Source organism: Telluria sp. ZT3P39 (assembly GCF_059685935.1).
Map to the genome: position 1 here is coordinate 1 of NZ_JCASIH010000004.1, position 115,343 is coordinate 115,343.

Genomic DNA, 115,343 nt, shown 5'->3' on the forward strand with positions numbered 1-115,343 from the left:
CAGTTTGGACGCTACGAAAGAGAGGGCTAACACAGCCATGCATGCACCGCTTTTTTGACAGGGAAGCTAGCAGCAACCCGGCCCGCCTACAAGGAAAATATGTGGGGAAGGGTCAGGGTCAGGTCTGACATTCGGACACGAGCCCAGCCTTATTCCAGTTGAGTCCGTGTCCGAATGTCAGACCTGACCCCGGTGTTGCGTCGTTTTAACTCCTGACAAACAACAACTTCAGGGTGTTGCGTCGGTGTTGCGATAAAAAAAGCGGCCGATTGGCCGCTTTCTTCATCGGCGATATAAGCCTAGACCTGCGACGCCACCAGGTCCGCGCTTTCCGGATCATTCACCCGCAGCGCTTCCACGAACACCTGCAGCGAAGAACCGCAGGCGAACACCAGCACGTCGCCCGCGCGGCACAGGCTCAGGCCGTGGCGGATTGCCTCCCCCACCTCGATCACCCGGTGCAGCGTATCGCTGATGCCGGCCGCTTCCTCGGCGCCTGCCAGGATCAGATCGACCGCTTCGCCGACTTCGCGGCCGCGGCTTTGCGACTCGTACACCACCAGCTCGTCGAAACGCTCGCCGCAGACGCGCCCGACTTCCATCAGGTCGTCGTCGCGGCGGTCGCCCGGCGCCGTCACGATGCCCACCAGCTGCCCAGGCAGCATGGCGCGCGCCATCTCCGCCATGGCGCGGTAGGCGGCCGGGTTGTGGGCGTAGTCGACGATCACGGTCACGCCGCGGATGTCGAACATATTCGTGCGCAGCGGATTGGTGCGGCCATTCGACACAAACGTTGAGAGACCCGTCGCGATCTGCAGGTTGGTAAAGCCGGATGCCATCAGGGCCGCGGCAGCCGCCAGGCTGTTGGCGATATTGAAGCGCGCACGGCCGCCAAAGGCCACCGGCATGCTCTCGACCCGCAGCAATTCCTGGTGCAGGTTGGCGTCGGCCACGACCACTGCGTTGTCCTGCAGGTAGACGCCGCGCCCGCCCTCTTCCAGGTGCGCGAGTAGCGTTGGATTCTCCGGGTCCATCGAGAAGTAGATGACCTCGGTCTCGGGCTTGACGCGGCGCGCCATCGCCACGCACAGCCGGTCTTCGGCATTGAGCACCGCCGCCTTCGAGCTGGATGCGGCAATCACCGCCTTGACCTGGGCCAGGTCTTCGACCGTGTCCACGCCGTCCAGGCCGAGGTGGTCGGCGGCGATGTTGAGCACCACGCCGACGTCGCAGCGATCGAAGGCCAGGCCGCGCTTGAGGATGCCGCCGCGCGCCGTTTCCAGCACCGCGAATTCCACTTCGGGCGAACCGAGCACGGTACGGGCCGACCAGTAGCCGGTGCAGTCTCCCTTGGCGACCTGCTTGCCGTCGATGAAGACGCCCTCGGTGGTGGTCACGCCCGCCACCTTGCCGGCCATGCGCACGGTGTGGCCGATCAGGAGCGTCGTGGTGGTCTTGCCGTTGGTACCGGTCACCGCGATGGTCGGGATGCGCCCGTCCGAGTCGCCCATCAGGCCCTGCACGATGGCGTCGCCCGCATCGCGCGGCGTGCCGGCGCTCGGGTACTGGTGCATGCGGATGCCGGGCGCGGCATTGATCTCGATGACGGCGCCGCGCTGGACGTCCAGCGGCAGCGCGATGTCCTGGCAGACGATGTCGATGCCGGCCACGTCCAGGCCGATCTTGGCGGCGGCGCGCACGCACAGCAGGCGGGTCGATTCCGGCAGCAAGTCGGTCACGTCCTCGGCGGTGCCGCCGGTGGACAGGTTGGCGTTGCCGCGCAATTCGGCCGCGACACCCACCGGCAGCACGCTGTCGACATCGAAGCCCTGCTTGCCCAGCATGTCCGCCGCGTGTTCATCCAGCGCGATTTTCGTGAGGATGTTGGTATGGCCGGCGCCGCGCGCCGGGTGCGCGTTCTCGCGCTCGACCAGCTCGCGGATGGTCGCGGTGCCGTCGCCGACCACGTGGGCCGGGCGGCGGCAGGAGGCCGCCGCGACCTGGCCGTTGGCCACCAGCACGCGGTAGTCGCGGCCTTCGACGAAGCGTTCGACGATGATGCGGCGGCCATACTGGCGCGCGAAATGATAGGCGCGCGCGACGCCCTCCGGGTCGCGCACGTCGACGGTCACGCCCTTGCCCTGGTTGCCGTCGAGCGGCTTGAGGGTGACGGGCGCCTTCATGCGCGCGGCCACGCGCTGGGCGTCTTCGACGCTCGTGACGACCGAACCCTCCGGCACCGGCACGCCGGCTTCCTTGAGCAGCGACTTGGTCAGCTGCTTGTCGCTGGCGATCTTCACCGCGATGAAGCTGGTGTCGCCGGTGGTCGTGGCCTGCAGGCGCTTCTGCTTCACGCCCCAGCCCAGCAGGAACAGATTGGCTTCTTCGGTGATGCGCTGGGTCGGGATGCCGCGCTCGTGGGCGGCGGCGAGCACCGCCGCGGTGCTGGTGCCGATCGCATAGCGCGCCGCGATCTCGCGCAGCTCTTCCAGACGCGGGGCCAGGTCGAAGTCTTCCTCGTTGCCCAGCGCCTCGACCAGGTCGACAGCCAGCTGGAAGGCCGGCTGGGTCAGGCGTTCCTGCTCATAGGCGCAGACGATGCGGAACTGGCCGGGCCGGCCGATCACGGGACGGGTACGGCCATAGCTGGCGGGCGTGCCGGCCTGTGTTTGCAGGTCGAGCGTGACCTGCTCGATCACGCGGCCCAGATAGGTGCCTTCGCGCAGGCGCTGGGCGAAGCCGCCGCGCTGCCCGGTCGGCAGCTGGCCGTGCAGGGACGGCAGCGCCGCCAACAGGGCCTCGTTGAAGCCGGGGATGTCTTTCGAGGAGACGCCGTACAGGTCTTCCAGGTCGATGATGCTGAGCAGGCAGGGTGAATCGGCGTGGACGTTCGGTCCGCGCAAGAAGCGTTGTTCCAGGATTTGCACGAATAGATCCTTGTAATAATTATGGGTGCGGGCCGCAAGCAAGCTGCGGCCCGCAGGCAATCGTCAACTCGCCCGGCGCTCACGCATCGAACAGCTGGGTGTACATGCGGGTGGCCATCAGCCCCGCCGCCGTATGGTGTACTTCGGGCGACATCAGGCCGACCAGCAGGGCCATCGCGTCCTGCTTGCCGCTAGCGCCCGCGACCTGTTCTTCCAGCAGGCGCAGTTCGTTGCCGGCGTCTTCCAGTCGCGGGTGGCGGCGGATCAGGCCGCGCTCCGGGAAGGCGGCGCTGCGATCCTGCTGCTGGCCCAGGTTGTCCAGGGTGCGCTGGCGCGCGCGCCAGGTCATGGCGCGCTGGCCTTCGGCACGCTTTCCGTCCGGCGCGGTGGTGATCCAGTCGCGCAGCACCTGCAGCTCGTAGGCGCTGAAGACGCCGAACATCTCGGCCTTCTCGCCGCTGACCAGGCCCCAGAAGCGGCTGTGCTCGACCTCTTCTCCGCGCTTGATCCAGCCGGCCTTTTCCAGGGCCGCCAGGAAGTCCGGGACCTGGGCCGGCGTGGCCAGCCAGTCGTTCACGGAGCGGCCCGCGACACGGCAGTAGTCCGAGTGCATGTTCTTGCCCACGCGGCTCTTGGCCGCGAGGATCTCGACCAGTTCGCCCTGCAAGTCGAATTCGGCGATGACCGAATTGCTGCTGGCGCCCAGGTCGTTCAGGCGGTAGCCGTCGAGCACGCGGCGATAGAAGGCATCGCGGTCGCCCACGCGCGGCATCAGATCGACGAGCGCCTGTACCGCCTTCTGGGCGTGGCCGCTGGCGGCGTTGTCCACCGTGACGTGCAGGGTGAAGTAATACGGGTCGATGCCGAATTCGTTCAGCTCGTACGAGGTGATGAGCAGGTGCAGCGGCAGCTGCTCGTAGCCGAGGTTGTAGCCGATGACTTCGGGCAGGAAGTGGTCGGCGTGGTGGCCGAGCGCGAGCTGCAGCGCGCCCTGCACGAAATGGTCGTCGTCGAGCGCTTCCCATCCGTCGCAGCCGTGGGTAGCCAGCAGCTTGCGGTAGAGCGTGACGTGGTTCTTGTCGGGCACGCCCTCGCCCAGCTCTTCGATATAGGTCTTGATCAGGCCGTGGTAGGCCGGGTTGTCCCAGTGCTTGAGCAGGCCATACAGCCAGGCGCCGTCGACCAGCTTGGTCGGGGCCACGGCCTTGATGAAATACAGCGCATGCGAGCGGCAGGAAAAACAGCGGCGCGGCGCGCCGTTCTTGCGCGCGGCCAGGTAGTCGCGATACTGCTGGCCGACGGCGTCGGTGCGTTCCTCGACCCAGGCCGGCAGTTCAGCGAGCGTCGGCGGCAGGTCGGCAGGCAAGTCCTGCACGGCCGCCACCTGCTCCAGCACGTAGGCGCGCGCCTCGTCTTGATTGGCGCGCGGATGATCGTAGAGCGAGAAATACAGGTCCCTCGCACGCTCCCGGATCGCGGGAGCGGCATGGGCGGCGACGGGCGTAGCGTCTAACAGCATCGAATTCATGTCTCTCGGATATTAATGTTGGTCTGGGAAGACAATCCCCCATTATCCAGACTGAACTGTTTCGCGAGAATCGGTAGGCGCGCTGCGAGGATGTAAGAGAGGGATTACAAAACTGACAATGGAAGAGCTGGGAGAATTTTGCCAGATGGTCAATTTTCCGGCTTAAGGCCGGGCTCCGAGCGCCAGGTCGGCCACCAGCGCGCCCCCGGACAGCCTGACCGGGACCGCGCCCGCGCCGAGCATGCGCGCGACCGCACGGTCGCCATCGCCCGGCTTGACCTCGACCGCGCGCATCGCTTCGAGCACCAGCAGTACCTCGAAACCGGCCTCGATCCCGTCCAGCACCGTATTGAGCACGCAATAATCGGTGGCCAGTCCGCACACGCTCACCCGCGTAACGCCCTCGGCCCGCATGCTGCGCGCCAGGCCGGTGCCGTTGAAGGCCGAATAGGCATCGTGGGCCTGGGTATCGGCCTTGGAGACGATGACGGCGTTTCCGGGCAGGCGCAATTCGCTGGAGAAGCGCGCCCCTTCGCTGCCGGCCACGCAATGCGGCGGCCAGGGACCGCCCTGGGCGGCAAACGAGCAATGGTCGCCCGGATGCCAGTCGCGCGAGGCATACACCGGCAGGGCGCGGGACTGGTACAGCGCGATGAGTGCATTGATTGGGGCGAGCACCCGGTCGCCTTGCGGCACGCCGAGGCTGCCGCCGGGCAGGAAATCGTTCTGCATGTCGATGACCAGCAGGGCGTCGCTTTTGCCGAGCACGATGGCGCTCATGTGCATCTCCGATATGGCGGGCCCGGGAGGGGCCTGGCGTCGCAGAAAAGCTTAGCACGTAAGCTAGGCTGCCCGGCGCGGAAACGACAACGCCCGGCCAGCAATGCGGGCCGGGCGCCGGGTGTGGCCGCGGGAAGCGGCTACGGGATTACTGGTTCGTGACGTTCAGCAGCGAACGGCTGCGGGCGTAGCCGAAATAGACCGCCAGGCCGATCAGGAGCCAGATGACGAAGGCCACCCAGGTATGCCAGCTCAGGAAGGACATCAGCGCGACGCAGAACACGATCGCCAGGGCCGGGATCACCGGCACGCCAGGGCAGCGGAAGGCGCGCGGCAGGTCCGGGCGGGTCTTGCGCAGGATGATCACCGCGACCGAGACCAGCGAGAACGCGGCCAGGGTGCCGATGTTGACCAGTTCGGCCAGCACGTCGAGCGGCACGACCGCGGCGATCAGGCCGAAGACGATGCCGACCATCCAGGTGGCGAAGAACGGGGTGCCGTATTTCGGGTGCACTTCCGACAGCTTCTTCGGCAGCAGGCCGTCGCGCGACATGGCGAACAGGATGCGGGTCTGGCCATAGGCCATCACCAGCATCACGGTGCTCATGCCCAGGATGGCGGCCAGGTCGACGAAGCCGGCGACCCAGTCCTGGCCCGCGTATTGCAGGGCCAGCGAGACCGGGTGGTCGACGCCCTTGAAGTTCATGAAGGGCACGATGCCGGTCATGATCGAGGCCACGATCACGTACAGCACGGTGCAGACCGCCAGCGAACCGATGATGCCGATCGGGAGATCGCGCTTCGGGTTCTTCACTTCTTCGGCGGCCGAGGTCACGGCGTCGAAGCCGATGAAGGCGAAGAACACCAGGGCGGCGGCGCTCATCACGCTGCCGAAGCCGAAGGGCATGAAGGGCTGCCAGTTTTCCGGCTTGACGTAGTTGACGCCGACAACGATGAACAGGATCACGACGCCGGTCTTGATCAGCACCATGACGTTGTTGATGCGGGCCGATTCGCGCACGCCCAGCGACAGCATCCAGGTCAGCAGGATCATGATCAGGAAGGCCGGCAGGTTGAACAGGGTCTCCACGCCCGGCTGTGCACCCGGCGCGGCGCGCAGGGCTTCAGGCAGGACCACGCCGATGCCCTTGAGCAGCGACTGGAAATAGCCGGACCAGCCGACCGCGACGGTCGAGGTGGCCAGGCCGTATTCGAGCAGCAGGTCCCAGCCGATCATCCAGGCGACGATTTCGCCCAGGGTGAAATAGCTATAGGTGTAGATCGAGCCGGCCACCGGCACGCTCGACGCAAATTCGGCATAGCACAGGGCGGCAAAACCGCAGGCCAGCGCGGCGATGATGAAGGAGAGCGTCAGGGCCGGCCCTGCAGTCACGGCGCCGGTGCCGGTGAGCACGAAGATGCCGGTGCCGACGATGGCCCCGATGCCCATGAGGACGAGGTCGAGCGGGCCGAGCACCTTTTTGAGGCCGCCCGGTTTCTGGGCTGTCGCCAACATCGTGTCGAGATTCTTGGTTCTGAAAAGACTCACTGCTTGTTCTCCAATCAAAAAAATAGTGTGGCTCCACGGCGTTAATGATGTCGCCCGGGCGGTTCTCGCCCTTGCGCTCCGTGCATGGTGGTGGTAACCGCCATGCCGGCCCTGGAACCGACTTCGCCTTGCCTGCGGGGTTGCATTTCGCAGGCGTAACATTATCACCAGATTGTTGTTTTGAATCAAAGTAAAAGCATGAAACTCGTCATTTCGCTTGTTCAGACACAAAATAAATATTGCGTAGCGCAAACATGCGCACCTTCAGACCGTGCTTGATTTCCGTAAATCAACAGAACATAATCGCCTCACCTTCATTTGGCCCCGGCCGAGCAGACCATGACGACCCCGCTGCCGTCCCGCATGGCGATGAGCACCTGGCGCAGCGCTGCGCCTGCGCTGCTGCTGGTGCTGGCGTCGGCATGCGGGGCCGCCGCGGCCGATGGCGCCCCGGGAGGCGCAGCGCAGGCGCGGCTGCGCGAACTGGCCCAGCTGGCCGAGAAAAGCAATCCGAAGGCACGCGCCCTGCTGGTCCGGGAAACGGCAGGCCTGCGCGCCGACCTGCCGTATGCGATCCGCATCGCATATCTGCGCCTGCTGCGCCGCACCCATGCCGACGCCGGCAAGCTGCGTGATGCCTATGCGGTGGACGAACAGCTCATCGGCCTGGCGCAGGCCGAGAACGATGCGGCGCAGACCGCGCTGGCCAGCCTCGGACGCGTGCACAAGCTCCTCAACGACAACGACCCGGCCGCCGCCATGGCCCTGCTCGAAAGCCTGAACGTCCAGTACCAGGGCTTGAACAACGTCGAATTCACGGCCAGCGCCGACGTCGCTTACGGCGCGATCTACAACGTCATGGGCCAGCACGACCGCGCCTTCAGCCACTATTTGCACGGGCTCGAACTGGTGCAGCGCCATCCCGGGCTGTGGGCCCCGCGCGAATCCGACCTGGTGCTGGCGCTGGCGCGCCTGTACGTGAATACCGGCGACGCGGCCAAGGCGCTCGACACCACCCGCGCCTACCGCGAGGCGAGCGGCGCCATGCCGGTGCGGGTGGAAGCCTCGATGCATTTCATGGACGGCCGCGCCTACGTCTCGCTCTACCAGCTGCGCCAGGCCCACGTGTCGTTCGGGCGCGCGCTGGCGCTGGCGCGCCGCAATGAACTGAACTGGCTCGAGGCGAACATCCTGGGCAACGTCGCCGATGCCTGGCTCAAGGAACACCGCTACCCGCAAGCCGAACGCAGTGCGCGCGCCGCCGTTGCCGTGGCCGAAAGCGTGGACGACCAGAGCGCCATCCAGATGGCCTATGCCAACCTCGGTTTCGCCCTGTTCGGCCAGGGCCGGATGCCTGAAGGCAGCGCCTACATCGACCGGATCACGCGCGAACTGCGCAAGGCCGGCGCCTTGCCGGGCGTGGCCAACCTGCTGGCCGAAAAAGGCGCGGCCCTGGAAAAGGCCGGGCTGTACAAACAGGCCTTGCAGACCGTGCGCGAGCGGGAAAGCGTCATCGAAGAGCTGGCGGTGGAGCGGCGCGACAAGGCATTCGCGGCGCTGCAGGAGCAGTTCAAGGCCAAGCAGCGCGCCGCGCAGATCGCCGTCCTGCGCCAGGAAAACGCGGTGAAGGATGCCGAGATCCGTAACCGCACCCTGCGCCAGGCCGTCACCTCGCTCGGCGCCGCGCTGGCGCTGGTGCTGTCGGGCTTCGTCTTCATGCTGTACCGGAAATCGCAGCGCACCGGACGCCGCCTGGCCGAGCTCAATGCCGAACTGGCGCACAGCTCGGCGCACGATCCGCTCACTGGCCTGTACAACCGGCGCTCCTTCGCCGATCGCATGCGCGAGCGCGAGGCCGCGCAGGCCGGGTCGATCGACTGCTTCATCCTGCTCGACATCGACGACTTCAAGCGCATCAACGACCAGCACGGCCATGCCGCCGGCGACCTGGTGCTGGTCGAAGTGGGCCGGCGCCTGAACGAAGCGGTGCGCGAATCGGACATGGTGCTGCGCTGGGGCGGCGAGGAATTCCTGGTGTATTCGCAGGGCGTGAACGCGCTTCAATATCCGCTGCTGGTGCAGCGCATCCTGAACGCGATCAATGCCGCCCCGGTGATACTGGACGACGGCAGCGCGCTCGCCGTCAGCGCCACGGCGGGCGCGGTCGCGCTGCCGGGCGCGCCCGACCCTGGCTTCGGCTGGGAGCAGGCCATCGCGCTGGCCGACCGCGCGCTCTACAAGGGCAAGGAAGCGGGCCGCAACCGCGGCTTCATCGTGGAAAGCGCCCTGCCCGGCCAGGCGCCGGGCGCCGAGCGCGAGCTGCGCCTGCAACTGGTGATGCCCGACCTGTCCTGGCAGCCGGCGCTGTAAGCGCCACGCCCGGGGCGGTTTCGCGCAGCCTCAGGCCCGCATCAGGGCGCGCCGCCCGGCCAGCGCCGCCACTGCCTGCACCAGCAACGCCGGGCGCAGCGGCTTGGCCAGGAATTCGTCGAAACCCGCTTCCAGCGCGCGCTGCTGGTCCTCGCGGCGCGAGAAGGCCGTCAGGGCGATCGCGGGAATCGCGGCCGCCTGGCGGTCGCGCAGCGCGCGCACCTGGCGGATCAGCTGGAAGCCGTCCATCAGCGGCATGCCGATATCGCTGATCAGGAGGTCGGGCGCCTCGCGCTCGAGCGCCAGCAGCGCATCCTGCGCATTGGACGCCGACAGGACGGTGGCGCCGGTGCCGAGCAGCACCTGCTGCACCAGTTCCAGCGAATCGGGTTCGTCTTCCACCACCAGCACGGTCACGCCGGCCAGCGCGGCGCCAGGATGCGCCAGGACCTCGGCGGGTACGTCCACGGACGGCGCCGGCACGCCGGGGGTACGCGCCGTGATGGCCTGCCGGATCGGCAAGTGCAGCGTGAAAGTCGAGCCGAGGCCTGTCCCGGGGCTGGAGACGGTGATGGCGCCGCCCTGCAGTTCGACCAGCTGGCGCGCAATGGCCAGGCCCAGTCCCAGGCCGCCGTGGCGGCGCGAAGACGAGGCATCGGCCTGGCGGAAGCGGTCGAACACATAGGGCAGGAAAGCCGGATCGATCCCGACGCCACTATCGGTGACGTCGATCGCCACCTGCTCGCCGTCGCGGCGCACGCTCACCGCCACCCGGCCGCCCGGATCGGTGAACTTGATCGCATTCGACACCAGGTTCGACATGACCTGCTGCATGCGGCCGGGATCGCCCGTCACCGGACCGGCGCCGTAGTCGACGTCGGCCGAGAGCTGGATTTGTTTCAGGATCGCCGCCGGGCGCGCGGTTTCGATGGCGGCGTCGACGAATTCGCCCGGGCTGACCGGCAGCGCCTCGACCCGCACCTTGCCGGTGATCAGGCGGCTCATGTCCAGCATGTCCTCGATCAGTTGCGACTGGGCGCGCGCATTGCGTTCGATGGTTTCCAGCCCGCGCCGCAGCATGGCCTCGTCGCGCGCGCCCTGCAGCAGCAGCTGGGACCAGCCCAGCATCGCATTGAGCGGCGTGCGCAGTTCGTGCGAGAGCGTGGCCAGGAATTCGTCCTTCAGCTGGCTCAGGTGCTCGGCTTCGACCCGCGCTTTTTGTTCGCGCAGGTAGAGCGACTGGCGCGCGGCCGCTGTTTCCAGCGAAGCGGCAAGGCTGCGGTTGCGCGACGCCAGCCGGGCGTCGAAGATCGCCGCCAGCAGCGCGATGCTCAGGACCGCGAAGCTGGCCACCGCGACCAGGATCGCCAGGTGGTCCTGCTCGACGCCATCGCTTGCTGCGCGGCAGATGCTGGCGGCGTCGAAGTGGGCGGCGGCCATGCCGGTGTAATGCATCCCGGCGATGGCCCCGCCCATCACCATGGCGGAGCCCAGCTGCAGCAGGCGCGGACGGCGCAGGTGCTCGCTCAGGCGAAAGCCGATCCAGAGCGCGCCGGCGGAGGCCCCGATCGCAATCGCGACCGAAGCCAGGAACAGCCAGGGATCGTAGGTGATCGGCGGGTCCATGCGCATGCCCGCCATGCCGGTGTAGTGCATGGCATTGATGCCCAGTCCGATCAGCACCGCGCCCCAGGCCAGGTGGCGCCCGCCGAGCCGGCGGTGGCGCAGCTGCCACAGGGCCAGGCCGGATACGACCACCGGCAGCAGCCAGGACACGAAGGTAATGAGGGGATCGTAACCGACCGGCATCGGCAGGCGGAAAGCCAGCATGCCGATGAAATGCATGGCCCAGATGCCGCTGCCCATGGCGAAGGCGCCGCCGGCGATCCAGGCATGCGGGCCGTGACCGTCCGATTGCCTGACCCGGACCGCCAGGCTGAGGGCCGTGTAGGACGCGAACATCGCGACCAGGATCGAGAGCAGCACCAGCGTTGGTTCGTAATGGCCGTTGAGCATGGAAGATGGGAGCGCGTTTTACGGCGAGTGTACACCAGCCTTGCCGTGCCCGGCGCTGGCCACGCATGCGACACCTCGGCCGCGGCGGCGGCGCCGCCAGGGCTTACAGCGCGTCGCCGTCGGCCACCACGCGGTCGCGGCCGCCGCGCTTGGCGGCATACAGCGCCTTGTCGGCCGCCTCGATCAGGGTCGCGGCGTCATTCAGGCGCTCCGGGTCGAAGGTGGCCACGCCGATGCTCAGGGTCACGTGCGGGCGCAGCGCGTTCGGTGCATGCGGCAGCGCCAGCGAAGCGACGTGGGCGCGTATCGCCTCCGCATGCACGCGCGCCTGCTGGGGGGGGGTGTCGGGCAGGATCGCCGCGAATTCCTCGCCCCCGTAGCGCGCGGCGACGTCGCCGGCCCGCTTGAGCATCCCGGCCAGGGCCTGGGCCACGCTGGTCAGGCAGGCGTCGCCTTCCTGGTGGCCGAAGTGGTCGTTGTAGGCCTTGAACGAATCGATGTCCATCAACAGCAGCGAGAGCGCCCCGCCGCTGCGCTGGGCGCGGCGCAGCTCGCGGTCGAGGGCGACGTCGAAGTGGCGGCGGTTGGCGATGCCGGTCAGGCCATCGACATAAGAGCGCGCGCGCAGCGATTCGGCATGGTCGAGCAGGCGCCGCTCGCGATCATTGGCGCCGCTGACGTCGCGGATCTCGACCAGGCAATAGCGCTCGCCGTCCTCGCTGAAGGGCGTCACGGTGACGGCCTGGTCGATGCGCTCGCCATCGAAACTGCCCGCCTCGCGCAGCGGGAACGGCGCGCGTCCGGTCGACGCGGGAACCGTGGTCGCCACCTCTTCGGTCAGCGCGGCCAGCACCGCTGCCTCCACGCGCGAGCCGCGCAGCTCCGGGAAGACCTCGAACAGCGCCCGGTCCCGCACCCGCGCTACCGAATAGCCGGAGCGCGGCACCATCCAGCTGTTCCACAGCACGATCTCCTGGGCGGCATCGAGCACCACCAGGCCGGAGTTGGCGAGGTTGACGGCGCGGGCGGCGAAGGGGCTGGCAAATTCGGTCTTTGGGTTCATTGCTGAAATAGAACTAGTGTCGAAAAGAAACTTAACGATCATACCCGAGATTGGGACTGGCGGGTCAGCTTAGACAGTGGGATTTCATGAGCGCGAACCTGTCGGCGCGGCGAGATCCGCCACGATGCCGCACCCGACAATCGATCAGATCATCGTTGGACCGCGCCGGAACTCGGCAGTTCAATTTCTACAGCTTGCGGTGACAGCGCCAAGATCTTGGCGCTGTGCCCGTTACGTGTGGAAGATGCCCAGCGCCGCTCTCAGCAGTCCCTCCGGTGAACCAATGCGTTCGCCGTCGAGCGCCCAGCGCCAGCCCAGGTAATTGGGCAAATAGCGCGAGGCGACACCGTAAAAACGCGCCAACCACTGCCGGAAACGCTGGTGGTAGGCGTTGACGTTCTGCACGTGGACGGCGCCGCGCATCCGCTCGCCAAGTCGCAGGTTCACGAAAGCGTGCGCAATGCCCGCTTCGCGCGCGAAGGCCCGGTAGGCGGGATGCCCGTCGGTCACCAGGAGCACATCCCGGTGGAGCCGCGGCGCGAGGTGCCGGTGCAGCTGCCGGCTCGTGACGGCGGCGCGACCGGTGACGAAGTCGAGCGTCTGCCCGGTGCGGTCGCGCGCGACCAGGATGCAGACGTGCTCATGGGTGATGCCGCGTGTGGCGGCGACGCCGCCGCGCCGGCGGGCAGGCCGGTCGAGCTTGCGCGAACCTTTTTGCGATTCCAGCAAAAGCATTTCGTCGGCTTCGGCGATGCCGGCCAGCTGCGCGGGCCGGTCGTGCCTGGTCAAGGAAAGAAAACGATGGCGCCAGCGAAAGCTCGTGTTGCGATGCACGCCGACGGCCTTGGCAGATGCACGTAAGCTCTTGGTGTCGAGCATGTTCGAGAGGTAATCGAGCCACTTGGCGCGATGGCGCAGGCGCGACAGCGGCGTGCCGCTCAATGCGCTGAAGGTCTTGCGGCAAGCGCGGCAGCGGTAGCGCTGGATGCCTCGGTTTAGCCCATGCCGATACGGCCGTTCGGCATGGCAGGACGGGCAGCAGGGACTGGGTCTGGCTTGCGCGATCGCCGCGCAGACGCGTTCGAAGCCAATTGCCGGGCGCAAGGCGTCCAGCAGCTGCGCGTGCTGGCCCCGCGTCAACGAGGGTAATTTCTTCAGCCACCTGTTGAAACCTGCTCGGTTCATGCCGCACCCGACAATCGATCAGATCATCGTTGGACCGCGCCGGAACTCGGCAGTTCAATTTCTACAGCTTGCGGTGACAGCGCCAAGATCTTTATTAGAGTAATTACTCGGCCGTGACATTTCGAGAGCCTTGGGCCTACCCTTTCCGATTACGATCCAGTCTTACCGCGTTGTCCCGGCAAAGTCCCGGACCGCAAGCGAAAACATGATGGATCAACGGAAGGATGCGGCAATGGCTGGCAAGATGATGGAAGAAGAATATGGGATGGAAGTCCCGGCTGCACCGGCGCAAGCCGCGCCCTGGCCGGCCGCGCCGCACGACCTGCGCCGCCTGCGGATCCGCAAGCGCGAAAGCCAGGAAAAGTTCTGGAACCGCTTCGGCGTCACCCAGTCCAGCGGCAGCCGCTTCGAGACGGGCGTCCTGATCCCGCCGCCGGTGGCGATCCTGCTGCGCCTGTACGCCAACGGCACGCTCACCGACGACGACCTGCACGGCTGATCCAGGGCCGAACCGCGGCGGCCCCTGCGCCGCCTCACCCCGCTTTCTGTTTTTCCGAAGTAATCTTTCGGTATTATTCGCTTTTACCGGACGAGCTCCTTGCTTTATCCTTCAGCATCGGCAACTGCGCCCAGGCGCCCGCCCTGCACCTCTTGATAAAGCACTTCGGAACCATGAAACGCATTGCATTTCCCAGCGCAGCCAGGCTCGCGCACCCGCCCGTCCCCGGTATTCCGGCCCGCCTGCAGCCCGCAGGCGCCAACCCGGGCAGCCGCCGCCCGCTCCGGGGAGGCTGAACCGTGGACCAGGGACCCGGATCCACATTTCGCTACGGCTCGCTCGTCATACCGGTGCTGTTCGCCATCGCCCTGGGGCTGCTGCTGCAGCATTTCCTGGGCTCGCTCGCCTGGGCCGGCCTGCTGGCCGTGATTACCTGGCCGCTGCGCGAGCGCCTGGTGGCGCGCGGCTTCCCGCCGCTGGCCACCGCCGCCATGCTGCTGGCGCTGCTGCTGGTCGGCTTCTTCGGGCCGTCGCTGCTGCTCATCAAAGCGCTCGGCCACGAACTGGTCGGCGTGCAGCGCCTGCTGGCGCGCCTGAACGAAGTCGGGGTCGAAGCGCCCGGCTGGCTGGCGCAGCTTCCGCTGGTGTCCGAGCGCGTGATCGCCTGGTGGAACGAACACCTGGCGATTCCCGGTGGCCTCAAGGCCCTGATCCAGACCACGCTCGGCGACGTCCTGCCCCACCTGTCCGGCGCGGCGCGCTTCTGGGGCTCGACCATCCTGGCCAATGCGCTGTATCTGTTCCTGACCCTGCTGACCCTGTTCATCCTCTACCTGCACGGCCCGGCCGTGGTGCGCTATGTCGACGGCGCCGGCGTGCGCCTGCTGCCCGGCCATTACGGCAACCTGCGCCGCATCCTGCCGCTGTCGGTGCGCGGCACGGCGCTGGGCCTGTGCTCGATCGCGGTACTGGAAGGCGTCGTGCTCGGTGTCGCGTATGCCATCGCGGGCGCGCCGGCGCCGGCCCTGCTCGGCGTAATCACCGGCTACCTGGCCCTGATCCCGGGCGGGGCGCCGCTCTCCTTCACCATGGTCTCGCTGCTCCTGCTCGGCCAGGGCCATCCCGGCGCGGCCCTCGGCCTGTTCACCTGGGGCGCGGTCGAGCTGTTCATGGTCGACAAATTCATCCGCCCCAAGCTGATCGGACACCGCGTCAACCTGCCTTTCCTGGCCGTGCTGTTCGGTCTGCTGGGCGGCGTGTCGACCCTGGGCGTGATCGGCCTGTTCGTCGGCCCCTTCATGATGGCGGTGCTGTATGGTTGGCTGCGGGCGGAGCACAGCCGTGCCTAGCCTGGCTTCTCCGGGCCCGCCGCCTGTTACGGGCAGGCCTGGAACGACAAAAGGGCTTGCCACCTCACGGTGCAAGCCCTTTTTGTCGACAACCAATCTGGTGGGAAGTGCAAGTTTCGAACTTGCGACCCCTGCAGTGTGAATGCAGTGCTCTACCCCTGAGCTAACCTCCCGGTGGCCCATATTATGCCGCAACTGTTGAGAAATTTCAATATCTAAACCAGCATTCCCTGCGCGGGCCGGTTCCACGGAGCGCTCCGGCGCCGATCACATGGCCGCATGGGCGCCTCATGGCCGCCCGGAATCCGCCCGACATTCGCATTGCTAACCGCCGGTTTTGTAATAGATAATGCCCCTGTATTCAATTCGATCTGCTCGGGGTGCGAATCAATGTGGTTAACGCAAAGTACGACGGCAATCCTGCCATTTTCACCCGTTTCGCATAAACCTGCCGTACGCCGCATTGAACGCCGGCCGGCGCTGGTTCAAACTCGCCGCCTACCAGGCGCAAACGGTAAATACCGTTTCTTTCCCAATCAATTCGAACGCGATACTGCAGGTGTCGCCTGCCATGAATTGCGGACACAGGTTTTCCTGGACAACGAATACGGCGCGGCGCTTGCCGAAGTCGATGGAACGGATTTCCAGGGCGTCGAAATCGATATACCTGTTAATCGTGCTGAATACCGCCTTGAAAAAACTCTCTTTCGCCGAGAATATCAAGGTAAGCAATATGTCGCTGCCGATCTCCGTGGAAATCGCATCAAGATAGGCAAGCTCTGCCGTGGAGACGACCGTCTGGCGCAAGGCGTCGAGCGCCGCGCCGCCGCTCACGTCTTCGATGTCGATACCGATACCCCTGCACTGGGCCGCATGCGCCACCACGGCCGCCGCCAGCATGCGGCTATGGGTAATGCTGCCGACATAATGCGGTGGCCAGAGCGGTTCGCGCATCGCTCCGGCCGGTATTTGCCGGGATCCCGCATTGGCATGGGCCAGCGCTGCACGGGCGCAAAGCCGCCCGTGGAAATATTCGGCCTGGCGCTTGGTGACGGCGCGTGCAATCGCCTCGGGACGATCGATGCCCGCCGTGCGGAACGCGGCCGGATCGAATGCAGCGGCGTCATGAACGCTCAAGAAGATCGTCGGTGCGTATCCCTCGAACACGGCCTCCCATTTGACGGCTTCGACCCGGAAAGGCGCGGTCGCGGCGCAGGCGATCGCCATCGGCAGATTCTCGCGCAGCCACTCCTGCATGCTCATTCGGGTTATGCCTTTTTAATGTAAGACCGTATTGGACCATTTGATTATACTGCGGCTGCGCACAGGCTATTTCGTCCTGCTTTAATTATCTCCTGCCCGTCCTGCCATTCTTTTATCCCAAGGATCGATTCCCATGCTGTGTATTGAAAACGTCTGCAAGACTTATCCATCCGGAGTCCGGGCGGTCGACGATATTTCGCTGTCGCTGGGCGCCGGCCTGGTCGGGCTGATCGGACACAATGGCGCCGGCAAGACTTCCCTGATCAGCATGATCGCAACGCTGATGCTGCCGAGCAGCGGACGCATTCTCTTCAATGGCACCGACATCGCCACCGATCCCGACGCGATCCGGCGCCGCCTCGGTTTCCTGCCGCAGAATTTCAATGTGCAGGACAAGCTGCGGGCGTGCGATTTCCTGCGCTACATGGCGGCGCTCAAGGGCGTGCGCGATCCGGCACGGGTGCGCGAATGCCTCGAGCTGGTCAACCTGCAGGAGTTCGGCGAGCGCCGCGTCGGCGAATTTTCCGGCGGCATGCGGCGCCGGCTCGGGATCGCCCAGGCCTTGCTGAACGACCCCGACATCCTGCTGGTCGACGAGCCCACGACCGGGCTCGATTTGGAGGAACGGCGCCGCTTCCGCGCCTTGATGGCCGAGCTCGGGTCCAGCAAGCTGGTGCTGCTGTCGACCCATATCGTGTCGGACGTCGAGAACATCGCCTCCGACATCGTCATGATCAGCGGCGGCCGCTTGACCACGCACGCCGGTCCGCAGCAGATCATGGCGCGCGCGCGCGGCCACATCTGGTCGGCCTTCGTCGACCTCGACCACTACCACCGGCTGCGCGAGACGGTCACGATCCTGCGCGCGCATCAGCAGGCAGACGGCATGCAGTTGCGGATGGCGCATCCGCAGGCGCCCTGCCCCGGCGCGGTGCCGGCCGAACCCGGGCTGGAAGACGCGCTGATGGCGCAGTACCCACTCCCGGTGGAGCAGGCGGCATGAACGGCGCCTTCCTCACGATGGTCGGCCACGAACTGCGGCGCCACCTGGGGCGCTGGCAGTTCGTGCTGGTGCTGGCGGCAACCGTCGTCGTCACCAGGATGTTCTGGGTCGATCCGCAGAGTGGCGCCTCCATGCTGACGGTCAACCGCACCCGGGTCGAGTATGACAGCGCGGTGATGGCCTTGATGTTCGGCGCGATGGTGCCGGTGTTTGCCGGCCTGGCCGGCTTCTACCTGCTGCGTGGCCGCGCACAGCAGGAAATGCTCGATGGCAGCGGCGCCATGCTTGCCAGCACCCCGGTCAGCAACGCACGCCTGCTGCTGGCGCGCTGGGCCGGCGGTGTCACCGTGCTGGCGCTGCTGATGCTCGTTTCGCTGGGCACCGTACTGGTGCTGCACCTGGCAATGGTGCCGGCGCCGATCGAGCTGCCGACCTACCTGCTGGTCTGGGCCCTGCTCGGACTACCCTGCATCATGTTTGCCGCGAGCATGGCCGTGTTGTGCGATGCCTGGGCGCCGCTGACCGGCCGCGCCGGCGAAATCGCCTATTTCGCGCTGTGGGCGGGATGCGCGGGCGCGATGGGACCGTTCTGGCGCCAGGCCGGGGCCCAGCTCCATCCTTTGCTGCTGGTTGATTTTTCGGGACACTACACCGTCATGGCCGAGCTGGCGAACCTGTTCGGCACCGGTGCGATCGGCACCGAGCGGTCTTCGTTCGAGCCGGCCCAGGGCGTGCTGGCGATGCCGCAGGCCATCCTGAGCCCGCAGCTTGTCGGCGCCCGCCTGCTGGCCGGCCTGCTGGCCTTGCTGCCGCTGTGGCCCGCCATCCGGCTGTTCCATCGCTATTCCCCCGAGCGCCGGGAAGCGCCGCGCCAGGGCGTCCTTGCCCGCCTGGGTGCAGGCGCGCGCAGGATGCTCGCGCCGCTGAACGACCGTCTCGCCCGCTTCGCCGCCGTCGCGGCTCCCCTGTTGGACGCAGCCGGGCGCCTGCCGGGCCTGCCTGGTGCGCTGCTCGCGGAACTGGGCATGACGCTCACGACGCGTCCGCTGACGATCGTCATGCTCGTGGTGGCAATTGGCGTGACGCTGCCGGCGACCGCGTCGTCGCTGGCCGCGGTCCTGCCGCTGTGCCTGATGGCCTGGGCGTTTGTCTGCAGCGACATCGCCACCCGCGACCATCAGGCCGGCTGGTACCACGCCAGCCTGGCCCTGCCCGGCGGGCGGGGGCGCCGCTATGCGCGCCAACTGCTTGCCGCGCTGGTGCTCGGTTTCGCATTCTGCTCGGTGGTGCTGGTGCGCTGGGCGGTCGACTATCCGCTCGGGGCCGCCGCCCTGGCCAGCGGCCTGCTGCTGTTCGCGGCGCTCGCTACTGCCCTCGGCCACGCCGTGCGGCTGCCGCGGCCCTTCCTGTTCCTGTTCATGCTGGCGCTCGGGCTGTCGAACGAGCTCAGGGAAGTGGCGCAGCTCGACACCTTCGGCATCCGCCATCGGGTCACGCCAGGCATCGTCGGCGGCCAGATGCTGCTGGCCGCCCTGCTGGTCGCCACCGGCGTCCTGGCCGAGCGGCACCGCCGCCTGCGGGGCGGCGGCGCCTGAGCCGGTTCAGTCGAACCGGTGGCTGCTGGTCAGCTGGGTGGTATCGCCGTCGCGGAATGCCTGGGCGATATACCCTGCCGGCCGAACCGGTGCGCCGGCCAGTTCGAAGCCGTAGCTGAAGTCGCGCGCCCGGATCGAGAAGGGTGTGCCGGCTTTCACCGCCAGCACCAGGTGCAGCGGCTGCTTGCCCATCCCGAACGCGTTGGTCAGCCATGGGCGGTCGCCCAGGCTGGCGTAGCGCTGACCCTGCACTTCGGCCAGCTGGACCGGTGCGCCGTCGACGAACACCATCATGCGCGGCGCGGCGCGCTGCGAGCGCACCTCGACCGTCACCCGGCGCAGGTCGCCGGCCAGGCTGTCGCCCAGCACCGTGATCGCCGGAGCCGGCTGCGTCACCCGTCCCGCCGGCGCCGCCCAGCGTGGGCGCCCCATCGGGCCGAACACGTTCTTGAGCGCCAGCTTCTCGGGTTTGGCCGGGAACAGGCTGCGCGCCCACGGGGCAAGCTGGTCGTTCTCGGACACCCAATAGGCCTGCTGCTCCGCCCCGTCCTGGACCAGGAACAGGTTATCCGGCTGCGGCCGGCTGCTGTCGAAACCCGAGTTCGCCGACGCGATGCCCAGCAGGACCACGGCCGCCATCAGGGGCAGGAAGGGCAACACCCAGCGCCGTTTGAGCGCCTGCAGCAGCGGCGTGAGCGCGCCCAGCATCAGCATCAGCAACAGGATCGTCGCGGCCACCATTTGCGGGCTCAGGCCGTAGTACATCAGGGACACGAGCGGCGCGAACATGCAGACCGCGGGCAGCGCGGCCAGTGCCAGCGCAAGCAGCCGCTGCAGCGGCGGCCATTCGCGCTTGCGCAGCACCAGGCCGCCCAGCACCACCGCCAGCAGCGGCCACACCAGCAGGAAGCTGGCGCCCGGAGCCAGGATACTCACGGCGACCAGCACCAGCGCCAGCGCCGAGAATGCTCCCAGGCTCATCTCGGCCGGGCGGAAACTGCGCTGCAGGCGGCCCAGAACCAGCACATACAGCCCCAACCCGAGGCAGGTGAAGACGCCCAGGTACCAGCCGCCGTTATACGTATTGCCATGCAATTGCAACTGGTAGGCCGGATGAAGCAGGCACAGCGCAAACCACAGCAACTGGCAGGCAAGCGCGACCAGCACGCTGGCGACCACGAAGGCCAGTGCGGCCCACGCCACGCGCGCACCGCGCGCCTGGCCGGCGCGCAGCGTCAGCACCACCAGCGCGCCCAGCGCCAGCAGCGCGACCAGGCTCAGCGGCAGGACCAGGCCCCCCGGGTAGCTCACCAGTCCCAGCGCCGGCAGGTTGAAGTAGACGCGGTCGGCGGCGCGGATCTCCGCCAGCGGCTGGTTGCCGAAATGGCGGGCCAGCGCGAGCATGATCTCGCCCTCGTGCTGGAGGCTGGCGCCGTCGAGCAGGTCGGCGCGGTCCAGCGCGGTGTGATAGCTGTTGTGGCTTCCCATCGCCGCGAAGTTCAGGCCGGGCATCCCGGCCTGCTTGAACGCGGAGAAATCGGTATCGTTGGGCATCAGACGGTACACCTCGGCCAGCAGCGAATTGCCCAGCGCGAGCTCGAGCTTGCCGAAGCCGTCGATCAGCTTGCCGTTGCCGGCGCTGGTCTCGAACATCCAGAACGGTCCGCTATTTCCGCGGAAATCGAAATTGAGCACCATCCCGATGTTGGCGGCCACCGCCTGGCTGGTGAAATGCCGTGCGCCGAGCAGACCCGCCTCCTCGCCGTCGGTGAACGCGATCACCAGGTCGTTCGTCAGGGGCTCGCCCTGCTTGAGCGCGCGCAGCGCCTCCAGGATGGACGCCACGGCGGCGCCGTTGTCGGCCGCCCCCGGGCTCAGGGGCGCAGAATCGTAGTGCGCCGCCAGCAGCAGGGCCTTGCCGGGTGTGCGTCCGGGAATCCGGACCACGATGTTATTGACCTGGCCCACCACCACGCCCTTGGCCGGCACCACCATCGCGCTCTGCACCTCGGGCGCATGGCCGAGGGCGCGCAGCTGGGCCACCAGGTAGTCGCGCACGGCCGCGTTCTCCGCGGTGCCGATCGGGTGCGGTTTGGCTGCAATCTGGCGCAGGTGGGTCATGGCGCGCGCCGCCGAGAAGGCGGAAGCCGGGGCGGTGACGGGGGCCGGCGCCGGCGCTTCGGCCTGGCGCATGCCCAGGCCGGCCAGCAACAGCATGAGCAGCAGGACGGCCAGCGCAGCGAGGCCGGATGGCATCGCGATGGGCGGGACGTAAGTCGGCGAAAGCGGCTTGTGCATCGATGAATCCTTATGGTTGGAAAAATTGGACGCGGAGGCGGGCCTCAACGGCCCTGCCAGTCGGGCGAGCGCCGTTCGAGGAAGGCGCGCGGCCCTTCGCGGCAGTCGTCGCTGTCGCGGCGCCGGCCTTCCCAGTAATACTGCTTCGAGAACGCGGCTTCGAGGTCCAGCCCGGAAGACTGGGCGACGACTTCCTTGATCGCCCGCAGCGACAGGGGCGCGCAGGCCAGCACGTCCGCCACCCAGCCGTCGACGCAGGCGTCGAGCTGGGCGGCGGGAACGACCTCGTTGACCAGTCCCAGTTCATAGGCGCGCGCGGCGCTCATGCGGCGCCCGGTCATCAGGTGGCCGACCGCCACGCGCGACGGTATCTGGCGCGGCAAGCGCAGCACGCCGCCGGCGCCGGGAATCAGGCCGAGCCGGGCTTCGGGCAGGCCGAAGCTGGCGTTGTCGGCGGCGACGATCATGTCGCAGGCCAGCGCGAGCTCGAAGCCGCCGCCCAGCGCATAGCCCGCGACCTTGGCGATCAGCGGCTTGCTCATGCCGAAGCGTTCGGTCAGGCGCGGCCACCCGGGCCGGCCCTGGCTGCCGAACGAGGACGGCGCCTCCCCGCCGGCGGTGCGCTGCGCCAGCTCCTTCAGGTCCTGGCCCACCGAAAAGGCGCGCCCGCCGGCGCCGGCCAGCACGCCCACGCGCATCGCGGGATCGGCCTCGAAATCGTCCCAGATCTCGGCCAGCTGCGCGTGGGTGCGCAGGTCGAGCGCGTTGAGCACCGAGGGGCGGTTCAGGGTGATCCGCGCCACATGGCCGTCCTTGTGATAGATGACGGCGGGGGCCTGCGCGCCGGCGCTCATGCGCCGTCCCGGACCGCCAGGCGCGCATCGCGCAGGAAGCGCGCCAGGCGCCGCGCCCCTTCGTTGATCTCGCCAGGTGTCAGGTAGCTGCACGAGAGCCGGATCTCGCGCCGTCCGCGGCCGTCGAGGTGGAAGTCGCGCATCGGTGTCCACAGCACGCCGTATTCGTGGGCGGACAATTCGAGCAGCTCGACGTCGGCGTCGACCGGCAGCTGCATGCGCACGAAGAAGCCGCCGCCCGGACGATTCCAGCTCACCCTTGTTGCGGCGCGCAGCTCGGCGTCGACGTGGCGCTCGAGCGCGGCCAGCAGAAGCGCCAGGTTGTCGCGATAGAGCGTGGCCTTGTCTCGCCCGACCGCCGCCAGCGAACCGCCCTTCTCCAGCATCATGCCGCCCACGATCGCCTGGCAGATCGGCGAAGTGTTCACCGTCACCATGCTCTTGGCCAGCGCCAGTTCGCCCGCCAGCAGGCGAACGGCGCCGTCGCTGCCCTGTACCTGCTGGTCGGCCACGATGAAGCCGACCCTCACGCCGGGCAGGCAGGTCTTGGCGCAGGTGCCCATGTACAGCACCCGGCGCCCGGTGTCGAGCGCCTTGAGCGTCGGCAGCGCCTGGTCCGGCGCGGCCGTGAACCCGTAGGCGTTGTCCTCCAGGATGAAGAAGTCTTCGCGTTCGGCCAGGGCCAGCAAGGCCTCGCGGGTCGCCAGCGGCATCAGGCTGCCGGACGGGTTGGCGTAGTCCGGCGCGACATACAAGGCGCGAATCCGGGCGCCGGCGGCGCGCGCCTCCATGCAGGCACGCGCCAGGGCCTCGAGGTCGACCCCGGCGTCGCCTTCCGCGACCGCCACGATCGGCACGCCCAGCACCTTGGCCGCACCGCTGATGCCCACGAAGGCGGGGCTGACGATGGCCAGCCGGTCCTGCGCCGTCGGGCACAAGGCCAGCAGGGCCAGCATCATCGCTTCCTGGGCGCCGACGGTGACGACGATGGCTTCGGGCGCGGCGGCGATGTCTTCGTCCATGCGCAGGGCTTCGGCCAGCAGATCGTTGATCAGGCCGCGGCTGGGGCCGTACTGGTACAGGCGGCGCCGCACCTGCGCCGGGCTCAAGCCCTTCTCGCGCTGCAGCCAGGCGCTGTACAACTCGATGTAGCGGGCCACGTCGAGTTCATCGAAAAAGCCGCCGAAGGGCGCGCCGGGCGCGAACGAGATCGCCTTCGGGAAGCGGTCGATGACCTCGTTGAGGAAGCTGATGGCGCCGAAGGCCGGGTCGGCCAGCGCCGCGAGCAGCTCGCTGCGCGCGATCGGCTTGGGAGAGGCAAGCTGGGTCATGCGGCCGGCCTCACCTTGTTCAGCACATCTTCGCTGTACATGCGCTCGGCCTGCTCCAGCGCGAACGCGGCCATGTAGGCCCGGAAGGCCTCGGGCGGTTCGTCGGCGAGCCTGAGCATGCGCCGGTTCGGCACCACGGCCGGGCTGTCGAGGGCTTGCGCGCAGCGCGCGATCGCCTCGTCCATCGCCTCGGTCGCCACCACTTCGTCGAACAGCAGGCGCGCGTCGTCCTCGTGCGCCTTCACGCTGCGCCCGTACAGGATGACCTGGCGCGCCAGGCTGCCGTTGGTGCGGCGCGCCAGGCGCAGGTTGGCCGCGCCGGGCACGATGCCTTCCTGCGCCGCCGGCAGGCTGAAATAGCTGTCCTCGGCCGCGATCACGCGGTCGCAGGCCAGCACGATCTGCGCTCCGCCGCCGATGGCGAAGCTGTCGATGGCGGCGATCCAGGGGATCTCGCGGGCCGCGCTCCCGTCTTCGCCAGGCGCCAGCCCGCACAGCATCTTGTTGATGTAGCCGAACTCGCGCCGCAGCAGGAAGTCGGCGTACGAGATCTGCCCGCGATGCAGGTGGCGCAGGTTGATCCCGGCGCTGAACACGCGCCGGCCGCGGTAGCGCGGGTGCTCCATGACGCCGCCGCGCAGCACGCCCACGTGCACCTCTTCGTCGAGCAGGGCCAGGTCGATGGCGGTTTCCATGCTGTCGATCAGGGCGTTGTCTTCGGCGTTCAGGCAGTCGCGGTTGTTGAAGGTCAGGTAGGCCACGTGGCCGCGGCGCTCCAGGTGCAGCGCACCGATCGTCAGCTCGCCCTCCTGCTGGAAGCGCGCCAGCAGGCCGCGCGCTTTCGCGGTCGGCCGCAGCATGCGCCGCACGATCTCCGATCCGGTCTCGGGCAGCGCGAGCAGCGCGCCGAAGAACAGGCCCTGGTCGATCTCGCGGGCCTCTTTTTCGGCCTGGGTGTACTCGGCCTCCATCGCCAGCTGGCGGCGCGTCGGCACGAGGCCGGGGCACAGTTCGGCCGCGCCGAATGCCAGTTCGGACAAGCTCTGGTGGCTGCCGTCGGTATTGGCCAGGCGCGCGAACAGGCTAGCCGCATGGCGCGTCAGGAAGGCCTTGCGCGCACGCCGGCAGCGCCGGTGCACGCGCAGCGCGAGCGCGGTTTGCGCGGGGTCGCGGCCCGGCTTCGGTCCGAGGGTGGCCAACATATCCTCGCCGAGCGCAATGTCGGCGGCCAGCCGCGGCGTGTCCGCGTCCAGCGTACCGGCGAACGCCGGCGACGCCTGCTCCCAGGCGTCGAATTCTGCTTGTGACAGGTTCATGGTGTGTTTGTGTGCAGGGTTGGAATCCGCGCGGGCGGCGCGCTGCACGCCCACGCGGCGGGGATCAAGCCGCGCGCAGCGCCGCCGCCGGCGACAGGCGCATCGCCATCAGGGTGTGGCGGCCGGTGGCCAGTGCCGTCACCAGGACGGCGCCGACCAGTGCGGCAAGCAGGGCCCAGGGGCCGATCGCGGCCTGGTCGGCGAACTGTTCGACGAACATGCGGCTCGCGAACCATGACAGCGGCAGCCCGAACAGCGCCGCCACCGCCAGCAGCACGCCGAATTCGCGCACCAGCAGGCGCGCGATGTCGGCCGGTCCCGCGCCATACAGCTTGCGGATCACGATCTCGCGCGCGCGCCGCTGCACCGCATTGGCCGACAGCACGTACATGCTCAAGACCGCGAGCGGGATGATGACCGCGCCGATCACCACGCACAGCGTCAGGATCACCTGCGGTCCGCTCGCATTGAGCTCGATCCGGGTGCGCAGGCTGCTGATGCGCGGGAACTGGTCGGGCAAGACCCGGCGCCAGGCCGACTCCACCGCGGCCTGGGCCGAGGCCAGGTCGTTGCGGGCGCGGATCGTCAGGTCGGGCAGGTCCTGCGCGATCTGGTAGACCGTGGCCTTGGGCGGGCCGGCGTTGAAGCCGGCCGCGACGTCCTTGCTGATGCCGACCACCTGGACGCTGGTGTCGCCGTGCTTGATGAAGCTGCCGACCGCGCCGGCCGCGTCGGGATAGCCCAGGCGGCGCGCCGCCTCGCGGTTGATCACCACCACCTTGGTATTGTCGCCGGTGTCCAGGCGCGGATCGAACACCCGTCCGGAGACCGCGCCCAGGCCGATGGTGGCGAAGTATTCCGGGCTGACCTGCAGGGCGTCGAGCTTGACCGTCTCGGCGCGCGTGTTCAGGAAGTCGAGCCGGGTCGTCATCACCGAGCTGCCGGCCACCCCCGCCACTTCGGGCTGGCGTGCCAGCTCGTCGCGCAGGCTGTGCGCCTGGGCGCGGGTCAGGCCCTGCGGCAGGCTCGCGATCAGCAGGGTATCGACCTTGTAGCCGTAGTCGATGTCCTTGAGGTAGTTGATCTGCCAGGCGATCGCCACGATCATGGCGCTGACGAACAGGGCGATCGCGAACTGGGTCACGGTCAGCACGCGGCGCAGCCACAGGCCGCCCGCGGTTTCGCTGCCGCCACGGCCGCTGAGCGACTCCGCCGCGCGCATGCCCAAGGCCACCCAGGCCGGGTAGATGCTGGCGCCGACGCCGAGCAGCACGCCGGAGGCCAGCACCACGAGGGCGAACCCGATCCAGTCGGCGCTGCCGAGGATGCTGCCGATCGGATGATTGGTCATCTCCGACCAGGCCGGCAACAGGGCCACGGCCAGCAATGCGCCGAGCAGCGCCGCCGCCAGCGCGACCACGATCGATTCGGCCATCATCTGCAGCACCAGGCGCACGCTGCTGATGCCGAGCACCTTGCGCACCGCCATCTCGCGCTGGCGGGCGATGACGCGGATGGTCGCCAGGTTGACGTAATTGCCGGCCGTGAGCAGCAGGATCAGCAGGGCCACGATATTCATCGCATACAGCGCCGTCCGGTCGCCCTTTACCCCGCTGTTGCTGCGCGCCGAGGGATCGAGATAGGAATCGGCCAGCGGACCGAAGGCCACGTCGAGCAGTGGATTCGTGCCGAGCTCGGCCTTGTCGCGGGCGCTCAGGTGGGATCGCAGGGCCGAGGCGTCGATCGCGTCGACCAGGCTCTGCCGCAGCGTGGCGCGATCGAGACCAGGCGGAATCCGCAGGTAGATCTTGTTGGTGACGAAATCGTGGACGTTGTCCGAGTAATAGCTCCACGGGTCGAGCGCATGCTCGCGCTGGGCCGCGCTCCAGATCCCGGAATTCAGGCCGGCCAGGGCTTCGAACTGCAGCGAGCTGGTTGGCGGCTGCTTGGGCAGCACCGCGGCGACCCGGTAAGACTGGCCCTGGACGCTGAGCTCGCGGCCGACCGCATTGGTGGTGCCGAACAGCTGGCGCGCGGTCTCGTCGGACAGCGCCAGCGCGTCCGGGCGGCCGAGCGCGGTCTGCAGGTCGCCAGCCAGGGGCTTGAGGCCGAATACCTGTTCGAGCGCCGGATCGGCCAGGGCCACCCCGACATTGCGCACGATCGAGCCGACCCGCATCGCGGCCGAGGTCGGGAGCACCGCGCTGACCTTGACCGGCGCGCCGCTGCGTTCGAGCGTCTCCTTCATCGACAGCGGCACGTTCTCGCTCCAGAACGGCGGGCCCCAGTTGGCGCGCGCCTTGAGGACAAACACCTCGTCGACCTTGTCGACGTTGGTGTCGAAGGAATACTCGTAGCGCGTAAAGGCCAGCACCAGGAAGCAGACGGCGAAGCCGATCGCCAGCCCGCCGACGGTAATGCTAGAAAAAACCGGCTGGCGCACGAACAGGCGCCAACCCAGGCGAAAATCCTTGAGTGTCATAGCGTGGTTCCCGTTCCGGTATCAGGCTGCGGCGCGCAGGTGGTCGCCGACGATGCGGCCGTCGAGCAGGTGCACGACGCGCGAGGCCTGCTTGGCATGCTCCGGCGAGTGGGTGACCATCACGACGGTGGTGCCTTCGGCATTGATCTGCTTGAGCAGCTGCATGACTTCGTCGCCGTGCGCGCTGTCCAGGTTACCGGTCGGTTCATCGGCGAGCAGCAGCGCAGGCTTGCCGACCAGCGCGCGCGCGATCGCCACGCGCTGCTGCTGGCCGCCCGACAGCTGCGAGGGCCGGTGCTTGGCGCGGTGGCCGATGCCGAGCTTGTCGAGCATCGCCGTCACGCGCGGGCCGCGTTCGCGCGCGGGCACGTCGCCGTATTCCAGCGCCAGCTCGACGTTTTCGTACACGCTCAGTTCATCGATCAGGTTGAAGTTCTGGAAGATCGAGCCGATCCGCCCCCCGCGCAGGCGGTTGAGCTTGACCTCGCCCCACTGGGTGACGTTCTCGTTGCCGAACCAGCACTCGCCGTCGTCCGGACGATCCAGCAGGCCGAGCATGCTCAGCAGGGTCGACTTGCCGCAGCCGGACGGTCCGGTGATGGCGATGTATTCCCCCTCGCGCACTTCGAAATTGATGTTGTCGAGCGCGCGGGTCTGGACCTCTCCAGCCTGATGGATCTTGCTGACGTTAACGAGTTTAAGCATGGTGTCTCCGGTTACGAAATGATGAACTGCGTTGATTATTTGTTCAGTTGCAGGCGGGTGGCGTTGCCGAAGTCGGCGTAGGAGGACACGACGACCTTCTCGCCCGGGGCCAGGCCGGACAGGACCTCGACCTGGCGGCTGTTGCGGCGGCCGACCTTGATCTCGCGCTTTTCGACGTCGCGGCCATTGGGCGCGACCACGAACACCCAGGCGCCGCCGCTGTCGGCCAGGAAGGGGCCGTTCGGCAGCAGCAAGGCCTGCCCGGGCGCGCCGAGCGTGATCTGGACATCCATGCCCTGCCCCGGGCTGAGGCCCGCGGGCTGGGCGTCGGGGAACAGGAGTTCGACGCTGAAGCGGCCGTCGGTGATCTGCGGGTAAACATGCTCGACCTTCAGCGGATACACCGTGCCGTCCAGGCGCACCTGCCCGGTGCGGCCCGGGGCGATCCGGCGGAGGTAGTATTCGTCGGCCTGGGCCACCAGCTTGAAGCGGCGCGGGTCGTCGATGCGGCCGATGTGCTGGTCCTGGCGCACCGCTTCGCCCACCTGCAGCTTGAAGTCGGTCAGCCGCCCGGCGACCGGCGCGCGCACCAGCAGTGCGTCGACGCTGGCGCTGACCAGCTTGAGGCCGACCTCGATGTTCTCGATGGCGCGCTCCATCTGGCGCACGGCGGCGCGCTTGACGCTGGTTTCGTCGGCGTTCTGCTCGCGTTCGGCCTGCACCAGGTGCTCCTGCTGGGCCAGCAGGTCGGCCGAGTTTTCCAGCGCCTCGGGCGAGATATAGCCGTTGGTGGCGAGCTGCTGGTTGCGCGCGTGCTTCTTGCGGGCCTGCTCCAGGTTGAAGCGCAACTCGGCCACGCGCCGTTCGTAGGCGGTGTTGCCGACCTCGAAGTTCACGCGCAGGTTGGCAAGGTTGGAAATCTGCTGGGTGTGTTCGGTCTGGCGCTGCAGCAGTTCGAGGTGGCGCTGCGAATTCGAGATGCGGAACAGGACCGCGCCCTCCTTCACCATGGCGCCGTCGCGGGCGAACACTTCTTCCACCCGCCCGGACTCGACCGAGTCGAGGATGACCGACTTGAAGGACTCGGCCTTGGCGCGCATCGTCACGTCGTCGGAAAACACGGCGCGTTCGGCCGTGGCCACACGTACATCGGTCGCCGGCACCTGCAGGCCGCGCGGCACCAGGCGCCACAGGCCCACGCCGCACAGCACGACGCAGATCGCGGCGGCGGCGGCCAGCACGCGTTTCCGCCCCCGCTTGGGCGGCACCACGGCATCCATCGCCGCACCACTGACCGCCAACCTGGGTTTCGTATTCTCCACTCGATCCACCCTCTATAACAGAGATAACAGACAACAAAATTGGAATAGTGCAACAAGCGGCGCCAATTCTGCATCAGATAAAACGACATGTACAGAATTTTGTCGTTTTTTATTTTCGTATTGATTTAGGACAAAATGTTATTGACTACTGGAATTCCAATCAGATATTCTCGGTCCCGTTCTTCGTAGACGGCACATGAATCTCCATTTCGTTTGAATGTGCCCGGTTATTTGCACCATCGTTTCCGTATTACCCGCTCGCCACCGGCATCCGGCCAGCGGTGTTGTTTTTCGAATTTTCGACACGACAGGGAATCATGAGTCTTACAACGGTACAGGTATCTTTCCTCCATCTTCTCCCGGCCGCGGCCGAGGGAGCCGGGCGCGCCACCTCCCCCTGCGGGACGGGCCGCCACCCCTGTTGCGGGGCGTAGCGCCCCGAGCGGCAGCGTAAGCGCCGGGGCCCAGGGCGCCTGCAAGCCACGGCTTGCAGGACCTGCGCGTCCCGGCCAGGCCCAAGACAAACACATATAGGAAGTCCGCCGATTGCATGGCGGACCGGATGCGAATCGATGGCGTTTGTCCGCCCGATTCATAGGGAGCGCTTGCGCCCGAATTAATGAATGCGTGTTTATGCTGAATATATATTCCCGGGTAATAAGCAGGCCTGGATTCGTTCCAGATAATAAAACAAACCATAACAATGCCATTACCCGAATCGCATTGGCACGCTACCCGATCTTCATGAACGAATTACCCGAATTTCATGAGCATCCTGCCGTGATTCACTAAACAGGCTACCCGGATTTCATACATTGCATTACCCGCTCTTCATACCAGCACTACCCGAATTTCATAAAAGAATTACCCGGATTTAATCAGCTAACTACCCGGATTTCATATTTCCGGATAGTCCATGTGGCTTCTTGAAATTAACCGACACGGTGACGAATCATGACTCTGGCAACACTACAGGCACCTCTTGCAGGCACCCCGACCCGCAGCCTCGAGGCCGGCCCATGCGCGGCGAGTATCGTCGCCGTCGGGACCGCGAACTCCGAGCACTGCTTCACCCAGCGCGACATGCTCGACATGTTCGGGATCCAGGACCGGCGCATCCGCTCCGTCTTCCTGAACGGCGGCATCGAAAAGCGCTACCTGACCCTTCCGGCGGTCGGCCCTGACGGCCAGCCGGTGGTCGAGACCCAGGGCGAACTGCTGCAGAAGCATTCGCGCCAGGGCATCGCGATGGGTGTATGCGCCCTGCATGCCTGCCTGGCCGAGGCCAATGCCGGCATCGAGGATGTCGCCTACCTGTGCTGCGTGACCACGACCGGCCTGCTGACCCCGGGCCTGAGCGCGCTGATCTCGCGCGAGGCCGGCCTGGCGCGCGACTGTGCCCGCATCGACGTGGTCGGGATGGGCTGCAACGCCGGCCTGAATGGCCTGAACGCGGTCAACAACTGGGCGCGCGCCAATCCGGGCAAGCTGGCCGTGATGCTGTGCGTGGAAGTGTGCTCCGCCGCCTACGTGTTCGACGGCTCGATGGAGACCGCGGTCGTCAACAGCCTGTTCGGCGACGGCGCCGCCGCCCTCGCCCTGCGCGCCACGCCGCAGCAGCAAGCCGGCCTGCCGCGCATCGTGAAGTTCTCGAGCTGCCTGATCTCGGAGGCCATCGGCGCCATGCGCTTCGACTGGGACGACCATCACGGCAAGTTCAGCTTCTACCTCGACCGCGACGTGCCCTATGTGGTCGGCGCCAACGCGGAGCAGGTCATCGCCGGCCTGCTCGAGGGCAGCGGCCTGCGCCGCAGCGACATCTCGCACTGGATCATCCATTCCGGTGGCAAGAAAGTGATCGATTCGGTGCGCCTGAACCTGGGCCTGAGCGCGCACGACGTGCGCCACACCACGTCGATCCTGATGAACTACGGCAACTTGTCCAGCGGTTCCTTCCTGTTCTCGTACCAGCGCCTGCTGGCCGAGGGCGCGGTGCGGCCGGGCGACCATGGCGTATTCATGACGATGGGCCCCGGTTCGACGATCGAAACCGCCCTCATTGCCTGGTAATCACCTCAACCTTTTCGACAAGGATGCATCTTTCATGACGATCTCTTCCGTGCGCCACAGCCGAGCCACCGTAATCGACCTCCACCTGGACAGCGCCAGCCCGCTCGCGGCGGCCCTCACCCGCGTCAACGCCGCCTGCGACCAGGCCGAAGACACCGGCCCGGGCGGCCTGCTGCTGCTGCGCCTCGACGCCGCCCACGGCGGCGCCGGCGCCCACGCGCTGCAGGACGCGGACACCGCCCTGGTCACCAAGTGGGAACGCGCCATGCAGCGCCTCGAATCCCTGCAGATGCCGGTACTGGCCACGGTCGACGGCAATGCCGGCGGGCTGATGCTGGACCTGCTGCTCACCGCCGACCACCGTATCGCCACGCCTGGCACCCGCCTGAGCATGGCGCGCTGCGGCGCCACGATCTGGCCTGGCATGGCGATCCACCGCCTGGCCAACCAGCTCGGCGTGGCACGCGTGCGCTCGCTGGTGCTGTTCGGCGCCGCGCTCGATGCCGCGGCGGCGCAGGCCCTCGGCATCGTGGACGAAGTCAGCCCGGAGCTCGACGCCAGCGTCGACCGCTTCATCGGCGCGCTCGACCAGGACAGCCTGCGCGACATCGCGCTGCGCCGCCGGCTGCTGCTGGAGGCGAGCGCCGTCACCAACGAAGCGGCCACCGGCGTGCACCTGGCCGCCTGCGACCGCACCCTGCGCCGCCAGCTGCCGGCCGCGGTCGCCGCATGATGGGCGCGCCGCGCGCCATGGCGCATCTCGACTCCATTTCCGACGTCGTCAACGATTTCAATTTCGTCAAGCTGCGTGGTCTGGGCCAGGCACAGGCCTTCCTGAAGATCGAGGCGCTGAACCCGGCCGGCTCGATCAAGATGAAAGCCGCGCTGGGCATGGTGCGCGACCTGGAGCAGCGCGGGCTGATTGGCGCCGGCACCAACCTGATCGAGTCCTCGTCCGGCAGCCTGGGCGTGGCGCTGAGCATCATCTGCGCGGAGCGCGGCTACCGCTTCACCTGCGTGGTCGATCCGAACACTTCGGCGCACAACATCCGCATGATGAAGACCCTCGGCGCCGACGTGGTCATGGTCGAGCAGCGCGACGAGAACGGCGGCTTCCTGGGCACGCGCATCGCCTACATCCGCCAGCTGACCGAGCGCGACCCGCGCTACCTGTGGCTGAACCAGTACGCCAACCCGGAAAACCCTCGCTCGCATGCGCGCACCACGGCGCGCGCGATCTTCGAGAGCTTCGAGCGGGTCGACTACCTGTTCGTGGGCGCCGGCACCACCGGCACCCTGATGGGCTGCCTGCAGTTCTTCAGCGAGCATAGCCCGTGGACCAAGCTGGTCGCGGTCGACAGCATCGGCTCGGTCACCTTCGGCCAGCCCGCCGGTCCGCGCCACATCCCGGGCCTGGGCACCAGCCGCCGGCCGGAGATCTTCAACCCGGGCGGCATCCATGCGCTCGAAATGGTGTCCGAGAGCGACGCCGTGGCCATGTGCCGTTATCTCGCGCGCAGCAACGGCATCCTGGCCGGCGGCTCCACCGGCACCGTGCTGTCGGCGCTGGCCAACTGGCGCGACCGGATCCCGGCCAAGGCCACCGTGGTGGCGATTTCGCCCGATTTTGGCGAGCGCTACCTGAACACCGTCTATGACGACGACTGGGTCCGCGCCCGCTTCGGCGCAATCCCTTCGTACCAACCGCAATCGGCCGACGAGGACAGCCAATGTTTGAATTTAGCGTAATTTCGGGTCACCACGTCAAGGCGATCCTGGCCCAGGAACCCGCCGCCTGGATCGACGTCGTGGCGCAGGCCTACCTCGCCCACGACGCCGGCCAGACCGTCAATCCCGACAGTTATTTCCTGCGCTTTCCGGCGCAGCCGCGCAACCGCATCATCGCGCTGCCGGCCGCGATCGAGGCCGACTTCGGCGTCGCCGGCATCAAATGGATCGCCAGCTTCCCCGCCAACGTCGAACAGGGCATTCCGCGCGCCTCGGCCGTGCTGGTGCTGAACGATCCGGTCACCGGCTATCCCTACGCCCTGCTCGAAGGCGCCCTGATCAGCGCGGTGCGCACGGCCGCCAGCGCGGTGCTGGGCGCCCGCTGGCTGACGGGCCGCCGGCGCCGCGCCGGCACGGTCAGCTTCATCGGCGCCGGCGTGATCGCCCGCCACACGCTCGACATGTTCGTCGCCGACGGCTGGCAGATCGAGCGCATCGGCGTGCATGACCTGGACGGCCCGTCGCGCGCGGCCTTCGCCGCCCACGCCCAGGCCGCGGCGCCCGGCACCCCGGTCGGCGAACAGTCGCTGGCGGCCGCGCTCGAGGCGGACATCGTGGTGCTGGCCACCAATGCGGGCGAGCCTTACATCACGGCGCCGCAGCGCTTCCAGCCGGGCCAGGTGGTGCTCAACATCTCGCTGCGCGACATCGGCCCGGAACTGATCCTGGACGCCCAGAACGTGTTCGACGACGTCGACCACTGCATGAAGGCGAGCACCTCGCCGCACCTGGCCGAGCAGCTCTCCGGCGGACGCGGTTTCGTCAGCGGCACCCTGGCCCAGCTGATGCGCGGCGAGATCGCGATCGACCCGGACCGGCCGGTGGTGTTCTCGCCCTTCGGGATGGGCATCCTCGACCTGGCCCTGGGCAAGCGCATCCACGAGCGTGCGCTGGCTGCCGGCCTGGCGCAGGACATTCCGCAGTTTTTCGGCGAAACCACGCGCTGGTGATGCGCCCGCACGAGGCCGGCTTCGCCGCCGGCCAGGCTATTTTCTGACATGGAGCTGACCTTGCTGACCTTGAACCACGCCGACGTATCCGATCCGGTCTACCTGAAACCCGAAGTCAAGTTCGAGCCCCTGGTGTGCCGGTGGTATGCGTGGCCGCACCTGCTGGCGCCGGTCACGCTGGCGCTGCACCTGCATTACCGCATGCTGCCGTTGCTGCGCTCCTTCGTCGACAGCCCCGCGGTGCACGTGGCGGCCAACAGCGATCCGGCCATGTACGGCGGCCCCTTCGTCAGCCTGGCCGAATCCGAGGTCGCGCAAGCCAGGGCGCTGCTCGAAAACAGCACGACCTCCTGCGCGCAGCTTGCCGGTCTGGCCGAAGACCTGCGCCGCTTCAATGCCCACCTGCGCGAGAACGCGACCGGCTTTTCGCTCAACGCCCTGTACGCCGAGCTGCCCGAATCGCTGCGCGGCCTGGTCGAGCTGCTGTACGACACCGAGCACCGCGCCAGCCTGCGCCTGTTCGAGCCCCTGGTCGAACTGGCCTATCCGACCGCCGCCACCCAGCAGGTGATGCTGCACCTGGCCAGCGACGAGAGCCGGCCCTTCTTCATGAGCACCCCGCGGCTCGAATCCGAGGGCTCGCTCTCGCTCACGATCCCGTTTGCCGACCCGCGCATCGACCGCCTGGCCGCCATGCGCACCACGCCGGCCCCGCTGGGCGAGCTGGCAGCCATGTTCGGGCTCGACGACGCGCAGATGCCGCTGCTGCGCAGCATGTTCCAGGCCGAGGCGCCACACGCCAGGCTTGACCGCGACTACCGCGAGGCAGGGGTGCGCATGCGCTATTTCGGCCACGCCTGCCTGCTGTTCCAGACCGCCGACACCACCATCCTGTTCGATCCTTTCGTGAGTATCGAGGATACCCAGGACGGCCGCTTCAGCATCCACGACCTGCCCGAGCGCATCGACTGGGTCGTCATCACCCATGCCCACCAGGACCACTTCAGCGCCGAAATGCTGCTGCAGCTGCGCCACCGCATCGGCCACGTCATCGTCCCGAGCAATAACAGCGGCGCGATCGCCGATCCGTCGATGAAGCTGGCGCTGCAGCAGCTCGGGTTCGCGAACGTGACCGCGCTCGACTGCCTGGAAAGCGTCGCCGTTCCCGGCGGCAGCGTCCTGAGCCTGCCCTTCACCGGCGAACACGCGGACCTGAACATCCACAGCAAGCACGCAATCCTGCTCGACCTGCTGGGCAAGAAATTCATGTTCCTGGTCGACTCCGACGGCCGCGACCCGGTCCTGTACGAACGCATCCGCCGGCACACCGGCCCGGTGGACGCCATGTTCATCGGGATGGAATGCCACGGCGCGCCGCTGAACTGGCTGTACGAGCCGGTGCTGGACAAGCCGGTCAACCGCCGCAACAACGAATCGCGCCGCCTGTCCGGGGCCGACCACGAGCGTGCGTCGACGATCTGCGCCATCGTCGCGCCGCGCCGGGTATTCGTGTACGCGATGGGACAGGAGCCCTGGATGCGCCACATCATGGGCTTGCAGTACAGCCCGGACAGCATCCAGCTGACCGAGTCCGACCGCTTCGTCGAGCATTGCCGCGCCCGGGATATCCAGGCTGAACGCCTGTACGGCAGCCGCGAGCTGCGCTTCTGAGCGCGCCGCCCGCCGCCCGCGTACCCGAGAACGCCATGTCGACTATCGCCCCATCCTACCAAGTAGTCCTGTACCCCGTCGCCGACCTGCGCCTGTCGGAAGAAGTCATCGACGCCGACGTCGAGGCGCTGGCGCGCCGCATCGCCGCCAGCGGCCGCTGGAGCGCGCCCATTCCCGCCGAGCGCGGCAGCGGCATCATCATGGACGGCAACCACCGCTGGCACGCCGCGCGCCTGCTCGGCCTGAGCCACGTGCCCTGCGTCCTGCTCGGCTACGACGACCCGCGCGTGCGGGTCTACGACTGGCAGACCGGGGCGCCGTTTTCGATCGAGCGCATCCACACCAGCCTCGTGGACGGACTGGTCTTCCCCTACAAGACCACGCGCCACCTGTTCGCGCCGGCCTTGCCGGCCATCGACGTCGCGCTGGCCGGCCTGTGCCGGTCCGACGCAGCGCCGGCCGACCCCACGCCGCTGCTGGCCTGCGCGGCCGATTGACGACGCCGGCAACCATTGCGCCGCCGGCCGATCGCCGAGCGAACTTACCCCATTCCAGAAAGCGTAACATGACCCCACAAGCCAATTCCGAAGCATGGTTGCCGATGTCCGCGTCCCAGCGCAGCCGCTGGTTCCTGTACCGGCTCGACGCGGAAAGCCAGGGAAGTCATAACAACGTATTCTGCGCCCGTGTGGCGGGCCGCCTAGATGCGGACGCCTTCGCCGCGGCGCTGCAAGGACTGGTGGACCGGCATCCGATGCTGCGCATGCGCCTGGCCGAAGTCGACGGCGAACCGGTGCAGACTGCCGGCACCGGGGCCCGCGTCGCAGTCACGCTCGAAGACGCGGGGGCCGCCCTCGACGCGCGCCTGCAGGAACAGGTCGCCCAGCCTTTCGCCCTGGACGGCTCGCCGCTGGTGCGCGCCCACCTGTACCGCAACGCCGGCGGCGACGTGGTCATGGCCATCGTGTTCGACCATATCGCCGTCGATGGCTGGTCGGCCTGGCAGCTGCTCGACGAAATGGGCGCCGCCCTGCAGGGCATCGAGGTGCCGGCTCCAACGGTGCAGTACGCCGACTACGTCGCCTGGCAGCGCGCCTGGCTGGCCGAAGGCGGCGCCGCCCGCCACTGGCGCCACTGGGAAGCCGAACTGGGCGCCGCCCTGCCCTTGCTGCAACTGCCGTTCGACCGCCCGCATCGCCCGGACCTGCAGCCACGGCACGCCGCGCGCAGCCTCGCCCTGCCGCCGGCGCTGACCGAACAATTGCGCGCGCTCGCACGGCGCCACGGCGCCAGCGTCTACGGCACGCTGCTCGCGGCCTACATGATCCTGCTGCAGCGCTACACCGGCCAGGACGACATCGTGGTCGGCTCGCCGATGCCGGGCCGCACCGACCGCCGCTGGCATGCGGTGGTGGGCGACTTCGTCAACCCGGTCGCGATCCGCCACCGCTTCGGCGCCGGCGAGACCCTGGCCGAGACGATCAAGCGGGTGCGCCACACGGCGCTGCGCGCGCTGCGCTACCAGGACCTGCCTTTCCACCTGGTGGCCGAGAAGTTCGCGCCGGCCGCCAAGGGCGCCGGGCATCCAGTATTCCAGACCATGTTCAACCTGCAGAAGGCCAGGCATGCGGCCGACCTGTCCGTGCTGCTCGACGGCACGGCGAACAAGGAAGTGCCGTGGGGCGGCATCACGCTGGCGCGCCACGCCGGCAGCCGCAGCGGCGGCGCCGCGCTCGACCTGGCGCTCGAAGCCATCGAATTCGACGACGGCATCCGCTGCGACCTGCGCTACGACGCCGCCCTGTTCGAGGACACCACGGTCGAGCGCATGCTGGGCCACTTCCAGGCCGTGCTCGAGGCCCTGGTGGCCGACGACGCGCAGCCGGTCGGCCGCCTCGACCTGCTGTCGAACGCCGAGCACGCGCTGCTGACGGCCGGCTTCAATGCTACCGAACGCGACTACGGCGCGCCGGCCCTGGTGCACCAGTTGTTCGAGGCCCAGGCCGCGGCGCATCCGGACGCCGTCGCCCTGCGCTTCGAGCACGCGCAACTGAGCTATGCGGAACTGAACCGGCGCGCCAACCAGCTGGCGCACCGGCTGCTCGCACTGGGCGTGCAGCCCGACGACCGGGTCGCCATCTGCGCCGAGCGCGGCCTGGAAATGGTGGTCGGCCTGCTGGGCATCCTGAAGGCCGGCGCCGCCTGGGTCCCGCTCGACCCCGGCTACCCGGCCGAACGCCTGGCCACGATGCTGGCCGACTGCGCGCCGCGCGCGCTGCTGGTCGAGGACGCGCTGCGCGGACAATTCGCTACCCCCGGCCTGCCCACGCTGGGGCTGGCGCACGCGGAAACGGCGAGCCAGCCCGACACCAATCCCGACGCCGCGGCGCTGGGCCTGGCGCCGACGCACCTGGCCTATGTGATCTACACCTCCGGCTCGACCGGCCAGCCGAAAGGCGTGATGAACCAGCACGACGGCATCGTCAACAGCCTGCGCTGGGGCATCGAGGCCTATGGCGTGGGGCCGGGCGAACGCCTGCTGCAAAAGACGCCCTTCGGCTTCGACGTCTCGGTCTGGGAGTTCTTCCTGCCGCTGCTGTCCGGCGCCGAGCTGGTGATTGCCCGCCCGGGCGGCCATCAGGACCCGGCCTACCTGGCCGAGGTCATCAATCAGGAGGCGATCACCACCGTCCACTTCGTGCCCTCGATGCTGCAGGCCTTCCTGCAGCAGTCGCCCTCGCCCGAGCTGCCGCACGTGCGCCGCGTGCTGTGCAGCGGCGAGGCGCTGCCGGCGACGCTGCGCGCGCAGTTCCGCCGCCGCTATCCGGCGATCGAGCTGCACGACCTGTACGGCCCGACCGAGGCGGCGGTCCACGTCACCGCCTGGCAAGCGGCGGCCCACGCCGGCGCCGGCGCCGGCGCCGGCATCGCATCGATCGGCCGCCCGATCGCCAACCTCCAGATGTACGTGCTCGACGCCCACATGGCGCCGGTGCCGCTGGGCGTGGCCGGCGAACTGCATATCGGCGGGATCGGCGTGGCGCGCGGCTACCTGCACCGCCCCGAACTGACGGCCGAGCGCTTCGTGCCGAATCCCTTCTGTCCCGGCAAGCTGTACAAGACCGGCGACCTGGGCCGCTGGCTCGACAACGGCGAGATCGAATACCTCGGCCGCAACGACTTCCAGGTCAAGGTGCGCGGCCTGCGCATCGAGCTGGGCGAGATCGAGGCGCGCCTGCTGGCCTGCCCCGGCGTGGACGAAGCGGTGGTGCTGGCACGCACGGACGCCGCCGGCCACACCCGCCTGGTGGCTTACCTGACCGGCGCCCCGCCTGCGCCGGCCGCGCTGCGCGCGCTGCTGGCCGCATCCCTGGCCGACTACATGCTGCCGAGCGCCTACGTGGTGCTGGACGCGATGCCCCTGAACCCGAACGGAAAGCTCGACCGCAACGCGCTGCCGGCGCCGGACGCGCTGGCCCTGGCCGCGCGCGCCTACGCCGCGCCCGAAGGCGAGCTGGAATGCGCGGTCGCCGCGATCTGGGCAGAGTTGCTTGGCCTGGAACGGGTCGGCCGCCATGACGATTTCTTCGAGCTGGGCGGCCATTCGCTGCTGGCCGTGCAGCTGGTCTCGCGCCTGCGCGAGGCACTCAAGATCGAGGTCGCCCTGCGCAGCCTGTTCGCCCATCCGGAGCTGGCCGGCTTCGCCGCCCTGCTGGCCGACGCGCGCCATGCGACCCTGGGCGCGATCACGCCGGCCGACCGGAGCGCGCCGCTGCAGCTGTCCTGGGCCCAGCAGCGCCTGTGGTTCCTCGACCGGCTCGACGCCGCCGCCGGCCGCGCCTACCGCATGCCGGCCGCGCTGCGCCTGGAGGGCGCGCTCGACGTGCACGCCTTGCGCGCAGCCCTGGACCGCATCGTCGCGCGCCACGAGAACCTGCGCACCAGCTTCGTCATGCACGAGGGCCAGCCGGTCCAGCAGATCGCGCCCGCGGACTGCGGCTTCGCGCTGGGCGAGCTGGCCTGCACGGAAGACCAGGTCGAGGCGGCCGGCGCCGCCTTCTTCGCGCAGGCCTGCGACCTGGCCCAGGGCCCGCTGGTGCGCGGTCAGCTCCTGCGCATCGCGCCCGGCCGGCATGTGCTCCTGATCGACCAGCACCACATCATTTCCGACGGCTGGTCGATCGGCGTGCTGGTGCGCGAAGTCGGCGCGCTGTACGCGGCCTTCAGCCAGGGCCAGTCCGACCCGCTGGCGCCGCTGGCGGTCCAGTACGCCGACTACGCAGCCTGGCAGCGCAGCTGGCTGCAGGGCGAGGCTTTGCAGCAGCAAGCCGCTTACTGGAAAGCGCGCCTGGCCGGGGCGCCGGAATTGCTGGCCCTGCCGACGGACCGCCCGCGTCCGGCCGCGCAAAGCCATCGTGGCGCGAGCATCGCCTTCAGTCTCGACACCGATGTGTCCGGGGGCTTGCGCCGGCTCGGCCAGCGCCATGGCGCAACCCTGTTCATGACCCTGCTGGCCGGCTGGGGCATCCTGATGAGCCGCATGAGCGGCCAGGCTGATGTCGTCATCGGCACGCCGGTCGCCAACCGCCAGCGGCGCGAGCTCGAAGTGCTGACCGGCTTCTTCGTCAATACGCTGCCCCTGCGCGTGGCGCCCGCCGGCCAGGCCAGCGTCGCGGAGCTGCTGGCCCAGGTCAGGCAGGACACCCTCGACGCCTACGCCCACCAGGACGTCCCGTTCGAGCACATCGTCGAAACCCTCAGCCCGCAGCGCAGCCTGGCCTACAGCCCGCTGTTCCAGACCATGCTGGCGCTGAACAACACGATGCTCGACGACGGCCTGCGCCTGGATGGGTTGAACGTCACCCGCGTCGAGCAGGAAGGCGCGGCCAGCTATTTCGATACCGCGCTGTCGCTCCAGCTGCGCGACGAGCGCATTCTTGGCACCCTGACCTACGCCAGCGACCTGTTCGACGCAGCCACGATGCAGCGCCTGCTGAGCAGCTTCGAGACGGTCCTGCGCGCCATGGTGGCCGACGAGCACCAGGCCGTGCACGCACTGCCGCTGGTGAGCGCGGCCGAGCGCGAGCGCCTGCTGGCGCTGGCGCAGGGCGCCCCCCGCCCGTATCCGCGCGATGCGCTGGTACACACCCTGTTCGAGCAGCAGGCCGCGCGCCAGCCGGACGCCGTGGCCCTGGCCTGGGGCGGCGAACAGCTGACCTATGCCCAGCTCAATGGCCGCGCCAACCGCGTCGCCCACGCCCTGCTCGCCGCCGGCGTGCAACCAGAACAGCGCGTCACCATCTGCGCCGAACGCAGCCCGGCGATGGTCGCCGGCCTGCTCGGCATCCTCAAGGCCGGCGCCGCCTATGTGCCGCTCGACCCCGGCTATCCCGAGGAACGCCTGGCCTGGATGCGCGCCGACTGCGCCCCGGCCGCCTCCCTGGTCGAAGCCGGGCTGGCCGACGGCGCGACCCTGCTGCCGCTGGACGACGGGGCCTTCTACGCCGCTTATTCCGACGCCAACCCGCAGCTTCCGGGCCTGAACGGGCGCAAGCTCGCCTATGTGATCTACACCTCGGGCTCCTCGGGCCAGCCCAAGGGCGTGATGATCGAGCACCGCAGCGTGCTGCGCCTCGTGATCAACAACGACTACGCCGACCTGGGCGACTGCGTCGCCCATTGCGCCAGCCCGGCCTTCGACGCCAGCACCTGGGAACTGTGGGCGCCGCTGCTGAATGGCGCGCGCGTGCTCCTGGTCAGCCAGGAAGAACTGATGGACCCGGCGCGCCTGAACCGCGTGCTGCTCGACGGCCAGGTCAGCGCAATGTGGCTGACGGTGGGCCTGTTCAACGCCTATTGCGAGGCGCTGCGCCCGGCCTTTGCGCGCCTGCGCACCCTGATGATCGGCGGCGACGCGCTCGACCCGGCCATCGTCGCGCGCGCGCTGGAGGGAACTAGCCCGGCGCGCATCGTCAACGGCTACGGCCCGACCGAGAGCACCACCTTCGCCGTCACCTGCCCGATCGCGGCAGTCGCGCCGGACGCGCGCAGTATCCCGATCGGCCGCCCGATCGCCAACACCCAGGTCTACCTGCTCGATGGCGCCCTGCAGCCGGTGCCGCTCGGCGTCACCGGCGAACTCTATATCGGCGGCGACGGCGTCGCGCGCGGCTATTTGAACCGCCCTGAATTAACCAGGGAGCGCTTCATCGCGAATCCCTTCGGCGAAGGCAGCCTGTACAAGACGGGTGACCTGGGCCGCTGGCTGGCCGACGGCAATATCGACTACCTGGGCCGCAACGATTTCCAGGTCAAGATCCGCGGTTTCCGCATCGAGCTGGGAGAGATCGAGGCGCGCCTGGCTGCAGTGCCCGGCGTGAAGGAAGCGCTGGTGCTGGCCACGGCCGACCTTGACGGCGACAAGCGCCTGGTGGCCTACCTGACCGGCACGCCGCCAAGTGCGGCCGAACTGCGCGCGCTGCTGGCCGCCCACCTGGCCGAGTACATGCTGCCCGCCGCTTTCGTGACCCTGGACGCCTTCCCGCTCACGGCCAACGGCAAGATCGACCGCGCCGCCCTGCCGCAACCGGGCATCGAAGCGCTGGCCACCCGTGCATTCGCCGAGCCGCAGGGCGAAGCCGAGCGCGCCGTTGCCGCGATCTGGCAGGAACTGCTCAAGCTCGACCGGGTCGGACGCCACGACCACTTCTTTGAACTAGGCGGGCACTCGCTGCTGGCCGTGCAGCTGATGTCGCGCCTGCGCGATACCTTCGGCATCGACGTTCCGCTGCGCGCCCTGTTCGCCCAGCCCGTGCTGGCAGCTTTCGCCGCCGCCCTGCTTGATGCCTCGGTGTCGACCCTCGGCGCGCTCGAACCGGCCGACCGCAGTGCGGCGCTGCCCCTGTCGATGGCCCAGCAGCGCCTGTGGGTCCTCGACCAGTTCGAGTCCACCGCCAGCGCCACCTATCACATCCCGGCCGCGCTGCGCCTGGAGGGCAAACTCGACGTGAACGCCCTGCGCGCCACGCTCGACCGCATCGTCGCGCGCCACGAAAACCTGCGCACCGCCTTCGTCATGGAGGGCGACACGGCGGTGCAGCGCATCGCGGCGCCCGACACCGGCTTCGCGCTCGAACTGGACGACCTGTCCGACGCACCGCAGACCCTCGACGCGGCAATGCAGGACTTCCTGCGCACGCCGCTCGACCTGGCGCGCGGCCCGCTGATCCGCGGCCTGCTGGTCAAGCTCGCGCACGAAGAGCATGTCCTGGTGGTCAACCAGCACCACATCATTTCCGATGGCTGGTCGATCGGCGTGCTGCTGCGTGAAGTCAGCGCCCTGTATGGCGCCTTCAGCCAGGGCCGCCCGGATCCCCTGGCCCCGCTGGCGATCCAGTACGCCGACTACGCGGCCTGGCAGCGCGCCTGGCTGCAGGGCGAGGCCCTGGGCCGGCAGGCCGGCTACTGGAAGCGGCGCCTGGCCGGTGCACCCGAACTGCTGGCCCTCCCGCTCGATTACCCGCGTCCGGCCGTGCAAAGCCACCTGGGCGCCAGCGTCGACTTCACCATCGACGCCGGCCTCTCCAGCGCCTTGCGCGAACTCGGCCAGCGCCATGGCGCGACCCTGTTCATGACCCTGCTCGCCGGCTGGGGCATCCTGATGAGCCGCATGAGCGGCCAGGACGACGTCGTCATCGGCACCCCGGTGGCGAATCGCCAGCGGCGCGAGGTCGAAGGCCTGATCGGCTTCTTCGTCAATACGCTGGCGCTGCGCGTGTCCACGGCCGGCGCACCGAGCGTGGCCGCCATGCTGGCCCAGGTGCGCCAGGATACGCTCGATGCCTGGGCCCACCAGGACATCCCGTTCGAGCAGGTCGTCGAAACGGTCAGCCCGCAGCGCAGCCTGGCCCACAGCCCGCTGCTCCAGACCATGCTGGCGCTGAACAATACGCCGGATGGCGACGCGCTCGCCCTGCCCGGCTTGACCCTGTCGCGCATCGGCATCGACTCCGCCAGCACCGACTTCGAGACCGCGCTGTCCCTCACCGACCATGGCGCCGAACTGACCGGCACGTTCACCTATGCCAGCGCGCTGTTCGACGAAGCGAGCATGCACCGCCTGCTGCGCCGTTTCGAGTCGATCCTGCGCGGCATGGCCGCGGACGACAAGCAGGCGATCACCAGCCTCGAGCTGCTGGTCGACGGCGAGCGCGAACTGGTCACGCGCGTCTTCAACGATACCGCCCGCCCGTATTCGTATGAGCGGCCCGCGCACAGCCTGTTCGAGGACTGGGTGGCGCGCCGGCCCGATGCGGTGGCGCTGGTGTGTGGCGCCGAGCAGCTCAGCTATGCCGAACTGAACGTGCATGCCAACCGTCTCGCGCACCGCCTGATCGCGATGGGGGCCGGCCCGGACCGCCGCATCGCCATCTGTACCGATCCCGGCTTGCCGATGGTAATCGGCGTGCTGGCCGTGCTCAAGGCCGGCGCAGCCTATGTGCCGCTCGACCCGGCTTATCCGGCCCAGCGCCTGGCCTACATCCTGTCCGACAGTGCGCCGATCGCCGTGCTGGCCGGCGCCGGCGTGCACGAGGTCCTGCCGCAGACCGAGGTGCCGATGCTGCTGCTGGAAGAGGCGATCGCGAACGGCGACCCGGCCGGCGACGCCAATCCGGACCCGCTCGCGCTCGGGCTGACGGCCCAGCACCTGGCCTATGTCATCTATACCTCCGGCTCGACCGGCCTGCCGAAGGGGACGATGAACCACCACGCGGGCCTGGCGAACCTGATGCTCGCCGAAATGGGTCCGTACGGCGTGCAGCCGGACAGCCGCCTGCTGCAATTCGCCTCGTTCAGCTTCGACGCCAGCGTCTGGGAAATCATGATGGCCCTGAGCACGGGCGCACGCCTGGTGCTGGCAAGCCGCGCCGCGATGATGCCGGGCGCCCCCCTGCTCGGCATCCTGGCGGCGCACGGCATCACCCACCTGGCCATGGCGCCGGCCGCTTTGGCGGCGCTGCCGCTGGACGCCGACCTCGGGCCAATCACCCTGATCGTCGGCGGCGAAGCACTCCAGCCCGCGCTGGCCGCCCACTGGGGCGCACGCGCAACTTTCTTCAACTGCTACGGCCCGACCGAATGCACGGTCGAAGTCAGCATCCAGCGGGTCGGTCCCGAGGTTCTCCCGACCGTGCCGATCGGCCGCCCGGTCGGCAACACCCAGATGTATGTGCTGGATGCCCAGATGGTCCCGGTGCCGCCGGGCGTGGGCGGCGAGATCCACATCGGCGGCGCCGGCGTGGCGCGCGGCTACCTGAACCGCCCCGAGCTGACCGCCGAGCGCTTCGTGCCGAATCCCTTCGGCGCGGGCCGGCTGTACAAGACCGGTGACCTGGGCCGCTGGCGCATGGATGGCAGCATCGAATACCTCGGCCGCAAGGACTTGCAGGTCAAGATCCGCGGTTTCCGGATCGAGCTGGGCGAAATCGAAGCGCACCTGATGCAGATCGAAGGCGTGCGCGAAGCCGTGGTGCTGGCGCGCGAGGACGATGCCGGCAACAAGCGCCTGGTCGCCTACCTGACCGGCACCGCGCCTGGCGCCGCCGAGCTGCGCGCGCTGCTGGCCGAACACCTGGCAGACTACATGCTGCCCGCCGCCTTCGTGGCGCTCGACGCGTTCCCGCTCACCGCAAACGGGAAGATCGACCGCAACGCCCTGCCGGCGCCCGACATGAGCGCGCTGGCGACCCGCCCCTACACCGAACCGCAAGGCGACACCGAGATCGCGGTGGCCGCGATCTGGCAAGATCTGCTCAAGCTCGAGCGCGTCGGCCGCCACGACCAGTTCTTCGAGCTGGGCGGGCACTCGCTGCTGGCCGTGCAGCTGATCTCGCGCCTGCGCGATGCCTTCGGCGTGGACGTGCCGGTGCGGACACTGTTCGCCCATCCCGAGCTGGCCGCCTTCTCCGCCCGCATGGCCGAGGCGCAGCAGTCGACGCTGGGCGCCATCGATATCGCCGACCGCAAGGCGCCGCTGCAGCTGTCGCTTGGCCAGCAGCGCCTGTGGTTCATCGACCAGATGGGCGAGGCAGGCGCCGCCTACCACATGCCGGCGGCAATCCGCATGACCGGGGAGCTCGACGTCGGCGCGCTGCGCGCCACGCTCGCGCGCATCGTGGCGCGCCACGAGAACCTGCGCACCAGCTTCGTGATGCACGAGGGCCAGCCGGTCCAGCGCATCGCCCCGGCGGACTGCGGCTTCGTCCTGAGCGAGCTGGCGTGCGCCTCCGGGCAGGTAGAAGCGGCGAGCGCCGGCTTCTTTGGCCAGCCCTTCGACCTGGCCCAGGGTCCGCTGATCCGCGGCCAGCTGCTGCGCATCGCTCCGGACCAGCACGTCCTCCTGATCAACCAGCACCACATCATCTCGGATGGCTGGTCGGTCGGCGTGCTGGTGGGCGAAGTGGGCGCGCTGTACGCGGCCTTCAGCCAGGGCCGGCCCGACCCGCTGCCGCCGCTGGCGATCCAGTACGCCGACTACGCCGCCTGGCAGCGCGCCTGGCTGCAGGGCGAGGCCTTGACGCGCCAGGCCGCTTACTGGAAGGAGCGCCTGGCCGGTGCGCCGGAACTGCTGGCCCTTCCGCTCGATCATCCGCGTCCGGCGGTGCAGAGCCACCTTGGGGACAGCATCGTCTCCACGTTCGATGCCGGCCTGTCGGAGGCCTTGCGCCGGCTCGGCCAGCGCCATGGCGCCACCCTGTTCATGACCCTGCTCGCCGGCTGGGGCATCCTGATGAGCCGCATGAGCGGCCAGGACGATGTCGTCATCGGCACCCCGGTGGCGAACCGCCAGCGCGGCGAGCTCGAAGCCTTGACCGGCTTCTTCGTCAATACGCTTGCGCTGCGCGTGTCCACCGCCGGCGCGCCAAGCGTGGCGGCGCTGCTGGCCCAGGTCAGGCGCGACACCGTGGACGCCTATGCCCATCAGGACATCCCGTTCGAGCAGGTGGTCGAGGCGGTGAACCCGCCGCGCAGCCTGGCCTACAGCCCGCTGTTCCAGACCATGCTGGCGCTCGACAACGCGCCGGCGGACAAGCGCATGTCCCTGCCCGGCCTGAGCCTGCAGGAAGAAGCCCGGCTCGATGCGGCCGCCCAGTTCGACCTGTCGGTGGTGTTCGACGACCACCCGGATGGACTGCAGGCGCGCTTCGTGTACGCGACCGCCCTGTTCGAGCGCGCGACGATGGAGCGCCTGGCGGGCCACTTCGAAGCCGTGCTGCAGGCGATGGTGGCCGACGCCGCGCAGCCGGTCAGCCGCCTGAACCTGTTGTCGAACGAGCAGCGTGCGCACTTGACCGCCGGCCCGGCCCCGCTCGCGCAGGGTGAGGGCAAGCAGGTCCTCGTGCACCAGCTGTTCGAGGCCCAGGCCGCGGCGCGGCCGGACGCTGTCGCCCTGCGCTTCGAGGACGCGCAACTGAGCTATGCGGAACTGAACCGGCGCGCCAACCGCCTGGCCCATCGGCTGCTGGCGCTCGGCGTGCGGCCGGATGACCGCATCGCCCTCTGCGCCGAGCGCGGCATCGCCATGGTGGTCGGCCTGCTCGGCATCCTCAAGGCCGGCGCCGCCTACGTGCCGCTCGACCCCGGCTATCCGGAAGATCGGCTGGCCTTTACGCTGGCCGACTGTGCGCCGCGCGCGCTGCTGGTCGAGCAGGCGCTGGCCGGGCGCGTCGCCGTCGCCGGCCTGGATACCGTGCTGTTTGATTACGAAGACCTGTCGGCGCATGCCTGCACCAATCCCGACCCGGCGCTGCTGGGACTCGGTCCGCAGCACCTGGCCTATGTGATCTACACCTCGGGTTCGACCGGCCAGCCGAAGGGCGTGATGGTCGAGCATGGGAATATGGCACGCCTGTTCGCCAGCACCGACGCCTGGTTCGGCTTCGGCCCGCAGGACGTGTGGACCCTGTTCCACTCGTTCGCCTTCGACTTCTCGGTCTGGGAAATCTGGGGCGCGCTGTGCTACGGCGGGCGCCTGGTGGTGGTGCCGTCCGCGGTGGCGCGCGCGCCCCACGAGTTCTATACCCTCCTGTGCCGCGAGGGCGTCACGGTGCTGAACCAGACCCCGTCGGCCTTCCGCCAGCTGATCGCCGCCCAGTATGCGGGCCAGCATAGCCTGCGCACCGTGATCTTCGGCGGCGAAGCGCTCGAGCTGCCGACCCTGCGTCCCTGGATCGAGCGCAACGATCCGCTGCGCACCCGCCTCGTCAACATGTACGGCATCACCGAAACGACGGTGCACGCCACTTACCGTCCACTGGCCCGCGCCGACATCGAAGGCAGCAGCGGCAGCCTGATCGGCGCGGCGCTGCCGGACCTGCAGCTCTACCTGTTCGACGCCCACATGCAGCCGGTGCCGATCGGCGTCACCGGGGAGCTGTACGTAGGCGGGGCCGGTGTGGCGCGCGGCTACCTGAACCGGCCGGAGCTGGACGCGGCCCGCTTCGTGGCCAACCCCTGGGTGGCCGGCATGCGCCTGTACCGCACCGGTGACCTGGCGCGCCGACTTGCCGGCGGCGAATTCGAATACCTGGGCCGCAACGACTTCCAGGTCAAGATCCGCGGCTTCCGCATCGAAATGGGCGAAATCGAAGCCCGCCTGCTGCAATGCCCGGGCGTGCGCGAGGCGGCGGTGCTGGCGCGCGAGGACGCGAACGGCGACAAGCGCCTGGTGGCCTACCTGACCGGTACTCCCCCGAGCGCCGGCGAACTGCGCGCGCAGCTCGCGCAGCACCTGGCCGACTACATGCTCCCAAGTGCTTTCGTGGTGCTCGACGCGCTGCCGCTCACCGCCAACGGGAAACTCGACCGTAACGCCCTGCCCGCGCCCGATACCCTGGCCCTGGCCACCCGGCCGTATGCGCCGCCCGAAGGCGAGGCGGAAATCGCGATCGCCACGCTCTGGCAGGACCTGCTGCAGGTCGAGCGCGTCGGCCGGCACGACAACTTCTTCGAACTGGGAGGCCATTCGCTGCTGGTGATCGACATGGTCCAGCAACTGCGTGCGCGCGGCATGGTGCTCGAGGTCAGGCAGGCCTTTGCCTCGCCGAGCGTCAGCGAACTGGCGCGCATGGCCCAGGGCCCGGACTTCGCGCCGGCCTTTGCCGCCACGCCGAACCTGATCCCGGCCGGCTGCACCGGCATCACGCCGGCCATGCTGCCGCTGGTCGCGCTGGACCAGGCGCAGATCGATTCGCTGGCCGCGCGCGTCCCCGGCGGCGTCGCGAATATCCAGGACATCTATCCGCTCGCGCCGCTGCAGGAAGGGATCCTGTTCCACTACCTGCTCGAAAAAGAAGGCGACCTCTACCTGACCCGCTGGATCGTCCGTTTCGATACCCGCAAGCGGCTGGACCGCTTCCTGGACGCGATGCAGCAGGTGATCGACCGCCATGACATCCTGCGCAGCGCGATGTTCTGGGACGGCTTGCCGCAGCCGGTGCAGGTCGTGTGCCGCGCGGCGCGCCTGCCGGTGCACGAACTGCTGGCGCAGCCGCACACCGACGCACTGGCGCAGCTCGAACGCCACACCGATCCGCGCGAACTGCGCCTGGACGTCCAGCGCGCGCCGCTGCTGGCCGCCTTCGCCATGCAGGAAAACGACAGCGATGCATGGCTGCTGGCCACGCTCAGCCAGCACATGGCGCTGGACCACGTCGCGCTCGAAACCGTGCTGGGCGAAATCGGCACGATCCTGCGCGGCGACGCCGCCCTGCTGCCGCCGCCGGTGCCGTTCCGCGACTACATCGCGGCCAGCCGCACCGTCACCCGCGAGCAGCACCAGGCGTATTTCCGGCGCGAGCTGGGCGACGTGTCCGAGCCGACGGCCCCATTCGGCCTGCTCGACACCCAGGGCACGGGCGCGGCCGTCTCGGAGACCGAAGTCACGCTCGACGCGTCCCTGGCAGCCTCTATCCGCGCCGCCGCGCGCCGCCACCACGTCACGCCGGCCACCCTGTTCCACCTTGCCTGGGCCCAGGTCCTGGCCCAGTGCGTCGGCCGCGACGAAGTGGTGTTCGGCACCGTGCTGGCCGGACGGATGCGCGACGCGGCGGGCATCGGCAACGCGGTCGGCATGTTCATCAACACCTTGCCGCTGCGCGTCGATACCGCCGGCCGCTCGGTCGCCGCGGCAGTCGCCGAGACCCAGCGCCGCATGAACGAACTGCTCGAGCACGAGCAGGCGACGCTGACCCTGGCGCAGCAGTGCAGCGGGATCGCGGCCGGAATGCCGCTGTTCACCGCGCTGCTGAATTACCGCCATAGCAGCGACGACGCCGCCTGGGAAGGCATGGAGCCGCTGGCCGGCGAAGAACGCAGCAACTATCCGCTGCGCGCCGGGGTCGACGATTTCGGCGACCGTTTCGCCATCGCGCTGCGCAGCGCCGTCGTGCCCTCGTCCAGGATTGCCGCCTACCTGGAACATGCCATCGCGAGCCTTGCCGAAGCCCTGCTGATGCGGCCGGAGACGGCGCTGGCGTCGCTGCGTACCCTGCCCGCCGCCGAAGCGGAACTGCTGCGCGCCCTGAACGACACCGCCCGCCCTTACCCGAGCGACGCGCTGGTCCACCGCCTGTTCGAAGACCAGGTGGCGCGCACGCCAAACGCGCCGGCGCTCGCCTACCAGGGCGAGGAGCTCGATTTCGCGGAGTTGAACCGCCGCGCCAACCGGGTCGCGCACCGCCTGCTGGCACTGGGCGTGCGTCCGGACGAGCGCGTGGCCCTGTGCGCCGGGCGCGGCATCGCCATGATGGTCGGCCTGCTCGGCATCCTGAAAGCCGGCGCCGCCTATGTGCCGGTCGACCCAAGCTATCCGGCCGAGCGCCTGGCCTTCATGCTGGCCGACTGCGCCCCTGGCGTGGTACTCGCGGAACGGGAAGTGGCAGCCCTGCTGCCGCCGGCCGCCGCGCCGCTGCTGCTACTGGATGACGCAGGCCTGGCCGCGCAGCCGGATTCCAATCCCGAGCTCGACGGCCTGCACGCGGGTCACCTGGCCTATGTGATCTATACCTCCGGTTCCACCGGCCGCCCCAAGGGCGTCATGATCGAGCACCGCGGCCTGGCCAACCTGTGGCATGCATTGGCGGATAGCGCCTTCTCGGAATGCCCACCGGCCGCCCGCGTCGCGCTGAATGCCTCGATCTCGTTCGACGCTTCGTTGAAATCGATCCTGCAGCTCCTGTCGGGCCACTGCCTGGTGCTGGTGCCGCAAGACCTGCGCGCCGACGGTCCGGCGATGCTCGCTTTCCTGGAGCAGCAGCGCATCGATGCTTTCGACTGCACCCCGGCCCAGCTCAAGATGATGCTCGACGCCGGCCTGGCGACCATGACCGATGGTCGCCACCGCAGCGTTCAGGTCGGCGGCGACGCCATCGACGCGGCCAGCTGGCAGGCGCTGCGCGCGGCGCCTCGGCTAGCCGTCTACAACGTCTACGGCCCAACCGAGTGCACCGTCGACGCGACCTGCGTGCGCCTGGACCAGGCCAAGCTGCCGCAGGACCTGGGCCGGCCGTTGCCGAACGTAGAGGTCTACCTGCTCGACCGCCACATGCAACCGGTGCCGCAAGGCGTCACGGGCGAGCTCTATATCGGCGGCGCGGGCGTGGCGCGCGGCTACCTGAACCGCCCGGAACTCTCCAGCGAGCGCTTCGTCGCCAATCCTTTCGGCGCGGGCCGCCTCTACAAGACGGGCGACCTGGGGCGGCGCCTGGCGGACGGCCATATCCAGTACCTGGGCCGCAACGACTTCCAGGTCAAGATCCGCGGTTTCCGCATCGAGCTGGGCGAGATCGAAGCGCGCCTGCTGCAGTGCGAGGGCGTGAATGAAGCAGTGGTGCTGGCGCGCGACGACGCGAGCGGCGGTACCCGCCTGGTCGCCTACCTGACCGGCACCCCGCCGCAGGCTGCCGAACTGCGCGCGCAGCTGGCCAGGGACCTGGCCGATTACATGCTGCCGAGTGCCTACGTGGTGCTGGAGGCCTTGCCGCTGACTCCGAACCGGAAACTCGATCGCAACGCACTCGCCGCCTGCACTGCGGCGCCGACGGCGGCGGTGGCATTCGAGGCTCCGGTCGGTCCGGTCGAACAGGCGCTCGCCGCCATCTGGCAAGCACTGCTCGACCTTCCGCGGGTCGGGCGCGAAGACCACTTCTTTGCGCTGGGCGGCCACTCGCTGCTCGCGGTGCAGCTGATCGTGCGGGTCCGCGAGCAGTTCGGGGTGGAGCTGCCGCTCAAAACCCTGTTCGCCCAGCCGAGCCTGCGCGAACTCGCCGATGCCGTCGCCAGCCTGCAGCTCGCGCTGTATGGCGAAGACGACATCGACAACCTGGAACTAGAGCTTGACCAGCTCACCGAAGCTGAATTACTGACGATTTTGTCCGAGGAAAAATAAATGCAAGAGATGAATGGGCTGGACCGACTCGAAGCGCTGAAACGTGCCGTCAAACTCAAGCGCCTGCAGGAACGCGGCGCCGCGATGCGCGAACTGGTTGAACAGCCGGCGATCGGCTTGGCCGACCGCGATGCACCGCTGCCGCTGTCCTGGGCCCAGCAGCGCCTGTGGTTCCTCGACCGGCTGGACGCCGCCGCGGGCGGCGCCTACCACATGCCGGCCGCGCTGCGCCTGGACGGCGCGCTCGACGTGAATGCCCTGCGCGCGACCCTCGACCGCATCGTGGCGCGCCACGAGAACCTGCGCACCAGCTTCGTCATGCACCAGGGCGAACCGGTCCAGCGCATCCTGGCAGCCGACACCGGCTTCGCCCTGAATGAGCTGGCGTGCGCCGCCGGCGAGGTTGAGGCGGCAAGCGCCGCCTTCTTCGCCCAGAGCTTCGACCTGGCCCAGGGTCCGCTGGTGCGCGGCCAGCTGCTGCGCATCGCGCCGGAGCAGCACGTCCTCCTGATCAACCAGCATCACATCATCTCGGATGGCTGGTCGATCGGCGTGCTGGTACGTGAAGTCAGCGCCCTGTACGGCGCCTTCAGCCAGGGCCAGCCAGACCCGCTGGCGTCGCTGGCGATCCAGTATGCCGACTACGCCGCCTGGCAGCGCGCCTGGCTGCAGGGCGAAGTCTTGACCCAGCAGGCCGGCTACTGGAAGCAGCGCCTGGCGGGCGCACCGGAACTGCTGGCGCTGCCGGCCGACCGCGCACGCCCTGCCGTGCAAAGCCACCAGGGCGCCAGCATCGCCTTCACCTTCGACGCGACGCTGTCGGCGGGCTTGCGCCAGCTGGGCCAGCGCCATGGCGCGACCCTGTTCATGACCCTGCTCGCCGGCTGGGGCATCCTGATGAGCCGCATGAGCGGCCAGCAGGACATCGTCATCGGCACCCCGGTGGCCAACCGCCAGCGCCGCGAACTCGAAGGCCTGATCGGCTTCTTCGTCAACACCCTGCCGCTGCGCGTCTCCACCGAGGGCGCGCCAAGCGTGGCTGCGCTGCTGGCCCAGGTCAGGCAGGACACCCTGGATGCCTACACCCACCAGGACATCCCGTTCGAGCAGATCGTCGAAGCCGTGCGCCCGCAGCGCAGCCTGGCCCACAGCCCGCTGTTCCAGACCATGCTGACGGTCGACAGCAGCTCCGCCAACCGCCGCCTGGAGCTGCCGGGTTTGAACATGACCGGCCTGGAACAGGACAACGACGCCAGCCATTTCGATACATCCTTGACCGTGATCGACGCCGGCGCAGAACTGGCCGGCAGCCTGACTTATTCCACCGCCCTGTACGACGCAGCGACCATGGCGCGCTTGCTGCGCCGCTTCGAGTCGCTCCTGCGCGGCATGGTGGCCGACGACGCCCAACCGGTCGCCCGCCTGGAGCTGCTGGTCGACGACGAACGCGAACTGGTCACGCGTGGCTTCAACCCGGGCGCCCGCGCCTATCCGCGCAAGGACACCATCCACGGCCGCTTCGCAGCGCAAGCCGCACGCAGGCCTGGCGCCATCGCGGTCATTTCCGGCGCCGAGCGCCTGAGCTATGCGCAGCTGGACGAGCGCGCCGACGCGCTGGCGCGCCATCTGGTCGCCGGCGGCGTACAGCCAGGCAACCTGGTCGCCGTCTGCGCCGATCGCGGCGTGCACCTGATTACCGGCCTGCTCGCCATTTTGAAAGCCGGCGCGGCCTACCTGCCGCTGGACGCCAGCCAGCCGAGCGAGCGCCTGGCCTTCTTGCTGGCCGACGCAGGTCCCGCCATGCTGCTCGCCGACAGTGCCCATGCGGACCGCTTCGACGCTGGCGTGCCGCTGCTGCTCCTCGACGACGTGGCCGACGCAGCGCCGCAAGTCGTCTTGCCAGAGGTGGCGGCGACCGATCTCGCCTACGTGATCTACACTTCCGGCTCGACCGGTCAGCCGAAGGGCGTACTGGTCAGCCACCGCAACGTGCTGCAACTGGTCCTCGACCAGGACTGCGTGCGCATCGGCGACGACGACTGCATGGCCTATTGCGCCAACCCGGCCTTCGACGCTTCGACCTGGGAAATCTGGGGTGCGCTGATGAATGGCGCGCAACTGCTGGTGGTCGACCAGGCCACCCTGCTGGAGCCAACCGCCTTCAGCGCCCTGCTGCGCCGCGAGCACGCGACCATCGTCCAGCTCACCGCCGGCCTGTTCCGCCAATATGCGGACCTGATGCTTGACGCCTGGCCCGGCCTGAACTACCTGCTGTTCGGCGGCGACCGCAGCGACCTGTCGACCATCGCCTCGGTCTGGACCAGGGCGCGCCCGCGCCACCTGGTTCATACCTATGGCCCGACCGAAACCGTCGCCTTCACCGTGACCCATGAAGTGAGCGACGTGACGGTGGCGAGCGGCGTCCTGCCGATCGGCCGCCCGGTCGCCGGCAGCCAGGTCTACATCCTGGATGCCGCCATGCAGCCGGTCCCGGTCGGCGTGGCCGGCGAGCTGTATGTCGGCGGTGACGGTGTCGCCCGCGGCTATTTAGATCGCGAAGAATTGACGGCCGAGCGCTTTGTCACGAATCCCTTCGGTGAAGGAAAGCTGTACAAGACCGGCGACCTGGCGCGCTGGCTCGCGAACGGCGAGATCGACTACCTGGGCCGCAACGACTTCCAGGTCAAGATCCGCGGTTTCCGCATCGAACTGGGCGAAATCGAAGCACGCCTGGCCGCCATCCCCGGCGTGAAGGACGCGCTGGTGCTGGCCCGCGCCGACGGCGAAGGCGAAAAACGCCTGGTCGCCTACCTGACCGGTACGCCACCTGGCGCCGCCGAACTACGCACCGAACTGGCGGTGCACCTGGCCGAGTACATGCTGCCCGCCGCTTTCGTCAGCCTGGACGCCTTCCCGCTCACCGCGAACGGCAAGGTCGACCGCAATGCCCTGCCGCTGCCGGACGCCCCTGCAATGGCCAGCCGTCCTTTCGAAGCGCCTGTCGGCGAAGTCGAAAGCGCCGTGGCGGGAATCTGGCAGGACCTGTTGAAGGTGAGCCAGGTCGGCCGTAACGACCACTTCTTCGAGCTGGGCGGCCATTCGCTGCTGGCCGTGCAACTGATGTCGCGCCTGCGCGATGCCTTCGGCATCGACGTGCCGCTGCGGTCCCTGTTCGCCCATCCCGATCTCGCCGGTTTCGCCGCCACCCTGGCCGAGGCACGCCAGTCGACCCTGGGTGCGATCGACCGCGCCGACCGCATGCTGCCGCTGCCGCTGTCCCTGGCCCAGCAGCGCCTGTGGTTCCTCGACCGGCTCGACGCCTCCGCCGGCGACGCCTACCGCATGCCGCTCGGGCTGCGCCTGGACGGCAGCCTGGACGTGAACGCCCTGCGCGCCACCCTCGACCGCATCGTGGCCCGCCACGAGAACCTGCGCACCACCTTCGTCATGCATGGCGATACGGCGGTGCAGCGGATCGCCGCACCGGACACCGGTTTTGCGCTCGAGATGCTCGACCTTTCAAGCGCGCCGAAGGGGCTGGACACGGCCATCGACGCCTTCTTCGGCCAGCCCTTCGACCTGGCCCAGGGTCCGCTGGTCCGCGGCCAGCTGATCAAGCTCGCGCCCGAGCAGCACGTCCTGCTGGTCAACCAGCATCACATCATCTCGGACGGCTGGTCGATCGGCGTGCTGGTACGTGAAGTCAGCGCCCTGTACGGCGCCTTCAGCCAGGGCCAGCCAGACCCGCTGGCCCCACTGGCGATCCAGTACGCCGACTACGCCGCCTGGCAGCGCAGCTGGCTGCAGGGCGAATCCCTGGCCCAGCAGGCCGGCTACTGGAAAGGCCGCCTGGCCGGCGCACCCGAACTGCTGGCACTGCCGGCCGACCGCGCACGCCCTGCCGTGCAAAGCCACCAGGGCGCCAGCATCGCCTTCTCCTTCGACGCGACGCTGTCGGCGGGCTTGCGCCAGCTGGGCCAGCGCCATGGCGCGACCCTGTTCATGACCCTGCTCGCCGGCTGGGGCATCCTGATGAGCCGCATGAGCGGCCAGCAGGACATCGTCATCGGCACCCCGGTGGCCAACCGCCAGCGCCGCGAGCTCGAAGGCCTGATCGGCTTCTTCGTCAACACCCTGCCGCTGCGCGTGTCCACCGATGGCGCGCCAAGCGTGGCTGCGCTGCTGGCCCAGGTCAGGCAGGACACGCTGGATGCCTACGCCCACCAGGACATCCCGTTCGAGCAGATCGTCGAAGCCGTGCGCCCGCAGCGCAGCCTGGCCCACAGCCCGCTGTTCCAGACCATGCTGACGGTCGACAGCAGCTCCGCCAACCGTCGCCTCGAGCTGCCGGGTTTGAACATGACCGGCCTGGAACAGGACAACGACGCCAGCCATTTCGATACATCCCTGACCGTGATCGACGCCGGCGCAGAACTGGCCGGCAGCCTGACTTATGCCACCGCCCTGTACGACGCAGCGACCATGGCGCGCTTGCTGCGCCGCTTCGAGTCGCTCCTGCGCGGCATGGTGGCCGACGACGCCCAACCGGTCGCCCGCCTGGAGCTGCTGGTCGACGATGAGCGCGAGCTGGTCACGCGGTGCTTCAACCCGGGCGCCCGCGCCTATCCGCGCAAGGACACCATCCACGGCCGCTTCGCAGCGCAAGCCGCACGCAGGCCTAGCGCCATCGCGGTCATTTCCGGCGCCGAGCGCCTGAGCTATGCGCAGCTGGACGAGCGCGCCGACGCGCTGGCGCGCCATCTGGTCGCCGGCGGCGTACAGCCAGGCAACCTGGTCGCCGTCTGCGCCGATCGCGGCGTGCACCTGATTACCGGCCTGCTCGCCATTTTGAAAGCCGGCGCGGCCTACCTGCCGCTGGACGCGGGTCAGCCAAGCGAGCGCCTGGCCTTCATGCTGGCCGACGCAGGTCCCGCCATGCTGCTGGCCGACAGCGCCCATGCGGACCGCTTCGACGCTGGCGTGCCGCTGCTGCGCCTCGACGAAGTGGCCGAAGCAGCGCCGCAAGTCGCCCTGCCAGAGGTGGGTGCCACTGACCTGGCTTACGTGATCTACACCTCCGGTTCGACCGGCCAGCCGAAGGGCGTACTGGTCAGCCACCGCAACGTGCTGCAACTGGTCCTCGACCAGGACTGCGTGCGCATCGGCGACGACGACTGCATGGCCTATTGCGCCAACCCGGCCTTCGACGCTTCGACCTGGGAAATCTGGGGTGCGCTGATGAATGGCGCGCAACTGCTGGTCGTCGACCAGGCGACCCTGCTGGAGCCAACCGCTTTCAGCGCCCTGCTGCGCCGCGAGCACGCGACCATCGTGCAGCTCACCGCCGGCCTGTTCCGCCAATATGCGGACCTGATGCTGGACGCCTGGCCTGGCCTGAACTACCTGCTGTTCGGCGGCGACCGCAGCGACCTGTCGACCATCGCCTCGGTCTGGACCAAGGCGCGCCCGCGCCATCTCGTGCATACCTATGGTCCGACCGAAACCGTCGCCTTCACGGTCACCCACGAAGTGAGCGACGCGACGGTGGCGAGCGGCGTCCTGCCGATCGGCCGCCCGGTCGCCGGCAGCCAGGTCTACATCCTGGATGCCGCCATGCAGCCGGTCCCGGTCGGCGTGGCCGGCGAGCTGTATGTCGGCGGTGACGGCGTCGCCCGCGGCTATTTAAATCGCGAAGAATTGACGGCCGAGCGCTTTGTCACGAATCCCTTCGGTGAAGGAAAGCTGTACAAGACCGGCGACCTGGCGCGCTGGCTCGCGAACGGCGAGATCGACTACCTGGGCCGCAACGACTTCCAGGTCAAGATCCGCGGTTTCCGCATCGAACTGGGCGAAATCGAAGCACGCCTGGCCGCCATCCCCGGCGTGAAGGAAGCGCTGGTGCTGGCCCGCGCCGACGGCGAAGGCGAAAAACGCCTGGTCGCCTACCTGACCGGTACCCCACCAGGCGCCGCCGAACTACGCACCGAACTGGCCGTGCACCTGGCCGAATACATGCTCCCAAGCGCCTTCGTCGCGCTGGACGCCTTCCCGCTGACCGCCAACGGCAAGGTCGACCGCAATGCCCTGCCGCTGCCGAACGCCCCGGCCATGGCCAGCCGTCCGTACGAAGCGCCCGTCGGCGAAGTCGAAAGCGCCGTCGCGGGAATCTGGCAAGACCTGCTGAAGGTCAGCCAGGTCGGCCGCAATGACCACTTCTTCGAACTGGGCGGCCATTCGCTGCTGGTGATCGAATTCGTCCAGCGCCTGCGCCGCCAGGCGCTGTCGCTCGAAGTGCGCCAGGTGTTCGTGACGCCGACGCTCGCCGCGCTGGCCGCGGCCGTGGCGCCGCTCGACAGCCAGGCCGCGGACAGCGCGCCGCCGAACCTGATCCCGGCCGGCGCCACCGCCATCACCCCAGGCATGCTGCCCCTGATCTCGCTGAGCCAGGCCGACATCGATATCGTTGCAGCCGGCATCGAGGGCGGCTGCGCCAACATCCAGGACATCTACCCGCTCGCGCCCCTGCAGGAAGGCATCCTGTTCCACTACCTGCTGGAACAGGAAGGCGATCCCTACCTGTCGCGCACCGTGCTGGCTTTCGAGAGCCGCAGCCTGCTCGACCGCTTCCTGGCCGCGCTGCAGCAGGTGATCGACCGCCACGACATCCTGCGCAGCGCCGTGCTCTGGGACGGCCTGGCGCAGCCGCTGCAGGTCGTCTGCCGGCAGGCACGCATGCCGGTGCAGGAGCTGCCGGCGCAAGCCGACGCATTGGGCGAACTGATGCGCCGCACCGACCCGCGCCACCTGCGCCTGGACGTCACGCGCGCTCCGCTGCTGGCGGGCTGGATGAGCGAAGACAGCGCGAGCGGCGAATGGCTGGTCGCGATCGTCAACCAGCACATGGTGTCCGACCACGTCGCGCTGGGCTACATCATCGGCGAGATCCGCGCCCTGCTGGACGACGCGGCGGCGGTGCTGCCGCCGGCGATTCCCTTCCGCGACTACATCGTGCGCAGCCGCAGCGTATCGAACGAAGAACACCGGGCCTATTTCGAGGCCGAACTCGGCGACGTGACCGAGCCTTCCGCGCCGTTCGAGCTGCTCGATGTCGCCGCCAGCGACGCCACCGTGCTGCACGCGCGCGTCCCGCTTGAGCCGGTCCTGGCCGCGCGGGTACGCGACACCGCGCGCGAGCACGGCGTGGTTCCCGCCGTGCTGTTCCATGCGGCCTGGGCACAGGTCGTCTCCTTGACCACCGGCAGCGACGACGTGGTGTTCGGCACCGTGCTGTCGGGCCGCATGGGCGGCGACGACGGCATCGGCCAGGTGGTGGGCATGTTCATCAATACCCTGCCGATCCGGATCGACCTGCGCGGCGCAACCGCGCCGCAACTCGTCGCCGGCGTCGCCGGCAAGCTGGCCGGCCTGCTGGTGCACGAACAGGCTTCGCTGGCGCTTGCCCAGCAATGCAGCGCGCTGGCGCCCGGCCTGCCGCTGTTCGGTTCCCTGCTCAACTACCGCCACGGCGAAGACCCGGCCGCCGGCGGCGTCGCGCTGCACGGCATGCGCGCGCTGGCAGGCGAAGAACGCAGCACCTATCCGATCAGCGCCTCGATCGACGACCTGGGACAGGGGTTCGCGCTGAACCTGCATACGGTCGGCATCGCGCCCGAGCGCATGGCGGGCTATTTTCTCGCCGCCATCGATGCGCTGACCACGGCCCTCGACGGCGCGCCCGAGCGCCAGGTACTGGCGCTCGACATCCTGCCTGCCCTTGAGGCCATCGAGCTCGCTCCGGCAGTCGACGAAGCGCCCTGCGCGCGGCAGGAGCTGGTGCACGCCCTGTTCGAGGCCCATGCGGCCCGGCGTCCAGAGGCGCCCGCGTTCAAGCATGGCGACACGATCCTCGACTACGCCACCCTGAACCGGCGCGCCAACCGCCTGGCACACCACTTGATCGCGGCCGGCGTCGTGCCGGACACCCCGGTCGCCATCTGCACCGAACGTGGCGCCGCCCTGGTGGTCGCCATGCTGGCCTGCCTGAAGGCGGGCGCCGCCTATCTGCCGATCGACGCGTCCCTGCCGGCCGAGCGCATCGCCTACATGCTCGAGGACAGCCGGCCGCTGGCCGTGCTGACCCAGGCGCAAGCCGGCGCAGCGCTGCCCGACAACATCCTGCTCATCGACATCGATGCGGTCGCCGAGCAGCACGGGCCCGACACCAACCCGGACCGTACGGACCTGAGCCCTGGCCACCTGGCCAACATCATCTACACCTCCGGGTCGACGGGACAGCCGAAAGGCGTCATGATCGAGCATCGCAATGTCGTGCACCTGGCGACCGAGGGCGCCTATGTTTCCTTCGACGCGAACAGCGTCGTGGCCCAGGTATCGAGCCCGTCGTTCGACGCCGCAACCTTCGAAATCTGGGGCGCCCTGCTCAACGGCGGCTCGCTGGTGCACATCGACCAGGAATGCCTGCTGGCGCCGCAACAGCTGGCGCGCCAGCTGCGCGCCGACCGGGTCAAGGTGATGCTGCTGACCACCTCGCTGTTCAACCGCGTCGCCCACGAGGCGCCCGAATGCCTGGCCACGCTCGACACCCTGGTGTTCGGCGGCGAAGCGGCGGCCCCGGACGCGGTGCGCAGCGTCACCGAGCGCGGCATGCCGGCACGCCTGGTGAATGCCTACGGCCCGACCGAGAACACGGTCGTCAGCACGTCGTTCGCGGTGACTCCCGCCTACATGGAAACGGCCGCCGGCGTGCCGATCGGCGCCGCCCTGGGGGGTGTGCGCGTGTTCGTGCTCGACCAGCACGACCGCCTGGTCCCGCAAGGCGTCGTCGGCGAACTGTATCTGGGCGGCGCCGGCCTGGCGCGCGGCTACCTGAACCGTCCTGAACTCAGCGCCGAGCGTTTCGTGCAGACCCGCTACGGACGCCTGTACCGCAGCGGCGACCTGGTACGCCGCCTGCCCGACGGCATGCTCGACTACGTCGGCCGCAACGACTTCCAGGTCAAGATCCGGGGCTTCCGCATCGAGCTGGGCGAAATCGAGCTGCGTCTGGCGCAGTGCGCGGGCGTAAACGAAGCGCGGGTGGTGGCGCTGGACGACGCCGGCGGCAGCAAGCGCCTGGTGGCCTACCTGACCGGCAATCCGGCGCCGGCGAGCGCGCTGCGCGAAGCCCTGGGCGCCCAGCTGCCGGCCTACATGGTGCCGGCCGCCTTCGTTACCCTCGAGCGCATGCCGCTGAACGCGAGCGGAAAACTCGACCGCAAGGCCCTGCCCCTGCCGGACCTGGAGGCGCTTGCGGCGCGTCCTTACGCCGCGCCGCAAGGCCGCAACGAGACTGTCGTCGCCGAGCTCTGGCAAGAACTCCTGCAGCTCGACCGGGTCGGCCGCCACGACGACTTCTTCGAGCTGGGCGGACACTCGCTGCTCGCGGTGCAGCTCATGTCGCGCCTGCGCCTGGCGCTCGGCGTCGAGGTGCAGCTGCGCGACCTGCTGGCGCGCCCGGTGCTGGCCGACTTCGCCGCCGCCCTGGACGGCGCCGGCGCGGCCTGCGCCGCCGCCATTCCCCTGGCGCCGCGCGACGCGCCGCTGCCGGCCTCCTGGGCCCAGCAACGCCTGTGGTTCACCGACCAGCTCGACCACGCCGCCGGCGTCATGTTCAACCTTCCGGCCGTGCTGCCGCTCAGCGGACCGCTGGATGCGGCCAGCCTGCGCCGCACGCTCGACCAGATCGTCGCGCGCCACGAAAGCCTGCGCACCCGCTTTGCCGCCGTGGACGGCGCGCCGGTGCAGCTGATCGATCCATCCGACAGCGGCTTCCTGCTGCTCGAACACGACCTGTCCCACCTGGACGCCGCCGCCCAGCAAACCCAGCTCGACGCCCTGCGCCAGCGCGAGGCCGATACCCTGTTCGACCTGGCGCAGGGACCGCTGGTCAGGGGCCGCCTGCTGCGCCTGGGCGCCGAGCGCCACGTGCTCCTGATCACGCAGCACCACATCATTTCCGACGGCTGGTCGATCGGGCTGATGGTCCGCGAGGTCAATACCCTGTACGGTGCGTTCAGCCAGGGCCTGCCCGACCCGCTGCCGCCGCTGGCATTGCAGTATGCCGACTACGCCGCCTGGCAGCGCGAGCGCCTCGGTGAGGCCGGCATGCGCAAGCAGCTCGACTACTGGACCGGCCAGCTGGCCGGCGCGCCGGCGCTGCTGGAACTGCCGCTTGATCACCCGCGCCCGCCCATGCAGGACTTCAGCGCGGGCACGCTCGAGCTCACCCTGCCGCCCGAGCTGACCGCGAACCTGCGCCGCCTGTGCCGCCGCCACGGCTGCACGCTGTTCATGGGCCTGCTGGCCGGCTGGGCGGTCATGCTCTCGCGCCTGTCGGGCCAGTCGAGCGTCGTGATCGGCTCGGGCGTGGCGAACCGCGAACGCCCCGAGACCGAAGCGCTGATCGGCTTCTTCGTCAATACCCTGTGTTTCCACGTGGTGGTGGACGAAGAAGCCAGCGTCGGCGCGCTGCTCGACCGGGTCCGCGCGGTCGCGCTGGACGCCTACGCCTGCCAGGAACTGCCCTTCGACCAGGTGGTCGAGGCGCTCAACCCACCGCGCAGCATGAGCCACAACGCCGTGTTCCAGTCGATGCTGTCGATGAACGAGACCCCGACCGCGACCGGCTTCGACCTCGGCGCGCTCGAGGTGGGCGAGACCGCCGCCCAGGTGCGCACCACCCCGGCCGACCTGAGTATTTCGCTGGTCGACGCGGGCACGGAAATCCGCGCCGCGCTGATCTACGCCAGCGCGCTGTTCGATGCCGTGACCGTCGCCCGCTGGGGCAACTGCTACCTGCGCCTGCTGGCCGCGATGGCCGCCGACGACAGCCAGCCGGTGCACGCGCTCGAGCTGCTGGGCCAGGAAGAACGCCTGCAGCTGCTGGCCTTCAATGCCGCACCGCGTCCCTGCGCCGGTCCGCAGCTCGCGCATGCGCTGTTCGAAGCCGTCGCCGCGGCCCAGGGCCAGGCCGTGGCCCTGGAGCTGGGCGAGCAACAGCTGACCTATGCAGAGCTGGAGCGCCGCGCCAACCAGGTGGCCCACCACCTGCTCGCGCTCGGCGTCAAGCCGGGCGACCGCGTCGCCGTCTGCATGGAGCGCAACTTCAACCTGATCTTTGCCCTGCTCGGCGTGCTCAAGGCCGGCGCCTGCTATGTCCCGCTCGACCACGCCCATCCGGAGGCGCGCCTGTCCTGGACCCTGGCCGACAGCGGTGCGATGGTGCTGCTGACCGAAGACGCGCTGCTCGACATCCTGCCGGCGCTGAGCCTGATGCGCGTGGTGGCGCTCGACACCGAGCGCGCCATCGGCCTGCGCCCGGACACCAATCCGGCCGTGCTAAACCTCGGCGGCGACGACCTCGCCTACCTGATCTACACCTCCGGCTCCACCGGCAAGCCGAAGGGCGTCATGCTCGCCCACGGCGGCCTGTGCAACCTGGCGGCCTGGCAGATCGCGGAATTCGGCACCGGCGCGGCCAGCCGCGTGCTGCAATTCGCTTCGCCTGCATTCGATGCCAGCATCTGGGAAATCGTCATGGCCTTGTGCAGCGGCGCGCGCCTGGTGCTGGCCTCGAGCGAGGCGCGCGAAGCCGGCGCCCCGCTGGCCGCAACGCTGCGCGCCCACGGCATCACCCACGTCACCCTGCCGTCGGCGGTGGTGGCCGCCTTCGGCGACGACCACGACCTCGATCCGGCGACCTGCCTGATCATGGCCGGCGACGCCTGCCCTCCTGCCTTGGCCGCACGCTGGGCCGCCCGCGTCCGGGTGTACAACGCCTACGGTCCGACCGAAACCACCGTCTGCGCCACCGTCCACCGCTGCGGCACGCAGTTGCTGTCGAACGTACCGATCGGGCGCCCGATCGCCAATACCCAGGTGTATATCCTGGACAGCCGCCTGCGCCCGGTGCCGGCCGGCGTTCCCGGCGAGATCCATATCGCCGGGGCCGGCGTGGCCCGCGGCTACCTGAAGCGTCCGGAACTCACCGACGAACGTTTCATCGCCAATCCGTTCGGCGCCGGCTCCCTGTACAAGACGGGCGACCTGGGCCGCTGGACGGCGGACGGCAACATCGTCTTCCTGGGCCGTAACGATTTCCAGGTCAAGCTGCGGGGTTTGCGGATCGAGCCGGGCGAGATCGAGGCGCGCCTGGTCCAGTGCGACGGCGTCGACGAAGCCTTCGTGCTGGCCCTGGACGAGGGCGACGGCGCCGCGCGCCTGGTCGCCTACCTGACCGGCGAGCCGGCGGGCGCCGCAGAACTGCGCCAGGCACTGGCGCGCCACCTGCCCGAATACATGCTGCCGTCGGCCTTCGTGGCGCTGGAGCGCCTGCCGCTCACCGCCAACGGCAAGGTAGACCGCAAGGCGTTGCCCAAGCCCGGCGCGTCGGCGCTCGCCGCCCGTGCCTACCTGGCCCCGCAATCGGCGCTCGAGAAGACCCTCGCCGAACTGTGGCAAAACCTGCTCCAGGTGCCGCGAGTCGGCCTGGACGACCATTTCTTCGAACTGGGCGGCCACTCGCTGCTGGCGGTGCAGTTGATGTCGCGCATCCGCGAGGCGCTGGGCTTCGAGGTGCCGCTGCGCACCCTGTTTGCACACCCGACCCTGGGCGCGTTTTCCGCCAGGGTCGGCGAAGCCGACCAGGGCGCCCTCGATATAATCGTTCCGGCGGACCGCGCGAGCGCCCTGCCGCTGTCCCTGGCCCAGCAACGCCTGTGGTTCCTGTCGCAGCTCGACGCCGCGGCCAGCCAGGCATACACCATCCCGATCGCACTGCGCCTGGACGGCGCCCTCGATCCGGCGCTCCTGCAAGCCACCCTCGATGCCATCGTGGCGCGCCACGAGAACCTGCGCACCACCTTCGTGATGGAAGGCGAGACCGCGGCGCTGCGCATCGCGCCGCCAGAAAGCGGCTTTGCGCTCGCGCTGCGCGACCTGTCAGGCAACCCGCAAACGCTCGACGCGGCGATGGACAGCTTCTTCGGCGCACCGCTCGACCTGGAGCGGGGCCCGCTGATCCGTGGCCTGCTGCTGCAGCTCGGGCACGAAGAGCACGTGCTGCTGGTGAACCAGCACCACATCGTTTCCGACGGCTGGTCGATCGGCGTTCTGGTGCGCGAAGTGGGCGCCCTGTACACCGCCTTCAGCGAAGGCCGCCCGAACCCGCTGGCGCCCCTGGCAATCCAGTATGCCGACTACGCCGCCTGGCAGCGCGCCTGGCTGCAGGGCGAGAACCTGGAGCGGCAGGCCGGCTACTGGAAGCGGCGCCTCGCCAGCGCGCCGGAACTGCTGGCGCTGCCGCTCGATCATCCGCGCCCGGCGGTGCAAAGCCACGTCGGCGCGAGCCTCGCCTTCACCCTGGACGCCGACCTGTCGGCCGGCCTCAAGCAGCTCGGCCAGCGCCATGGCGCGACCTTGTTCATGACCCTGCTCGCCGGCTGGGGCATCCTGATGAGCCGCATGAGCGGGCAGGATGAGGTCGTGGTCGGCACCCCGGTGGCCAACCGCCAGCGCGGCGAGGTCGAGAGCCTGATCGGCTTCTTCGTCAATACGCTGGCGCTGCGCGTGTCCACCATCGGCGAACAGAGCGTGGCCGAGGTGCTGGCGCAGGTGCGCCAGGACACCCTGGACGCCTATGCCCACCAGGACATCCCGTTCGAGCAGGTGGTCGAGACACTCAGCCCGCAACGCAGCCTGGCGCACAGCCCCTTGTTCCAGACCATGTTGTCGCTGAATAACACCCCTGCCGGAGAAGCCTTGAACCTGCCCGGCCTGCGCCTGTCCGGCATCGCCCAGGACATCGCCAGCACCCACTTCGACACCTCGCTGTCGCTGGGCGAGGCGGGAGAAATCATCGCCGGCCAGCTGACCTATGCCAGCGCCCTGTTCGAGCAGGCGACGATGGCGCGCCTGCTCGGCCACTTTGAGGCCCTCCTGCGCGCCATGGTGGCCGACGACACGCAAACGGTCGGACGCCTGCCGCTGCTGACGCAGCAGCAGCATGCCCGGCTCACTGCCGGCTTCAACGCCACGGCGCGCGACTTCGGGGCCCCGGCCCTGGTCCACCATGTGTTCGAAGAGCGCTCAGCCGCCTGTCCGGATGCCGTCGCGCTGGTCGTCGAGGAAGCGCAGCTGAGCTACGCGCAGCTGAACCGCCGCGCCAACGTCCTGGCCCACCATCTGCTGGCGCTCGGCCTGCAGCCGGGCCAGCGGGTGGCGCTGTGCGTCGAACGCAGCCTGGAAATGGCGATCGGCTGGCTCGGCATCCTGAAAGCCGGCGGCGCCTATGTGCCGATGGAGCCGGCGCTGCCGCAGGAACGCCTGGCCTACATGCTGGCCGACAGCCGCGCCGTCATGGTGCTGACCCAGTCGGCACTGGCGCCGGAATTGGCGCCTCTAGCCGTGCCGATGCTGGCACTGGACACCCTGCCCGGCGCCGAAGACGGCGCGGACGCAGGCGATCCGGAGGTAGCGGGCCTGGACGCCGGCGCGCTGGCCTATGTCATCTACACCTCCGGTTCGACCGGCGCCGCCAAGGGCGTAATGGTCGAGCACCGCTCCGCCGTCAACTTCTGGCATGCGATGCGGGAGAGCACCCATGCCGGCCTGGCCGAACACTCGCGCATCGCGCTGAACGCCTCCTTCGCCTTCGACATGTCGTGGAAAGGCTGGCTCCAGCTGCTGTCGGGCCATGCGTTGCACCTGGTCCCGCAAGCGATCCGCGCCGACGGCGGGCAGATGCTGGCCTTCCTCGAGCGCCATCGCATCGACGCCTTCGACAGCACGCCTTCGCAACTGGACGTGCTGGTGCGCGCCGGCCTGCTGGACAACCCGCGCTACCATCCGCGCAGCGTGCTGCTCGGCGGCGAGCCGATCGGCCAGCAGATGTGGGACCGCCTGCGCGCGGCCGGCCATATCGCCTTCTTCAACATGTACGGCCCGACCGAATGCACGGTCGACGCCACCATCGGCCGCATCGAGGCCGGCGCGGGCCGTCCGCATATCGGCCGTCCGCTGGCGAACGCCCAGGTCTACCTGCTCGACGCCCACATGGCGCCGGTGCCGCTGGGCGTGAGCGGTGAACTCCACATCGGCGGCGCCGGCGTGGCGCGCGGCTACCTGGACCGTCCGGAACTCACCGCAGAGCGTTTCGTCGCCAATCCCTTCGGCGCCGGGCGCCTGTACAAGACCGGCGACCTGGGACGCTGGCTGCCCGACGGCAGCATCGACTACCTGGGCCGCAACGACTTCCAGGTCAAGATCCGGGGCTTCCGCATCGAACTGGGCGAGATCGAAGCCGCCCTGCAGCAGTGCGACGGGGTGCGCGACGCGGTCGTGATCGCGCACGAGCACGAGGGCAACCAGCGCCTGGTGGCCTATGTGACCGGCGCCGCACCGAGCGCCGGCGAATTGCGCGCAATGCTGGCCGATCGCCTGGCCGAGTACATGCTGCCCGCCGCTTTCGTGGCGCTCGATGCGCTGCCGCTCACGCCCAACGGCAAGCTCGATCGCAAGGCGCTGCCGGCGCCGGGGGCGCTGGCGCTGGCCACCCGGCCCTACGCGGCCCCGCAAGGCGAGCTGGAAACCGCAATCGCCGCGATCTGGGAAGACCTGCTGCGCGTCGAGCGCGCCGGCCGCCACGACCACTTCTTCGACCTCGGCGGCCATTCGCTGCTGGCGGTGCAGCTCACTTCGCGTCTGCGCCAGCAGCTCGGCCTGGAAGTGCCGCTGCGTACCGTGTTCGCCCATCCGGAGCTGGCCCGCTTCGCGGCCCAGCTGGCGCAGGCCGACGTGGCCACGCTCGAAGCGATTCCGCTGGCCGACCGCAGCGCCCCCCTGCCGCTGTCCTGGACCCAGCAACGCCTGTGGTTCCTCGAGCAGCTCGACAGCGCCGCCGGCGCCGCCTACCGCATGCCGAGCGCGCTGCGCCTGGAGGGCGAGCTCGATCGCGCCGCCCTGCGCGCCACGCTCGACCGCATCGTGGCGCGCCACGAGATCCTGCGCACCAGCTTCCCGATGCAAGGTGGCGAACCGGTGCAGCGGATCGCGCCGGCCGACTGCGGCCTGCTGCTGGACGAGCAGGATATCGGCAGCGCGCCGGAAGCGCTGGAACGCGTGGCCGCGCAATTCCTCGCCCAGCCCTTCGACCTGGCGCAGGGTCCGCTGATCCGCGGCTGTCTGCTGCGCACAGGCGCGCAGGAACACGTCCTGCTGATCAACCAGCACCACATCATTTCCGACGGCTGGTCGACCGGCGTGCTGGTGCGCGAAGTGTCCGCGCTCTACAGCGCGCTGAGCCAGGGCCAGGCCGATCCGCTGGCGCCGCTGCCGCTCCAGTATGCCGACTATGCGGCCTGGCAGCGCGGCTGGCTGACCGGCGCCCTGCTGCGCGCCCAGCTCGACTACTGGCAGCAGAACCTGGCGGGCGCCCCGGCCCTGCTGGCCATGCCGCTGGACCGTCCACGCCCGCCGACCCAGGATTATGCCGGCGCCGGCATCGACTTCGCACTCGACGCGGGTACCAGCCGCGCGCTCGCGCAACTGGCGCGCAAGCACGGATCGACGCCCTTCATGGTGCTGCTGGCCGGCTGGGGATTGCTGTTGTCGCGCATCGGTGGACAGCCTGATGTCGTGATCGGCACCCCGGTTGCCGGCCGCCAGCGACACGAGGTCGAGCAGCTGATCGGCTATTTCGTCAATACCCTGGCGCTGCGCGTGAGCATGGCGCCGGAGATGCGCGTGGCCGACCTGCTCGAAGCGGTGCGCGACACCACGCTCGGGGCCTATGCGAACCAGGACGTGCCCTTCGAGCAGGTGCTCGAAGCGGTCAATCCGGTGCGCAGCCTCAGCCACAATCCGCTGTTCCAGACCATGCTGGCGTTTAACAACACGCCGCCGCGCGACGCGCTGCCGATGCACGGCCTGCAGGCCAGTTCGATCGCCCAGTCCAGCAGCGCCGCCTACTGCGACCTGTATCTGTCGATGTCCGAAGGCGAAGACGGCTTGCGCGGCAACCTGCTCTACGCCACCGCGCTGTTCGACGCCGCCACCGCCGAGCGCCTGGTCGGCTATTACCAAACCCTGCTGGCGGGAATGGCGGCCGGCGATGATTGCCGCATCGACGCCTTGCCGCTGCTGGGCGAGGCCGAGCGCGAACTGCAGTTGCACACCTGGAACCGCAGCGAAGAAAGCTATCCGCTCGAGCACAGCTTCGCCGGCCTGTTCGAAGCCAGAGTCGCGCTCGACCCGGACGCAGTCGCCGTCAGCCATCTCGACGAACAACTGAGCTACCGCGAACTCGACGTGCGCGCCAGCCGCCTGGCCCAGGCCCTGGTCGATGCCGGCGCCGGCCCCGAGGTGCTGGTCACGCTGGTTTGCGAGCGCAACATCGTCATGCTGGAGATGATGCTGGCCGTGTTCAAGGCCGGCGCGGCCTTCCTGCCGCTGGACATCAAGCACCCACCGCAGCGCCTGCGCGAGATCGTCGAACTGAGCGCCTCGCCGCTGATGCTGGTGTCGGAAGCCTGCCTCGAGCAGACGCGCGCGCTGGCGCCGGCGGCCCGGGTCGTGGTCGCCGAACGGCACCATGAAGGCGCCGGCCCGGCCCCGCGCCTGGGCGTGCGCGGCACCCCGGACGACCTGGCCTATGTGATCTTCACCTCGGGTTCGACCGGCAAGCCGAAAGGCGCCATGGTCGAGCAGCGCGGCATGCTCAACCACATGTTCGGCAAGCTCTCGACCATGGGCATCCATGCGCGCGACCGCCTGGCCCAGACCGCGTCGCCGGCCTTCGACATCTGCGTCTGGCAATTCCTGTCGGCGCTGCTGGTGGGCGGACGCACCGTGATCCTGCCTGACGACATCGCCTTCGACCCGCTGGCCCTGCCGGCCGCCGTCAACCGCCACGGCATCACCCTGCTGCAGACGGTGCCGAGCATGATGCGCAGCCTGCTCGACGGCTGTGACGCCAGCGTGACCCTGGACGGCCTGCGCTACCTGATCCCGACCGGCGAGGCCCTCACCACCCGCCTGTGCCGCGACTGGTTCGCACGCTTCCCGGCCATCGCCCTGATGAACGTGTATGGCCCGGCCGAGTGCTCGGACGACGTCACCTGGCATGCCATCGAGGCCGCGCCGCATGAAGACAGCGTGACCCCGATCGGCCGCCCGACGCCGAACAACCGCATCTATATCCTGGACCGCGCACTGCAGCCGGTGCCGACCGGGACGATCGGCGAGATCTGTGTGGCCGGCATCGGCGTGGGCCGCGGCTACCTGAACAACCCGGCCCAGACCGAAGCGGCCTTCGTCCCCCATCCGTTCGAGCCGGGCCAGCGCTTCTACCGCACCGGCGACCTGGGGCGCTACCGCGCCGACGGCGTGATCGAATTCCACGGCCGTCTCGACTACCAGGTCAAGATCCGCGGTTTCCGCATCGAGCTGGGCGAGATCGAGGCGCGCCTGCTGCAGTGCGCCGGCGTGAACGAAGCGCTGGTGCTGGCGCGCGAAGACGAAGCCGGCGACAAGCGCCTGGTGGCCTATGTCACCGGCGCACCGGGCGACGCGGCCGCGCTGCGCGCCGAACTGGCGGTGCACCTGGCCGACTACATGCTGCCGAGCGCCTTCGTGGTGCTGGAAGCCTTCCCGCTCACCCCGAACGGCAAGGTCGACCGCAAGGCGCTGCCGGCGCCGGACCTGCTGGCGCTGTCGCAGCGTCCGTTCGAGGCGCCGCAGGGCGAAGTCGAAACGGCGATCGCCGCCATCTGGCAAGACCTGCTGCGGCTCGAGCGGGTCGGACGCAACGACCACTTCTTCGAACTGGGCGGGCATTCGTTGCTGGCGACCCAGCTGGTCACGCGCCTGCGCCAGGCCTTCGAGATCGAACTGCCGCTGCTCAAGGTGTTCCAGCAACCGGTGTTGGCAGCCCTCGCGGAAACGGTCATGAACGCCGTGCTGGAACGCTTCGAGACGCACGACATCGACCTGCTCAGCGCCGGCATCGACGAGCTGTCCGACGCCGAAATCGAGGCCTTGCTGGAACAAGAACGCAGGCTTGCCGCCGCATCGACGGCCGGACAAGCAGATTAAAAAATCAAGAGACACTACCAAGGGATACTGAATGGACAAGAATACGTCGAAGGAACTCAGCGCGCGTCAACGTGAACTGCTGATGCTCCGGCTGAAACGAAGCGCCACGGCGCGCGCGCCGGAAGCCGCGGCGCCCGCGATCCCGGCGGCGCCGCGCGACCAGCCGCTGCCGCTGTCCTGGGCCCAGCAGCGCCTGTGGTTCCTCGATCGCCTCGACCCGGCCGGCGCCGCCGCCTTCCATATGCCGGCCGCACTGCAGCTGCTGGGCGAGCTAGACACCGCGGCCCTGCGCGCAACGCTCGACCGCATCGTGGCGCGCCATGAAAGCCTGCGCACCACCTTCGGGCTGGACGGCGACATGCCGATCCAGCGCATCGGCGCCGCGGACACCGGCTTCGCGCTGGTGGAGACCGACCTGCGTGCGCTGCACGCGGACGACCACGCGCGCGAACTGGAACGCCGGCGCACCGAAGTCTTCGGCGCCCCCTTCGACCTGGAAACGGGACCGCTGATCCGCGGCCACCTGCTGCGCGTGGCCGACGCCGAACACCTGCTGCTGATTAACCAGCACCACATCATTTCCGACGGCTGGTCGATCGGCGTGCTGGTGCGCGAAGTCAGCGCTCTGTACACCGCCTTCAGCCAGGGCCACGCCGATCCGCTGCCGCCGCTGGCGATCCAGTATGCCGATTTCGCCTCGTGGCAGCGCGGATGGCTGCGCGGCGACACCATCGAGCGCCAGCTGGACTACTGGAAGGGCGCGCTGGCCGGCGCACCCGAATTGCTCGAGCTGCCGACCTGCCGTCCGCGCGCCGCGATTCGCGGCCATGGCGGCGCTTCGGTGTCGTCGACCATCCCCGCGCCGCTGGCCAAGGCGCTCAAGGCCCTGGGCGCGCGCCATGGCGCCACCCTGTTCATGACCCTGCTGGCCGGCTGGAGCATCCTGATGAGCCGGATGAGCGGCCAGGACGACGTGGTCATCGGCAGCCCGATCGCCAATCGCCAGCGCGGCGAAGTCGAGCCGCTGATCGGCTTCTTCGTCAATACCCTGGCGCTGCGCGTGCGCACCGCGGGCAATCCGAGCGTGGCCGCCTTGCTGGCGCAGGTCAAGGCCGACATGATCGCCGCCTATGCGCACCAGGACGTCCCCTTCGAGCAGGTAGTCCACGTGCTCAAGCCGCAGCGCAGCCAGGGCTACAACCCGCTGTTCCAGACCTGCCTGGTGCTCAACAATGCACAAGCGGGCGAAGCCGCCCTGCCCGGCCTGCGCCTCGTCGGCCTGGAGCAGGTGCGCGCCGCCAGCCAGTTCGACACTTCGCTGTCGGTGCACGAAGCCGACGACGGCATGCAGATGCGCCTCGAGTACGCTTCCGACCTGTTCGATGCGGAACCGATGCAGCGCCTGCTCGCGCATTTCCTCACCGTGCTGGAGGGGATGAGCACGAACGACCAGCGCGGCGTGCAGGACTTGCCGCTGGTGGGCGCGGCCGAGCGCGAGCGCCTGCTGGCGCTGGCGCAGGGCGCCCCCCGCCCTTATCCGCGCGATGCGCTGGTACACACCCTGTTCGAGCAGCAGGCCGCGCGCCAGCCGGACGCCGTGGCCCTGGCCTGGGGCGGCGAACAGCTGACCTATGCCCAGCTCAATGGCCGCGCCAACCGCGTCGCCCACGCCCTGGTCGCCGCCGGCGTGCAACCGGAGCAGCGCGTCACCATCTGCGCCGAACGCAGCCCGGCGATGGTCGCCGGCCTGCTCGGCATCCTCAAGGTGGGCGCCGCCTACGTGCCGCTCGACCCCGGCTATCCCGAGGAACGCCTGGCCTGGATGCGTGCCGACTGCGCCCCGGCCGCCTCCCTGGTCGAAGCCGGCCTCGTCGACGGCGCGACCCTGCTGCCGCTGGACGACGAGGCCTTCTACGCCGCTTATTCCGACGCCAACCCGCAGCTGCCCGGTCTGAACGGGCGCAATCTCGCCTATGTGATCTACACCTCGGGCTCCTCGGGACAGCCCAAGGGCGTGATGATCGAGCACCGCAGCGTGCTGCGCCTCGTGATCAACAGCGACTACGCCGACCTGGGCGACTGCGTCGCCCATTGCGCCAGCCCGGCCTTCGACGCCAGCACCTGGGAACTGTGGGCGCCGCTGCTGAACGGCGCGCGCGTGCTCCTGGTCAGCCAGGACGAACTGATGGACCCGGTGGTTCTCAACCGGGTCCTGCTGGAAGGTCAGGTCAGCGCCCTGTGGCTGACCGTGGGCCTGTTCAACGCCTATTGCGAGGCGCTGCGCCCGGCCTTTGCGCGCCTGCGCACCCTGATGATCGGCGGCGACGCGCTCGACCCGGCCATCGTCGCGCGGGTCTTGGCGGGCACCGGCCCGGCCCGCATCGTCAACGGCTACGGCCCGACCGAGAGCACCACCTTCGCCGTCACCTGCCCGATCGCGGCAGTCGCGCCGGACGCGCGCAGCATCCCGATCGGGCGCCCGATCGCCAACACCCAGGTCTACCTGCTCGATGGCGCCCTGCAGCCGGTGCCGGTGGGCGTCACCGGGGAACTCTACATCGGCGGCGACGGCGTGGCGCGCGGCTATTTGAACCGCCCTGAATTAACCAGGGAGCGCTTCATCGCGAATCCGTTCGGCGAAGGCAGCCTGTACAAGACGGGCGACCTGGGCCGCTGGCTGGCCGACGGCAATATCGACTACCTGGGCCGCAACGATTTCCAGGTCAAGATCCGCGGTTTCCGTATCGAACTGGGCGAGATCGAGGCGCGCCTGGCCGCTGTCCCCGGCGTGAAGGAAGCGCTGGTGCTGGCATCGGCCGACCTTGACGGCGGCAAGCGCCTGGTAGCCTACCTGACCGGCACGCCACCAGGCGCCGTCGAACTGCGCGCGCTGCTGGCCGCCCACCTGGCCGAGTACATGCTGCCCGCCGCTTTCGTGACCCTGGACGCCTTCCCGCTCACGGCCAACGGCAAGATCGACCGCGCCGCCCTGCCGCAACCGGGCATCGAAGCGCTGGCCACCCGTGCATTCGCCGAGCCGCAGGGCGAAGCCGAGCGCGCCGTTGCCGCGATCTGGCAGGAACTGCTCAAGCTCGACCGGGTCGGACGCCACGACCACTTCTTCGAGCTCGGCGGGCACTCGCTGCTGGCCGTGCAGCTGACTTCGCGCCTGCGCCAGAAGCTGGGCGTGGAAGTATCGATGCGCACCCTGTTCAGCGCGCCGCTGCTGGCCGATTTTGCCGCCAGCATCAGCCACGCCGGGCGCGACACGCTCGGCGAGATTCCTCTGGCCGACCGCAGCGCCCCGCTGCCGCTGTCCTGGGCGCAGCAGCGCCTGTGGTTCCTCGACCGGTTCGAGCCCGCCGCGGGCGCCGCCTACCACATCCCGGCGGCGCTGCGCCTCGAAGGGCAGCTCGACGTCGCCGCCCTGCGCGCCGCCTTCACCGGGATCGTGCGCCGCCACGAAAGCCTGCGCACCACCTTCGTGCTGCAGGACGAAGAACCATGCCAGCACATCGGCGCCGCCAGCGACGATTTCGACCTGGACGAACAGGACTGCAGCGGGCAGGCAGGCGATGTCGAGGCCATGATCGAGGCCTTCTTCGCCATGCCTTTCGACCTGGCCCAGGGACCGCTGATTCGCGTGCGCCTGCTGCGCACCGCGCCGCAGCGCCACGTCCTCCTGATCAACCAGCACCACATCATTTCCGACGGCTGGTCGATCCAGGTGCTGGTGCGCGAGCTGAGCACCCTGTACGCCGCCTTCACCCAGGGCCAGGCCTCGCCACTGGCGCCGCTGCCGCTGCAGTATGCCGACTACGCCGCCTGGCAGCGCGCCTGGCTGCAAGGAGAGGTGCTGCAAGGCCAGGTCGATTTCTGGAAGCGCCACCTCACCGGCGCGCCGGAGCTCCTGGCGCTGCCGCTCGATCGCCCACGGCCGGCCCTGCAAAGCTATGCCGGCGCCAGCATCCGTTTCCAGGTCCCGGCCGCCATCGGCGCCGGCCTGCGCGAGTTGGGCCAGCGCCACGGCAGCACGCTGTTCATGACCCTGCTGGCCGGCTGGGGCGTCCTGATGGCGCGCCTGAGCGGCCAGGACGAGGTGGTGATCGGCACCCCGGTCGCCGGACGCCAGCGCAGCGAGATCGAGGCAATGGCCGGCTTCTTCGCCAATACCCTGGCGCTGCGCCTGTCGCTGCACGAGAGCCCGACCCTGCCGGCCCTGCTCAAGCAGGTGAAAACGCTCACGCTCGATGCTTTCGCCAACCAGGACCTGCCCTTCGAGCAGGTTGTCGAAGCGGTCAAGCCGCAGCGCAGCCTGAGCTACAGCCCGCTGTTCCAGACCATGCTCACGCTGAACACGGACGCCGGCGACGGCGCCCTTACCTTGCCCGGGCTGCGCCTGGAAGCCCTGGAGCGCCATGCGAACACCGCCCAGTTCGACCTGTCGCTGACCGTCAACGTCAGCGGCGACGACCTGCACGCCCAGATCGACTACGCCACCGCACTGTTCGATGCCGCCACCGCCGAACGCCTGGCGGGCTATTTCCAGACCCTGCTGGCGGGGATGGCAGCTGGCGATGATTGCCGCGTCGACGCCCTGCCGCTGCTGAACCCGGCCGAGCGCGAACTGCAGCTGCATACCTGGAACCGCAGCGAAGAAAGCTATCCGCTCGAGCACAGTTTCGCCGGCCTGTTCGAAGCCAGAGTCGCGCTCGACCCGGACGCAGTCGCCGTCAGCCATCTCGACGAACAACTGAGCTACCGCGAACTCGACGAGCGCGCCAGCCGCCTGGCCCAGGCCCTGGTCGATGCCGGCGCCGGCCCCGAGGTGCTGGTCACGCTGGTTTGCGAGCGCAACATCGTCATGCTCGAGATGATGCTGGCCGTGTTCAAGGCCGGCGCGGCCTTCCTGCCGCTGGACATCAAGCACCCACCGCAGCGCCTGCGCGAGATCGTCGAACTGAGCGCCTCGCCGCTGATGCTGGTGTCGGAAGCCTGCCTCGAGCAGACCCGCGCGCTGGCGCCGGCGGCCCGGGTCGTGGTCGCCGAACGGCACCATGAAGGCGCCGGCCCGGCCCCGCGCCTGGGCGTGCGCGGCACCCCGGACGACCTGGCCTATGTGATCTTCACCTCGGGTTCGACCGGCAAGCCGAAGGGCGCCATGGTCGAGCAGCGCGGCATGCTCAACCACATGTTCGGCAAGCTCTCGACCATGGACATCCATGCGCGCGACCGCCTGGCCCAGACCGCGTCGCCGGCTTTCGACATCTGCGTCTGGCAATTCCTGTCGGCGCTGCTGGTGGGCGGACGCACCGTGATCCTGCCTGACGACATCGCCTTCGACCCGCTGGCCCTGCCGGCCGCCGTCAACCGCCACGGCATCACCCTGCTGCAGACGGTGCCGAGCATGATGCGCAGCCTGCTCGACGGCTGTGACGCCAGCGTGACCCTGGACGGCCTGCGCTACCTGATCCCGACCGGCGAGGCCCTCACCACCCGCCTGTGCCGCGACTGGTTCGCGCGCTTCCCGGCCATCGCCCTGATGAACGTGTATGGCCCGGCCGAGTGTTCGGACGACGTCACCTGGCATGCCATCGAGGCCGCACCCCCTGAAGACAGCGTGACCCCGATCGGCCGCCCGACGCCGAACAACCGCATCTATATCCTGGACCGCGCACTGCAGCCGGTGCCGACCGGGACGATCGGCGAGATCTGTGTGGCCGGCATCGGCGTGGGCCGCGGCTACCTGAACAACCCGGCCCAGACCGAAGCGGCCTTCGTCCCCCATCCGTTCGAGCCGGGCCAGCGCTTCTACCGCACCGGCGACCTGGGGCGCTACCGCGCCGACGGCGTGATCGAATTCCGCGGCCGCCTCGACTACCAGGTCAAGATCCGCGGTTTCCGCATCGAGCTGGGCGAGATCGAGGCGCGCCTGCTGCAGTGCGCCGGCGTGAACGAAGCGCTGGTGCTGGCGCGCGAAGACGAAGCCGGCGACAAGCGCCTGGTGACCTATGTCACCGGCGCACCTGGCGACGCGGCCGCGCTGCGTGCCGAACTGGCGGTGCACCTGGCCGACTACATGCTGCCGAGCGCCTTCGTGGTGCTGGAAGCCTTCCCGCTCACCCCGAACGGCAAAGTCGACCGCAAGGCGCTGCCGGCGCCGGACCTGCTGGCGCTGTCGCAGCGTCCGTTCGAGGCGCCACAAGGCGAAGTCGAAACGGCGATCGCCGCCATCTGGCAAGACCTGCTGCGGCTCGAGCGGGTCGGACGCAACGACCACTTCTTCGAGCTGGGCGGGCATTCGCTGCTGGCGGTGCAGCTGGTATCGCGCCTGCGCCAGCAGTTCGGCCTCGAGGTGCCGCTGCGAACGGTCTTCGCCCATGCCGACCTGGCCGGCTTTGCCGCCGCCCTGGCCGATGCGCGCCAGTCGACCCTTGGCACGATCGAGGCAGCCGACCGCAATGCGCCGCTGCCGCTGTCCCTGGCCCAGCAGCGCCTGTGGTTCCTGGACCGGCTGGATGCCTCCGCCGGCAGCGCCTACCACATGCCGGCCGCGCTGCGCCTGGACGGCCGGCTCGACGTGGGCGCCCTGCGCGCCACGCTCGACCGCATCGTGGCGCGCCATGAGAACCTGCGCACCACCTTCGTCATGGAGGGCGATGGCGCGGTGCAGCGCATCGCCGCACCGGAAGCCGGCTTCGCGCTGGAGCTGGTCGACCTGTCGAACGCGCCGCAGGAACGCGAGTCGGCCATCGAGGCCTTCTTCCGCCAGCCCTTCGACCTGGCCCAGGGTCCGCTGATCCGCGGCCAGCTGCTGGCATGCGGCCCTGACGAACATGTCCTGCTGATCAACCAGCACCACATCATTTCCGACGGCTGGTCGACCGGGGTGCTGGTGCGGGAGGTGAGCGCCCTGTACACCGCCTTCAGCCAGGGCCGGCCCGACCCGCTGCCGCCGCTGGCGATCCAGTACGCCGACTACGCGGCCTGGCAGCGCGCCTGGCTGCAGGGCGAGACCCTGCAGCAGCAGGCCGCCTATTGGAAGCGGCGCCTGGCCGGCGCACCGGAACTGCTGGCGCTGCCGGCGGACCGCGCACGCCCCGCCGTGCAAAGCCACGCGGGCGCCAGCATCGCCTTCAGCTTCGACGCCGACCTCTCGGCCGGCCTCAAGCAGCTCGGCCAGCGCCATGGCGCCACCCTGTTCATGACCCTGCTGGCCGGATGGGGCATCCTGATGAGCCGCATGAGCGGCCAGCAGGATGTCGTGATCGGCACGCCGGTGGCCAACCGCCAGCGCCGCGAAGTCGAAGCGCTGATCGGCTTCTTCGTCAACACCCTGGCGCTGCGCGTGTCCACCGATGGCGCGCCAAGCGTGGCCACGCTGCTCGACCAGGTGCGCCAGGACACCCTGGACGCCTACGCCCACCAGGACATCCCGTTCGAACAGGTGGTCGAAAGCGTGAGCCCGCAGCGCAGCCTCGCGCACAGCCCCTTGTTCCAGACCATGCTCACGGTCGACAGCGGCGCGGCCGAACGCCGGCTCGAGCTGCCGGGCCTGAACATGACCGGCCTGGGCCAGGATCACGGCACCAGCCATTTCGACACCGCGCTGGCCGTGGTCGACGGCGGCGCCCAGCTCGGCGGCAGCCTGACCTATTCCACCGCCCTGTACGATGAAACGAGCATGGCGCGCCTGCTGCGCCGCTTCGAAGCGCTCCTGCGCGGCATGGTGGCCGACGCTTCCCAGCCGGTCGCCCGTCTCGAACTGCTGGTCGACGACGAGCGCGATCTGGTCACGCGCGGCTTCAATCCTGCCCCGGGCGCCAGCCGCTATCCGCGCATGGACACGATCCATGGCCGCTTCGCCGCCGAGGCGGCGCGCAGGCCTGGCGCCGTCGCGCTGGTCTGCGGCGCCGAGCGCCTGAGCTACGCGCAGCTGGACGACCGCGCCGATGCGCTGGCGCGGCGCCTGGTCGCGGGCGGCGTGCAGCCGGGCGACCTGGTCGCCGTCTGCGCCGAGCGCGGCGTGGGCCTGATCACCGGTCTGCTCGCCATTTTGAAAGCCGGCGCGGCCTACCTGCCGCTGGACGCGGGGCAGCCAAGCGAGCGCCTCTCCTTCATGCTGGCTGACGCCAAGCCCGCCATGCTGCTCGCCGACAGTGCCCACACTGGCCGCTTCGACGGCAATGTGCCGCTGCTGTGCCTGGACGACGTGGCCGACGCAGCGCCGCAGGTCGCCCTGCCAGAGGTGGCCGCGACCGACCTCGCTTATGTCATCTACACATCCGGTTCGACCGGCCAGCCGAAGGGCGTACTGGTCAGCCACCGCAATGTGCTGCAACTGGTCCTCGACCAGGACTGCGTGCGCATCGGCGGCGACGATTGCATGGCCTATTGCGCCAATCCGGCCTTCGACGCGTCGACCTGGGAAATCTGGGGCGCGCTGCTCAATGGCGCGCAACTGCTGGTCATCGACCAGGTGACCCTGCTCGAACCAATCGCCTTCAGCGCCCTGCTGCGCCGCGAGCACGCGACCATCGTGCAGCTCACCGCGGGCCTGTTCCGCCAGTATGCGGACCTGATGCTTGACGCCTGGCCCGGCCTGAACTACCTGCTGTTCGGCGGCGACCGCAGCGACCTGTCGACCATCGCCTCGGTCTGGACCAGGGCGCGTCCGCGCCACCTGGTGCATACCTATGGCCCGACCGAAACGGTCGCGTTCACGGTCACCCATGAAGTGAGCGATGAGACGGTGGCGAGCGGCGTCCTGCCGATCGGCAAACCCGTCGCCAGCAGCCAGGTCTACATCCTCGACGCCGGCCTGCAGCCGGTGCCAGTGGGCGTGGAGGGCGAGTTGTACATCGGCGGCGACGGTGTCGCCCGCGGCTACCTGAGCCGCGAAGAATTGACGGCCGAGCGCTTTGTCACGAATCCCTTCGGTGAAGGAAAGCTGTACAAGACCGGCGACCTGGCGCGCTGGCTCGCGAACGGCGAGATCGACTACCTGGGCCGCAATGACTTCCAGGTCAAGATCCGCGGCTTCCGCATCGAGCTGGGCGAGATCGAAGCGCGCCTGGCTGCCATCGCCGGCGTGAAGGAAGCGCTGGTGCTGGCCCGCGCGGACGGCAAAGGCGAAAAGCGCCTGGTCGCCTACCTGACCGGTACCCCACCGAGCGCGGCCGAACTGCGCACCGAACTGGCCGTGCACCTGGCCGAGTACATGCTGCCAGGCGCCTTCGTCGCGCTGGACGCCTTCCCGCTGACCGCCAACGGCAAGGTCGACCGCAACGCCCTGCCGCTGCCGGATGCCCCGGCCATGGCCAGCCGTCCGTACGAAGCGCCCGAAGGCGAAACCGAAAGCGCCATCGCCGCGATCTGGCAAGACCTGTTAAAGATTGCCCAGGTCGGCCGCAACGACCACTTCTTCGAACTGGGCGGTCATTCGCTGCTGGTGATCGAGATGGTGCAGCGGCTGCGGCAGCAGGGCGTGCTGCTCGAGGTACGCGACATCTTCATCGCTCCCGTGCTGACGCAACTGGCCCGGGCCGCGAAAGCTCTGCCGGCCGATGATACCGCCGGAGCCCTCGCGCCCGCAGCGGACACGGCGCCGCTGATCCGCCTCACCCAGGCCCAGATCGACGCGCTGGCCGCCCAGGTCCCGGGCGGCAGCGACAACGTGCAGGACATCTATCCGCTGGCGCCGCTGCAGGAGGGGATCCTGTTCCACTACCTGCTCGAAACCGAGGGCGACCCCTACCTGACGCGCAAGCTGCTCACCTTCGACAACCGCCCGCGCCTGGACGCCTTCCTGGCGGCCCTGCAGCGCGTGATCGCGCGCCACGACATCCTGCGCAGCGCCATGTTCTGGGACGATGTCGGGCAGCCGGTGCAGGTGGTGTGCCGCAACGCCGAACTGCCGGTCCACGAGCTGGCGCCGCAGGACGATCCAATGGCCGAACTGATGCGCCGCACCGATCCGCGCCACACCCGCCTGGACGTGCGCAAGGCGCCGCTGCTGGCGGCCTACGCCATCCCTTCCGGCCAGGGCGAGGAATGGCTGCTTGCGGTCTTGAGCCAGCACATGGTGTCGGACCATATCGCCTTCGAGCTGATCATGGGCGAGATCCAGGCGGTGCTGGCCGGACGCGGCGACGATCTGCCGCCCCCGGTCCCGTTCCGCAACTACATCAGCCATGCCCGCCTGGTCTCGGACGACCAGCACCGGGAATGGTTCACCGCACTGCTTGGCGACTACGACGAACCGGCCGCGCCTTTCGGCCTGCTGGACGTGCGCGGCAGCGGCAGCGAACAAGCCGAGGCGCGCCTCATGCTCGAAGGCGAACTGGCCGGCGCCGTGCGGGCCGCCGCCAGCCGCCACGGAGTACTGCCGGCTGTCCTGTTCCACGTCGCCTGGGCCCAGGTGCTGGCGCTGTGCACGGGGCGCGAGGACGTCGTGTTCGGCACGGTGATGACCGGCCGCATGCGCGGCACCGAAGGCATCGCCCACCTGGTCGGGATGTTCATCAACACCCTGCCGGTGCGCATCCGCCTGGGCGAACTGGGCGCGGGCGAAGTGCTCGCCGCAACCTTCGGCCAGTTGCGCGAGCTGATGGACCACGAGGACGCCGCGCTGGTGCTGGCGCAGCAATGCAGCGCCGTCGCGCCGGGCATGCCGCTGTTTACCAGCGTGTTCAACTACCGCCACAGTGCGATGGGCCAGGACGCAGGCGGCACACCGGCGTGGCAAGGCGTACGGCAGCTGTCGAGCGAAGAGCGCAACAACTATCCGCTGTTCGCCGCCGTCGACGACCTGGGCGTGGACTTCATGCTCTCGATCCAGGCGGTGGACACCGATCCGCAGCGCATCGGCGCCTACCTGCACGCAGCGGTCGCCGCACTGGTGCGGGCGCTGTCGGATGTCCAGGATACGCCGGTGCGTCTCCTGCGCGAGCTGCCGGCGTCGGAATGGCAGCAAGTCGTGCGCGAGTTTAATCCCGCGGCCAGGGCGGGACGCTATCCGCGCAACGACACCATCCACGGCCGATTTGCGGCGGAAGCCGCGCGCCGGCCTGGCGCGATCGCGCTGGTCTACGGCGCCGAGCGCCTGAGCTACGCGCAGCTGGACGAACGTGCCGATGCGCTGGCGCGGCGCCTGGTCGCCGGCGGCGTGCAGCCGGGCGACCTGGTTGCCGTCTGCGCCGAACGCAGCGTGCACCTGATCACCGGCCTGCTCGCCATCCTGAAAGCCGGCGCCGCCTACCTGCCGCTGGACGCGGGGCAGCCAAGCGAGCGCCTCGCCTTCATGCTGGCCGACGCCAAGCCCGCCATGCTGCTCGCCACCAGCATGCACCTGAGCCGTTTCAACGGCGCGGTGCCGCTGCTGCGCCTGGACGAAGCGGCCGACGCGGCGCCGCAAGTCGTCCTGCCAGAGGTCGGGGCGACCGGTCTCGCCTACGTCATCTACACCTCCGGTTCGACCGGCCAACCCAAGGGCGTGCTGGTCAGCCACCGCAATGTCCTGCAACTGGTCCTCGACCAGGACTGCGTGCGCATCGGCGGCGAAGACTGCATGGCCTATTGCGCCAATCCCGCTTTCGATGCCTCGACCTGGGAAATCTGGGGCGCGCTGCTCAATGGCGCGCAACTGCTGGTCGTCGACCAGGCGACCCTGCTCGAGCCCTCCGCCTTCAGCGCCCTGCTTCGCCGCGAGAACGCGACCATCGTCCAGCTCACCGCGGGCCTGTTCCGCCAGTACGCGGACCTGATGCTTGACGCCTGGCCCGGCCTGAACTACCTGCTGTTCGGCGGCGACCGCAGCGACCTGTCGACCATCGCCTCGGTCTGGACTAAGGCGCGTCCGCGCCACCTCGTGCATACCTATGGTCCGACCGAAACCGTGGCCTTCACGGTCACCCATGAGGTGAGCGATGAGACGGTGGCGAGCGGCGTCCTGCCGATCGGCAAACCTGTCGCCAGCAGCCAGGTCTACATCCTCGACGCCGGCCTGCAGCCGGTGCCAGTCGGCGTGGCCGGCGAGTTGTACATCGGCGGCGACGGTGTCGCCCGCGGCTACCTGAACCGCGAAGAATTGACGGCGGAGCGTTTTGTCGCCAATCCCTTCGGTGAAGGACAACTCTACAAGACCGGCGACCTGGCGCGCTGGCTCGCGAACGGCGAGATCGACTACCTGGGCCGCAACGACTTCCAGGTCAAGATCCGCGGTTTCCGTATCGAGCTGGGCGAAATCGAAGCGCGCCTGGCCGCCATCGACGGCGTCAAGGAAGCGCTGGTGCTGGCCCGCGCCGACGGCGAAGGCGAAAAGCGCCTGGTCGCCTACCTGACCGGTACTCCCCCGAGCGCCGCCGAACTGCGCACCGAACTGGCCGTGCACCTGGCGGAATACATGCTCCCAAGCGCTTTCGTCAGCCTGGACAGCTTCCCGCTCACCGCCAACGGCAAGGTCGACCGCAATGCGCTGCCGGCGCCGGATGCGCCGGCCATGGCCAGCCGTCCGTTCGAGGCCCCTGTGGGCCAGGTGGAAACCATGATCGCCACGATCTGGCAAGACCTGCTGCGGGTCGAACAAGTCGGCCGCAACGACCACTTCTTCGAGCTGGGCGGCCATTCGCTGCTGGCGGTGCAGCTGATGTCGCGCCTGCGCCAGGCGTTCGGCATCGAGGTGGCGCTGCGCCAGTTGCTGGCGCATCCGGTCATCGCCGACCTCGCGCGCATCGTGGCGCAAGCCGCGCCGTCCTCGCTGGCCACCATCCCGGCGGTCGGCCGCGACCAGCCCTTGCCGCTCTCGTGGGCGCAGCAGCGCCTGTGGTTCCTGGCCCAGCTCGACGATGCCCCGAGCGCGGCCTACAACATGCCGATCGCGCTGCGCCTGCAAGGCCCGCTCGACCGGACGGCGCTGCGCAAGGCGCTCGACCGCCTGGTGGCGCGCCATGAAATCCTGCGCACCAGCTTCCGCATGCAAGGCGGCGAGCCGCGCCAGGTCATCGCCGGCGCCGACTCCGCCTTCCCGCTGGCCGAACACGACCTGCGCATGCTGGCGGCGCAGGAGCGCGAGGCCGCGCTGGAGCACGCCGCCGCCGCCGCGGCCGGCGCGCCGTTCGACCTCGAACACGGTCCGCTGATCCGTGGCCAGCTGCTGCGCCTGGCGGAGGACGAGCATGTGCTGCTGGTGGTCCAGCACCACATCATCTCGGACGCCTGGTCGGTCGGGATCCTGCTGCGCGAGGTGAGCGTGCTGTATGCCGCCTTCAGCCAGGAGCAAGGCGACCCCCTGGCGCCGCCCGCGCTGCAATACGCCGACTATGCGGCCTGGCAGCGCGAATGGCTGCAAGGCGAGACCCTGCAGGCGCAAATCGCCTTCTGGCGCGCCCACCTGGGCGGCGCCCCGGCGCTGCTCGAGCTGCCGCTCGACCGCCAGCGCCCACCGGTGCAAAGCCATGCCGGCAGCGCGATCGACCTCGTGATCGAGGCGCCGCTGGCCGCCGGATTGCGCGAGCTGTCGCGCCGCCACGACGCTACCCTGTTCATGACCTTGATGTGCGGCTGGGCCATCGTGCTGGCGCGCCTGTCCGGTCAGGATGACGTCGTGATCGGCACCCCTGTCGCCAACCGCCTGCGCAGCGAAGCCGAAGACATGCTCGGCTTCTTCGTCAACACGCTCGCCCTGCGCGTGAACATGCAGGACGATCCATCGGTGGCGGACCTGCTGGAGACGCTGCGCGCGACCACCTTCGATGCCTTCGGCCACCAGGACCTGCCGTTCGAACAGGTGGTCGAAGCGCTGCAGCCGGTGCGCAGCTTCAGCCATAGCGCGATCTTCCAGGTCATGTTCTCGCTGAACAATACGCCCGCCAGCGATGCCGCGGCCCTGCCGGGGATCAATCTGTCGCCGCTGGAGACGCCGACCACCACCTCCAAGTTCGACCTGTCGCTGTCGCTGACCGATACCGGCGGCACCATTGGCGGTGGCCTGGTCTACGCCAGCGCCCTGTTCGACCGCGCCACGGTCGAACGCTTCGCCCTGCACTTCAAGACCGTGCTGGGCGCGATGGTCGCCGACGAACGCCAGCGCGTCGCCCGCCTGCCCTTGCTGGACCTGCAGCAGCGCGCGGAGCTGCTGGACGGCTTCAACCAGACTGCCGTCGACTATCGCGGCGCGCAGCCGATCCACCGCCTGTTCGAAACGCAGGTGGCGCGCACGCCAAACGCGCCGGCGCTGGCCTACCAGGGAGAGGAGCTCGATTTCGCGGAACTGAACCGCCGCGCCAACCGGGTCGCGCACCGCCTGCTGGCACTGGGCGTGCGTCCGGACGAGCGCGTCGCCCTGTGCGCCGAGCGCGGTATCGCCATGATGGTCGGGCTGCTCGGCATCCTGAAAGCCGGCGCCGCCTACGTGCCGGTCGACCCGAACTATCCGGCCGAGCGCCTGGCCTTCATGCTGGCCGACTGCGCCCCTGGCGCGGTGCTCGCGGAACAGGCCGTGGCGGCCCTGCTGCCGCCGGCCGCCGCGCCGCTGCTGTTGCTGGACGACGCCGCGCTGGCCGGCCAGCCCGAAATCAATCCGGAACTCGAAGGCCTGCACGCGGGCCACCTGGCCTATGTGATCTATACCTCGGGTTCGACCGGCCGCCCCAAGGGCGTCATGATCGAGCACCGCGGCCTGGCCAACCTGTGGCAGGCACTGGCGGCCAGCGCCTTCTCGGAATGCCCACCGGCCGCCCGCGTCGCGCTGAATGCCTCGATCTCGTTCGATGCGTCCCTGAAATCGATCCTGCAGCTCCTGTCGGGCCACTGCCTGGTGCTGGTGCCGCAAGACCTGCGCGCCGACGGTCCGGCGATGCTCGCTTTCCTGGAGCAGCAGCGCATCGATGCTTTCGACTGCACCCCGGCCCAGCTCAAGATGATGCTCGACGCCGGCCTGGCGAGCATGACCGATGGTCGCCACCGCAGCGTGCAGGTCGGCGGCGACGCCATCGACGCGGCCAGCTGGGAAGCCCTGCGCGCCGCGCCTCGGCTAGCCGTCTACAACGTCTACGGCCCGACCGAGTGCACCGTCGACGCGACCTGCGTGCGCCTGGACCAGGCCAGGATGCCGCAAGACCTGGGCCGGCCGCTGCCGAACGTGGAGGTCTACCTGCTCGACCGCCACATGCAACCGGTGCCGCAAGGCGTCACGGGCGAGCTCTATATCGGCGGCGCGGGCGTAGCGCGCAGCTACCTGAACCGCCCGGAACTGTCGAGCGAACGCTTCGTCGCCAATCCCTTCGGCGCCGGCCGCCTGTACAAGACGGGCGACCTGGGGCGCCACCTGGCGCACGGCCATATCCAGTACCTGGGCCGCAACGACTTCCAGGTCAAGATCCGCGGTTTCCGCATCGAGCTGGGCGAGATCGAAGCGCGCCTGCTGCAGTGCGAGGGCGTGAATGAAGCAGTGGTGGTGGCGCGGGAGGACGCCAGCGGCCACGCGCGCCTGATGGCCTACCTGACCGGCACGCCGCCGGACGCCGCCGAATTGCGTGCGCAACTGGCCGAACATCTGGCCGACTACATGCTGCCTGCCGCCTATGTGGTGCTGGAGGCCTTGCCGCTCACCCCGAACCGCAAGGTCGACCGCAAGGCGCTGCCCGAACCCGGCGCGCTGGCGCACTCCAGCCGTGCATTCGAGGCGCCGCAGGGGGAGCTGGAAGGCACGGTGGCCGCGATCTGGCAAGACCTGTTGAAGATCGGGCAGGTCGGCCGCCGGGACCACTTCTTCGAACTGGGTGGCCACTCGCTGCTGGCCGTGCAGCTGATGTCGCGCCTGCGCGAGGCCCTGGGCCGCGACGTGCCGCTGCGTACCCTGTTCGCCCATCCCGACCTGGCAGGCTTCGCGGCCCGCCTGGCCGAGGCCCGCGAAACGACGCAGGGCGCGATCGGCGCCGTCGACCGCGGCGCGCCGCTGCCGCTGTCCTGGGCCCAGCAACGCCTGTGGTTCATCGACCAGCTCGACTCGGTGGCGGGCAATGCCTACCGCATGCCGGCCGCGCTGCGCCTGGAAGGCCGGCTCGATCGCGCCGCGCTGCGCGCCACCCTCGACCGCATCGTGGCCCGCCACGAGAACCTGCGCACCACCTTCGTCATGCACGAGGGCCAGCCGGTCCAGCGCATCGCCCCCCTCGACGCCGGCTTCGCCCTGAGCGAGCTGGCATGCGATGCCGGCCAGGTCGAGTCGGCCGGCGCCGCATTCTTCGGGCAAGCCTTCGAGCTGGCCCAGGGTCCGCTGATCCGCGGCCAGCTGCTCCAGCTCGCCGTTGACGAGCACGTGCTGCTGATCGACCAGCACCACATCATCTCGGACGGCTGGTCGAACGGCGTGCTGGTGCGCGAAGTCAGCGCCCTGTACACCGCCTTCAGCCAGGGCCAGCCCGATCCGCTTCCACCGCTCGCGGTCCAGTATGCCGACTACGCGGCCTGGCAGCGCGCCTGGCTGCAAGGCGAGGCACTGGTGCAGCAGGCCGGGTACTGGAAGGCGCGCCTGGACGGCGCACCGGAACTGCTGGCGCTGCCGACGGACCATCCGCGTCCGGCCGTGCAAAACCTGGCCGGCGCCGCCGTCGCGTTCACTCTCGACGCCGGCCTGGCCGCGGGCTTGCGGCAGCTCGGCCAGCGCCACGGCGCCACCCTGTTCATGACCCTGCTGGCCGGCTGGGGCATCCTGATGGGCCGCATGAGCGGGCAGGACGACGTCGTCATCGGCACCCCGGTGGCCAACCGTCAGCGGCGCGAGGTCGAAGGCCTGATCGGCTTCTTCGTCAACACCCTGGCCCTGCGCGTGACGGCCGGCGGCGACGCGAGCGTGGCCGACTTGCTGGCCCGGGTCAGGCAGGAGACCCTGGACGCCTACGCCCACCAGGACCTGCCGTTCGAGCAGGTGGTGGAAGCGGTCAGCCCGCAGCGCAGCATGGCGCACAGCCCCTTGTTCCAGACCGTGCTTGCGCTGAACAACACGCCGGACGGCGAAGCGCTCGCCCTGCCCGGCCTGCGCCTGCATGGCATGGCCAGCCAGGCCAGCGTCACCGCCCACTTCGACACCACCCTGTCGGTCAGCGACCGCGGCGCGGAGCTGAGCGGCACCCTGATCTATGCCAGCGCCCTGTTTGAAGAAGCGAGCATGCGCTGCCTGTTGCGCCGCTTCGAATCGGTCCTGCGCGGCATGGTCGCGGACGACGCCCAGCGGGTGGCCAGCCTCGAGCTGCTGGTCGACGGCGAGCGCGAGCTGGTCACGCGCGGCTTCAACGATACCGCCCGTCCTTATGTGTACGAGCGCCCCGTCCACAGCCTGTTCGAGGACTGGGTCGCGCGTACGCCGGACGCGGTGGCGCTCGATTCCAGCGCCGGACAGCTCAGCTATGCGCAGCTGAACGCGCAGGCCAACCGCCTCGCGCACCGGCTGATCGCCCTGGGCGCCGGGCCGGACAGCCGTATCGCCATCTGCACCGAACCTGGCTTGCCGATGGTGATCGGGGTGCTGGCCGTGCTCAAGGCCGGTGCGGCCTTCGTGCCGCTCGACCCGAACTATCCGGCCCAGCGCCTGGCCTACATGCTGTCCGACAGCGCGCCGATGGCCGTGCTGGCCGGCGCCGCGGTGCGCCAGGCCGTGCCGGAAACCGGGGCGCCGGTGCTGCTGCTGGAAAGCGCGATTGCCGGCGGCGACCCGGCGGACGAGTCCAACCCGGACCCGCAAACACTCGGCTTGACGCCGCAGCACTTGGCCTACATCATCTATACATCCGGCTCGACCGGCCTGCCAAAAGGAACGATGAATCATCATGCCGGCTTGTCCAACCTGGCGCTTGCGCAAATCCGTCCGTTCGGCGTACAGCCGGACAGCCGGGTGCTGCAGTTCGCCTCGTTCGGCTTCGACGGCAGCGTGTGGGAAATCGTGATGGCGCTGTGCGGCGGTGCGCGCCTGGTGCTGGCCAGCCGCGAGGCGACGATGCCGGGGGCGCCGCTGCTCGCGACCCTGGTCGACTACGGCATTACCCACCTCACATTGCCGCCATCGGCGCTGGCTGCGCTGCCGCTCGACGCCCCGCTCGGGGCCATGACCCTGGTCGCCGTCGGCGAGCCCTGCCCGCCCGCGCTGGCCGCCCACTGGGCCGCGCGCGCGACCTTCTTCAACGGCTACGGCCCGACCGAGACGACCGTTTGCGCGAGCGCCTGGCAGGCCGGCCCGGAGCTGCTGCCGATCGTGCCGATCGGCGGACCGATCGCCAACACCCAGATGTATATCCTCGACCCGCAGATGGCCCCGGTGCCGATCGGCGTGGCCGGCGAGATCCACATCGGCGGGGCCGGCGTGGCACGCGGCTACCTGAACCGTCCGGAACTGACGGCGGAACGCTTCGTCGCCAACCCGTTCGGCGCGGGCCGCCTGTATAAATCGGGAGACCTGGGCCGCTGGCGTGCCGACGGCAGCATCGAATACCTGGGCCGCAAGGACTTCCAGGTCAAGATCCGGGGCTTCCGCATCGAGATCGGCGAGATCGAAGCGCGCCTGCTGCAGCTCGAGGGCGTGCGCGAAGCCTTGGTGCTGGCGCGTGCCGACGACGGCGGCAACAAGCGCCTGGTGGCCTACCTGACCGGCACCCCGCCGGCAGCGGGCCAGTTGCGCGCGCTCCTGGCCGAACACCTGGCCGACTACATGCTCCCGAGCGCCTTCGTCGTGATGGAAAACTTCCCGCTCACCCCGAACGGGAAAGTCGACCGCAACGCCCTGCCCGCGCCCGATTCGGCCGCGCTGGCAAGCCGCGCCTATGCCGCACCGCAGGGCGAGATCGAAACCGCGGTGGCCGCGATCTGGCAGGAACTGCTCGGCGCCGAACGGATCGGCCGTCACGACCACTTCTTCGAGCTGGGCGGACATTCGCTGCTGGCGGTCCAGGTGGTCTCGCGCATCAGGCAGGACCTCGGCAAGGACGTGGCGTTGCGCCTGCTGTTCAACGCCCCGACGCTCAGCGGCTTCGCCCAGCGCATCGCGGACGACGACGCGGCAGGCGGCACGCTGGTGCCGATCCGCAGCGAAGGACGGCTCGCGCCGCTGTTCCTGGTCCATCCGGGCGAAGGCGAAATCGGCTATGCCCGCGCGCTGGCGCCCTGGCTCGATCCGGACATGCCGGTCTACGGCCTGGCCGCGAGCGGCTTCCTCGAAGGGGAAACGGCCAGCGCCAGCGTGCCGGAAATGGCGCGCCGCTACCTGGCCGAGATCCGTTCGGTCCAGCCCGAAGGGCCGTACCACCTGGCCGGATGGTCGGCCGGCGGCACCATCGCCTACGAAATCGCCAACCTGTTGATCGGCGCCGACGAAACCGTCGGCTTCCTCGGCCTGATCGATACCACCAGCGACTACCGCGGTGGCCGGATCGCGGCAGCAGCCTGCGCCGGACGCGAGGAATTCCTGCTGGCCTGGCTGCCGCCGGCGGCGCAAACGGCCCTGGGCGAGCAGCTCGCGGCCGTGCGCGGCGACCTTGCGGCGATGCTGCGCGTCTGCCAGGACGGTGGCGTCTTCCCGCCGGGCGTCGATACCGGCCTGCTGGAGCGCCACCTGGCGGTCCGCCAGGGCATCGCCGCAGCGCTGTACGACTATGCGGCGCCCATCCTGCCGCTGCCGGTGACCCTGTTCTCGGCGATCGACGAAGCGCGTGCCGATCCATCGATCGGATGGGGCGCGCTGCAGGGCGAACGTCTGCGCCTGGTCATGGTGCCGGGCAGCCATCACAGCCTGATGGAGGGCGAGAACGTCCGCCACCTGGGCCAGCAGCTGGCGCAGGCGCTGGCCGGCTGCGGCGCGCCTGCGCCACTGGCGGAAGACCGCTATAGCCCGCATGTGCTGATCCAGCGCGGCACGCCTGGCCTCACGCCGCTGTTCTGCGTGCCCGGCGCCGGCGCGAGCGTGACGGCGTTCGCGCAGCTGGCCGACGCCCTCGGCCCGCGCGTGCCGGTGCATGGCATGCAGCCGCGCGGCCTGAGCGACAATCTCGTGCCGCACAGCGAGATCGCCAGCACCGCCCGAGCCTACCTGCGCGCGATCCACGAGGTCGCGCCGCAGGGTCCGATCGCCCTGCTCGGCCATTCCTACGGCGGCAAGGTTGTCCTCGAAATGGCGCAGCAGCTGGTGCAGGCAGGCAGGCCGCCGGCCACCCTGATCGTGCTCGATTCGAGCGCGCCGCGCACGCCCGGCGACGCGCTGGTGTGTGTCGGACGCGCCGGGATGCTGGCGCGGCTGGCCGAGCTGTTCGAGATGAATGCGCCTGGCCGCATCGGCCTGAAGGCAGCGGACTTCGCGCCACTGGGCGCGCCGGAGCAGCTCAAGCTGCTGCTGGCGCGGCTGGTCGCAGCCAGGGTGGTCCCGCCGCGCACCGGCATCGAGGTCATCGAGCGCATCGTCAGGGTATTCGACAGCAACCTCAATACCGGCTACGTGCACGGCACCCCGTATCCACTGACCTTGCACATGGCGCTGGTGGCCGAGCGCGACGAGGGCGACGCGGACGATGAATGCGACAACGCAGCCATCGCCGCGCAGTGGCGGGTGCACGCACCCGCGCTGCAGGTATGGGAGGCGCCGGGCAACCACCTGACGCTGCTGTCCGCGCCGCATGTGGAAGCCCTGGCCGGCTGGATCACGGCGCTGTTGAAATAGTGGGTGCGGCCTCCGGGCCGCACCAGGAAACGATTGAACGTCGGGTTATTTCGAGAACCCGTCACTGAAAGGAAGTCATGAAACTTGTCACGTATCTCTACCGGCAATCGGGCTGGTTACTGTTCGCAGCCTGCATCGCGGCGATCCTGAGCGGCTTGAGCGGCGCGGCCCTGATCCAGCTGATCAACGAAGGCGCCAGGGGGCAGGCCTCGTCGCCGGGCTTCGTCGGCCGATTCTTCGGGCTGTGCGCGGTCTTGCTGGCGATGCGCTCCGGTTCGCAGATCGCCATGCTGCACCTGACCCAGAACGCCGTGTTCCGCATGCGCCTGGACCTGAGCCAGAAACTGCTCGACTGCTCGTACAAGAAGCAGCAAGCCGTGGGCAAGCCGGGGCTGATGGTCATCCTCACGCGCGACATCGAGGCTTTCGTGGGCGCCCTGCAGATCGCACCGCGGGTGCTGACCGACGGCGTGGCCATCGTCGCCTGCTTCGTCTATCTGGCCTGGGTCTCCGGGCCGCTGTTCGTGATGCTGGCCTCGACGCTGATCGTCTGCCTGGTGGCCTTCAATCTCGCGCAACAATACCCCTTCCGCCAACTGAGCAAGATGCGCGCCAAGATGGATACCCTCTACAGGCATTTCCGCGACCTGGTCGAGGGTGGACGCGAGCTGCAGCTCAACCGCGAGCGCGGCCAGTTGTTCATCGACCAGGTGCTGGCCTCGGACGCGAAGCAATTCCGCGACATGTCGATCCGTGCCTTCGGCAGCTACACCTTGATCAGCAACGTCGGCGACATGCTGTTCTATTTCGTGATCGGCGTGCTGCTGTTCGTGGTGCCGCTCTGGCTGCCGCAGACGACGGAGACGCTGACGACGGTCACGCTGATCCTGCTCTACCTGATCGGCCCGATCAGCTCGATGATCAACGCCGTCCCCGCGCTCAGCCATGCCGGCGTGGCGCTGGAGAAGATCGAGCAGCTCGACCGCCAGTTGAGCGAAGGCCCGGCCCACGAGCGCACGCTGACCCCGCTGGCCGAGGGCGAGCCCATGACGCTCGCCCTGCACCAGGTCTGCCACCGCTACCCCGGCAAGACCGACGACTGCCCGTTCACGCTCGGCCCGATCGACCTCACGATCACCAAGGGAGAAATCCTGTTCATTGTCGGCGGCAACGGCAGCGGCAAGACGACGCTGGCCATGCTGCTGCTGGGGCTGTACCTGCCGGAGTCCGGCAGCATCTCGCTCAATGGCCAGCCCGTCACCGAGGCCAACCTGGACAGCTATCGCAGCAATTTCTCGGCCGTCTTCGCGGACTTCCACCTGTTCGAGCACCTGCTGGGCATCGACAGCACGACCGCCGTGCGCGCCGGCCATTACCTCGAAAAACTCAACCTCGACCATAAAGTCCATATCGCCGACGGCAAATTCTCGACCATCGACCTGTCCTCGGGGCAGAAAAAGCGCCTGGCCCTGATCAATGCCTACCTGGAGAACCGGCAGGTCTACCTGTTCGACGAATGGGCGGCCGACCAGGATCCGACCTTCAAGCGGGTGTTCTATACCGAATTGCTGCCGGAGCTGAAGGCCGCGGGCAAGACCGTCATCGTCATCAGCCACGACGATGCCTATTTCGACGTGGCCGACCGGGTGTTGAAGCTGGAGGAAGGCGCGACGCGCCAGCAGCATGCTGCGTCCACCGGCGAACACCCCGCGCTGGCCATCGCCACGGATGCGCAGCGCCGCGTGGCGTGATGTCGCGTGCGGCGGCCGGCCTCGGGCCGCCGCCGCGCCCCGAAATGCAAAAAGCGCTGCTCCGCTTTCGCGTGCAACGCTTCTTGATCTTGCCGTCGATTCGGGCCAAACTGGACCGGATGAATCGACATGCCGAATTCTGGTGGGAAGTGCAAGTTTCGAACTTGCGACCCCTGCAGTGTGAATGCAGTGCTCTACCCCTGAGCTAACCTCCCAAAACGAGGCGTATTATGGCACAGAATCAGGCCGCCGTCACCCCTGCGGAGAATAATTGCGCCAGATGCAGCTGCCTTTTACGTTCTTGTCGAGGCCGGCCAGCACCAGTTCGTGCGCGGCCTGCTCGTCGCTGCTTGCCGCCACCACGATGATCTCGCCCAGCGGGCCGGCTTCGACCAGCTCGCCGCCGGCGTCGAGTTCGGCCGCGACATCCATCGTCAGCGAATTCTGCCCGCGCGTCATCGACAGGTAGACGTCGGCCAGCAGTTCCGAGTCCAGCAGCGCGCCGTGCAGCTTGCGGTGGGCGTTCGAGACTTCGTAGCGGTCGCACAGCGCGTCCAGCGAATTGCGCTTGCCCGGATGGAGTTCCTTGGCCTGCACCAGGGTATCGATCACGCCCGCGCAATAGGTGGAAAACGGCGGCAGGCCCAGGCGCGTGTACTCGGCGTTGAGGAAGCCCAGGTCGAAGGGGGCGTTATGGATGATCACTTGCGCGCCCTGCACGAATTCGCGCAATTCCTCGGCGATCTCGTGGAATTTCGGCTTGTCGCGCAGGAATTCGGTGGTCAGTCCGTGGACCGCCAGCGCGGCCTCGTCCGAGTCGCGTTCCGGGTTGATATAACGGTGGAAGTTATTTCCGGTCAGCTTGCGGTTGAAGATTTCAACGCAGCCGACCTCGATGACGCGGTCGCCCGTTCTGGGATTCAGGCCGGTGGTTTCGGTGTCGAGGACGATCTGGCGCATGGGCGGTAGGTAAGAAGGGTGAAACATGAATAAACGGTCATGCAGGCGGGCGCCAGTATAACAGCCGGCGCCTGCCCCAAGCTCGCCTTAACGCCGTACCGATGCCGCGCCGCGGTTGGCCAGCACGTCGGCCCGTTCGTTGCCAGGGTGGCCGTTGTGGCTGCGCACCCAGCGCCATTCGACGGCGTGCTGCTGTTGTGCCAGGTCGAGCGCTTTCCAGAGGTCGTCGTTCTTGACCGGTTCTTTCGCCGCGGTTTTCCAGCCGCGCGCCTTCCAGCCGTGGATCCATTCGGAGATGCCCTTCTGGACGTACTGGCTGTCGGTGTGCAGCACGACTTCGCACGGGCGGTTGAGCACGCCCAGCGCCTCGATCACGGCGCGCAATTCCATGCGGTTGTTGGTGGTGTTCGGCTCGCCGCCGAAAATTTCCTTTTCGTGGCCGCCCGCGACCAGCAGCGCGCCCCAGCCGCCCGTGCCCGGATTGCCCTTGCAGGCGCCGTCGGTGAAGATGTCGACCTTGGTCGCCCCTGGCGTTGCTTCAGTTTCTTGCATGTGACTCATTCTCTGTTCGCCGCCGGTACTGCTTGCGGCCGTTTGCTCGTTTTCTTGTTCCATGCAGGTCCGATGATGTGCATGCCCTTGACCCGCTTGATGGCGTGGACCACGTAGACGGCGCCGAGGTAGGGCCACCAGCGTTGTCCCGCCGTTTCCATCATGGCGAACCGGTTCAGCCAGTGGGCTGTCCGGCACGGCGGCGCGTAGCAGCCGAAATGGCTGCGCGTTTCGCCGAGATTGAGCAATTTTAGCCAGTCTTTCAGGCGCGGCAAAGAAATGAATTCTCCGGACGCCGGCAAATAGCCGTTATTCGTCACCCTCCCCACGCCCTGGCGCATGCCCCACAGGCTGGCCGGGTTGAAGCCGCAGATGATCACCTGCCCTTCCGGAATCAGGACACGCTCGACTTCGCGCAGCACCTGGTGCGGTTCAGTGGCGAACTCGAGCACGTGCGGCAGCACCACCAGGTCGATGCTGTGCGAGGCGAAGGGCAGCTCGGTGAAGTCGAGCGCGACGGCAATCTGCCTGCCGCCGGCGGCAAAGGCCAGCTCATCGCTGGTGGAGGTGCGGGTCGCGGCCTGCCATTTGTTCGGCATCCGGTTGGCGGCGAGCGCGTCGAGCTGGGGCACACCGACCTGCAGCGCATTGAAGCCGAAGATGTCCGCGGTGAGCTCGTCGAGGCAGGCCTGCTCGAAGGCGCGCACGTAGGCGCCCGCGGGCGATTGCAGCCAGTGGTCGAGCGCTATAATGGATTTCTCGGATACTGCGCTGTCCATGCCACTCCTTTGGTTTACTGCCTATGACGACCACATCACACCCGGACCTGGCGGTCCTGACCGTTCCCGCCTTCAACGACAACTACCTGTGGATCATCCACGACGGCGTCCACGCGGCCGTGGTCGACCCGGGCGATGCCGGACCGATCCGTGAAGCCCTGGCCGCGCACGCGCTGTCCCTTACCGCCATTTTACTCACCCATCACCATGCTGACCACATTGGTGGTGTTTCCAGCCTGCTGGCCGAGTGGCCGGTGCCGGTCTACGGGCCGCGCAACGACGGGATCGCCTTTGTGACCGAGGCGCACGGCGAAGGCGACCACATCAAGGTAGCGGGCCTCGACCTGGAGCTCGATGTGCTCGAGGTGCCGGGGCATACCCGGGGGCATATCGCCTACGTGCGGCGTGCACCCGGCGCGAACTGGCTGTTCTGCGGCGACACCCTGTTCGCGGGCGGCTGCGGCCGGCTGTTCGAAGGCACGCCGGCGCAGATGGCCCAGTCGCTGGCCAAGCTGGCGGCGCTGCCGGACGATACGCTCGTCTATTGCGCGCACGAGTACACGGTGGCGAACCTGAAGTTCGCGCAAGCGGTCGAGCCGGGCAACCAGGGACTGGCGCTGCGCATGCAGGACGCGACGGCCAGGCGCGGGACCAGGCTGCCCACGGTGCCGTCGACGATCGGGCTGGAGAAAGGCACGAATCCGTTCCTGCGGTATACCGAGCCGGGGGTGGTGCAGAGTCTGGTGGATGCGGGGCGGCTGGCTCCGGATGCGTCCCCCGTACAGGCATTTGCGGCGCTGAGAGAATGGAAGAACGTGTTTTAACGTAGGGTGGGCGGGTCTCCCGCCCGCGCGTTCAACTGCACTAATCAAATCACGGCGCGGCTATTCCGACGGCATTTGAACGCGCGGGGTGGTCTGGTCCAGTGGACCAGACCACAAGCCGCCCACACTACGATCCTGCTAAATCTCTTCGTACAGCGGCAAGGTCAGGAACTCCGCAAACGTTTCCGACGTCGACATCTGCTCGAAGATCTCCGCCGCCCGCGCATAGCTCGGGTTATCGCCATTGGCCGCGTCGAGCTTCACCTTCGCGAGCTCTTCCGGAATCATCGCGCGCACCATCTCGGCAGTCACTTTGCGCCCGTCTTCGAGCACGCCTTTGGTCGAGCGGATCCACTGCCATACCTGCGAGCGGCTGATCTCGGCGGTGGCCGCGTCTTCCATCAGGTTATGGATCGGCACGCAGCCGTTACCGGCGAGCCAGGCGCCGAGATAATGGATGCCGACATTGATGTTATAGCGCAGGCCGGCTTCGGTGATCGGCGCTTCCGGCTTGAAATCGAGCAGGTCGGCAGCAGTGACCTGGATATCCGGGCGCTGCTTGTCGATCTGGTTGGGCTTGTCGCCCAGCACCTTGGTGAACTCCGTCATGGCCAGCTCGACCAGGCCCGGGTGGGCGACCCAGCCGCCGTCGTAGCCGTCCGTCGCATCGCGCGCCTTGTCGTTGCGCACGCCACCCATCGCGACCTCGTTCTTCTCCGGATCGTTCTTGATCGGGATGAGGGCCGCCATGCCGCCGATGGCCGGGGCGCCACGCTTGTGGCAGGTCTGGAGCAGCAGCAGCGCATAGGCGCGCATGAAGGGCGCGGTCATCGTCACCTTGGCGCGGTCGGCCAGGCAGAAGTTCTTGTCCAGCTTGAACTTCTTGATGCACGAGAAGATGTAGTCCCAGCGGCCCGCGTTCAGGCCGGCGCTGTGCTCGCGCAGTTCGTACAGGATCTCGTCCATCTCGAAGGCGGCCAGGATGGTTTCGATCAGCACGGTCGCCTTGATGGTCCCGCGCGGGAGGCCGAGTTCTTCCTGGGTCATGACGAAGATGTCGTTCCACAGGCGCGCTTCCAGGTGCGACTCCATCTTCGGCAGGTAGAAGTAAGGCCCGGCGCCGCGCGCCAGCTGCTCCTTCGCGTTGTGCACCATGAACAGCGCGAAGTCGAAGATGCCGCCGGAGACGCGCTTGCCGTCGACGAGCACGTGCTTTTCGTCCAGGTGCCAGCCGCGCGGACGCACCACCAGGGTCGCGACCTTGTCGTTCAGCTTGTAGCTTTTTCCGTTCTGCTCGAGCGAGATGGTCTGGCGCACCGCGTCGACCATGTTGATCTGGCCGGTGATCTGGTTGTCCCAGTTCGGCGTATTCGAATCCTCGAAGTCGGTCATGTAGCTGTCCGCGCCCGAGTTCAGCGCATTGATCACCATCTTGCGCTCGACCGGGCCGGTGATCTCCACGCGGCGGCATTCGAGGGCTTTCGGGATCGGCGCGATCTTCCAGTCACCGCTGCGGATGTGCGCTGTCTCGGGCAGGAAGTCGGGGCGTTCGCCCGCATCGAGGCGCCGTGCGCGCTCGGCGCGGGCAGCGAGCAATTCCTGGCGCCGCGGCTCGAAGGCGCGCGTCAGTTTTGCGACGAGGGCAAGTGCTTCCGGCGTCAACACCTGTTCGTAGCCGGGCTTGATGGCGCCCGTGATTTGCATGCCGGCGGGGGTGGCGATCGTCATTGCGCATTCTCCAGTAGAAGTAGAAACCTGTCCGCCGAGCGGTGTTGGCCGCGTCTTGGCGTTTGTCCAAGCATCAAGTATATTCACTTGAAGATAGCTAAACGATACATTTTCTCACTACATCTGTGCGTTTTTGTATCAAATCAGGAGGATGGATGGGCAAGTTCAGGCAGATTTCCACGTTTGTGGAAGTGGTGGCGCGCGGCAGCCTGTCGGCCGCGGCGCGCGCTGAAGGCATTGCGCCGGCCATGATCGGCCGCCGGCTCGACGCACTGGAAAGCCGCCTGGGCGTGAAGCTGTTGCAACGGACCACGCGCCGTCTGGTGCTGACCGACGAGGGCGCGGCCTTCCTGGAAGATTGCCAGCGCATCCTGGCCGAACTCGAAGCTGCCGAAGCCGCCGCGGCCGAGCGCAGCGTGCGCGCGAGCGGGCATTTGCTGGTGTCGGCGCCGGCCGGATTCGGGCGCCAGCACGTGGCGCCGCTGCTGCCCTCCTTCCTCGCCGAGCACCGCGAAGTGACGGTCAACCTGAACCTGACCGACCGGCTGGTCGACGTGGTCGGCGAAGGGGTGGACGTGGCGATCCGGATCGCCAGCTTGAGCGACTCGACATTGGTCGGCACCAAGCTGGCCGACAACCACCGCGTGGTGGTGGGCTCGCCCGCCTACCTGAAGCGGCACGGCAGGCCGCAGGTCCTGGCCGACCTGGCCAGGCACAACTGCCTGGCGATCAGCAGCCAGGGCAGCCAGCGCGGCTGGACCTTCCTCGATAACGGCAAGCCGGTGGCGCTCAAGGTGGCCGGCAACATGGAGTGCAATGACGGCGCGGTGCTGCACGCCTGGGCGCTGGCCGGCAAGGGCCTGGCCTGGCGCTCGATGTGGGAAGTGGGCGCGCAGATCGCGGCGGGCGAGCTGTGCACCGTGCTGGACGAGTTCGCGGCGCCGGGCAACGACATCCATGCGGTGTTCGCTCAGCGGCAGCATTTGCCGCTGCGGATACGGGCCTTCGTGGATTTCTTGCGGAGGAGTTATGCGCAGCCGGAGTATTGGCAGGTGCGGTAGGCGGGCGCAGTCATCTCGTGGTACGCATGGCCGCACCGTTCGATCCGTCAGCACCTCGTAGGGTGGGCAAGGTACACATGCAAGCCACGCCGCGTCAACATCACCGTGATTTGCACGCGCGGGCGGGAGACCCGCCCGCCCTACGAGAATCACCCTCACCACGAACCATCAGACGAAAAAAATCCCCGGCAGTCCGGGGATTTTTGCTATCGCTGGAGGGCGATTACAGCGGCTGAATGTTCGCGGCCTGCTTGCCCTTAGGGCCAGTGGTCACATCGAACGAAACGCGCTGGTTCTCTTGCAGCGACTTGAAGCCATTGCTTTGGATCGCCGAGAAGTGAGCGAACAGATCTTCGCCGCCTTCATCAGGGGTGATGAAGCCAAAACCCTTCGAATCATTGAACCATTTTACGATGCCAGTTGCCATTACAATTTCCTATTTCAGTTAAGTTGGGCTTGCGCCCGTTTAAGATCGTTTGAAGAAGCAAGAAAGGAATGACAGACAGACTGCACTACTACCTACAACCCAACGATCCCGTATTATACCGAATAAAAACAAATAAAAACCATGTCTGCAAAATAAAAATTCTCGCGCTCGCAAAATCTCGATAAAAATTCCTTACTTCAACTTTTACGGTCGCGCTTTGCTTTCGGTAGTACAGAAAATATAGGGCAATGAGTGAAGCCAAGTTTGCGCGATATCAAACCTTCCATCATTGGCTTATTGCGCTAGGGCATTATGCCGCTGGCACAATGGAGGCAGTAATCAGTTGAATCCGCGCGGATCGCGGCGTCCTGCTTCGACGAACTGTTCCAGCTCCGCTGTCCATCTGGCCCAATCGCTGGCGGCGACGGCGTCGAAGGTCATCAGGACCCGCAGGCGCTGTTCGAGCGCGCGCGCGTGGTGACCCAGACCGCGGTAGCCGAAGGTGGCGGCCGAACCCGCCACCGTGTGCAGCATGGCCTGCAATTCGTCGGCGGCGACCGCCGGCTCGCGCGGGTCGAGGCTGGCCGCAACCGCCGCCATGCGCTCGAGCGTGGCGGGCAACTTGCTGGCGAAGCTGTCGTTGAAGGACGCCAGTCGCGAGAAGAATCCCTTGTCGGCCGCGTGCATGCTTATTTGGTGCCGAAGATGCGGTCGCCCGCATCGCCCAGGCCCGGCACGATGTAGGCGTCGGCATTCAGGTGAGAGTCGAGCGAGGCAACGTAGACCTTCACGTCCGGGTGCGACTTCTGGAACACCTCGATGCCTTCCGGCGCGGCCACCAGGGCCAGGAACATGATGTGCTCGCTCGGCACGCCGCGTTTTTTCAGCACGTCGACCGCGTGCACCGCCGAATTGCCGGTGGCGACCATCGGGTCGCACAGGATGAAGGTGCGCTCGTTGGTGTCCGGCAGGCGCACCAGATATTCGACCGGCTCGTGGGTGTCCGGGTCGCGATAGACGCCGATGTGGCCGACGCGCGCCGACGGCACCAGTTCCAGCAGGCCGTCGCTCATGCCGATGCCGGCGCGCAGGATCGGCACGATGGCCAGCTTCTTGCCCGCGATGACGGGCGCGTCGATCGTCACCAGCGGGGTCCGCACCGGGCGCGTGGTCAGCGGCAGGTCGCGCGTGATCTCATACCCCATCAGCAGCGTGATCTCGCGCAGCAGCTCGCGGAAGGTACGCGTCGAGGTGTCGTGCTCGCGCATGTGCGACAGCTTGTGCTGGATGAGCGGGTGGTTCAGGATGAAGAGATTGGGAAAACGCGGGTCTTGTTTCATGGTCGGTATCAAGGCAATGGGTGTGGTGCGGTAGACCGGCATTATCCCAGTCACGCGCCGGTTTGTCCTTTTTTTCTGCACATTTCGACAAGAAAGCCGAAGCTTTTCTCGAATCCTAGGTCACGAGCGCCCGCGCCAGGATCGCCGCGCAATCGGTGTGCGCCGGCAGCCGCCCGAACGCGCCTCCCGGCGCCGCGGCGATGCGCGAGGCGACGAACGCGCTTGACACGAAGCCTGGGGCATGGCGCAGCAGCAGCGCGCCCTGCACCGCCAGGACGATGCGCTCGGCCAGCAGGCGGGCGCCGCCCTCCTCCTGCACCAGCACGGGCAGTTCTTCCAGAAGGCGCGCCGCGCAGTCGGCGAAGCGCGCGTCCAGGCCGTAGGCCGGCGTCCATTCCCGGGCCAGGGCCTCCTGCGCCTCCGGCAGCGACTTGCCGAGTGCGCGCAGCAGGTCCAGGCACATCACATTGCCCGAACCCTCCCAGATCGAATTGACGGGAAACTCGCGGTACAGGCGCGCGAGCGGCCCATCCTCGACATAGCCGTTGCCGCCCATGACTTCCATCGCCTCGGCGCCAAAAGCGGGGCCGCGCTTGCAGATCCAGTATTTTCCCGCCGCCGTCAGGATGCGCCCCAGCAGCGCCTGGACCGGGTCGTCGCCAGCGTCGAAGCAGCGCGCCAGGCGCAGCGCGAACGCGGTCGCGGCTTCGGATTCGAGCGCGAGGTCGGTCAGCACGTTCTGCATCAGGGGCTGCTCGGCCAGCACCCGCCCAAAGGCGCTGCGCCCGCGCGCGTGGTGCAGCGCGTGGCACAGCGCCGCGCGCATGATGGCGGCGCTGCCCAGCACGCAGTCGAGCCGGGTGTAGCCGCCCATCTCGAGGATGGTCGGGATGCCCCGCCCCGGCGCGCCGATCATCCAGCCCACCGCGTCCTGGAACTCGACTTCCGACGAGGCATTGGAGCGGTTGCCCAGCTTGTCCTTCAGGCGCTGCACGCGGATCGCGTTGCGGCTGCCGTCGGGAAGGAACCTCGGCACGAAGAAGCAGGACAGCCCGCTGCCGCCGGCATCAGTCAGCTGGGCCAGGATCAGGTGCGCGTCCGACTGCGGCACCGAGAAGAACCATTTGTGGCCGACGATACGGCAGGCGCCCTCGCCCGCCGCGCCGAAACGCTCCCGAGCATCGGACGGCAGTATCGGGCTCGCCCGGGTGGTGTTGGCGCGTACGTCGCTGCCGCCCTGCTTCTCGGTCATGCCCATGCCGATCAGGGCGCCGCGCTTTTGCGCGACCGGCAGCGAGCGCGGGTCGTATTCGTTCGACAGCACCTTGGGCAGCCATTCGTCCGCCAGCACCGGGTGGCGGCGCAGGGCCGGGACCGAGGCAAAGGTCATCGTCACCGGACACTGGGCGCCGTTCTCGACCTGGCCGAACAGCAGGTACTGGGCCGCGCGCGCCACCTGGGCGCCGGGGCGCGGGTCCTGCCACGGGCTCGAATGGGCGCCCGCCCCGATCATCAGGGCCATCAGGGTGTGCCAGGATGGGTGGAATTCGATCTCGTCGACCCGCCGGCCGGCGCGGTCGAAGCTGACCAGGCGCGGCCCCGCCGCATTGGCCTGGCGCGCCAGGTCGAGGATGTCGGCGCGGCCGAGCGTGGCGCCGAGCGCCTCGAGCTGGGGCGCGGCCCAGCCGCCGCCTTCGCGCTCGAGCGCCTCGCGCAGCGCCGGGTCGCAGCCGAACAGGTTGACGTCCGCGAAGGCTGCGGCCTGATTCAGGACCTCGTGGGTATCGAAAGCATTCATTTCTTGCGCCTCTCGTCAGATTATGTTGCAGCTCAGCATCAGAACAGCATGCCCTCGTCACCAATAATTTGCTTTCTTGCAAGGATCAGCGACAATGGCAGATGCCAGTATGCTTGTCTATGCAACAACTACGCAACAAGTACGCTAGCGCAAAGGACACATCAACACAAGCGGCTGCGCCAGCGCAAGGATCGACCGGGCGCGTCGGGCCATTGTGTTATTTAGTGCCTTTTGGAATCTTTCAATGCACCAGTTGCCGTTGGTTTGATAGACTTGCATGGTTTACACAAGGCTGGCGCAAGGCGCGCACGGATGCGCCGGCCGGCAACAAACAGGCAGAATCCAAGGCAGAACCCTAAGAATGCACACCAGTTCCATCGCTGCGAACCAGCCACACTCGCCAGACCCGCGCCGCCCGGCGCCGGGCTTGCTCGACAGCTTGCTGGAAGCGGCCGGCGACGCCGTATTCCGCGTCACGCTCGGCGGCCAGCTGCGCGCCGCGAGCCGCCGTGCGCAGACCTTCGCCGGCGTCGAGTCGGGCAGCGGTTCGCTGGTGTCGCTGGTGCATGACGTCGACCAGGCGGCGCTGCGCGACGCTCTGGCCAGCGCCGGCGCCAGCGGTGCGCCGGAGGTGGTCGAGGCGCGCTTTCGCTGCGGCGAGCGCGATCTCTGGTTCGAACTGCGCATTGCCCTGATCCCGAGCGGCGACGATGCCCCGCTGCTGGTGGTGGGCCGCGACATGTCGGCCCAGCACGCGACCGAAGAACGGCTGCGCCACATGGCGACCCACGACGCCCTCACCGAGCTGCCCAACCGGGTGCTGCTGTCGGACCGCATCCGCATGGTCATCGCCAATGCGCGCCGCTCGGGCCAGGGCTTTTCGGTCGCCACCATCGGCCTGGACGGCTTCAAGAAGGTCAACGACGGCCTCGGCCACGGCGTCGGCGACGCCGTGCTGCGCATGGCCGCCAGCCGCCTGCGCCGCACTCTGCGCGACAGCGATACCCTGGCGCGGGTCGGCGGTGACGAATTCGTCGCGGTCCTGCCGGGCACCGCCGGCGAAGCCCAGATCAAGCTGGTCACCGGGCGCCTGATGGCCACCTTGCAGTCGCCCTTCGAGATCGACGGCCACACGATCTACCTCGCCGGCTCGATCGGGGTCGCCACCTATCCCGAGCATGCCGAGGACGAAGTGCGGCTGGTGACGCTGGCCGATACCGCCATGTCGCGCGCCAAGGAGACCGGCAAGGCCAGGGCCGTCACCTACAGCCCGAGCGACCCGGGACCGCCCGAGCACGACATCTCGCTCGAGGCGGCGATGTTCAATGCGGTGCGCGAAGGCGAATTCCAGCTGTACTACCAGCCGATCGTCGACGCGCGCAGCCGCACCATCGAAGGCTTCGAGACCCTGATGCGCTGGAAGCACCCGACCCTGGGCATGGTGCCGCCGGTGCGCTTCATCCCGATTGCCGAAACCAATGGCCTGATCAACCTGCTCGGGGCCTGGGCCCTGAAGGCCGCCTGCATGCAGATCCGCCAGTTCGAGGAAGTGGCCGGCCGCGAGCTGTACATCTCGGTCAACATCAGCCCGCGCCAGTTCAGGAGCGACAAATTCCTCACGGTGCTCGACGACGCGCTCGCGCTATCGGGCACGCCGGGCCGCCAGCTGGTGCTCGAGATCACCGAAGGCACCCTGATGGTCGATCCGGTGCACGCCGAAGCAGTGCTCGGCAAGATGGCCGAGCGCGGCGCGCGCATCGCGATCGACGACTTCGGCACCGGCTATTCGTCGCTCGCCTACCTCAAGCGCTTCCCGATCTCGGTGCTGAAGATCGACCGCGCCTTCGTGAAGGACTTGCCGCATGCCGACAAGGATGGGGCGATCTGCAGCGCGGTCCTCGACATCGCCAGGCACCTCGACCTGTCGGTGGTCGCGGAAGGCGTCGAGACCGAAGAGCAGCTGGCCTGGCTCGACAACCTGGGCTGCCACTACGTGCAGGGCTACCTGACCGGCAAGCCGATGCCGGCGCATGTGGCAATGGCCGCCCTGAAAGAGAATCTCTATACCGAATTACTGCCGGCCGACAAACGGACGGGCACACCATGACGACAACTCGCGACACCAATCGCCCGCCGCGGGCCGAAGCCACCCTCTCCCTGCTGTGGGAACGCATCCGCCGCCAGGGCGACATGCCGGGCTTCACCAAGGCCATCAACGCCATCCTCGCCTCCATGCGCGGCGAGGATGAACGCGAGTTCTCGATGACCCAGACGGTGCTGTCCGATCCGGTCCTGACGCAAAAGGTGCTGCGCCTTGCCAACAGCGGCATGTACTCGGCCTTCGGCCAGCGCATCAACACGGTGTCGAAGGCGGTGCTGGTGCTCGGCACCGAGGCCATCGGCCACCTGGCGCTGGGACTGAAGCTGATCGAGGAACTGTCCAAATCCACGCCGAACACCGAGAGCGCCCACATCGAGATGGAAAAAGCGGTGCTGGCCGGGATGGTGGCGCAGCAGGTGGCCGCCAGCGCCATCTCGCGCGACCCGGAAGAAGCCGTGGTGTGCTCGATCCTGCATTCGCTGGGCCGCATGATGATCACCTTCTACATGCCCGAGCGCTGGAGCCAGATGCGCGAGAGCGCCGGCGCCGGGCGCGAGGAAGCGGCCGCCGAGACGCACCTGGGCCTGTCGCTGGAGGCGATCGGGCGCGCCACCGCCGAGCACTGGGGCCTGCCGCACAACCTGGTGGCCGGCATGCGCCGGGTCGAGCCGAGCGAGCGCTTCGACGGCTTCGGCCACGACGACTGGCTGGCGGCCCTGGGCACCATGTCGACCCAGGCCGCCGAAGCGCTCTGGCACGACGACGACACGGGCGCCGCCCGCGTGGCCGAACTGGCCGCGAGCTTCGCGCCGATGCTGGGCGTGGAAGCGGCCAGCCTGCTCGGCGCCATCGACAAGGCGCGCGAAACCGCCGCGGCCGACCTGTCGATCGCACCGCTGGCCAAGCCTCAGGAAAAACGCGAGCAGCAGGTGGCCGCAAACCGCGGCCGCACGGCCGGCAACAAGGTCCTGATGAGTGGCGTGGCCGACATGCGCGACGCCGGCCTGGCCGCGACGCCTGGCCAGATGATGTCGATGGCGCTGGAAACCATGCACAAGGGCCTGTCGTTTACGCGCTCGTTCGCGTTTCTCCGCAACCGCCGCGAAGCCAGGTATGCGGCCCGGCTGGGCCTCGGCGAGGGCAGCAAGGCGCTGCTGCCGAACCTGGTGTTCGACGATGCCTACGAGCCGGATGTCTTCCACGCCGCGCTGGGCAACGACCGCGTGATCTTCATCGAGAACGCCCAGGACGAACGCTTCGCGGCCAAGCTGCCGGGCTGGTGGAAAGGCACGCTGGGCGAGGCCAGGTGCTTCGTCGTGATCCCGCTGTGCGCCCACGGGCAGCCGGCCGGCTTCATCTACGGCGAGTGGGACGGCAGCTTCCCGTCGGTGGTGCTGAGCCAGACGGAATTCTCGCTGCTGAACGACTTGCGCGGGCTGGTGGTGCGCACCGTCGAGCGGCGGCATCAGCTGGAGGCGGTCGCCACCCGCGTTTGACGCGACGCCGGCGAGATTGCCGGCCTAGCGCAGGGTTGGCGTTGCCACTTTCACGTCACCGCACTGCGCCCGGTGCATCAGCGCGTGGTCGATCAGCACCAGGGCCAGCATGGCCTCGGCGATCGGCGTGGCGCGGATGCCCACGCAGGGATCGTGGCGGCCGAAGGTTTCGACCATCACCGGATTGCCGTCCTTGTCGATCGAGCGGCGCGGGGTGCGGATCGAGGAGGTCGGCTTGATCGCAATCGAGACCGTGATGTCCTGGCCGCTCGAAATCCCGCCCAGCACGCCGCCTGCATTGTTCCCGACGAAGCCCTCCGGTGTCAGTTCGTCCCCGTGCTCGGAGCCCTTCTGCGCCACGGAGGCGAAGCCGGCGCCGATCTCCACGCCCTTGACCGCATTGATCCCCATCATCGCGTAGGCGATGTCGGCATCGAGCTTGTCGTAGATCGGCTGGCCCCAGCCCACCGGCACACCGGTTGCTACCACGTCGATGCGCGCGCCGATCGAGTCGCCCGCGCGGCGCAATTCGTCCATCGCCGCTTCCATGCGCGCCAACAGGTCGGCATCGGCCGTCGCCGCGAAGAAGGGATTGGCGTGCACGTGCTCGAAGCCCTGGAACGGCACCTCGATGTCGCCTAACTGCCGCATGCAGCCGAAGAATTCGGTGCCGTGCCGCTCGCGCAGCCATTTCTTCGCCACTGCCCCGGCCCCGACCACGGGCGCGGTCAGGCGCGCCGACGAGCGTCCGCCGCCGCGCGGATCACGCACGCCGTACTTGTGCCAATAGGTGTAGTCGGCATGGCCCGGGCGGAAGGTCTCGACGATGTTGCCGTAGTCCTTGCTGCGCTGGTCTTCGTTGGGAATCAGGAGCGCGATCGGGGTGCCGGTGGTGACGCCCTGGTACACCCCCGACAGGATCTGGACCCGGTCCGCTTCCTGGCGCTGCGTCACATGGCGCGAGGTGCCGGGCTTGCGGCGGTCGAGCTCCGGCTGGATGTCCGCTTCGCTCAAGGCCATGCCGGGCGGGCAGCCATCGATGACGCAGCCGATGGCCGGACCGTGCGACTCGCCGAAGGTGGTGACGGAAAACAGCTTGCCAAAGGAGTTGCCGGACATGGATTGCTCTGCATGCAAAATAGTGGAATTGGCATTCTACCAGTCCCGCCATCAGGCGATCGGCGAAGGGCCTGTGGCATATATGCCGGATATTCGTCAAATAGTTGCCGCAGGGATATATATTTTATGCTTAAGGCAGCGCCGGGGGTTTTGTATTGGCAATTGCATATATACTCGGGAATATCAAAGCCCAGCTCAACTGGAGATGTAGCACATGCCTGCCTCGATGACGCCACCAGGCAACCAAGCCGATGCGCGAGACGACGAGACCCTGGTCTTCGTCGATGAAGCGCCCGCGTCCCATGCCGCCGGCCAGGCCCGGTCCGGCGAAGCGCTGCAGTTGCCGACCTGGCGCATCCTGGTCGTCGACGACGACGCCGACGTGCATTCGACCACGCTGTTCGCGCTGAAGAACGTCGAGATGCAGGGTCGCCCGCTGGAATTCCTGCATGCCTATACCGCCTTCGAGGCGCGCGCCGTGCTCGAGCGCGAAGCCGGCATCGCCGTGGTGCTGCTCGACGTGGTGATGGAGCGTCCCGACGCCGGCCTGCAGCTGGTGCGCCAGATCCGCGAGGAGCTGGGCATGCACGAGGTGCGCATCATCCTGCGCACCGGCCAGCCCGGCTACGCGCCTGAACTCGAGGCGATCCGCGGCTACGACATCAATGATTACCGTACCAAGTCCGAACTGACCCGTACCAAGCTCTACACCGCGGTGGCGGCCGCCGTGCGCTCCTACCAGCAACTGTGCGCCATCCAGGCCAGCAGCGCCGGCCTCGAGCACATCCTGTCGGCCGGCACCCAGCTCATGGCCCTGCAGGGCGTGCGCGACGTGGCCCAGGGCGTGCTGCAGCAAGCGGCCACCCTGCTCGGCCAGCCTCCCGCCGGCGTGCTGTGCGTGCGCGAGACCGGCCACGCACGGCCGGACGTGCTGCGCGTGCTGGCGGCGGCCGGCGAACAAAGCCCTCTGGAAGGCGGGGAACTGAGCCCGCAGCGCGACCCGGCGCTGGCGGCTGCGGCCGCGCACACCCTGCGCGAGCGCAGCGCGTTCGAAGCCGGCGGCTGGCTGACCCTGCACTTTCCCGGCAAGGAAGGCCGCGATTTCGCCGCCTGCATTCCTTTCGGGCGGCTGCTGGGCGACATCGAACGCCGCCTGCTCGGGGTCTTCGCCAGCATGGTCGCCGTGGGCCTGGAGAACGTCGAACTGGTCACCCACCTGAACCAGGCCGCCTTCCGCGACCAGCTCACCGGCCTGCCGAATCGCACGCGCGCGGTCGAACTGCTCGATGCCCTCCTCGCCGGCGCCGGACGCGATGCGGTGACGCTGGCGCTGGTGGACCTCGACCATTTCGCCGAGACCAACGACGCGCTGGGCCACCATTTCGGCGACCTGCTGCTCGCCGCCGTCGGCAAGCGCCTCACCTCCCGCCTCGGCTCAGACGCCACGCCAGGCCTGCAGGTGGCGCGCATCGGCGGCGACATCTTCTGCGTGCTGGGCGACGCCGCCAGCGTGCAGCCGGCGCCGATCCAGGCGCTGTTCCGCGAGCCCTTCCACATCGACGGGCAGGACGTGCAGGTGTCCGCCACGCTCGGCCTGGTGCGCCTGGCGGAGCACGACGGCAGCGGCGCCGACGCCCTCAAGGACGCCGACATTGCACTGAAACGCGCCAAGTCGCAGCAGCGCGCCGGCCACTTCTATTTTTCGCGCAGCATGGGCGTCGAGATCCGCGAGCGCGTGCGCATGATGCACGCCCTGCGCAGCGGCTTCCAGCGCGGCGAACTGTTCCTCGCTTACCAGCCGCAGGTGGACCTGTCCACCAACGCCGCCTTCGGCGCCGAAGCGCTGCTGCGCTGGCGCACCGAGGACGGGCGCCTGATCGGGCCGGACCGCTTCATCCCGATCGCCGAGTATTCCGGCCTGATCGTGGACATCGGCGAATGGGTGCTGCGCCAGGCCCTGGCCGAACTCGTGCGCCTGCATGCGGCCGGCTACCGCACGTTCACGATGTCGGTCAACGTCTCGCAGGTGCAGTTCCGCCACCCGCATTTCGTCGAGATGCTGCGCCGCGCGCTTGACGACACCGGGGCGCCGGCCGAATTCGTGGAACTGGAAATCACCGAATCGATGGCGATGGAAGAGCCGGCCCTGCTGGTGGAAAAGCTGGCCCAGGTCAAGCGCACCGGGGTGTCGATCGCGATCGACGATTTCGGCACCGGGTTCTCGTCGCTATCGCACCTGCAGCGGCTGCAGGTGGACCGCCTCAAGATCGACCGCACCTTTGTCACCGAGATTACCGGCTCGGCGCGCGGCAGCAGCATCGCGGAAATGGTGATCCAGCTGGGCCGCAACCTGGGCCTGTCGGTGATCGCGGAAGGTGTCGAGGATGAACGCCAGGCCCACATCCTGCGCAGCCTGGGCTGCCCGCTGGCGCAGGGCTTCCTGTTCTCGCGGCCCTTGAGCCCGGAGGCGCTGGTGGAGTGGCTGGGGAACCAGGGCTTGATCGAAGCCGCGTAGGGTGGGCGGGTCCCGCCCGCCCTGCCAAATCAATCCTCGGCCGCCTGCTCGGCCGGCCAGTCCCGGATATACGCCTTGAGCATCCGGTTCTCGAACTGCTGCGCCTCGAGCACCGCCTTGGCCACGTCGTAGAACGAGATCACGCCCAGCAAAGTGCGGGCATTCATTACCGGCAGGTAGCGCGCATGCTTTTCCAGCATGATGCGGCGCACCTCGTTGACTTCGGTGTCGGGGGTGACGGTGATCGGGCTGTCGTCCATCACCTTGCGCACGGTGCCGGCGCCGAGGGTGCCGCCTTGGGCGTTCAACTCCTTGATCACCTCGCGGAAGGTCAGCATGCCGACCAGGTCGCCGTATTCCATGACGACCAGCGAACCAATGTCCTTTTCCGCCATCGTCGCGGCAGCCTGTACCAGCGGCTGGTCGGGCGTGACCGTATAGAGGATTTCGCCTTTCACCTGCAGGATCTCGGATACTTTCATATTGGCCACCCCGTCCGGTTGGTTTGTAATGCCAGAAATATTTGTATTACGCATAACGCCGACTGTAGCCGATGCCCACCAAAAAATCCAGCATTGCACCAAATCAGGGTCCCGGAGGCGTTGCGCAAACTTAAAACAATGCTACGATGCCGCCCATCTCGATTGATGGATGAGTTCACCATGAGCGGTCCCCAGTACCCAGGCTTCGATACGCTGGCCCTGCACGCAGGCAGCGCGCCCGACCCGGCCACCGGCGCGCGCGCCACGCCGATCCACTTCACCTCGTCGTTCGCCTTCCGCGATTCGGACCATGCGGCGGCGCTGTTCAACATGGAGCGCGCCGGCCATGTGTACTCGCGCATTTCGAACCCGACCAATGCGGTGCTGGAAGAACGCATCGCGGCCCTGGAGGGCGGGGTGGCCGGCATCGCCACCGCCAGCGGCCAGGCCGCGATGCACCTGGGCCTGGCGACCATCGCCGGCGCCGGCAGCCACATCGTGGCGTCAACCGCGCTGTACGGCGGCTCGCACAACCTGCTGCACTACACGCTGCGCCGCTTCGGCATCGAGACCACCTTCGTCGACCCGCGCGATATCGACGCCTGGCGCGCCGCAGTTCGGCCAAATACGAAACTGCTGTTCGGCGAGACGCTCGGCAACCCGGGCCTGGACGTGCTGGACATCCCGTCGATCGCCGCCCTGGCGCACGAGCACCACCTGCCGCTGATGGTGGACGCGACCTTCACCACGCCTTACCTGCAGCGTCCGTTCGATCTCGGCGCCGACCTGCTGTTCCACTCGGCCACCAAATTCCTGTGCGGGCACGGCACCGCGATCGGCGGCCTGCTGGTCGACGGCGGCACCTTCGACTGGGATGCCGCCCACACGGCCAGCGGGCGCTTCCCGGAACTGTGCGAGCCCTACGAGGGCTTCCACGGCATGGTGTTCGCCGAAGAATCGACCGTGGCGCCATTCGCGCTAAGGGCACGCCGCGAAGGCCTGCGCGACTTCGGCGCGGCCATGAGCCCGCACAATGCCTTCGCCATCCTGCAGGGCGTCGAGACGCTCGGCCTGCGCATGGACCGGCACGTCGCCAATACCCGCCGCGTGGTGGAGTTCCTGCTATCCCATCCGGCGGTCGATTCGGTTTCCTATCCCGAGCTGGAATCGCATCCGGACCACGCGCTCGCACAAACACTGCTGCCGAAGGGCTGCGGCGCCGTGTTCACCTTCAATCTCAAGGGCGACCGCGCGGCCGGCCGCCGTTTCGCCGACGGCCTGCAGGTGTTCTCGCACCTGGCCAACGTGGGCGATGCGAAGTCGCTGGTGATCCACCCTGCCTCCACTACCCACTTCCGCGTGCCGCTCGAGCAACTGGCGGCCTCCGGCATTACCGAGGGGACGATGCGCCTGTCGGTGGGACTGGAAGATGCGGACGACCTGATCGAAGACCTCAAGCGCGCGCTGAAACTTGCGCAGAAGGGAGCCTGAGATGCAGATCGACCTGCATGGCGCCCCTGCTTACGCCTATACCGGCGGCAAGGCCTTCGACCCCGCCTTGACGACGGTGGTCTTCATCCACGGCGCCCAGAACGACCATTCGGTCTGGGCGCTGCAAAGCCGCTACATGGCACACCACGGCTATTCGGTGCTGGCAGTCGACCTGCCCGGCCATGGCCGCAGCAGCGGTCCGGCCCTGGAAAGCGTCGAAGCGCTGGCCGACTGGGTCCGCGACCTGCTCGAGGCCCTGGGGGTGCAGCGCGCCATCCTGGCCGGCCACAGCATGGGTTCGCTGATCGCACTGGAGGCCGTGCAGCGCGCACCCGGGCTGGTCGTCGGCCTGGCCCTGCTGGGCACGACCTACCCGATGAAGGTGTCGGATGCCCTGCTCGAGACTTCGCGCAGCGACGAACAAGCCGCGATCGACATGGTCAACATCTGGTCGCATTCCTCGATCGCGCACAAGCCGTCCTGCCCGGGCCCGGGCTTTTCGGTGATGGGCGGCGCGCGCCGGTTGATGCAGCGGATGTCGGCACGCAATCCGGATCATCTGTTCCATACCGACTTTGCGGCCTGCAACAGCTACGCGGGCGGAGAAACGGCGGCCGCCGCCGTGCATTGCCCGGTACTGTTTGTGTTCGGCAAAAAAGACATGATGACGCCGCCGCGCTCGACGAAACTGCTGACTGGCGCCCTGGTACATGGCAAAATCGTCAGCGTGGACGCGGGCCACCAGATGATGTCCGAGGCGCCCGATGCGGTACTCGACGCCCTGGCCGGGTTCGCCGCCACGATCAAGTAAATCCGACGAGGAGACGCCATGACGGCCCGGTATGCGAGCTTTGCGGAGTTCTATCCCTATTACCTCACCCAGCACGCCGACCGCCGCTGCCGCCGTGCCCATTTCATCGGGACCTCGTCGGCGATCGCCTCGATCGCCCAGTACATCGACAGCCTGAACCCCTGGTGGCTGCTGTTTGCCGTCGTCAGCGGCTATGGCGGCGCCTGGGTCGGCCATTTCTTCTACGAGAAGAACCGCCCGGCTTCGTTCTCCCAGCCCTGGCTGTCGTTCCGTGCCGACTGGGTGATGTACTGGCAGATGCTGACTGGCAAGCTGAGCTGGTAAGGCCCTGCTTCACGCCGGCCGGCCGAAGTGCTCCGCCAGCGTCTGCTCCAGCCCCTGCTCCACCGCCCCTTCCACCTGGCGCGCCAGCGCTGCCGTGTCCAGTGCCAAGGGCGTGGCCGGCGCCGCCGGGACGGGCTCGTTGCGGCTGACGCCATCCGCGCCGGCCGCATCGAACACGAACAGGCGATAGACGTCGGCCAGACGGATCGTGCCAGGGTCGGCCAGCAGCACCCAGTTGTCGACCTTGGCGTGCGCACCGAGACCGAAGCGCGAGTGGGAGGGCAACTCGTCTTGCACCCGCCCGACCCAGCCGGCTTCCACCATTTTTTCCAGCAGCATCGTCATCTCCTCGTAGCCGATGCGCGTGTGCGCGCGGATCGCGGCGCTCGGGACCAGGGCCGTGCCGGTCGCCTGAGAACTGCCGTGCAGCACCTTGAGCACCGCCATCGCATCGACAAAGGCGCTGCCCGGCACCGGCTGGTACCACCAGCGCTCGTATTTCACCACCGGCAGCGCGGCGGCCAGCACGGCGCCGACCAGGGTGATCAGCCAGGAAATATACATCCACAGCAGGAACAGCGGCAGCGCGGCCAGTGCGCCGTAGATCAGGGCATAGGTCGGGAACTGGCGGATGAAGAGCGCGAACAGGCGCTTGGCCAGCTCGAAGGCGAGCGCTGCGGCCAGCCCGCCCCAGAGCGCGTCGCGCCAGAACACGCGGCGGTTCGGCACCGCCATGTAGAGCAGCGTGTAGGCGCCGGTGGTGAGCAAGACCGACACCAGGGTATAGAACAGCGTGCCCAGCAAGGGCATCGACCTGGCCAGCCCGCCGGTGGCGGTAAACAGCTGTGAGGTCGCGCTCAGCGACAGCCCGAACAGGATAGGCCCGAGCGTGATCAATGCCCAGTAGACCAACACCCGCTGCGACCAGGGCCGCGGGCGGCGCACGCCCCAGATCTGGTTGAATGCGCGCTCGATCATGCCCATCATCGTGGTGGTCGTCACCAGGAGCAGCACCGCGCCCAGCAGCGACAGGCCCTTGGCCTTGCTGGCGAACTGGGTCAGGTTGTAGCTGATGGTGTTGGCGATCGCCTTGGGCATCAGGGTTTGCACGAACCAGGTGTCGAGCGCGCTGCGCAGCTGGCCGAAGACCGGGAAGATCGTCAGGATGGCCAGCACGATGGTGAGCAGGGGTACCAGGGCCAGGGTGGTGGTGAAGGTCAGGCTGCCCGCCACCTGGGGCAGTCTTTCCTCGCGCAGGCGGCGCCGCGCGAAGCGCACCAGGTCGCGCGCCTCGCCCAGGGTCAGCCAGCGGGCGCGGTCCACGCCGAGGGCGAACATGTCGGAAGTGGAGCGCGACAGCGAGTGCACGGTTTTTGAAAGCATCTGGTGAGTAGAAAGCGGTGTCGATTTCCCCTCGCGGGGGCATGTCATTTGAGCAAAGCGCCCTATAATACCAATGATGAAGCCCACCCACCTGACCATCCTCGTGTTGTACTACTCGCGCCACGGCGCCACCCGCAAACTGGCCGAACTGGTCGCACAGGGCATCGAGAGCGTGCCCGGGGCCGAGGCGCGC

50 protein-coding genes and 2 tRNA genes (1 of these 52 running past the window's edge) are annotated in these 115,343 nt (G+C 68.5%); 24 read left to right on the forward strand and 28 right to left on the reverse strand.

Annotated features, from left to right (window positions below):
- Positions 1 to 299 precede the first annotated feature (299 nt).
- From cphA to bcaP, 4 genes are all read right to left on the reverse strand, one after another.
- Complete coding sequence (gene cphA, locus AC56LR_RS05950) at positions 300 to 2,927, reverse strand: cyanophycin synthetase (protein ID WP_497128537.1); 2,628 nt, start codon at positions 2,925 to 2,927, stop codon at positions 300 to 302.
- A gap of 79 nt (positions 2,928 to 3,006) precedes the next feature.
- Positions 3,007 to 4,455 carry an iron-containing redox enzyme family protein gene (locus AC56LR_RS05955; protein ID WP_497128539.1) on the reverse strand — a complete coding sequence of 483 codons (1,449 nt, stop codon included), beginning with the start codon at positions 4,453 to 4,455 and terminating at the stop codon, positions 3,007 to 3,009.
- 162 nt (positions 4,456 to 4,617) lie between these two features.
- Positions 4,618 to 5,235: an isochorismatase family protein gene (locus AC56LR_RS05960; protein ID WP_497128541.1), complete on the reverse strand. Its 618-nt coding sequence runs from the start codon at positions 5,233 to 5,235 to the stop codon at positions 4,618 to 4,620.
- 148 nt (positions 5,236 to 5,383) lie between these two features.
- Positions 5,384 to 6,784: a branched-chain amino acid transporter BcaP gene (gene bcaP / locus AC56LR_RS05965; protein ID WP_497128543.1), complete on the reverse strand. Its 1,401-nt coding sequence runs from the start codon at positions 6,782 to 6,784 to the stop codon at positions 5,384 to 5,386.
- A gap of 339 nt (positions 6,785 to 7,123) precedes the next feature.
- Between bcaP and AC56LR_RS05970 the strand changes: the two genes are divergently transcribed.
- Positions 7,124 to 9,154: a GGDEF domain-containing protein gene (locus AC56LR_RS05970; protein ID WP_497128545.1), complete on the forward strand. Its 2,031-nt coding sequence runs from the start codon at positions 7,124 to 7,126 to the stop codon at positions 9,152 to 9,154.
- Positions 9,155 to 9,184: 30 nt separating this feature from the next.
- Here the strand turns inward: AC56LR_RS05970 and AC56LR_RS05975 are convergent, their stop codons facing one another.
- From AC56LR_RS05975 to AC56LR_RS05985, 3 genes are all read right to left on the reverse strand, one after another.
- Positions 9,185 to 11,170, reverse strand: coding sequence for an MHYT domain-containing protein (locus AC56LR_RS05975; protein WP_497128547.1), 1,986 nt, complete (start codon positions 11,168 to 11,170; stop codon positions 9,185 to 9,187).
- 103 nt (positions 11,171 to 11,273) lie between these two features.
- Positions 11,274 to 12,233 (reverse strand): diguanylate cyclase domain-containing protein, encoded by a 960-nt coding sequence (locus AC56LR_RS05980; protein WP_497128549.1) that lies wholly within the window; start codon positions 12,231 to 12,233, stop codon positions 11,274 to 11,276.
- 231 nt (positions 12,234 to 12,464) lie between these two features.
- A complete protein-coding gene (locus AC56LR_RS05985) occupies positions 12,465 to 13,418 on the reverse strand; it encodes an IS1595 family transposase (RefSeq protein WP_497128551.1) in 954 nt (317 codons plus the stop codon).
- Positions 13,419 to 13,665: 247 nt separating this feature from the next.
- On the opposite strand from AC56LR_RS05985, the gene AC56LR_RS05990 reads away from it, so the two are divergent.
- The gene (locus AC56LR_RS05990; RefSeq protein ID WP_497128955.1) at positions 13,666 to 13,917 is read left to right on the forward strand and encodes a helix-turn-helix domain-containing protein; all 252 of its coding nucleotides are present in this window, start codon (positions 13,666 to 13,668) and stop codon (positions 13,915 to 13,917) included.
- 299 nt (positions 13,918 to 14,216) lie between these two features.
- Positions 14,217 to 15,266, forward strand: a complete 1,050-nt coding sequence (locus tag AC56LR_RS05995; RefSeq protein ID WP_497128553.1) for an AI-2E family transporter — start codon at positions 14,217 to 14,219, stop codon at positions 15,264 to 15,266.
- Between the two features lie 98 nt (positions 15,267 to 15,364).
- Here the strand turns inward: AC56LR_RS05995 and AC56LR_RS06000 are convergent.
- Positions 15,365 to 15,439, reverse strand: a tRNA-Val gene (locus tag AC56LR_RS06000).
- A 325-nt stretch (positions 15,440 to 15,764) separates the two neighbouring features.
- Positions 15,765 to 16,529 carry a 4'-phosphopantetheinyl transferase family protein gene (locus AC56LR_RS06005; protein WP_497128555.1) on the reverse strand — a complete coding sequence of 255 codons (765 nt, stop codon included), beginning with the start codon at positions 16,527 to 16,529 and terminating at the stop codon, positions 15,765 to 15,767.
- A gap of 133 nt (positions 16,530 to 16,662) precedes the next feature.
- On the opposite strand from AC56LR_RS06005, the gene AC56LR_RS06010 reads away from it, so the two are divergent.
- A complete protein-coding gene (locus AC56LR_RS06010; protein WP_497128557.1) occupies positions 16,663 to 17,532 on the forward strand; it encodes an ATP-binding cassette domain-containing protein in 870 nt (289 codons plus the stop codon).
- Positions 17,529 to 19,127, forward strand: a complete 1,599-nt coding sequence (locus AC56LR_RS06015; RefSeq protein WP_497128559.1) for a hypothetical protein — start codon at positions 17,529 to 17,531, stop codon at positions 19,125 to 19,127. Before AC56LR_RS06010 ends, AC56LR_RS06015 begins: the two co-directional genes overlap by 4 nt.
- A 6-nt stretch (positions 19,128 to 19,133) precedes the next feature.
- Here the strand turns inward: AC56LR_RS06015 and AC56LR_RS06020 are convergent, their stop codons facing one another.
- The 7 genes from AC56LR_RS06020 to AC56LR_RS06050 form a co-directional block, all read right to left on the reverse strand.
- Positions 19,134 to 21,425: a M28 family peptidase gene (locus AC56LR_RS06020; RefSeq protein ID WP_497128561.1), complete on the reverse strand. Its 2,292-nt coding sequence runs from the start codon at positions 21,423 to 21,425 to the stop codon at positions 19,134 to 19,136.
- A gap of 44 nt (positions 21,426 to 21,469) precedes the next feature.
- Positions 21,470 to 22,279 carry an enoyl-CoA-hydratase DpgD gene (gene dpgD, locus AC56LR_RS06025; RefSeq protein ID WP_497128562.1) on the reverse strand — a complete coding sequence of 270 codons (810 nt, stop codon included), beginning with the start codon at positions 22,277 to 22,279 and terminating at the stop codon, positions 21,470 to 21,472.
- Positions 22,276 to 23,610 carry an aminotransferase-like domain-containing protein gene (locus tag AC56LR_RS06030; RefSeq protein WP_497128564.1) on the reverse strand — a complete coding sequence of 445 codons (1,335 nt, stop codon included), beginning with the start codon at positions 23,608 to 23,610 and terminating at the stop codon, positions 22,276 to 22,278. Before AC56LR_RS06030 ends, dpgD begins: the two co-directional genes overlap by 4 nt.
- Positions 23,607 to 24,926 (reverse strand): enoyl-CoA hydratase/isomerase family protein, encoded by a 1,320-nt coding sequence (locus AC56LR_RS06035; RefSeq protein ID WP_497128566.1) that lies wholly within the window; start codon positions 24,924 to 24,926, stop codon positions 23,607 to 23,609. The genes AC56LR_RS06030 and AC56LR_RS06035 overlap by 4 nt, the downstream gene beginning before the upstream one ends.
- Positions 24,927 to 24,990: 64 nt before the next feature.
- Positions 24,991 to 27,408, reverse strand: coding sequence for an ABC transporter permease (locus AC56LR_RS06040; protein WP_497128568.1), 2,418 nt, complete (start codon positions 27,406 to 27,408; stop codon positions 24,991 to 24,993).
- A 21-nt stretch (positions 27,409 to 27,429) separates the two neighbouring features.
- Positions 27,430 to 28,113 (reverse strand): ABC transporter ATP-binding protein, encoded by a 684-nt coding sequence (locus tag AC56LR_RS06045; RefSeq protein ID WP_497128570.1) that lies wholly within the window; start codon positions 28,111 to 28,113, stop codon positions 27,430 to 27,432.
- Between the two features lie 35 nt (positions 28,114 to 28,148).
- Complete coding sequence (locus tag AC56LR_RS06050; protein ID WP_497128572.1) at positions 28,149 to 29,435, reverse strand: efflux RND transporter periplasmic adaptor subunit; 1,287 nt, start codon at positions 29,433 to 29,435, stop codon at positions 28,149 to 28,151.
- A 954-nt stretch (positions 29,436 to 30,389) separates the two neighbouring features.
- On the opposite strand from AC56LR_RS06050, the gene dpgA reads away from it, so the two are divergent.
- The 10 genes from dpgA to AC56LR_RS06100 all read left to right on the forward strand — a co-directional run bounded on the left by dpgA (position 30,390) and on the right by AC56LR_RS06100 (position 93,959).
- Positions 30,390 to 31,505: a 3,5-dihydroxyphenylacetyl-CoA synthase DpgA gene (dpgA, locus tag AC56LR_RS06055; RefSeq protein ID WP_497128574.1), complete on the forward strand. Its 1,116-nt coding sequence runs from the start codon at positions 30,390 to 30,392 to the stop codon at positions 31,503 to 31,505.
- Between the two features lie 34 nt (positions 31,506 to 31,539).
- Positions 31,540 to 32,238: an enoyl-CoA-hydratase DpgB gene (gene dpgB, locus AC56LR_RS06060; RefSeq protein ID WP_497128576.1), complete on the forward strand. Its 699-nt coding sequence runs from the start codon at positions 31,540 to 31,542 to the stop codon at positions 32,236 to 32,238.
- Complete coding sequence (gene sbnA, locus AC56LR_RS06065; protein ID WP_497128579.1) at positions 32,235 to 33,254, forward strand: 2,3-diaminopropionate biosynthesis protein SbnA; 1,020 nt, start codon at positions 32,235 to 32,237, stop codon at positions 33,252 to 33,254. Before dpgB ends, sbnA begins: the two co-directional genes overlap by 4 nt.
- Entirely contained in the window at positions 33,236 to 34,243 is a 1,008-nt protein-coding gene (gene sbnB, locus AC56LR_RS06070; protein ID WP_497128582.1) for a 2,3-diaminopropionate biosynthesis protein SbnB, read from the forward strand. The genes sbnA and sbnB overlap by 19 nt, the downstream gene beginning before the upstream one ends.
- Before the next feature lie 48 nt (positions 34,244 to 34,291).
- Entirely contained in the window at positions 34,292 to 35,914 is a 1,623-nt protein-coding gene (locus tag AC56LR_RS06075) for an MBL fold metallo-hydrolase (protein WP_497128584.1), read from the forward strand.
- A gap of 35 nt (positions 35,915 to 35,949) precedes the next feature.
- Positions 35,950 to 36,411, forward strand: a complete 462-nt coding sequence (locus AC56LR_RS06080) for a transcriptional regulator (RefSeq protein WP_497128587.1) — start codon at positions 35,950 to 35,952, stop codon at positions 36,409 to 36,411.
- A 68-nt stretch (positions 36,412 to 36,479) separates the two neighbouring features.
- Positions 36,480 to 52,361, forward strand: a complete 15,882-nt coding sequence (locus AC56LR_RS06085) for a non-ribosomal peptide synthetase (protein ID WP_497128590.1) — start codon at positions 36,480 to 36,482, stop codon at positions 52,359 to 52,361.
- Entirely contained in the window at positions 52,362 to 71,510 is a 19,149-nt protein-coding gene (locus AC56LR_RS06090; RefSeq protein ID WP_497128593.1) for a non-ribosomal peptide synthase/polyketide synthase, read from the forward strand.
- Between the two features lie 31 nt (positions 71,511 to 71,541).
- Complete coding sequence (locus tag AC56LR_RS06095) at positions 71,542 to 92,208, forward strand: non-ribosomal peptide synthetase (RefSeq protein WP_497128595.1); 20,667 nt, start codon at positions 71,542 to 71,544, stop codon at positions 92,206 to 92,208.
- Between the two features lie 77 nt (positions 92,209 to 92,285).
- Positions 92,286 to 93,959, forward strand: a complete 1,674-nt coding sequence (locus AC56LR_RS06100; RefSeq protein WP_497128598.1) for a cyclic peptide export ABC transporter — start codon at positions 92,286 to 92,288, stop codon at positions 93,957 to 93,959.
- 140 nt (positions 93,960 to 94,099) lie between these two features.
- Here AC56LR_RS06100 and AC56LR_RS06105 read toward each other — a convergent pair.
- The 4 genes from AC56LR_RS06105 to AC56LR_RS06120 all read right to left on the reverse strand — a co-directional run bounded on the left by AC56LR_RS06105 (position 94,100) and on the right by AC56LR_RS06120 (position 96,250).
- Positions 94,100 to 94,174: transfer RNA gene (locus AC56LR_RS06105), tRNA-Val, on the reverse strand.
- A gap of 37 nt (positions 94,175 to 94,211) precedes the next feature.
- Positions 94,212 to 94,919, reverse strand: coding sequence for a DNA polymerase III subunit epsilon (gene dnaQ / locus AC56LR_RS06110; RefSeq protein WP_497128601.1), 708 nt, complete (start codon positions 94,917 to 94,919; stop codon positions 94,212 to 94,214).
- A gap of 87 nt (positions 94,920 to 95,006) precedes the next feature.
- Positions 95,007 to 95,471 (reverse strand): ribonuclease HI, encoded by a 465-nt coding sequence (gene rnhA, locus AC56LR_RS06115; RefSeq protein ID WP_497128604.1) that lies wholly within the window; start codon positions 95,469 to 95,471, stop codon positions 95,007 to 95,009.
- Positions 95,472 to 95,476: 5 nt separating this feature from the next.
- On the reverse strand, positions 95,477 to 96,250 hold the full coding sequence (locus AC56LR_RS06120; RefSeq protein ID WP_497128608.1) for a class I SAM-dependent methyltransferase: 774 nt from the start codon (positions 96,248 to 96,250) through the stop codon (positions 95,477 to 95,479).
- A gap of 23 nt (positions 96,251 to 96,273) precedes the next feature.
- On the opposite strand from AC56LR_RS06120, the gene gloB reads away from it, so the two are divergent.
- Entirely contained in the window at positions 96,274 to 97,074 is an 801-nt protein-coding gene (gloB, locus tag AC56LR_RS06125; protein WP_497128611.1) for a hydroxyacylglutathione hydrolase, read from the forward strand.
- Between the two features lie 138 nt (positions 97,075 to 97,212).
- Here the strand turns inward: gloB and aceB are convergent, their stop codons facing one another.
- On the reverse strand, positions 97,213 to 98,802 hold the full coding sequence (gene aceB / locus AC56LR_RS06130) for a malate synthase A (protein ID WP_497128614.1): 1,590 nt from the start codon (positions 98,800 to 98,802) through the stop codon (positions 97,213 to 97,215).
- A 155-nt stretch (positions 98,803 to 98,957) separates the two neighbouring features.
- Here aceB and AC56LR_RS06135 point away from each other — a divergent pair, with 155 nt between their 5' ends.
- Positions 98,958 to 99,863, forward strand: coding sequence for a LysR family transcriptional regulator (locus AC56LR_RS06135; RefSeq protein ID WP_497128617.1), 906 nt, complete (start codon positions 98,958 to 98,960; stop codon positions 99,861 to 99,863).
- A gap of 223 nt (positions 99,864 to 100,086) precedes the next feature.
- Here AC56LR_RS06135 and AC56LR_RS06140 read toward each other — a convergent pair whose 3' ends face one another.
- The 4 genes from AC56LR_RS06140 to AC56LR_RS06155 form a co-directional block, all read right to left on the reverse strand.
- Positions 100,087 to 100,290, reverse strand: a complete 204-nt coding sequence (locus tag AC56LR_RS06140; RefSeq protein ID WP_027867533.1) for a cold-shock protein — start codon at positions 100,288 to 100,290, stop codon at positions 100,087 to 100,089.
- 339 nt (positions 100,291 to 100,629) lie between these two features.
- Positions 100,630 to 100,977: an Hpt domain-containing protein gene (locus tag AC56LR_RS06145; RefSeq protein ID WP_497128621.1), complete on the reverse strand. Its 348-nt coding sequence runs from the start codon at positions 100,975 to 100,977 to the stop codon at positions 100,630 to 100,632.
- Between the two features lie 2 nt (positions 100,978 to 100,979).
- Positions 100,980 to 101,630 carry a uracil phosphoribosyltransferase gene (gene upp / locus AC56LR_RS06150; protein ID WP_497128624.1) on the reverse strand — a complete coding sequence of 217 codons (651 nt, stop codon included), beginning with the start codon at positions 101,628 to 101,630 and terminating at the stop codon, positions 100,980 to 100,982.
- Positions 101,631 to 101,745: 115 nt separating this feature from the next.
- On the reverse strand, positions 101,746 to 103,428 hold the full coding sequence (locus AC56LR_RS06155; protein WP_497128627.1) for an isovaleryl-CoA dehydrogenase: 1,683 nt from the start codon (positions 103,426 to 103,428) through the stop codon (positions 101,746 to 101,748).
- A gap of 361 nt (positions 103,429 to 103,789) precedes the next feature.
- On the opposite strand from AC56LR_RS06155, the gene AC56LR_RS06160 reads away from it, so the two are divergent.
- Both AC56LR_RS06160 and AC56LR_RS06165 read left to right on the forward strand, forming a co-directional pair.
- Positions 103,790 to 105,535, forward strand: coding sequence for a putative bifunctional diguanylate cyclase/phosphodiesterase (locus AC56LR_RS06160; RefSeq protein WP_497128630.1), 1,746 nt, complete (start codon positions 103,790 to 103,792; stop codon positions 105,533 to 105,535).
- Positions 105,532 to 107,025 (forward strand): HDOD domain-containing protein, encoded by a 1,494-nt coding sequence (locus AC56LR_RS06165; protein ID WP_497128633.1) that lies wholly within the window; start codon positions 105,532 to 105,534, stop codon positions 107,023 to 107,025. The genes AC56LR_RS06160 and AC56LR_RS06165 overlap by 4 nt, the downstream gene beginning before the upstream one ends.
- Positions 107,026 to 107,049: 24 nt before the next feature.
- On the opposite strand, the gene aroC is transcribed toward AC56LR_RS06165, so the two are convergent.
- Entirely contained in the window at positions 107,050 to 108,144 is a 1,095-nt protein-coding gene (gene aroC, locus AC56LR_RS06170) for a chorismate synthase (RefSeq protein WP_497128635.1), read from the reverse strand.
- A 214-nt stretch (positions 108,145 to 108,358) separates the two neighbouring features.
- Here aroC and AC56LR_RS06175 point away from each other — a divergent pair, with 214 nt between their 5' ends.
- Complete coding sequence (locus AC56LR_RS06175; protein ID WP_497128637.1) at positions 108,359 to 110,659, forward strand: GGDEF/EAL domain-containing response regulator; 2,301 nt, start codon at positions 108,359 to 108,361, stop codon at positions 110,657 to 110,659.
- A gap of 29 nt (positions 110,660 to 110,688) precedes the next feature.
- On the opposite strand, the gene AC56LR_RS06180 is transcribed toward AC56LR_RS06175, so the two are convergent.
- A complete protein-coding gene (locus AC56LR_RS06180) occupies positions 110,689 to 111,141 on the reverse strand; it encodes a CBS domain-containing protein (protein ID WP_497128639.1) in 453 nt (150 codons plus the stop codon).
- Positions 111,142 to 111,321: 180 nt separating this feature from the next.
- On the opposite strand from AC56LR_RS06180, the gene AC56LR_RS06185 reads away from it, so the two are divergent.
- From AC56LR_RS06185 to AC56LR_RS06195, 3 genes are read left to right on the forward strand one after another with little or no spacing between them, the layout of a single operon-like run.
- Positions 111,322 to 112,632, forward strand: a complete 1,311-nt coding sequence (locus AC56LR_RS06185) for an O-acetylhomoserine aminocarboxypropyltransferase (protein ID WP_497128641.1) — start codon at positions 111,322 to 111,324, stop codon at positions 112,630 to 112,632.
- A gap of 1 nt (position 112,633) precedes the next feature.
- Positions 112,634 to 113,443 carry an alpha/beta fold hydrolase gene (locus AC56LR_RS06190; RefSeq protein ID WP_497128643.1) on the forward strand — a complete coding sequence of 270 codons (810 nt, stop codon included), beginning with the start codon at positions 112,634 to 112,636 and terminating at the stop codon, positions 113,441 to 113,443.
- Between the two features lie 18 nt (positions 113,444 to 113,461).
- Positions 113,462 to 113,767 carry an Mpo1-like protein gene (locus tag AC56LR_RS06195; protein WP_497128645.1) on the forward strand — a complete coding sequence of 102 codons (306 nt, stop codon included), beginning with the start codon at positions 113,462 to 113,464 and terminating at the stop codon, positions 113,765 to 113,767.
- 9 nt (positions 113,768 to 113,776) lie between these two features.
- On the opposite strand, the gene AC56LR_RS06200 is transcribed toward AC56LR_RS06195, so the two are convergent.
- Positions 113,777 to 115,150 carry a YihY family inner membrane protein gene (locus AC56LR_RS06200; RefSeq protein WP_497128647.1) on the reverse strand — a complete coding sequence of 458 codons (1,374 nt, stop codon included), beginning with the start codon at positions 115,148 to 115,150 and terminating at the stop codon, positions 113,777 to 113,779.
- Between the two features lie 76 nt (positions 115,151 to 115,226).
- Between AC56LR_RS06200 and wrbA the strand changes: the two genes are divergently transcribed.
- A protein-coding gene (gene wrbA, locus AC56LR_RS06205; protein ID WP_497128958.1) for an NAD(P)H:quinone oxidoreductase crosses the window boundary here: on the forward strand, positions 115,227 to 115,343 show its 5' portion. The gene runs 495 nt beyond the window's last position; the window shows 117 of its 612 coding nt (coding positions 1-117); the start codon lies at positions 115,227 to 115,229; its stop codon lies beyond the right edge, outside the window.

Excerpts from the sequence above, each read along its gene's own strand:
- AC56LR_RS05955 (WP_497128539.1), bottom strand. The coding sequence starts at position 4,455 with ATGAATTCGATGCTGTTAGACGCTACGCCCGTCGCCGCCCATGCCGCT.
- AC56LR_RS05960 (WP_497128541.1), bottom strand. The coding sequence starts at position 5,235 with ATGAGCGCCATCGTGCTCGGCAAAAGCGACGCCCTGCTGGTCATCGAC.
- AC56LR_RS05970 (WP_497128545.1), top strand. The coding sequence starts at position 7,124 with ATGACGACCCCGCTGCCGTCCCGCATGGCGATGAGCACCTGGCGCAGC.
- AC56LR_RS05975 (WP_497128547.1), bottom strand. The coding sequence starts at position 11,170 with ATGCTCAACGGCCATTACGAACCAACGCTGGTGCTGCTCTCGATCCTG.
- AC56LR_RS05980 (WP_497128549.1), bottom strand. The coding sequence starts at position 12,233 with ATGAACCCAAAGACCGAATTTGCCAGCCCCTTCGCCGCCCGCGCCGTC.
- AC56LR_RS05985 (WP_497128551.1), bottom strand. The coding sequence starts at position 13,418 with ATGAACCGAGCAGGTTTCAACAGGTGGCTGAAGAAATTACCCTCGTTG.
- AC56LR_RS05990 (WP_497128955.1), top strand. The coding sequence starts at position 13,666 with ATGGAAGAAGAATATGGGATGGAAGTCCCGGCTGCACCGGCGCAAGCC.
- AC56LR_RS06005 (WP_497128555.1), bottom strand. The coding sequence starts at position 16,529 with ATGAGCATGCAGGAGTGGCTGCGCGAGAATCTGCCGATGGCGATCGCC.
- AC56LR_RS06010 (WP_497128557.1), top strand. The coding sequence starts at position 16,663 with ATGCTGTGTATTGAAAACGTCTGCAAGACTTATCCATCCGGAGTCCGG.
- AC56LR_RS06015 (WP_497128559.1), top strand. The coding sequence starts at position 17,529 with ATGAACGGCGCCTTCCTCACGATGGTCGGCCACGAACTGCGGCGCCAC.
- AC56LR_RS06020 (WP_497128561.1), bottom strand. The coding sequence starts at position 21,425 with ATGCACAAGCCGCTTTCGCCGACTTACGTCCCGCCCATCGCGATGCCA.
- dpgD (WP_497128562.1), bottom strand. The coding sequence starts at position 22,279 with ATGAGCGCCGGCGCGCAGGCCCCCGCCGTCATCTATCACAAGGACGGC.
- AC56LR_RS06030 (WP_497128564.1), bottom strand. The coding sequence starts at position 23,610 with ATGACCCAGCTTGCCTCTCCCAAGCCGATCGCGCGCAGCGAGCTGCTC.
- AC56LR_RS06035 (WP_497128566.1), bottom strand. The coding sequence starts at position 24,926 with ATGAACCTGTCACAAGCAGAATTCGACGCCTGGGAGCAGGCGTCGCCG.
- AC56LR_RS06040 (WP_497128568.1), bottom strand. The coding sequence starts at position 27,408 with ATGACACTCAAGGATTTTCGCCTGGGTTGGCGCCTGTTCGTGCGCCAG.
- AC56LR_RS06045 (WP_497128570.1), bottom strand. The coding sequence starts at position 28,113 with ATGCTTAAACTCGTTAACGTCAGCAAGATCCATCAGGCTGGAGAGGTC.
- dpgA (WP_497128574.1), top strand. The coding sequence starts at position 30,390 with ATGACTCTGGCAACACTACAGGCACCTCTTGCAGGCACCCCGACCCGC.
- dpgB (WP_497128576.1), top strand. The coding sequence starts at position 31,540 with ATGACGATCTCTTCCGTGCGCCACAGCCGAGCCACCGTAATCGACCTC.
- sbnA (WP_497128579.1), top strand. The coding sequence starts at position 32,235 with ATGATGGGCGCGCCGCGCGCCATGGCGCATCTCGACTCCATTTCCGAC.
- sbnB (WP_497128582.1), top strand. The coding sequence starts at position 33,236 with ATGTTTGAATTTAGCGTAATTTCGGGTCACCACGTCAAGGCGATCCTG.
- AC56LR_RS06075 (WP_497128584.1), top strand. The coding sequence starts at position 34,292 with ATGGAGCTGACCTTGCTGACCTTGAACCACGCCGACGTATCCGATCCG.
- AC56LR_RS06080 (WP_497128587.1), top strand. The coding sequence starts at position 35,950 with ATGTCGACTATCGCCCCATCCTACCAAGTAGTCCTGTACCCCGTCGCC.
- AC56LR_RS06085 (WP_497128590.1), top strand. The coding sequence starts at position 36,480 with ATGACCCCACAAGCCAATTCCGAAGCATGGTTGCCGATGTCCGCGTCC.
- AC56LR_RS06090 (WP_497128593.1), top strand. The coding sequence starts at position 52,362 with ATGCAAGAGATGAATGGGCTGGACCGACTCGAAGCGCTGAAACGTGCC.
- AC56LR_RS06095 (WP_497128595.1), top strand. The coding sequence starts at position 71,542 with ATGGACAAGAATACGTCGAAGGAACTCAGCGCGCGTCAACGTGAACTG.
- AC56LR_RS06100 (WP_497128598.1), top strand. The coding sequence starts at position 92,286 with ATGAAACTTGTCACGTATCTCTACCGGCAATCGGGCTGGTTACTGTTC.
- dnaQ (WP_497128601.1), bottom strand. The coding sequence starts at position 94,919 with ATGCGCCAGATCGTCCTCGACACCGAAACCACCGGCCTGAATCCCAGA.
- rnhA (WP_497128604.1), bottom strand. The coding sequence starts at position 95,471 with ATGCAAGAAACTGAAGCAACGCCAGGGGCGACCAAGGTCGACATCTTC.
- AC56LR_RS06120 (WP_497128608.1), bottom strand. The coding sequence starts at position 96,250 with ATGGACAGCGCAGTATCCGAGAAATCCATTATAGCGCTCGACCACTGG.
- gloB (WP_497128611.1), top strand. The coding sequence starts at position 96,274 with ATGACGACCACATCACACCCGGACCTGGCGGTCCTGACCGTTCCCGCC.
- aceB (WP_497128614.1), bottom strand. The coding sequence starts at position 98,802 with ATGACGATCGCCACCCCCGCCGGCATGCAAATCACGGGCGCCATCAAG.
- AC56LR_RS06135 (WP_497128617.1), top strand. The coding sequence starts at position 98,958 with ATGGGCAAGTTCAGGCAGATTTCCACGTTTGTGGAAGTGGTGGCGCGC.
- AC56LR_RS06140 (WP_027867533.1), bottom strand. The coding sequence starts at position 100,290 with ATGGCAACTGGCATCGTAAAATGGTTCAATGATTCGAAGGGTTTTGGC.
- AC56LR_RS06145 (WP_497128621.1), bottom strand. The coding sequence starts at position 100,977 with ATGCACGCGGCCGACAAGGGATTCTTCTCGCGACTGGCGTCCTTCAAC.
- upp (WP_497128624.1), bottom strand. The coding sequence starts at position 101,630 with ATGAAACAAGACCCGCGTTTTCCCAATCTCTTCATCCTGAACCACCCG.
- AC56LR_RS06155 (WP_497128627.1), bottom strand. The coding sequence starts at position 103,428 with ATGAATGCTTTCGATACCCACGAGGTCCTGAATCAGGCCGCAGCCTTC.
- AC56LR_RS06160 (WP_497128630.1), top strand. The coding sequence starts at position 103,790 with ATGCACACCAGTTCCATCGCTGCGAACCAGCCACACTCGCCAGACCCG.
- AC56LR_RS06165 (WP_497128633.1), top strand. The coding sequence starts at position 105,532 with ATGACGACAACTCGCGACACCAATCGCCCGCCGCGGGCCGAAGCCACC.
- aroC (WP_497128635.1), bottom strand. The coding sequence starts at position 108,144 with ATGTCCGGCAACTCCTTTGGCAAGCTGTTTTCCGTCACCACCTTCGGC.
- AC56LR_RS06175 (WP_497128637.1), top strand. The coding sequence starts at position 108,359 with ATGCCTGCCTCGATGACGCCACCAGGCAACCAAGCCGATGCGCGAGAC.
- AC56LR_RS06180 (WP_497128639.1), bottom strand. The coding sequence starts at position 111,141 with ATGAAAGTATCCGAGATCCTGCAGGTGAAAGGCGAAATCCTCTATACG.
- AC56LR_RS06185 (WP_497128641.1), top strand. The coding sequence starts at position 111,322 with ATGAGCGGTCCCCAGTACCCAGGCTTCGATACGCTGGCCCTGCACGCA.
- AC56LR_RS06190 (WP_497128643.1), top strand. The coding sequence starts at position 112,634 with ATGCAGATCGACCTGCATGGCGCCCCTGCTTACGCCTATACCGGCGGC.
- AC56LR_RS06195 (WP_497128645.1), top strand. The coding sequence starts at position 113,462 with ATGACGGCCCGGTATGCGAGCTTTGCGGAGTTCTATCCCTATTACCTC.
- AC56LR_RS06200 (WP_497128647.1), bottom strand. The coding sequence starts at position 115,150 with ATGCTTTCAAAAACCGTGCACTCGCTGTCGCGCTCCACTTCCGACATG.